We start from the raw sequence: 115,343 nt of genomic DNA on the forward strand, positions 1-115,343 counted from the left end.
TAAAACTATTAGAAGTAGATATTTTGTATTCTTCTTAAATTTTTGATTTTTTGCAAAAACTAAATACAATAACGTATAGATTAAGAATGATGAACCAATAAAAACCAGAGAAAAAAATAAAAGATGGGACCAAGAGTTTACTGCCCAATAGTTGTTAGCATAATAAAAAAGCATAGGGGTTAATCCACTTATTAGTGCAGCCAGATATGGAGCGTGGTTTTCGCTATTAATAAAATTATCTATTTGCTTCTTTAATCTATTTACCATTATTATCACTACTATTCAATCTTATTAAATACTGCCAATCCAGACTCATCAATATACTCATAAATACCTGTCGGAGCACCTTTTCTAATGATGATATAACTTTTATTGTCTTGTAGGTTATCCAAATATGATTCATCTTCGCTTAAATGCGAAAATAAGACCCTAAATAAGTTTACCGAGGTTTTAATCTCAGAATCAAAATTTGGTCTTGTATTATTTGGCCATTTTATAGCTAATATTGAAGAAAACATTGAGTTAATTAATATTGGATCTGTGACTTTAGTCTTACTCTCTATTGTGTAATTAAAACCTACAAAACCACCATGATCTGCTGCGATAATAATTAAACCGTTAGGATCCTTTTCAGTAATAAAATTTACCAACTCCATTAACCATTCATTAGCTTGCCCAACTTGCTCTAAGTACTTAACCCTTTCTTTTTCTGCGGAGCTAGAAGCTTTATACTCTGTAGTAATATGACTGGGTAACATAGACTCAATAAAAAAGAAGTTAGAAGTATATTTATTTTCAATTATTGCCGCCTTCGTATCTTCTATTAATTCTTTTTGCTTTGAAAAACCTCTAGAAATATACGACACTTCATCTAATGAAAAATTACAATAATCAAAGTCAATATTAGGTCTATTAGAAAGTAAATAAGGCACTTGAAGCATTAAAAACGTTTTATAGTTATTGTGCTTCAAAATTCTTAAAACAGGATTGCTTTCAACAATTTCATTTCTTCTATTATGCCTTGGGTTAATACCAAGAGTTGTATTTCCGTAATAGTGATGTTTCATTGAAAACATAGAACTATTGGTGCTTAAGGTAGAGTAATAATTGCTACGATAATCATCATAAGTTTTAAAACCTTTCGTTTTTAGAAAAACTTCAAACTCACTATTATCATAATTGTAAATTGAATCTTTAAATGTTGAAAAACTAGCATAACCATCTGGCTGTATCACATATATATTTGGACGTTTTTTAAAGACTACTTTTTCAATAGTATCTGGTTGTTCCATCCATTGCTTTGAATACACAACTTCTCTATAAATATCTGGAATCAACTTTGGTAGTACCAAAAAAGCCAGAATAAACTGAATCACAACGATTTTTTTTATGTACTTAGCAAATAATATACCCAAACAAACACCTAAAACCAAAGACAAGACTAATTTAACTTTTTGAAATCCATATACACTTACTACTATAAATGCAAAGAAGCATACCAAGTTGATAACTGGTAATAAAAATCTTCTTATGTTTTCTTTTGGATAAAAATGTTTAAATAAAAAATCTAAAATGAAATACGTTAATAATGGCAGTATGATGTATAAAGAAACTAGGAATAAAAATTGCGTCTTTGAGTTTATTAATGCATAGTTCTTATCATAATAGTACATAAGCGCATATAAACTTGAAGCCACTATTGTAATTATGGGATATGCTTTGCTATCATTCAAAAAAAGTCTTAGTTTCCTTTTTAAATATCCAAACATTGACTTAGTATTAAAAATGCTTTATGATTTTTTCCTTAGCAGAAATATAACTCTTTTAGAACCTTCGATTTCCTTTTGTTCTAAAATTTCGAACTCATTAGAATATGCAGAAATGAAATTATCTAAATTGTAAAAACCGAAATGGTCTTTAAAATCTGCTTTATTATTCAAAAGACGTTGTACCCAAGAATCTTCGCGTTTTGGAAATTCAATAATTAAATGTTTAGAAAAAGAACTAAAAAATTTAGCAGATTCGCTAAAAGGCACATTACCAGATAATGACATATGATGTATTACGGCTAGAGCGAGTGTTGCTTCTGGTGCAAAAGCTTCTATTCTATCTAAAAAAGAATCGCGCTCTTTATTATTTAATCCAATAGCTGCTGAAGGATTTAATACATCTAAAACAAAAGGAAGCATGTTTTGTTCCTTATTCAATTTCATTGTTTTATGATTAAAATCAACAGCATTGTTATCAATATCGCAAACTAAAGCTGTTTTAACAGCACTATTTAGTTTTCTTACAAATGTACCGTCATTACCACCAATGTCAATTAAACGCTCCGGTTGAATTGTATTAATCCATGTGTTTATAATCTCTGATTTTTTTATAAAAGCATCATCCGTATAGTTAGTCTTATCATAATAATTCCCCCATTCTGAATGTTCTTTTAGTTCTAATTTTTTAATATAATCGTATAAACTCTGAATGATATTAAGCTGACCTTTTTTTGATAATGAAGCCTCTTTAGCTTCACCTTTATAATCCTCGTTATGCTTATCTTCTAGCTTAGCTAAAAGGTGAATATTTGAATATAATATCGGGCTCAACTTTGTCTTAAATGGCAGCATAGACCTAATCATCTTCACAGGAATACCATCAATAAAATTACTCAATAATTTTAAGGATTGTGCACCATGATAATGCGCCAATAATAAAGGTCCAAAAAAGTGAGTAATAAATTGTTTGTAAGCTCTCCACGGAGAATTTTCCAGATAAAAATCAAACGATAGTGTATCTATAAAAATAGCTTTCCCTTTATGAAATGTAACATTGAAGGCTGTTGCATCTTTTAAAGAAAATCCTTTTTCTAAACTATATTTTTGAAGCTTTAGCGTTAGTAAAGCTGCTTCTTTATACATATTAAAACTCCATTCGTAGGGATAGGTAACAAACGGAATTTTTTCGGCCTTTAAGATAATTTCCTGTTCAGAATTTGATACTTCTTCATGAGGAATCAACAAATCATTTTTAAACAAATTATTATAAAAACCACTTTTCGTAAGTGCATTATATTGGTTAAAGTAGATAGGATTAATAGTCCTTTTTATCTCACCATTGTCTACAAAAATGTAACCTGAAGGATCTCTAAAAGAGGAAGAATGAGCGTTTTTGGCCTGCACTTATTTATTATTTTCAATCTGTTATGCTTTCAAAAATAACGTTATTATCTTTATCAATAGCTTTATAAACACCTAATGGTGCTCCTTTTTTAATCGCCAAATAGCTGGCATCTTCTTGTAAGTGTTCTAAATATGAAGCTTCATCAGATAAATAGGAAAACAAATTCCTGAAAAAATTTACTGAACTTTTAAACTCTAGGCCTTTTGGTTCTTGTCCATTTGGCCATTTCACAGCCAGAGCAGTAGTAAAAACAGATTTTATGAGCTCATCATCATCTTGCTTTATCTTTGCTTCATAAATACTATCCATCCCAACAAAACCTCCATGATCTCCCATAATGATAATTAAACCATTGCCATCTTGTTTTTCAATAGTTTCAATCATCATTTTTAACCATTCATTTGCTAATTTAAGATTTTCTATATACTCTAATCGCTCACCCTCTTTGCCTAAATTATCATAACGCGATTGTGCAATATGCGCTGGAGATAATTTTTCAATGAAATAGAAATTCTTAGAATTAGAATTTAATTGCATTGCTGCTTTAATATCTACTATCAAATCTCTCTCTATTTGAAATCCATCTGATAAATAAGGCATATCTGAGTATAAAATGTTATTGTAATCGTAATTCATCTCAGGACGACTAACGATTAGATATTCATTTTCAAGAAGTAATGATGTGCTATAATTATTCTTTTTAAATATGTCTATTACAGGATTATTACCAGCTATAATACTTCTAGATTTATAAGATTCTACGCGCTTTTGATCCATATAGTTGTAATAGTGATGTTGCATTGAAAACAAAGAACTATTGGAACTTATTGTAGAAAAATAATTACTCCTGTAATCATTGTATAAATTAAATCCTTTAGCCGATAGGTAGTTTTCAAATTCAGAATTATCAATCTTATAGTGCCCTTTTTTTAGTTCTGAAAAATTGGCATAACCATCGGGTTGAATCAAATATATATTTGGTGTCATTTTAAATACAACGTTTTCTATATCATCAGGTTGTTGCATCCATTCTACCGATTGAAAAATCGAAGAATAAAGCTTAGGTGTCATAAGAAAGAAGGCAATAAATGCTAAAAACAACTGAAAAACCATAAGTTTTTTAATATGCTTACCAAGCAAAACACCAAGTAGGAGTGCTATCACCAAAACGATGGTAAAACTCAATATATTTAAACCTGAAGTACAGATAATAATCAGGAAACCAAACCAAAATATATTCAAAATCGGAATAATGTATTTTTTAAAAGTTTTTAATGTATTGACTTTGCTGAAAATAAAGCGAAACAAGAAAATTGATAAAAACGGAATGCAAATGAAGGCAACAAGAAAAAATACAATATGCTTTAAAGAATTAGCGTGACCAAAATTTGAAGCATAATAATAGAAGATTGGATATAAACCGGCTGAAAGTGCAGTTATAAAAGGAAAATCTTTATTTGATTTAATGAATTTTAAAATAAACATGCGTAAGTTATTAACCATGTTTTATTTCTAATTAATACTTGGAGAATAGTATGAGAAAACAATTATTATGATTCCTTTGAGTTATTACTTTCAATATCAGAATCCTCAATATCAATATCATCAAAAACATCGTCTTCAATTGGTTTAGCCATACCTAAAAAAACTTTAATTTTGTACATTAAGTTTTTAGAGAAAAGCACAACTCCCGCTACTGCTGCTATAATAGCTTGAATAATCATAGCTCCTAAACCTGGATCAAAATATAGAAATGTCATCTCGTTTATTTTTTGTAAAGATATAAAATTAAAAAAAGGAAACACATTATGCGTTTCCTTTTAAAAACCTAAGAATAGGTTATAATATTATAGGCTCTTATTACGCTTACGATCTACTTCTTTCAAGTAAATCTTACGTAATCTTATATGATTTGGTGTTACCTCTACATATTCATCTTTCTGAATATATTCCAAAGCTTCTTCTAAAGAAAATTTAATTGCAGGTACAATCTTAGCTTTGTCATCTGCACCAGAAGAACGTACATTACTTAACTTTTTAGTTTTAGTTACGTTAACCGTCATGTCATCTCCACGAGAGTTTTCACCAATCACTTGTCCTTCATAAATATCTTCACCTGGATCTACAAAAAACTTTCCTCTATCTTGTAATTTATCAATAGAATAAGGAATTGCTTGTCCGTTTTCCATAGACACTAAAGATCCGTTTTGACGTTCAGGTATTCCGCCTTTTAATGGCATATATTCTTTAAAACGGTGAGCCATAATAGCCTCACCAGCAGTAGCTGTTAATAATTGGTTTCTTAATCCAATAATACCTCGAGATGGAACTAAAAATTCACATACCATTCGTTCACCCTTGGCTTCCATACTTAGCATTTCGCCTTTACGCATCGTTACCATTTCAATGGCTTTACCAGAAACATGCTCAGGTAAATCAATAGTCATTTCTTCAAAAGGCTCACATTTTACACCATCAATTTCTTTAATAATTACTTGTGGCTGACCAATTTGAAGTTCGTAACCTTCACGACGCATCGTTTCTATTAAAACCGATAAGTGTAATACGCCACGTCCAAATACCATAAATTTATCGGCACTATCCGTCTCTTCAACTCTCAGTGCTAAGTTCTTCTCTAATTCTTTAGTTAAACGATCTTTAATGTGACGAGAGGTTACATATTTTCCATCTTTTCCAAAGAAAGGAGAATCGTTAATTGTAAATAGCATACTCATCGTTGGCTCATCGATAGCTATCGTTTTTAAACCCTGTGGATTTTCAAAATCGGCAACAGTATCACCAATTTCAAACCCTTCTAATCCAACAATAGCACAGATATCACCTGTTTGTACTTCTTCCACTTTTAAACGCCCTAAACCTTCGAATGTATGTAATTCCTTAATTTTATTTTTAACAATAGAACCATCTCTTTTTACCAAAGAAATTTGTTGTCCTACTTTTAAGCTACCACGAGTTAAACGACCAATAGCAATACGACCAGTAAATGAAGAAAAATCTAAAGATGTAATTAACATCTGCGTTGTACCTTCTTCAATTTTAGGCTCAGGAATATGCTCAATAACCATGTCTAATAATGGTTCTACATTTTCAGTTTCATTTTTCCAATCGTCACTCATCCAGTTGTTCTTTGCAGAACCATAAACCGTTGGAAAGTCTAATTGCCATTCTTCTGCACCTAACTCAAACATTAAGTCAAAGACTTTTTCATGAACTTCATCTGGTGTACAGTTTTCTTTATCAACTTTATTGATAACTACACATGGTTTTAAACCTAAATCAATTGCTTTCTGCAGCACAAAACGTGTTTGAGGCATTGGTCCTTCAAAGGCATCTACTAATAACAAAACACCATCTGCCATATTCAATACACGCTCAACCTCACCACCGAAATCGGCGTGACCAGGTGTATCAATAACATTAATCTTAGTATCTTTATATACAACAGAAACATTTTTGGATGTAATAGTAATTCCTCTTTCGCGTTCCAAGTCGTTATTATCTAGAATTAAATCTCCTGTGTTCTCATTTTCACGAAATAACTGACAGTGGTACATAATCTTATCTACCAATGTTGTCTTACCGTGATCGACGTGTGCAATGATTGCAATATTTTTAATATTAGCCATAACTGATGCTGATTTTAAGCGCGCAAAGGTACATCTAATTATTCTCAATTCGTTAATTATATGTTATAATTTTATTTTTAAACAATTTGAGTTTGTATCTTTCGTTAAATATCTGATTAATAGTAAGTAAGCCTATCTTTCAAATCAATCGCTACTTCGGCTATTTACACCTTTAAAAAGGTAAATCTGAACCCTTAAATTAAAAACAGATGCTAACAATTAGCAAGTACACAAAGTTTGTCCCATACCTCTATTTTTTATCTGTAATAACCTACTGGTTTTCTCATATAATGAAGAGCGAAGGTAGTTCTGCTTATCTTATCTTGTTGTTTGGCATTCCTTTTTTATGGCAATTGATAAAGCCAAGTAGAAAACTAAATTTCTCTTTGGGAATCATATTTGTTTGCCTTTCTTCGTATTTAATATTGGCTTATTTATCTGATTTATTTAACATTATTGACTGGTCAGAGTCTTCCAAACGCTTTCTTTTTTATGGAGGATTGCTTGTTGTTTGCAACTTTGTAATGTCGCTTTGGATTGTTAGAAATAGTATTAAAAAAGTGTTTTAAAAAGTTATCTTTGCGCGATACTATTTAAGTAATAAAACATTGAAAAAAATCGGTGATTTAAATTTAAAAAAGCTAAAAGTTTTTTTTTGCTTTTCATTATTTGCAACATTTTTTAGTTGCCCCTCAGATGATTGTACTAAAACAATAAGTATCCCTCAAGTATATTTCGTAGGAAATCAAAGTTATACATCTTATATAACCCAAGAAGTTCCATGTAATTTTCCAGAACCTTCAGATCCAGATGTTATTGGAATTCCATTTTTAGAGAACTTCACTTATCAGATATTAAGTTTCAATTATATTGCTCAAACATCAAATAATACTACAATTTTACAATTTGAAATTCAGCTTAATAATAACAATGATTTCGATGTGTTTGGAGTTCCATATATTACAACAACAACTGGCGACATACAAGTTTCTACTGCTAACTATGCTAATGACGCGTCAAATTCTTGTTCTGAAATCTCAGCAAATTCGAGCTGTATATTTTCATTTGATCAAGAGTATGTAATAGAATCTTCACCTCCTTCAGAAACATTTGAAATAATAAATGTAGAATATATAGAAATTGACTGAACCGATTAATACAACTAGCTCTAATCTACTTGCATAATAATAGTATCTTTGAGCTGTAATCATCTTTACAGATTTATGAAATTAAATAGTATTCCTAAACTAAAACATACAGAATCCGATAATTTCTTTCTGCTTTGTGGTCCTTGCGCCATTGAAGGGGAAGATATGGCACTTCGTATTGCGGAAAAAGTTATTTCTATAACGGATAAGTTACAAATTCCATATGTTTTTAAGGGTAGTTTTAAAAAAGCCAATAGAAGTAGAATTGATAGTTTTACAGGCATCGGAAATGAAAAAGCCTTGAAAATTTTGAAAAAAGTATCTGAAACTTTTGACGTACCTACAGTTACTGATATTCACGAAGTTTCAGATGCAGCAATGGCTGCAGAATATGTCGATGTTTTACAAATTCCTGCATTTTTAGTTCGCCAGACAGATTTGGTAGTTGCTGCAGCAAAAACAGGAAAAGTGGTCAACTTAAAAAAAGGCCAATTTATGAGTCCTGAAGCGATGAAACATGCCGTTAAAAAAGTCAAAGATGCAGGAAACGATAAAGCATGGATTACAGATAGAGGTACTATGTTTGGCTACCAAGATATGATTGTAGATTTTAGAGGTATTCCAACCATGCGGCAATATGCTCCAACAGTTTTAGACGTAACGCACTCTTTGCAACAACCTAACCAAAGTGCAGGTGTTACAGGTGGTCGACCAGATATGATCGAAACTATTGCTAGAGCTGGAGTCGTAAATAATGTGGATGGCTTGTTCATTGAAACCCATTTTGATCCTGCTAATGCTAAAAGTGATGGCGCTAATATGCTTCACTTAGATAATTTGGAGGCATTGTTGAGCAATTTGGTGGCTATAAGAAAGTTGGTTACTTCTTTTTAGACTTAGGTTTCAAAATTAATTTAAACGGATTAGTATTAATTTCCAACTGCTTTTCAAGGACATACACCACAACCTCATCATTAATATCTTCGACAGATTTATAGCGTAATGATCGAATTGATTTTCGGTTGGCATCCACAAAATGTTCTGTGAATTCATCCATTTTATCAAAATGCCAAAAGGCTAAGTCCACGTAATCTTTAGATTGGTTCAAAAAGCATAGTGGAATACCATTACAATAATAAAAAGGAATACGCCATTTATATAAAAGCTCTGTATTTGGTGCAACAGCTTCTACTATAGCTTGTAATTGCAACAAGATAGACTTATAAGGCTCTGATTGTTTTAATATGTATGCTTCTGCAGGATTCAAAATTACTTTAGAAAAGTCTAATTAACCCAATTACAATTAATGCGATACCAATAATAGCTTTAAAAGGCATTAGTTTGGCAGAAAGCTTTCTCAAACTTGTTTCCATAGCTGGCACTTTCCCAAAAACATGAGTCAATAACAAAAGGCCACCTAAAATACTAGCAATACTAAATAGAACATTACCCCAAAAAGTAAGTATTGCTAAAACGACCAATGCACCTCCAATAACCGTTTGAAATGGTGCTAAAAATCCTGCAATTTTATTAAAGAAGTTACTTTCACCGTCCCATTTATCTAGTGTGGCAAGACCAAGTAATAATCCACCCGCTATGTTAGCAATTATTAAAAGTAATGAAATCATAATTCTATAGTGCTTTAATGTTAGTTTATAAATTTAGTTAAATCTCTAAAATATATTTGTTGAAATGAAATATTTTATTTTACTTTGTATTTCAAAGTACTTTTTATTATGAGCAACGAAGATTATTTAAAAGACATCAGCGAGATTAAAAATTTAATGAATAAATCGTCTCGTTTTATTTCATTGAGTGGTTTATCAGGAGTTTTAGCAGGCATTTATGCTTTGATTGGTGCAGCAATTGCGTATTGGTTAGTGAACTCTTATAGTGGTGGAACATTGTTCATTTTTCATGGTTGGGTATTTTGGACTTCAATGTTTGTGCTTCTTATGGTAGCTCTGCTAAGCGCAGTAACTGGCATAATATTAACAACTCGTAAAGCAAAACAAAACGACGAAAAGATATGGGACAGTTCCTCTAAGCGCCTACTCTTAAATTTTTTAATTCCTTTAATAGTTGGCGGTATTTATTGTCTTATAATTCTAGATCAAGGAAGATACGGTCAAACAGGAGGTTTAATGCTAATATTTTATGGTTTGGCATTGGTTAGTGCTTCAAAATACAGCATAGGTGATATTAAGTATTTAGGATATATTGAAATTGTATTGGGCCTTATAGCGAGTTATTATCCAGGCTATGGATTTTGGCTTTGGATAATTGGTTTTGGAATTATGCATATTATTTATGGTACTTGGATGCATTTTAAATATGACGTAAAACAACAGTAAAATGAATAAAAATTATACTATTTTTTTTATTATAGTTATAATGATTACTTTTTCATGTCACCATAGCGAAGGAAATTTTAATATTTCGAATGAAAGTGATTTTGATATTGATTCTTTATTCATCATACCAGACTCAAAAACAGATTATGTAAGCTTAAAAAAGAGTGAAAAAATTCATTATAAGACACAAATGAATGAGGCAAAATCAGATGGTAACTATTGAATTTATTTCAAAAAATCTAAATCTTTTGAATCTGTATTTCAAAAATTTGGATATTTCACTAATGGATATCAAATAGAGGATGTTATAAATATTAGAATTTTAAATGATACTATTATAGTTGATAGTAAATTTGATAATTCTTATTAAAACAAGGAGATTCCTGCTTTCGCAGGAAATAATATGAGCATAATAACTAACATAAATAAACTCTTTGACCATAGGATTAGACTAGGTATTATGTCTATACTAATGGTAAACGAGTATGCAGATTTTAATATGCTAAAAGAGTTGTTAGGAGCCACAGATGGTAATTTAGCGAGTCACACAAAAGCATTAGAAAAAGCTGAATATATTTTGGTTGAAAAGCAATTTATAGGCCGAAAACCAAATACAAGATATAGTGTTACAAAGCTTGGAAAAGCTGAATTTAAAAAACATATAGAAGCACTAGAAAAATTAATTAAGAAAGCATGACAAACTTCGTAGACAAAAATTCTATAGTCAGAGAAATTTGGGGTACAAGCGATACAATTCTGCTAGTATTTGCAGGTGCTTCAGCTGAATTTGCGCTCAACAAGTCTGTGGATTGGCTATACTTTACTGGCAAACTTCCTAAAGATCCTTTAGGAAGACTATTCTCAACAGTAAATTATGCTAAAGCTATAGTCTTTTCAGAAAAAGAAGCCGCTATAAAAGCTATTGATAATATAACAGCAATTCATGCTTCGGTTGAACGTAAACGAGGTCAATCCATACCAGATTGGGCTTACAAAGATGTTTTGTTTATGTTAATTGATTATTCTATTCGGTCGTATGAAATTCTAGAACGACCTTTATTAACTAAAGAAAAACAAGACGTTCTAAATGTATTTAATAAGGTAGGAAATAGAATGGGTTTAAAAAACTTGCCTCTCTCCTATTCAGAATTTGAAACCATCAGAGAAAAGCATTTAAAGGAAAACCTAAATAATGGCGAACTCACAAAAGATCTCTACAAACAATACAGAAAGCATTTAGGTTTTTTTAGATATAAGTTGTTATTAGAATCTCAAATATTACTTGTGCCTAATACAGTAAAGCAACAGATGAAGTTTAGAAAAACGTCACTACTAAAACCCAATATTTGGTTATATAAAATATTTAGAAATTTAAATTTAGATTGGCTTGTTAAGGAAATGATACTGCCAACAGCATACAAACAAGATATTAAACGATTGAACATAACATCTAATTAACAGAAACATTTTTTTTAATCATTTACTTTGAAAAACAAAGTACTTTTAATAATTATTATATGAAACAACTATTATTATTTATCGGAGCCTTTTTATTTAGCACTCTATTCTACGACAAAAGTATCGGGCTTAATCTATTTTTATTCAGTTTAGTTACACTAGTTGTTCTTTTTGTAAATAACCAAGACGACTTTAAGAATAAAAAAACGATCCTCTACTCTAGCTTATACCTCATAACTGGTATAGCTGTTTTTTTTCATGATTCTTTAGTTGCTGTTATTGCTAATTTTGTATCCTTTTTTACTTTAATTGGATTACTATCTGAACATAAATCTTCAATTTACATCAATTGGCTGAATGGATTATACACCACTATTGCTGGCGTATTCCATCGTAATTTTTCAGTGAATGAAATCACTCAAGAAGTAGAATCTAAAAAGCAAGTAGATTATATACATTTAACTAAGATTATATTAATTCCTACAATAATCGTAATAATATTTATTGGTCTTTATCAAAATGGGAACCCTTTATTTAGCAACTTAATCGAAAAGATAGATTTTAGTTTTATAAACTTTCAGTGGCTGCTTTTTGCTGGTTTGGGCTATTATTTGTTTACAAACATTCACAAACCCATAGAAGTTGAACCTGCAACAGAAATTGATTTAACAACTGGAAATGATCTATCTCAAACTAACCAATTTTCAATTCCGAAGTTAAAACAAGAAAACCAATTAGGCATTATTCTCATTTCTCTTCTTAATGTGTTAATTGTAATTTTCTTGATAACAGATATAACCTTTATTGCCTCGAATATAGACATTAGAGCATCATTGTTTTCAGATCAAGTACATAGTGGCATCAATGCTTTAATAGCTTCTATAGTAATTGCTATCATCATTTTATTATATGTATTTAGAGGTGATATCAATTTTTATAAAGAAAACAAAACGCTCAAAAAACTTGCTTTTACTTGGATTGTTCTCAACACAACTCTGGTGCTTAGTATAGCCGTAAAAGATTTTCAGTATATCTATTATTTTGGTCTTACTTATAAACGTATTGGTGTTTTAGTGTATTTAATACTTACAGTTACTGGTCTTATTACTACACTATTTAAAATCGATAAAGTAAAAAATATCTGGTATTTATTAAGGCTCAATACCAAAGCAGCTTTTATAGTTCTCATTTTGGCAAGTGCCATTAATTGGGATTACCACATTACCAACTACAATTTCAACTATGCGAAGTCAATGGATTTTAACTACCTCATTGAACTGTCTAACAACAATACGTTCCTACTGAAAGAACAAGCTGAAACCAAAACTATGAGTCAAGATTCAGTGCAACGCATCGAAGAAAAATACAACAAATATGTCTATGAACTCAGAACCAATTCTTGGCAAGAATTACAGTACGATAATTTAAAACTAGAAACAAAATAGGATGATTGCCTTAATATTATTTGCCTTCATTTTTATAGTACTAATGACCTTTATTATCATTAGACTGAGCATATCTTGCTTGTTTTGGGCCTCAACAAACCCAAAAGACAAACTACATGTATTTAAGGTTTACTTCCCTTATTACATTATCGCTCTGTTTGTAATATGCCTCACATTTATTATAAAGTTTGACAAAAATCTATTAGCTATTTACTATTTCTCTTCGGTTTATATCATAGCATTACTCATTTGGAGAAGTGAGTTAAAATCGAGTCTAAAAAAGATTAAAAATTTTGCCGTTGAACCAAATCATTCCAATATATCATGAACAACCTATTATTTCATAAAATAAAATCCTTGAGAAAGCAACTTATCATTTGGCTATTTGAACATTCGCAACGCATATATACTTCCATGTTTAAAAAGCATGAATCTTGGAATATAACCAAAGTCGATTTGCTAAATCTATCTCAACCTACTTTCGGAAGACACCTTGGTGAATTCTTAGACAAAAATAACTTTGAGTTAATTCCAAAGGTTGAACGACACGATTGCTATCATGTGCTTTGCGGTTACAGCACCAGAGTTGAAGACGAAATTGCCCTACAATGTCTCTGTTATGGTAATGGAAAACGCAGTCCCTATTTGTATGGAGCTATTATTCTTGGTGTTGCTATTCTTCCAGATTATTACAAATACTATTATAGGTCATACAAAACAGGAAAACGAGCTCATCCGTTTCATCATTTCAACTACAAGAAACTTTTAAACGTATCTATAAAAGACTTTAGAGAAGCCATTTTTCCAAAATCAGAATTATTAGAACTTAATCTATCCTATCTATGAAAAAACTTAAAATCATTCTATTACTAACAATATTGACGGCATTTGGTGTTTTTATCACCTACCATTGGATGAGTTTTAAAACTAAAAACCTTGTTTATGATACTGTTAATGCTATTCCAAAGAATAAAGTAGGATTAGTATTAGGAACAGGTAAATATGCTTCTAACGGTAACGTTAATTTGTTTTACAAATACAGAATTGATGCTGCTGTAGAATTATACAAAGCAGGAAAAATAGAGTTTATCCTAGTAAGCGGAGATAATGGCAGAAAAGACTATGACGAGCCTACTGACTTTAAAAATGATTTAATAAAAAAAGGTATTCCTGAAGATAAGATTTACCTCGATTATGCAGGCTTTAGAACTTTAGATTCTATGGTTAGAGCAAAAGAAATTTTTAATCAGACTTCCATAACCGTCATTTCACAAAAATTTCATAACCAGCGTGCCATTTATATTGCTAGTCATTTTAATATTGATGCTGTTGGGTTTAATGCAAAAAATCCCAAAAGAGGAAGAATGCCACAAGCACGCGAATATTTAGCGCGCTCTAAAGCAAGTTTAGATTTAGTTTTTAATGTTCAACCCAAATTTTTAGGTAAACAAATTAACATACAATAAACCAATGAAACTACAATTCAACAAAAACTATTTAGTGCTTGCGCATTCATTATTCTTAATAGAATTAGCAATCGCATTTATCATAAAAACAGGATTTATTCGCTACACTTTTGGCGATTATCTTGTTGTCATTTTACTATACGCAATTATAAGAGGATGCTCTAGCCTGAGTGTGAGGGCCTCAGCTTTAGTCGTCCTCTTTATTGCTTATGGTATAGAACTACTCCAACTCACACCATTCTTAAACTACCTCAATTTACAAGATAGTTTTACTGCTTCGCTAATTTTTGGGAACACTTTTCATTTCACTGATTTAGTAGCCTATACTTTAGGAATTGGCACTGTATTATTAGTTGAAACTATAATAATTAAATCTGAAGACAAACAAAAAATGAGATTATGGAATCAATAAAAGCACTAATTCAAAATAAGTTTAAAACCTTATCACTCGTTACAATAGCATTAGCATTTAGTGTCATTGTGCTAATAGTACGAATGAAACTAAACAAATCCTTTTTCTTTCTGTTTCTAATCTGGAATGTGTTCTTAGCAATAATTCCATACACTGTAACTATGTATCTCGATACAAAATCAAATCTTAGTAAAATTAAACTTGTGTTTTGGTTTCTAGTTTGGTTAGCATTTCTACCAAATGCTCCTTACATCGTTACAGACCTAATTCATATTAGAATCGGCAACGATTCTCTTTTATGGTTAGATGTATTAGTCGTTTTATCTTTTGCCCTAAGTGGGTTGTTTTTGTTTTACTTATCAATTCTAGATATGCAAAAATTAATCTCAGAAAACTTTAAGCGCATTCCTGTAGAATCAGTAACAATACTCGTTTTATTTTTATGTGGCTTTGGTGTATACTTGGGTCGTTTTTTACGTTACAATTCTTGGGAAATTATAAGTCAGCCACATATTTTAATTTCAGATATCATTGATATTGTTATTGCCCCATTTCAAAATTTTGAAGCTTGGTTTTTTACTTTAGGCTTTGGTATGTTTCTAGTTGTTGGCTATTGGATGTTTAAAAATTTGAATAAATCGTAACCAGTAACTTAATAAATCGTCTTACTTTTAAGTATAAATAAGAATTTTGCGATATCTAGTTCTAATAATCATATGGATTCACTTTATTGGATGCTCTTCATCTAGTAATATTGAAAATGAAACCAGTTCGCACCTAAAATATTTTGGATTCGCTATAACAGATTGTGGAATCAACTATACTAATCAGGTTGACAATTTTGTCAATTTAATTGATATGTGTCCTGAAGATTTGAGCAATCTTGAATCTAGAGTTTCAGCAAATACACTGAACAACAATAAGGTTTTAATTCATTTACAAGGCTTATTTATAAATGCAATTGAAGACTCTAATTCGCCATCAGGATTTAGATATGAATTACTAAATAATTACGAAGAATTATTTTCAACATGGACTCACAATAATCAGTTCTTAACTACAGAATCTGTTGCTGCTTTTGATTTTGCCGATGAGCCTGCTTGGAATCAAATGAGCATGAATGATTTGGCAATAGTTGCTGCCCGAATAAAGCTAAGTTTCCCAGATATTCCTTTAATGGTTATTGAAGCACCAGATGTTATCAACCAACTCATTATTACTAATGATATTGATTGGGTAGGATTTGATCGTTACGGAACTATAGACCCAAAAAATGACTCTGATTACCTTAGTCGATTAGAATTGATAAAGTCAAAACGTACTAATAGCAATCAAAAGTTAGTTTTAATAATGGAGTCGCAATGGTTAGATTTTTATTCTGATGCTGGTTTTGAAGAATCTATTCTAATCGACATGGCAAATAGTTACCATGAATTAGCACAATCTGAAGACGATGTTATTGCTTTGATTTCATATTTACTTCCCAGTGCATTTGATGCTCCAGACCAAAAAGGGTATTTTGATTTATTGCCAGAAGTGAAAACAGCAATTAGAACTATTGGAAATGAAATAGTCAACTAATCCCTATTCTTATCTTGAATTTTCCTCACAATTTTTGTCGTTCTATTTCTGGTCAACATTCTAGGGAGTATCGATAAAAACTTATTAAAAAGTCCAGGAATTGCAACTACTCTGCTATTGTGCATTGCTTTATAACCATATGCAGCTACTTGCTTAGGACAGGCCATGTTGAAGCCTATTTTATTATCTCCAACACCTTCGGAAACAACATCTTGAAATGACGTTTTTGTTGGTCCAGGACACAATACTGTAACAGTCACACCTGTTCCTTTTAACTCATTTGATATGGCTTGAGAAAAGGACAAAAGATAAGACTTAGATGCATAATATAATGCCATTAATGGACCAGGTTGAAACGCTGCTAAAGAAGATAGATTCAAAATTTTACCAGAACCCCTTTTCACCATACCAGGAAGAATTAACTTAATTAAATGGGTAGTGGTTATAATATGTAAGTGTAACATCTCAGATTCACGCTTCCAATCTGTATCATGAAATGTCCCAAATAAACCAAATCCAGCATTATTTACAATGACATCTATATCAGTCGCATTTAGGTCATTATAAATTTCTTCTGCAATATTAATTAGACTTAAATCCTTAATTAACAACGTAATTTTGGTATGGTAGTTTTTTAATATTCTGATTTTCGCTTCTTGTAACTTCTCAGAATCAATATCGATTAAAATTAGGTTATAGCCATCCTTAGCTAACAATAAAGCGAGCTCAAATCCAAGTCCTGAAGCTGCTCCGGTTACTAAAGCAGTTTTTGATGTTTTATTTGTTTCCATCAACAAAATCCTGAAGGTAACTAAATCTTTTTGTTAGTTTACCATTCTCAGTAATCTTAGCGCGTTTTAAAACTCCGCTTTCATCATTATTAAAGAATGCAGGAAGAACATGCTCTAAGAATGTAGTCCCAAAACCTTCACTGGCATCTTTTGGTAATTCGCAAGGCAGATTATCTACTGCCATAACTGTGATTGCACCTTTTTTATCAAAAGCAACTTCTTTTTCAGTTTTAGAATCATAACCATAAAAGGGCTCTGCAATTGTTGAAGGACGAATAGTACTCGCCACAGGGCCATCTATATCACAAGAGATATCAGCCACTAAATTGATTCTAAAATCTGAATGTTTGGCATCTTCTCTGGTAAATAAATAAGGTGCATTATTACCATAAAAGTGACCAGCAATAAAGTAATCCGTTTCTTTGGCGTAAGGCATAAAATTACTTTCATAACCTATTGGATCTTTATAAAATTCCCACTTATCGCCTACTTTACCATCTTTACGTTTGGCATATTCCATAACATCTGCCATAACATAAACAGGTTCAGTAAACTTTGATGTTAAATACAACGCGTCACTTATTTCCTTAATTCCTAAATGATCTAAAATTTCCTTAGCACCATGTGCTACCTTACCTGTACCTGTAAGCAAAACTTTAATATTTGGTATGGTAATTTTATCAAGTTCTGCCTTTACCGCATTTAAATCAGCAAGCGTTTCCACTTTTGGTAAGTTGAATATTCCGTCTCGTAATCCCAGAGCTCTAAACCCATTGTAAGCACCAACCAAACCAGCATAACGACCAAAACCAATTAAACGCATGTTGTCTTTACGAACTATAGTTTCGTGGTCATACATTTCTATATTCTTTTCTAGCATAGCTATTAAAAGCTTTCTATTATAAGGTTGTTCTTTAATAGTATGTGAAAAGTAGAAATACTTTTTATTCGGAATTAAATCTTCGATCGGCACTTCCTTAACTCCAATCATAACATCTGCATCAGACACATCATCAGTGACTTCAAATCCTAACTCAGCATATGCTTCATCAGAAAAAACCCTAATATCTGAAGATTCAACCACAAATTCAGCATCTGGAAATTGGGCTCTAGCTTCGGCTAAGGTTTCTGGCGAAAACACAACTCTTCTGTCTGGTGGGTTTTTACGTTCTTTTATGATGGCAAATTTCATACAAATACTATTTAGCAACTGACAAAAGTGTCAATTTACAATATGGAATAATTTTTGCACGAAAATAACTGGATTTAAGAGGTTGCACAACTTTTTTTGTAACTTCGCTCTCCTTTTAATTTAAATTTTGGGGTCGACTGGTTTTGACAGCGAGATTAGTTAAATGGTAAGCACGTCGTGTAATGGCATTGAAACACGTAAAAGGCTAGACCAAATTTTAAACGGCGAGAATAACTACGCTTTAGCTGCATAATCTGAATTATAGTAAGATTGGCCTAGGTACACATGGTGTACAAGCTAAATGTCTCCAGAAAGCCTTGGTTAATGGCGTTCTTTTTTGAGGCATCGTAAAAATTGACTAAGATAGTGTAGCGCTTTGATGCACTTTCGAGATTAAGAAGCTAAGTTTTAAGTAGGTTGTCTTTAACCAGCTTATAATCGAAAACCTAAGAATAGACTAAACGTGTAGAAAGCTCTTTGGTTACTTGTTTGGACGAGAGTTCGATTCTCTCCGACTCCACACTAAAAAAACCTGATTTTAAATGAATCAGGTTTTTGTATTTATATAAGTTACTCAATTTAGAACAATCAATTTTTATACTTCTTAATAGTAATATTTAGTGTTAACCCAACCACTATGAGTAATATCCCAATTAAACTCCAAATCGTATAGATTTCCTTAAACCATAATAATCCAATTATTATAGTAAAAATAACTTCTAAGTATTTCAATGGGGCAACTTGATTGGTTTCTCCAACTTGCATTGCTTTGGTCATGTACAGCTGAGCAAAATATCCAAAGACACCCAAACTCATAAGCACTAGCCATTCTTTACCTATAGGGTTTACCCAACCATTAATAGCCAAAAGCCCACCAATAATTGTAGAAATAACCATAAAATAATTAACCACTACTACGGGATGATCTTCGTTCCCAATTTTTCTTATTGTTATATAGACTAAACCAGCAAATAAAGCAGATATTACAGCAAAAAGAATACCTTCTATCTGTACTTCCGTATCAAATCCTTTTAAAACTAAAACTCCTAAAAAAGCGATACTAAAGAACAACCATTGTATAGGTTTTACTTTTTCTTTTAAGAGGAATAATGCAAAAAAAGCTGCAAAAATCGGAGCAATATATCGAATAGAAACGGCTGTACCCATTGCTATATATTTTAATGACAGAAAGAATAAGGTCATAGAAATAAGCCCAAAAACACTACGCATTATTAATAAACTTCTTTTGTTTCCTAATAAGGAAATCTTATTTTTTAATAAATATGGTATTGTAAAAAACAAAGATCCCACAGCTCTAAAAAACACTATTTGATAAACACTGAAGTTACTTAATGACTTTACAAATACATTCAAAAATGTAAATGCAAGAGCACTAATTATCATGTATTGTATCGCCTTTTTCAGAATAAGAATTGCTTTTTAGAATCAAGTGAATTTAGAAAAGGCAATGTAAGGATAAAATCATACAAAATTATTAGAAAATAATACGATTACGACATAATTTAAATGCTATATTTAAAAACGGAACTGTTTTTGATTATTTTTATAAGATCAAAATTTTGAACTTAATTTAAACATGAAACCATTACATTTATTTTCACTGATTACCACTGTCCTATTCATAAATTTTGCTGAAGCTCAAAACATTACAGTTTCTAATATTGATGAATATAATGCTGCTCTATCCGAAGTTAATTCTGGAGGTACAATTATTTTAAAAAATGGCGAATGGAAGGACACCAAACTTTTAGCCCATGGAAATGGAACTAAAGAAAAACCAATTATTATTAAAGCAGAAACTGCTGGTGAAGTTATCTTATCTGGTGATTCTAGTTTAAGTATTTATGGTAGTCATGTTATAGTAAGTGGCCTTTGGTTTAAAGATGGAAAAACAACATCCAAACACGTTGTTCAGTTTAGGAAAAACTCGAAAGAATTTGCTAACAACTGTAGATTTACAAACTCTACCATTTCTTACTTTAATGTTGCTGATGAAAGCATAAAAAATCACTGGGTAGATATTTGGGGCAAAAATAATAGAGTAGATCATAATAATTTTACAGGAAAAGAATCTTCTGGCACTACACTGGTGGTTTGGTTAAAAGGTGAAGAGCATATAGAAAACAATCACCAAATAGATCATAACTATTTTGGACCAAGACCAGATTTGGGCGAAAATGGTGGAGAAACGATTAGAATTGGCACAAGTGCTAACTCTATGAAATCTTCTAAAACTATAGTAGAATATAATACCTTTAAAAAGTGTGATGGTGAAATAGAAATTATCTCTAACAAATCTGGAGATAATATCTTTAGAAACAACTTATTCGTTGAAAGCCAAGGAACATTAACTCTAAGACATGGTAATAATGCACTAGTCGAAAACAATGTATTCTTAGGTAATAATGTGTCGCGTACTGGAGGCATAAGAATCATAAACGAAGGGCATATCGTTCGTAATAATTTATTAGTTGGATTAACTGGAAATGGTTATAGAGGACCAATAGTCATTATGAATGGAGTTCCGAATTCACCTTTGAATAGATATCACCAAGTTAAAAATGTTGATATTCAAAACAACACCATTATTAATTGTGGACCTATGACTTTTGGTGCTGGTAAAGACGACGAAAAAAGTTTAGCTCCTATCAATACTGTTTTTGCAAACAATATTATTACCAACACCAATTCTGGAAGAATCCTAGATGTTGTAGATAACATTGATGGTATTTCTTTTAGTGGCAACGTTGTTGACAGTAATGCCAATGTTGACCCTAAATATTTTACTCAGACATCTATTGATTGGAGTATTCTAAAATCACTTCCAATGCCAACTGAAAATAATCCTGTGCTTAAAAGCGTAACCAAAACTGCAAAAAGTCCAACTATTGATATCACAGAATCTCAAAGAGATACTTATGTTGCCGGTGCGTTTAACCTCAACAATACCAAAATACCAAAAGCAATTTTAGCCAGAACTGGTCCTGGCTGGAAACCTAATATAATAGCTCCAATAACAAAACCGGAAGATTTGGTAATAGAACCAGGTACAGGTACTCTATCTAAAGCATTCAGTAAAGCAAAAGATGGAGATATTATTACATTAAAAGAAGGAACTTACATTTTAAATAAAAGCCTAAAGGTAAATAGTAAGATAACTGTTGTTGGTGCAGAAAATGGGAGTACAATAATTAAAATGCAAGAGGATATTGAAAAATCTTTTAGTTATTTTTTAAGAATTAACCAAGGAACATCACTAACCATTAAAAATGTAACTTTTGACGCCGCGCATAGCAGACCACCGAAGTACGCCATTGTATCTCCAGATAAATTAGAATCTGATCTTTACGAACTTAAGGTAGAAAACTGCACTTTTAAAAATTTCTCAACTAAAGATGGAGGTAGTATTTTTAAAGCATATAATGGTACAATGGCTAGTCTTTTAAGTTTTAAAAGTTGTGAATTTTTAGATAGTTATAGAGGTTTAAACCTGTCTTATGATAAAGATAATCTAGGAAAATATAATGCAGAAGAGATTCTAATCAATAACTGTATCTTTAATAATATCGAAGAGTTTGCCGTAAACTATACGAGAACTATCCCAAATATTAATATTGAAGGTGGAAAAATCACTATTACCAATAGCATATTCGACAAAGTCGCTAATGAAGAGAAAGGTCGCATTATTAGAACCAATGGAATTCACGAGGTAACCATAAAAAATTCAGTTTTTATAAATAGCTATAAGGCACAAAACCCGATAAATTTGCAAGGTGTTAATGCTATTATTAAAAATTGTCTATTCGATGACAGTGGTTTTCCTAAATTAAGTAAAGGAGCTAAAGAGATGAATATGATTTATAAAAATCCTAAATGGGAAGATAAAGAGAAATATATTCCTAGTGAAAAATCACCTTTATTGAAAGAAAATAATGGAAATGAACAGATTGGATTGACACAAAGTTAAACCTTAAGTCAATATCAATTCAATTAAAAAGGGCAACTTATTAAGATAAGTTGCCCTTTTATGTAAATTTTGAATTCTAATTATTCAATAACAATTCGCTTAGTTACAGAATTATTTCCAGAGTTTACTTTAAGTAAATAAACACCTGATGCTATTTCTGAAACATTTATTGAGTCGTTAATCAGACTGGAAGCAGCAAATACTCTTTTTCCAAGAATATTATATAATTCAACAGAATCAATTTGTGATAGATCTGATGATTTAATAGTAATATTTGATGTTGTAGGATTTGGATATACTTTAAAACTTGATGCAGAAAATTCTTCAGTTGAAAGAACACCTAAGTTAACTAAAGACAGATTATCCATTCTAACTTCCGTATCTCCATTCATCCAACCTTTATCTTTACCAGGATCCCCATGCGCCGCTGCGTCGTAAGGTCCAACGGCTCTTACAAATATAGCTAGGCTTGTTTCGGCACCTGTGTTAAATGTTATAGTAGGTGACATAGGATTTAAATCTGAAGTGCTTCCCGCAGGAACTATAGTAGCATAAGCAAGCTGATTGGTAGCTGATTCTACCTCAGCGATATCATCGTAGCCAAATCCATCTTGAGCAGCTATATCTGGTGTTTCATATAAAGGTGTGTATCCATCTACGTATCCACTACCTTTTAAAACTATCACTTCAATAAATTGAGTTGTTGTTGTAGTTGAACTATATCTAAAATCAATATCTAATGTATAGTCACTGTTTGCTTCAACAGCTACCTCTTGATAGATACCGTCAGATTCAACGTTATCAAATTTTACTACATCGTTACTGCTTATAGAAGAAGACTCAGCTTGGTCTGCAATGTCTTTATTAATCCAACCAGAACAAGAACAATCAGAACCTGAAGATTTAGGTATATTGTCAAAAACAGCATTGTGGACAACTGGTTGAACTTGGGCATATCCCAAAGCTGTTAAAAATAATAATGCAAATAGTAGTTTTGTTTTCATAATTTTTTGTTTTTATATATTAATGATCAGTTAAATTTATTTTAATTTCTAGTTATAAATATTCTAAACAAGTATGTCAATTGTACAAACCTCAATAAATTGTGATAAAAATTTGGTTTACCAATCTGGTTTACCAAATATAGTGATTATTTCTTAATCCACAACAGCGGAAACTTTATTGGCATATTTCTTATAATTTCTTGTTTTTCAGGAATTTCCGGAAGAGATCTCCAAAGTTCTAAATAACTTTCATCATTATAAGCCAAGGCACCAAATAAAACAGAGGTTTGTTTTGTTGGCCAATCTTCCCAATACATCACATCTTTTTGATATGGCCAATCATCCTTACTTTTTATATATTTAGTCATTAAATTTAGTCCTAAAACCAGACTCTTTCCATCTTCAGTTTCAAACTTAAATAAGTCATCGTTATTGGTCGACAAAATTTGTGCAAGTCCACAAAAAGCATCTAAGTTAAAAATAGAGTATCCATATGGTTTTGTTCTCGCCAATTCTTTGGGAAAACTTCCATCCTCACCCATTTGCTCTGGCAGTAAGGTGTTTTTAAAAAAGTTTTTGCACCATGTCAGTTGTTCTTCGTTTTCTGTAAGTTCTGCAAAAGCAGCAACCTGCATTGCCCAACATGTACTGTGATTGTTACCATTATCACGCTCCTTTTTTCCGTAACTATGAGAAGTTAACCAACTCAAGTAGTCTTGAAACCATTCTTTAACCATTTTTAAATCAGAGTCTTGCATTAATCCTGAAGTCTCAACTACACGTATTGCTTTAGAAACTTCGATTAAATGAATTGTATCAATGATGCCAATACCTCTTCCTGTAACACGACCTTTTATAGCTTGTGCATACATTAAATTAGGGTTCATTTTAGTTTCATTGTTAACGAACCAAGCTCTTAAATGTGGAATTAAATCCTCAATATATTTATTGTTTTCTGTGACTAAATAAGCTGAAGCAAGAGATCCTGAAATTCTACTTAATCTTATCATAGCTATGCGATGCTCTGTAAAATTATCGGGATTAGTTAAACCGTCTTTTCTAATGTAAGCACTATCTGGATGCTTGGGATTTGGCCACCAATAATCACCTTCAGAATAAAAATCATGAATTCCACCAGCACTTCTTTCAGAATAATAAGACGTTACTGTTAAAGGTTTAAGATTAGAATAGTTTTTTGCTTCCTTAAGAATATATTTTCTTTCTAAGTCTAAAACAACTTGGAAATCCGTAGGCTGCTCTGTGCAGTTAAACACTGTACCTAAAAGAAAAATAATAAGCTTATAATGCCTCATGAAAAAATAAAAAAATCTTCAAACTTCAGAAGTATACTTTCGTTTGAAGATTTTAAATCAAATTACTAATAAACTACTCAATTGTTAAATATGTACCTTTAAAATTCTGATTTAATACCATCATTTTTATAGGTTGATCTGTTGCTATTCGCTTTACCTCAATAGAAGCTTTTCCATTTGCCATTTCAATAGACTCGCTACCAGTTGGAGTTCCTAAGCTTTTATATGTTTCACCGCCAGATAAACATTGAAAATAAACTCGTTTCTCATAATCTAAACAGCGTAATCCATTACTGTCGTGAGCTATTGCAGTTATAAGGTAATTCCCATTGTCCATTATCTTATATTCTAACTTTAACCCTTTTGCCTTTTCATTTTTTGTGAATCGATAATTTACATCTAACTCATCCTTTACTTCATTTCCATCGTTTGTTTTACCAACAGACACTAATGAGTTTTTACCTTCTTTAAAGTTGAGTGACCAATTTAATCCTGCGGCAGGAAATGCCTTAGTATCTCGCCTTTTAGTTCCAAGACTTTTCCCATTTAAAAATAATTCTACTTCACCACAATTACTGTAAACGCTTATATCTCTAGCCAAATCTTTTGGACCTTGACGTTCTGTCCAGGTATGTGATTCTATATAAGTAAAAGGATCTGTTGTGTTCCAATAACTTTTAAATACATAAAACGCATCTTTTGGATTGTTATCTCTATCTACCAAGCCTTTTTGATTCATATAAGGGATTGCATTTTCTGGTCGTAATGGTGTACCAAAATCTTTAAAAGCCCATTGTGCATTACCTATAAAAGTTGAATCATTTTCTGAAATGCGCAAGTGCCAATCAAATAAGTCAACAATATAATTCTCACTCCAATCGCCTATTTGTGCAATATTTGCTACATCTGTTTGTACAATCGCTTCTTCCCAACCATCAGCCTGTATTTTACCTTCACCTGTAATAGGATTCTCGGTATGTCGTCCTAAATGACTCGACCCACCATATTCAGTATGTATAAAATGTTTATACTCTGCTTTATACTGATTAATTGCTTTTTGATAACTTTTATAGCTTCCAGAATACCAACCAGACCAAATTGATGGTGAAAAAACATCAACTATATCAGCTCCTTCATAATACTTTCTAATCGCTGTTTTACGTGAATGATCTAACTCATGCGCATAGTCATTCAATTCTTTTAAATAGACATTAATATTCTCTCTATTATCACCTCCTTCAAAATCTGGTAGCCAATAAATTTCATTTCCTAAAGACCAAAAAATAATACTTGGATGATTATAATTTTGCTCAATAATTTCCTTGAGCATACCTTTAGTATTTTTCTTCCATGCGTCATTTCCTAATCCACCTCGGCACCAAGGTAACTCATCCCAAACTAATAAGCCAAGTTCGTCACAAGCTTTATAAACTTCAGGATCTTGAGGATAATGTGCTAATCGCACAAAATTAGTTCCCATATCTTTAATGAGTTCCATATCCGCTCTATGCTGTTCATTACTCATTGCTGCACCAACACCTGCATGCTCCTCGTGCCTGTGAGTTCCTCTTAATAATAATCGCTTACCGTTTAAGTAGAAGGCACCGTAATCTTTAAACTCGAACCATCTAAAACCTACTTTATCCGAAATCTCATCTATTACAGCTTCTTTATCTAAAAGCTGAACATTTAACGTATAGAGGTTTGGATTATCAGTATCCCAAAGTTTAATATTCTCAATCCCATTGAAACTAATTTCTAACTCTGAATCTGAAGCGTCGAAAGCTTGAGATCGTATCTCATTACCTTCACCATCAATCAATGTTGCCTTAATTCTTGAATCATCATTTAAATTATTGACGTCAAAAACTGCCAATAAATCTGAACTTTCGTTTGAAACATTTGGTGTCGTAATTTTTAAATTAGATAAATGCTGTGATGGTAAAGTTTCTAACCAAACATCTCTGGTGATACCTCCAAAAATAAAAAAGTCACTTTTTTGAGACGGAATAACTTCTGGATCATAGCCATTATCAGCACGCACTAAAATTTCATTCGATCCACTTGAAATTGCATTAGTAATATCAATCGTAAAACCGATGTAGCCACCAATATGACCACCAACTTTGTTGCCATTGACATAAACTTCACATGTAATATTGACACCTTCAAAATAAAGCTGATAGATTTGACCTGAAACTTTAAAAGGTATATCTAAAGTCTTTTTATACCAACTTCCTGATCGTCTGTAACCTGGCTCTAAATCTGTTGCATCTAATGCATTCCATGTATGAGGCAAGTTTATATTTTGCCAATTGTCTTGATCTAATGCATCACTTATGTTTTCTGTATTGTTTTCTAAATACAACCAGTCATTATTTATATTTGTTTTACTGCGTTCTTGACTTTTGTTTTCAGTCGTATTATTACAAGAGAACAGCAAGAAACTGAAGCTACATATAGCTACGAACTTAAAAAGTATAGATTTTGATATCATATATTATAAAGCGTTTAATCTCAGTAAAGTTTCTAAAAAATAATAGTCACCATAAACTATTGGTTCATCCATTTCATCTTTTTTAGGCCAATTACCTGTACTATGATCTAAAATAAATGGAGCTTCTACAGCAGCGTCTAATATATAAGCTTCAGACTGTAGACTATTGATGACCTTTTTACTATAATCTAAATATCTTTTGTCTCTTGTATACCCATAGAGTTCAACGAGTGCTGACGCCACAACTGTACCAGCAGATACATCTCTGACTGCGTTAGGTATTCCTGGATCTTCAAAGTCCCAATATGGAATGCCATCATCAGGTAAATTTTTGTGATTTAGAAAAAAGTTAGTACTCGCAATAGCTCTGTCTAAATACTTTGTATTCTTAGTATAACGATATGCCATTGTATAACCATAAATTCCCCAACCTTGTCCCCTTGCCCAAGAAGACTCATCATTATATCCTTGGTGTGTTACTTTCAATCTCGGTTGACCAGTAATGGTATCATAATCTACAACATGATAACAGCTATTGTCTGGTCGAAAATGGTTTTTTAATGTTGTATTAGCATGCGTAATTGCCAATTTATGAAAAGTACTATCTCCAGATATTTTAGTAGCTTCAAAAAGCAATTCTAAATTCATCATATTATCTATAATGACAGGAAATTGCCAAATATCTCTATTGAAATCCCAAGAGCGAATACTACCAATATCTTCTTTAAAACGCGTACTTAATGTTTCAGCACTTTCTACTATTATTTTTTTATAGGCATCATTGTCTTCATGCTTCAATCCATTTCCAAAGCTACAAAATACTTTGAAGCCCATATCATGTGTACGATTATTGAACTTTTCTTGCTCAATAAAAGCTGTCCATTCTTTAGCTTTATCCTTAAACGCTTCATCTCCTGTCAACTCATATATTTGCCACAGATTACCAGCAAAAAAACCACTCGTCCAGTCCTTTGATGGTACTTTTTTAATCTCATTTTTTTTGTGAGAATAACTTCTTGGAAATGATAAAGAATCTGCTTGATAAGACATTAATTTTGCATAGCGCTTTTGTAACTGTTTCTCTATTGATTCAGGTTCTTCATTAATAGACTTTGACTCATTTTTACAACTTATCAATAGTGTAAAAGCAAACATTAGTATAAGGATATTTTTACTCATAATTACATGTAACATCTTAAAGATTAGAATAAAAACAATTCAATAAAATAACTTAGGTTTTAATATTACAATACTCAACTGTTTTTAGAATACTAAAACTAGCAAAAAGCATTAAAGTATAAGTACAAATTAGGGTATATAAATATCCTAATTATTATTTCGATAGAAGGAATGATAACATATTTCAAAGAAACAGAGATTCTTCCTTTATCAAAAAAAAAATCGACTCTATGACTAGAGTCGATTTTGATATTTATTATACTAGGTATTTAAAGCATAATTAAGAATTAATATCCTGGATTATTAGGCATTAAATTTGGATTTCTTGCTAACTCATCTGCAGGTAATGGGTATAAATAATCTTGATCCTCAGAGAATCCAGGCTTAGCACCTTCTAAACCAGAAGCACCAAATACTTGTGGCCCGATTCTTCTTCTAGCGATGTCATACCATCTCTTAAACTCAAAAGCAAGTTCCCATTTACGCTCTTCTAAAACCATATCTCTGAAATCACTCTGAGATAAACCAGAAATATCTGCAGGAAACAAACCGGAAGTTACTCCATTACTATTTCTTGCTCTAGCTCTAACTCTATTTAAATAACCTTCTGCTTCCGTTGAGCCTGGGCTAACTTCATTCAATGCCTCTGCAGCTATTAGTAATACTTCTGCATAACGTATCATAGAATAATTTTGTTGTGACCCTCTTCCATTTCCAGTAGCAGTTATACCTGTATTACGAGTGTATTTTGCAATATGTGGACGATTTACACCTCTACCACTTGCTCCACTTTCTTTAAACACTGTATAAGGCTGTGTAACTCCATTAAAGACTCCAGTAGTATCTAAACTAACAGCTTTTCTATAATCTCTGCCGTCCCATGTGTTGTAAACCTCTAGAGAAGGAACTGCAACAGACCAACCTCCACCAAGGTCATATTGTTCGTCATTTCTAAGACCAGTTAATGCTGCTTGATAATCTCTACCTGTATCACCATCACTAAATCCATTAAAATCTAAAGCAAATATTGGCTCCAATGATCCGTCTATAGTGGTAGCATCGAATAAGTCTTGAAAATCAGCTTCTAAACCTAAGTTATAAGTACCTTCATTATCAATAACTCCTTTTGCCTCATTATAAGCACTTTGGTAATCACCAGTAGTTAAATACACTAGCGCTAAATATGAATGCGCTGCTGACTTGGCAGGTATAGATCTAGCTGCTTGCGTGTTAGGCAACCAAGTTTTAGCAAACTCTAAATCTGATATAATGTTTGTATATACATCAGCAGCAGAAGTTTTGCTGATTGAGCCTGCTGCATCAGCATCTGTTACTGGTTCATCTAAATAAGGAATAGCTCCAAATTGTCTTACTAAATGAAAGTATGCAAAAGCCCTAACAAAATAAGCTTGAGCTACAACTGGATTTTTCTGTTCATCAGGTGCACCTACCAAAGCAGATCCTGCAATAGCTTGATTAGCAGCGGCTATAACTTGATAAACTCTTTGCCAATAACCCGAAATCATTCCATTATCGGTTGGGACATTAAATTCTTCGTGCTCAATTCTCCTTGTTGACGTTGTTGGATCACCTATAGATACCATATCACTTCGTAACATCAATGGCAATGACATTTTTCTTCCCCAGAAATCCTCTGTGGTCATATGTCCATAAGCTCCATTAACAGCGGTTTGAATATCTGCTACGCTGTTAAAAAATCCTTCAGGCGCTAGTAAACCTGATGGCTCCTCTTCTAAGTCTGAGCATCCCATTATTGATACACCTATCAATAATAATAAAATTTTGTACGTTTTCATGTTTTTTGTTTTTTCTTTAAATTTATTAAAATCTTAGGTTAACTCCAAAATTAAAGGATCTGACAGTTGGATAATTACCAAAATCGAAGCCTTGAGTTGTATTACTTTCTGAATTGCCTTGACCACCTGTTCCAAAATAACTTACTTCAGGATCTAAACCAGAATAATCTGTTATTGTGAATAAGTTTTGTGCACTTACCGATATTCTAACACTCTCTAAACCTATCTTCCCTATAACGTCTTGAGGCAAGTTATAACCAATGGCTATATTCTTTAATCTAATGTAACTTCCATCTTCTACGAAACGAGAAGAAATTTCTTTACCTCTAAGCTTAGCACGTGGAATATCTGTATTTGTATTAGATGGTGTCCACGAGTTTAATACATCAGTTGTAGCATTAGAATCTCCATTAAACAACTGTACATTTGTAAGATTCATAATATCTCCACCTTGTACTCCTTGAAAAAAGATATTTAAATCAAAGTTTTTATAGGTAAAGTTATTTGTAAAACCAAATGTCCAACCTGGATTAGGATCCCCTATTATTTTTTTATCATCGCCTGGAGAAATTACACCATCACCATCTAAATCCGTAAATAATTGATCACCTGCCTCTGCACCTGGTAAAATTCCTGTGCCTTCTGGTAACGAACCACCTTGGTAAACGCCTTGATATTCATAACCCCAAAAAACACCAACAGCTTCACCTTCTCTTAAAATATGGGTTTCATCTATATTAAAATAACCTGGAGACGCATCAAGTATTATATCCTCACCATCTAACAATGTCACAAATTCATTTTTATTTGTAGACCAGTTTAAATCTGTAGTCCAAGTAAAATTCTCATTGCTTATGTTTCTTGTATTTAAATTTATTTCAAAACCTTTGTTATTCATCTCACCTACATTTTTTAAGCTAGGTAAAATACCAAAGTATTCTGGTTGAGACGTTTCTCTTATAATAAGATCTCTAGTATCTATATTATAATAATCTAATGACAATGAAACTTTATTATTAAGTAAACCAACATCTAAACCAATATTTGTTTGATAAGATGTTTCCCATTTTAAATTAGGATTAGCTGCAACTTCTGGAAAAACAGCATTTACTGTTTGTCCGTTTAAGACAGCGTAAATATTATTGAATTGGGCTAAGGACTCATATGCGCCAATAGCTTGATTACCTGTTAAACCATAACTAGCTCTAAATTTTAGATTAGAGATTTCTTCAATATTTTGCATGAAGTCTTCATTAGATACTTTCCAACCAATTGCACCAGATGGAAATATAGCATACTTTTCATTTGCAGCAAAGTTAGAAGCACCATCTCGTCTTACAGTAGCAGTTAATAAGTATTTATCATCCCAATCAAAATTTAATCTACCGAATTGTGATTGAATCTCTGATTCTACAAAGGAAGAAGACGGAAGTAACGGCACTGCACCACCACCTAAATTATTAAATGAAAATGAATCTGATGTAAATCCTTGAGCACCTGCCGCAAAGCGTTGCGTATTTGTCTTCTGATAAGAATAACCTGCTAATAAGGTTAAGTTACCTTTTCCAATTTCTCTGTTATAGGTTAAGTAATTCTCACTTAAAAGACTTGTTCTCTTAAAATTTTCAATTGCAGCGCTACCACCAATAGGTCCAGCAGTCTCAGTTAATGTTGAAGGTCTAAATAGACCAAAAGTCTCATTTCTGGTACTGTAACCAAAAGTCGTTTTAAAATTAAGACCTTCTAAAATATCATAACTCGCATATAAGTTTGCTCTATAATCATCCCTTTTTGTTTGATTTACAGATTCAGTCGCAATGGCATAAGGATTGTCAACGTTATCTCCTACAGAGTTAATTGTATTAATGCCGTTTTCATCTTGTATAGGTAAATCTGGTGCAAATCTAAACATCAATGAAATAACATCATCTCCACCTCCATTTGCAGTTTCACCTGTAGATTGTGTTGGTACACCATCCTGAGATCCTCTATTGGCAAATAGATTCATACCTAGTTTTAACTTGTCTGTAACTTGCGCATCAACATTTCCTAAGAAAGATATTCTTTCAAATTCAGAATTTATAACAACTCCTTCTTGTTTAAAATAGTTGGTTGATGCATAAAAGTTAACATTTTCACTACCACCAGAAAAAGAAAACTGATGATTTGAAACGCTACCGCCTCTATACAATAAATCTTGCCAATCCGTTTCGGCATTGCCTGGTGCATATCCAGGATTTAATGCAGTTTGATAAGTTGCAAATTGATCTGCGTTTAGTAAATCAAGTTCGTTTGCAGTATTTTGAGTAGAATAATTTGAATTAACCTCAACAGTTAATTTACCGCTTCTACCCTTTTTTGTAGTTACTAAAACAACACCATTTGAACCTCTAGATCCATAAATGGCCGTAGCAGAAGCATCTTTTAAAATCTCCATAGATGCGATGTCATTAGGTTGTGGCATCGTTGCACCTACAAAACCATCTACAACTATAAGGGGATTACTACTCGCGTTAATTGAAGTATTTCCTCTAATTTTAATATTGATTGGTGCACCAGGCTCACCACCATTATTAGATTGAACTACTACACCAGCAGCTCGCCCTTGAAGTGCTTGTTCTGCATTCAATAAAGGAAATGCATTTAGTTCTTTGGCTTTTACTGAAGAAACGGCTCCAGTTACATCACTTTTCTTTACTGATCCATAACCAACAACTACGATTTCATTAAGTTGATTAGTATCTTCTAGTAACGTTACGTTAATAACAGATTGGCTTCCCACAGTTATTTCTTGTGGGACAAAACCAATATAACTGAAGACCAACACAGCCGTTCCATCTTCAACCTCGATACTATAATTACCGTCAAAATCTGTAGTTGCACCTTGGGTTGTACCTTTAACCAGAATATTTGCACCTGGTAATGGCAATCCATTCGGACTACTCGAAACTTTACCAGTTACGGTTTGCTGAGCATTTAATGCTAAGCCGAATAAAAAGAATATCGAAAGTGATATCCATTTCACCTTTGCTTTTCTTAGTTGTTTTTGCATAAGATTGTTTTTTAATTAGTTTTTGATTTAGTGATTAATATTTAAAGTATTGATTTTTAGACGTTTAATAATTGGTTAACCAAACTGGTTTACCAAATATACTAAAAATTATGTTAATTTTAGTATTTACTTCTTTACATAGTGTTAAATTTTAAATGAAGTAAATAATAATCAAACCAAGTGTAACTATTACCGAAGCTAATATTACTTCTAAATAAAACTTATTTGATTTGTTATTTTTCACATCCTAAATTTAACTTAAAACATCGTTGTAAAAATCCTAAAAAGGGGGTAAAAACATCCGAAAAAGCCTAATTGTAGTCCATTATATTTAAACTACTAATAATCTGAAGAGAATCTATTAGTATATTGGGTTGGAGTCTCACCAAATTTCTTTTGAAAACATTTACTGAAGTATTTGGGATTTCTAAAACCAACCTTATAACTGACTTCAGAAATATTGATTTTTCCTTGTTCAAGAATCTGAGCTGCACGCTTCATTCTAAAATGCATAATAAATTCATTAGGAGTAAAATTTGTCCAAGCTTTTACTTTCGTAAATAGCATAGTTCGGCTAACTCCCAAGTCCGTGCAGAAATACTGAACATCAAATTCCTCATTACCGATATTATCCTCAACAATTTGAAGTGCTTTTTTATAAAGCTTCTCATCTAAAGAGGAGATCATAATTTCATTGGGTTGCAATGGATCTTCTGACGTATATTTTTGTTTTAGACGAGAAGTAGATTCTAATAAGTTTTTAATTCTTAATTTAAACTCATTGACATCAAAAGGTTTGCTGATATAATCATCTGCGCCACTTTCTAGACCTTCTAGCTTATATATTAAAGATGTCCTCGATGTTAATAAAATAATGGGTATATGACTTGTCTTAATATCTCCTTTAATTGCCGAGCACAATTCTGTGCCAACCATTACTGGCATAATAACATCACTCACAATTAAATTTGGAGATTCTTTTTGTGCAATTTTTAAAGCCAGTTTACCATTCTGTGCTTCTAAAATGTTATAATTCTCCTCCAATATGCTTCGCATAAACTTTCGGAGTGGATTATGGTCTTCAACTAATAATATGGTTTGTTTGTCTCCAGAAAGTGGTTGCACAGCAATATCGTCTTCTATGATCTGATTGGGTGTATCTAACTGTTTTACATATTGTGAGATATCATCACTAAACTTAAAATCCCTAATTATTTCATCTTTTTTCAAATGAGCACAACCTAAGGGAAGTACTACTGAAAAAATAGATCCTTCTCCACTTTCGTTATTTCTAACGTCAATTTTTCCTTTATGCAAATCGACAATATTCTTTGCTATGGACAGTCCTATTCCTGTACCTTTGCTATAATTATCATCAGGTTGATTATTTGTAGCAACTTCAAAAAATCTATCAAAAATCTTTTCGTGATACTCTTTAGCAATTCCAACTCCAGAGTCTTCAACTTGTATTATGATTTCTTCATTTTCTTTTTTCACCTTAATTGTAATTTTACCACCATGAGGAGTGTATCTAAACGCATTTGAGATTAAATTATAAAAAACACGCTCTAGTTTATAGCGATCGTAATACACAAGTATTTCATCATCGGAAGTATGAAAACTATAATCGTAACCTCTATCCTTAGCATACTCACTAAAGGACAAATAAATTTCCTTTAAAAACTTCACAAAATTACCTTCAGCAGATTCGAGCTTTAATAAATTATTTTCAAGCTTTCTAAAATCCATTAAACGGTTAATAAGTTGTAGTAGTTGATTAGCACTACTTTCTATAATCATTAATTTTTTATACATCTTACTGCTACCCTTATAGTCCTCTAGGATCTGATGTAATGGCCCAGTGATTAAGGTTAGAGGTGTTCTAAACTCATGAGAAATATTAGTAAAAAATTCTAATTTTGCTTTGTTAGCCTCCTTGGTTCGTTCTACTTCTAGGTGCTCTAACTCTAATTGTGTTTGTAGTTTTGTTCTAGATTTTAGAATATGCATTAAAAAATATAAAGCGCCTAAAATAAGGACTCCATAAATTAAAAATGCCCACCAACTCCTCCAAGGTGCTGGTGCTACTTTTATGATTAATTGAGTAGGATTTTCATTCCATATACCATCACTGTTAGCTCCTTTTACCTCAAATACATAATCACCTGCATTTTGTATAGTATACGATGCATTATTTTCAGTAGTCTCAACCCAATCATCCTCGAGTCCCTTTAATCTGTACTTATACCTATTGTTATTAGAGTTAATAAAATTTGGGACCGCAAATGCAACGCTAAAGTTACCTTGATTATAAGCAAGTTCTAGATCTTCTGTGAAAGTGATTGTTTCTTTTAAAACTGAATTTTTATTATTTAAATCAACTGATTTTTGTTTTATTTTAAAATCTGTAATGATGACTTGTGGTGCGTAATCATTAATATAGAGTTGTTGAGGATTGAAAAAAGTCACACCAGATGGACCACCAAAATAAAACTTAGAATTTTCGACTTTAAGGCTAGAATTATCATTAAACTCATTACTTACCAAACCTTCTTTTTGATCGTAGATGATACTCTTATTCGTTTCTGGGTTAAATTTAACTAAGCCTTGATTTGTTGATATCCAAAGATTATTGCTTTTGTCTTCAAGGATACTGTGCACTGAAGATACTATAGTTTCATTAGCAATTAAATCTACTGATTGAAATTTAGAATCTATTAACTTATATAAGCCTTTAGCCTTTGTACCAACCCAAATGGTTTGGTCATTAGCTTCATAAATTGATAAAACATCGTCTCCTGCTTCAATGTTTTTCTCATAAAAATAGGTTGTGATATTACCTTCTGGATTTACTTTATTCAACCCATGCTCTGTGCCAACCCAAATATTTTCTTTTGAATCTATCTCAATGGTTCTAACCAAATTACTCGATAATGAATTCGAGACTTGCTCATTAAAACTGTAAGCATCAAATGTTTTATTAATAAGACTATATTGTACCAATCCCTTTCCAAAAGTACCTAACCAAATATTAGAATTTGCATCTTCTTTTATAGCATAAATGCCTACATCACTTAAATAGTCCATCAGTTCTGGTGAAAGTATAGATGTATTAAACTTATTTATTTTGGGATTGTATAATACAAGTCCAGAGTCGAAAGTACCAATCCAAAGATTATCATTTTTAGATATATGCAGCGATTTTATATTATCGTTTAAAAGTTGTGGTGAATTATTTTCATTAATATAACTGTAAGAGTTATTGTTTTTGTTAAGTCTGGTTATTCCACCTCCTTCGGTTCCAAAGTAGATATAGTCTTTATAATTTTCTATTGAACTTACTACATTATAGCTTAATCCTGAACCATCAGGGTTTTGAATAATATTTACAAAATTTTTATTTGATACGTCCCAAACATTAATACCACCATAATACGTCCCTATCCAAATTGAGCCTTTTTTATCTTTAAATATAGATTTTATTGAATTTTTACTTAGACTCTTTGAATCTTTAATATTTGTTGTTAAAACGGTTTCATTTTTCTTCTTGTCAACAATTACAAGGCCACTGTAAGTACCTATCCAAAGTTTTTGGTCGTCATCATATTGTAATTGTCTGGCGTTAATTTTACTTTGTACATCTTTATCATTAGATAAATAACTTTCTATTTCTTTCGTCTTTGTATGATACACCAAAACACTATGACCTCTTGTTGCAAGTAGTAAGTTTCCGCCTAAGCTCTCAACTATATCCTGAATGTATAATTCTTTAGTATTTGAGACAACTTCAAAATTTAGCTGATTAAAGTCTAAAACTTTAATCAATCCATTCGATGTACCTATATAAACTGAATTATTTTTAGTCTCGAGGATGGATAAAACTTGGTTTCCTGAAAAATCATTTTCGTTTAGCTTATTTAAAAAGCTTTTGAAAGAATCAGAGCTTTTATCATATACTGAAATGCCATTAGATGTTCCTACCCAAATAGCTCCATTAGACAATTCTTCTATGGTCCAAATTGTATTGTTGACTAACGATGATTGGTCATTACTATGAAAATATCGTGTAAATGCGTTTGTCTTAGGATTATATTTATTTAATCCATTGTAGGTACCAATCCAAATGTAACCTTCACTATCTTGCTTTATGGATAAAATATCATTGTTACTAATGGAATTTGGCTTATCCACTGAATTTCTATAAACAGTGAATTTTGTACCATCGTACTTATTTAGCCCATCTCTGGTACCAATCCAAATCTGACCTAAATTGTCTTGTTCTATGACAATTGCTGAACTTTGAGATAATCCATCTGTTGTAGATATATGTGTAAATGGATAGTTTTGAGTTTGTGAAAAACCAATAGTACTAAAGGTAAAAAGAAGCAATAAAATTTTAAGTTTATTCATTAAATCACCTTGAATGGTTTATGACTAAATATAATAAAAGATTGATTACTTATTTCTTTAAGCGCTGTTTTAATTGATACCTGTATAAAGATGGGATCTCTTCTATGGATTGATTTATAAATTCAATATGAGTCTTAGGTTCGTAAGAGACTTCAAATTTATGATTTCCTGAAACACCGACAACTCTGGCAAAAGGTCCATCTTTCATTCCGTTCAATATTATAGGCTTTTCAGAATTTAACCTATCTAATAAATTGACTTCAATATTCCAAAACGTACTAAATGCACCATGAGAAGGTTTCCAATAACCTGCTCCTCCTCCTGCAAATAATGGATAACTATAATCATCATTTGGTGATAAATGTACCTTTATATTATCAAACAAATTTTGATGGTTAGCACCAGAATGTTGATCTAAAATAGGATCTACAAAAACCTCACAATCTAAATACACACTCTTAGTGGCTAACGTGTTGAAACTTAAAGGATGTTCAGCTTTATTATAAACCTTAATCCCTTGGGCTAAAACATTGTAAGTACCTTGCATCATTACCGTATAATGTGCAAAATTTTCACCTTTGGTAACGACATCCTTCACAGTAACATTGGCAATCTCTTCAGTAATAACACCACTATCTGCGTTTTCGATAACTACATTATTTACCCAACTGTTAAAAACTCGTGTCAGGTAAATTGCATTGAATCCCTGTTCTACATGGTGTGCAACTCTTGGAGCTTTTGGAAATGTAATTTTAAAATGTTCTATCCCTACTTCTTTTAGATGCTTCCACTCTACTAATTGTGCTTTATAATTAGGTTTTATGTCTATTGTTAATGGAGCGTTTATAGTAATTTTATTTCCTTTAATTTTTATTATCTCAACCTGTTGCTTAACTAATGGCAAATCGGGAAAATTCCAATGGTGAGAACCTATTTTTACAGCTTCATTTTTATAAAGTTCTGAGATGATACTACCCTTCTCACCATCTTTATTAAATAACTGTAATTCCACTACATCACCAACATTTAAATCCTTAATATTTAGAGCTTCAACAGTGAATTCTCCACGTTTTCCCGAGACAACATTGGCTAAAACATTATAAGGTTGCTCATATTTTTGAAGATAAGGCTTTACTCTAGTGTTAGGCGCTTTGGTCCAAATAAAACCTCCAGACCATGCGTATTGAGAAAATGGTAAATCGATGTTATTGTCTTTTTCGCGTTGTCTTTTATCAAATTCAATTAAGTACTCTCTAAGTTCTTGCAATACTTCTGGATCATCAGCGTACATTAATGGTCTAGGACAATAAATTTCTGTACCTTTTTCACCTGTTCCTGTACCTCGCAACACAAAATTATCGCGTTCTAAATACAAAATATCACTAAGAATAATTCGTCCTTGCGGCAATTGCAAGGTTATCTTACCCTCTAATTTAGACACTTCTTGTATTGCTTTTTTTAAAGCTTTCGAATCATCTAAACCATCATTAGCAACTACTCCATAATCTGTAGCATTAATTATTCTACCTACAGACATCGGAATTTCAACTTCACTATTATGGTAACCTGCAAAACTAAAATCAGGTAAATAACTAGAATCTTCTATTGAATTTGCAGTTAATATTTTTGGTGTTTTTTGTGCATAAAGACAGTGATGCATATTAGCAAACAAAAGCAAAACGACAAACGTTTTTTTACTTAGAGTCATAAAGTTATAATTATGAGATATTAAGTAAATATATAAAGTATAAGAGTAAACATAGTACAAAAGAAGGGGCATAATAGTCCTATTCAAAAAAGTTTAGGCGTAATATTGATTAATATAAATTCTTTATTATTATGTTTATTCTTATCTTATATACTCATTCTTAAAGGTATTTTTTGGCAAGAAAATATATCAAAGAAAAACATAACAGAACAGGATACTAAATATCTATTTATTGCTAATCTTAGCACTATAACAGAATTTTAAAAAAGACTAACAACTAAACTATAAATGAATAAAACTATTGTATTAACTGGAGCAGGAGGTGTATTATGCAGCACGCTTGCAGAAGCTTTAGCCAAAGAAGGGCATAATATTGCCGTATTAGATTTAAGAAAAGAAGCTGCAGATAAAGTTGCTAAAACTATTAACAATAATGGTGGTAGTGCCATTGGTGTTGAAGCAAATGTATTAGAAAAAGCATCCTTGATTAAATCAAAAAAAGTCGTCAATGATGCCTTTGGAAAAGTTGATATCTTAGTCAATGGTGCCGGTGGAAATCATCCTTTAGGCACAACATCAAATCCATTTTTTCAACTTGAAGATTTGGAAAATAAAACAGAAGGGTTTAAAACGTTTTTCGATTTAGATCCAAAAGGTATTGAGTTTACATTTAACTTAAATTTTCTAGGGACTTTGATCCCAACACAAGTATATGGTGAAGATATGGTTGGTCGTGAAGGTTGCAGTGTGTTAAACATTTCTTCAATGAATGCCTTTACACCTTTAACTAAAATACCTGCTTATAGTGGAGCAAAAGCAGCAGTATCTAACTTCACCCAATGGTTAGCAGTACATTTTTCAAAGGTTGGTATTAGAGTAAATGCATTAGCACCTGGTTTTTTCTTAACAGATCAAAATCGTACATTATTGACCAATGCGGATGGAAGTTTAACACAACGTGGACAGCAAATTATAGACCAAACACCAATGGGTCGCTATGGTGAACCAGAGGATTTAGTCGGTACAACACTTTGGTTATGTAGTGATGCTTCAAAATTTGTAACCGGAGTTGTAGTTCCTATCGATGGTGGATTTGCCGCTTATAGTGGAGTTTAAAAACGAATAAATGAATTTACAATTAGAACAAACTTGGAGATGGTATGGTCCTAACGACCCAGTCTCACTATTAGATATAAAACAATCTGGTGCTACTGGCATTGTCTCTGCATTACATCATATTCCCAATGGAGAGGTCTGGACGATAGATGATATTAAAAAGCGTAAATCTGAAATAGAAAGCGTTGGTCTAACCTGGTCTGTGGTAGAAAGTGTGCCTATACACGAAAATATAAAGACAAGAACTGGTCAGTTTGAAACCTATATTAAGAATTATAAACAAACACTACTTAATTTAGGTGCATGCGGAATTGATATCGTATGTTACAACTTTATGCCAGTTTTGGATTGGACGCGTACAAATCTCGATTATGAAGTAGATGATAAATCAACAGCACTTCGTTTTGAAGCTGCTGCTTTTGCTGCTTTCGAATTATTTTTATTGAAACGTCCAGGAGCAGAACATGATTATACTGATGCACAAAAAGAAAACGCAAAACGTTATTTAGAAAATGCATCCGATGACGATCAAAAAACCTTGGTCAGAAATATCATCGCTGGTTTACCTGGTGCTGAAGAGGGTTATACGCTTGAAGAATTTAATACCATTCTAGCAACTTACAATAGCATTGGACCAAAAGAACTGAAAGCAAATCTGTTTTCTTTTCTGTCTGAAATTATTCCTGCAGCCGAAAAAGCTGGAGTTTTAATGTGCATTCATCCAGACGATCCGCCTTTTCCAATTTTAGGATTGCCAAGAGTAGTTAGCACTGAACAAGATATTGTCGATTTATACGATGCTGTTAAAAGTCCTAATAACGGACTCACATTCTGTACAGGCTCATTTGGAGTGCGAGCAGATAACGATTTAGCAGGCATGGTAGCACGCTTAGGAGACCGTATTCATTTTATACATTTAAGAGCTACCAAACGTGATGCAGCAGGTAACTTTCATGAAGCCGATCATCTCGAAGGAGATGTAGATATGTATGCCGTGATGAAAGCCTTAATTTTAGAACAGCAAAAACGCGCTACATCTGGTCGTAAAGATTTACGCATGCCATTTAGACCAGATCATGGTCATAAAATGCTCGATGATTTAAAAAAGAAAACAAATCCTGGCTATTCAGGAATAGGACGTTTACGAGGACTTGCCGAATTACGAGGTTTAGAACTAGGTATTAGACGTTCATTATAAAAAAAAATAGGAATTACACCCCTAAAGTCCCCTCAAGGGGACAATCCTAAAAATAAACTTGGGGAAATTGTCCCCTTGAGGGGACTTTAGGGGTGTTTATTGTAAAACAATTAAAGATAAAATAACAAAATATGTCAACAACATTCGAAACAAGATATGCCTCAAGTCCAAAGGCAGTAAAACAATACGACACAAAACAATTAAGAGATGAATTCTTAATTAATGACCTGATGCAAAATGGAAAGATAAAATGGGTTTACACTCATTACGATCGTTACATGGCTGGTGGTGCTGTACCCACATCAGATTTAAAACTAGAAACCATAGATCCTCTTAAAGCAGATTACTTTTTAGAGCGTAGAGAACTTGGAATTATCAATGTTGGTGGTGATGGAAGTATTTCAGTAGATGGTGAAACGTTTAAAATCAATCATAAAGATGCTTTATATATTGGTAAAGGTGCTAAAAATGTAACTTTTAAAAGTGATGATGCTAGCAATCCTGCTAAATTCTATATGAATTCTGCACCAGCACATAAAACCTTTCCAACTAAAAAAACCAGTTTAGCAGAAGCTAATAAAATTGAATTAGGTAGTTTAGAAACGGCCAATCATAGAACGGTTAGTCAAATGATTATTGGTGGCATTGTTACTACGTGTCAATTGCAAATGGGAATGACGGAATTAAAAACTGGTAGTGTTTGGAACACAATGCCAGCTCACGTGCACGATCGTAGAATGGAAATCTATTTCTATTTAGATGTACCAGAAGAGCAAGCCGTTTGTCATTTTATGGGACAACCACAAGAAACACGTCATATCTGGATGCATAATCACCAAGCTGTAATCTCACCACCTTGGTCTATTCACTCTGGTTCTGGGACTTCAAACTATACCTTTATTTGGGGAATGGCAGGTGAGAATTTAGATTACAACGATATGGATGTTGCAAAAATCACAGATTTAAGATAAGATGTCACAAGAACTATTTAATATAAAAGGAAAAGTAGCACTAGTTACTGGCAGCACTCACGGATTGGGTATGGCGATGGCGATGGGCTTAGGTAAAGCTGGTGCAACTATAGTTGTTAATGGTAATTCCTCGCAAGAAAAAATCGATAAGGCTGTTGCTGAATATAAAAAAGAAGGTATCAATGCTGTTGGTTATAAATTTAATGTTGCAAAAGAAAGTGACGTTATTGAAGCTATAAAAAAGATTGAAACTGAAGTCGGAAACATCGATATTCTGGTTAATAACGCAGGAATTATTAAGCGTACTCCTTTAGCTGAAATGGAAGTTGAAGATTTTAAACAAGTCTTAGATATCGATTTGGTAAGCCCATTTATTGTTTCAAAACATGTTGTAAAAGGCATGTTGGAACGTAAAGCCGGTAAAATTATTAACATCTGTTCTATGATGAGTCAGTTAGGTCGTAATACTGTTGGAGCTTATGCTGCGGCAAAAGGCGGTTTGGTAATGTTGACTAAAAATATGGCAACAGAATGGGCAAGATTCAACATTCAGGTGAATGGTATTGGTCCTGGTTATTTTGCCACATCCCAAACGGCTCCTATTAGAGTTGATGGTCATCCATTTAATGATTTTATTGTCAATAGAACTCCTGCTGCAAAATGGGGAGACCCTAATGATTTAGCTGGTGCAGCAATATTTTTAAGTTCAAAAGCTAGTGACTTTGTTAACGGTCATATTTTATATGTGGATGGTGGTATTTTAGCTACTATAGGTAAACCTTCAAACGAATTGTAACATGAAAAAAAGTATCTTTCTTGTTTTAGTTTTATGTTGTTTTGCTTGTACTAAGACATCTTCAGAAGTGTTATCCTTAACAGTTAAAAACACATTAGATATAGACAGAGCTTTTGAAACTGTTGAAGTTGATATTACTGATATTGAACTTAAAGGGCAATCCTTAGAAGTTATAAATTCTGAAACCGATGAAGTCCTTGTTTCTCAAATTGTAGATAACGCGATACTCTTTCAACCAAAAATTTCGGCAAACTCAGAAGCTACTTTCAAAATAAACCTAATTCAATCTGAAGAACAACCTGATAGCACATTAATAAGGTGCTACTCGCGTTTTGTACCAGAGCGAACAGATGATTACGCTTGGGAAAATAATAGAGTCGCATTCAGAACTTTCGGTCCTGTCGCTCAACAAATGAAAGAAGACGGTGTCAAAGGAGGTACCTTAACAAGTGGAATGGATGCTTGGTTAAAACGCGTAGAGTACCCAATTATTAACAAATGGTATGCAAAAGATGCCATCGAAAAAGGGGCTTACCACAAAGATACAGGTGAAGGATTAGACAACTTCCATGTTGGAGTTAGTCGTGGTGTTGGAGGTATAGCTGTAAAAACAGATTCTACATATGCGGTTTCTAAAAATTTTATTAATTACAAGACCATTACCAATGGCCCAATTAGAACGAGTTTCATATTAGAATATGCAAACTGGACAGCCAATGAAAAGGAAATTAGAGAAAAAAAACATATCATGCTCGATTATGGTCAAAACCTGAGTCGACATATTGTTGATATAAAAGGAACTGATAAAGTTTCTGTCGGTTTAACACTTCACAAAAATGATGGTGAAGTAACAACAAATACAGCTGAAGGTTGGATGAGCTATTGGGAACCATTCGATGATTCAGAATTAGGTCAAGGAGTCGTGCATGCTAATCCGCAAAGTATCATTGGTTTTGATAACTATGTTACCGATAAAAAGGACGAGAGTAATTTGTATGTACAATCTAACGTATCGGGAGTCATCGATTATTATGCTGGTTTCGGTTGGAAAAAAAGTGGACAATTTGAAACCAAAGACGATTGGAATAATTATTTAAGCCGATTTTCAAAATGCCTAAATCATCCATTAGAAGTAAAAGTTATAACACCGTCCAAATAGTATGAAACACAGCTCTATAAAATCAATTTTGCTTCTTTTTAGTCTTCTCATGTGTATGGCTTCATGTAAAGATGACACTGGTCCCAAGGTAATGTACCTTGGTCATACTTTACCTCAAACACATCCTGTACATAAAGGGATTGTAGAATTTCAAAAGGCATTAGAAAAAAAATCTAATGGGACGTTAAAAGTGAAGATATTTCCTGATGCGCAGTTAGGATCAGAACGCGAGGTTTTAGAACTATTGCAAATTGGTTCTGTAGCTGCCACCAAAGTAAGTGCTGCAACCTTGTCTAATTTTGTGCCAGAATACCACCTTTTAGGCATTCCGTATTTATTTAGAGATAAACAACATCAGTTTGATGTTTTAGAAGGAGATATTGGTAAATCGATTTTAGAAAAAGGTTCTAAATTTTGGCTACGTGGCTTGTGTTATTACGATGCCGGAAGTAGAAGTTTTTATACTAGTAATAAAGCTATTAGAACACCCCAAGATTTAGAAGGTCTTAAAATTAGAGTGATGAACAATCAAATGGCTATAAATATGGTGAATTCCATGGGAGGATCCGCAACACCTCTTGCCTATGGAGAATTATATACAGCGATTCAACAAGGTGTTGTTGATGGCGCTGAAAATAATCCACCATCATTTGTGTCTTCAAATCATTATGAAATTAGTAAATATTACACCTTAGACCAACATTCTTCGGTGCCAGATGTTCTTTTAATTGGAACAAAGTTTTGGGATAAATTATCAGAGGAAGAAAAAATATGGGTGCAAGAAGCTGCAGACGAATCTGCTCAGGCTCAAAAGAAGTTTTGGAGTGATTCTGTAGACGAATCTATGAAAATCGCTAAAGCTGCTGGCGTGGAAATAATCATTCCAGAAAAATCCTTGTTTGCCGAAAAGTCGAAATCTGTTGTTGAGGAATTTGTTAAGGAATTTCCGGAAATGGAACCCATTGTAAATCAAATTAAAAATAAAGAATAATGAATAAATCTGATCTTATTTTTAATAAAGTATGCCGAATTCTCGAATGGTTTATGATCGTGATTTTTGCGCTTTTAGTTCTGGATGTTTTGTTCCAGGTGTTTTCAAGATATCTTTTAGGTACATCCTTTACATGGACCGAAGAATTTGCGCGATTCGCATTAATTTGGATGACCATTTTAGGAGCTGCCTATCTCAGTGGCAAAAAAGAACATTTATCAATGGATTTTTTATATCAAAAATTCTCTGAGTCTAATAAAAGAAAAGCTTCTATTCTTATTGAGGTATTGATATTTCTATTTGCACTTATCGTCATGGTTATTGGCGGATTAAATTTAGTATACACAACCTTACATTTAGAACAACTTTCTGGTACGTTAAGAATTCCTTTAGGCTATGTATATGCTGTTATGCCATTCAGTGGTTTTCTAATCATGTGCTTTTCGATATATCACATTTCAAAAATTTATAACAACAAAAACAATAATTAATTATGAGCATAGAAGTTATAAGTATTATCGTTTTGTTTGTGAGTTTCTTTACGCTCTTGTTACTCAAAGTACCTGTAGCTTATAGTATCGGTATAGCAACAACATTAAGTCTATTACTAAATATTGATAAATTACCTGGTTTAACAACTATTGCCCAGCGAATGACCACAGGTATTGATAGTTTTGCATTGTTGGCTATTCCCTTCTTTATTCTGGCAGGTGATATTATGAAACGCGGAGGTATTGCCACACGACTCATCAATTTCGCTAAATCTTTAGTATCAAGTCTTCCAGGTGGATTAGCTTATGTAAATATTTTAGCATCGATGTTATTTGGTGCCATTTCTGGTTCTGCGCTTGCGGCCGCGTCTGCAATTGGCAGTATAATGACGGATAGAATGGAAGAAGAAGGTTACCCAAGAACCTTAAGTGCGTCCGTAAATATTACAGCTTCAACTACTGGTTTATTAATTCCACCGAGTAACATTTTAATTGTTTATGCCTTAGCAAGTGGAGGAACAGCCTCTGTAGCCGCTTTGTTTATTGCAGGTTATCTTCCTGGAATACTATTAGGTTTTGCTATTATGGGTTATGTGGCTTTTATAGCTATTAGTAAAGGTTATGCAAAAGGTAAACGTGCGACATTGCGTGAAGTTTGGACATTTTTCAGAAAGGCTTTTTTTAGTTTATTATTATTAGTTATTGTCGTTGGTGGTATTGTCGCAGGAATTTTTACAGCTACGGAAGCTTCAGTAATCGCTGTTTTATATGCAGCAGTATTATCATTGGCTTATGGTGATATGAAAGTAAAAGATTTTTCAGGAGTATTATTATCTAGTGCTAAAACCACAGCTGTTGTTATGTTTTTGATTTGTACATCTATGGCAATGTCATGGTTGTTTTCGTTTGAAGGCATTCCTGAAATGATAAGCACCTTTCTATTAGAATCGTTAAATAATAAATTCGCGATCTTTTTAGCAATTAATCTTATCCTATTGGTTATTGGAACATTTATGGACATGACTCCTGCTGTTTTAATTTTTACACCAATTTTTCTACCTGTAGTAACCGCTTTAGGAATGGATCCTGTACACTTTGGGATTGTGATTGTACTGAATTTATGTATTGGGATTTGTACACCTCCCGTAGGAACACTACTCTTTGTAGGTAGTGGTGTTGCAAAAGTTTCGGTCACGCAGGTTATAAAACCATTGTTGCCGTTTTTGTTAATTATGGTAGTTGTATTAATGCTAATCAGTTTTATTCCAGAAATTTCAATGTTTTTACCAAGATTGTTTGGATTGTAACATCGAATAGTTTGGATTGTAACATCGAATAGTTTTATTAGTCAACACCCGTATTCTTGAACTGACAATTTGCAAGGCAAAACTGTTTGATTTGGTATAGTTTTGGTAATACTATTTTCAGATTTAAAAAATATACTATATATTGGTAAACCAATCTGGTTAACCAATATTAATTTTGCCTCTATGAAAACTTTACACATTTTATTAATATTATGTTTTACTGTACAATTATCATTTGCACAAGTAATACTTAACGCAAATGAACCAGGAAATACTTATGAAGATATTAATGCTGTATTAGCACCTGGACATGATGTTGTAGAAGTACCAGATTGTTCACACAGTAGTTTTGGGCGTCATATCGATGAAGTTTTTGATAAAGAATTAAACACTTATGTTTTCCGGTTTATTGCACATAAAACCCCAGATAATGATCGCTGTAAAAAATTTGACAGACAGCGTATTGAAATAAAAACCTACGGAAAATCGCCTGAAAACACTAAAGGATTAGAAGGCGAGACTGTTGAATACAAATGGAAGTTTAAACTACCACGTAATTTTAAAGTTTCAAAAAACTTTACACACCTCCATCAAATAAAATCCGTTGGCAGTGTATATTCATCAAGACCTATTATTTCGTTAACTGCTAGAAAAGGGACACCAGACCGATTAGAACTACGTTACGCACCTGAGCATGATCAGAGTACAATAGGAACTATAGAATTAGATTTACTAAAAGGGCATTGGGTAGAAGTTACCGAAGTTATTCATTATTCAAATCAAGGAAGTTATTCTATCGAAATTAAAAAGGTTTCGAATGGGTCTAATGTATTTGAATACTCAAATGATAGCATAGATATGTGGCAAGATGGCTCAGATTTTATGCGTCCAAAATGGGGAATTTATAGAAGTTTAAAACGTCCAGAAGATATAAAAGATGAAATGGTGTTATTTAACAGTTTTAGCATTGATGAAATTCCGATACTCACCCTTGAATACTTAGAAAGCAAAGCGGATAAAAAACAACTCGTTCCTGATTCTAAAAAGCGCACTGTAAATTTCAAAAGCTCAAGAGCAGATGATTACGATTCTATAGAACTCTATGATGGTACTGGTAAAAAAGTCTCAACAAAAAAAATACTTAAAAAGTATAAATTAGATTTGTCAGCATTAAGCGCTGGCAACTATTATCTTGTATTTACTAAAAATAAAAGAACAGTAAAAATTTTAAAATGCTCAACTTAGTAGTTTACTTGATAAAGGCATCTATAATTTGCATTCCTTTTATACCTTCTTCAATAGGACATGGATTTTCACCTTTTTCTAAAAAATAATTTACAGTAGATTGAATTATAGGTTGCTGAATATGCTTAGGATGTTCATACTTTAAGATCTCTTTTTTACCATCAGATTCTAAAACAATTTCATTTCCGAAAAAAGGAAATCTTATCGACCCTTTTGTTCCTGAAATAGAACATTCGTCTTTCTGCTCTGTCTCATCAGCAATAAAATTCCAATTGCCTATACAAGATATTCCATTTTCAAAATTTAAAACCCCACTAATCTTAGTCGCGACATTTGGTTGTGAACCTTCTGCTGAAGAGTTCCCTGAAAAATCTTTAACCTCACCAAACCAATATAACAATAAGTCTAATTGATGTGGTGCCAAATCATTGAAATAACCACCACCAGAAATAACAGGATTTATGCGCCAATTCGATTCAGAATCTGCTATAAAAGCTGCTTTTCGAGATTGAAACATTTTCACTTCAACCGAATTAATATCACCAAGAGCATTCTCATCGATGATACGTTTCACCTCTAAAAACATTGGTAACCTTCGTCTGTAATGCGCTACTGTTAACTTAGATGTACTTTTTTTTAGAGCTTCACTAAGTAAAATTGCTTCATCAGAATTAAGCGTCATAGGTTTTTCTATGTAAACATTTTTATTTACAGCTAAGACTTGAAGTGCATAGTGTAAATGCGTGGATGGTGGTGTTGCAATGTAAACAGCATTAATCTCAGGGTGGTTAATTATAGAATCTGCAGTATCATGATATTCTGGAACATTATGGCGCTCTGCATAATCTTTAGCTTTCGTTTTATCCCTTCGCATTACGGCTAATAATGACGAATTTTCAGCTAAATTAAATGCTGGACCACTTTTTACCTCAGTAACATTTCCACAGCCTATAATTCCCCAAACTACGTCTTTCATTTTTTAGTACTTATTTAAATTTAAAGTAATTCTTAGCGTTAAAATAACAGATATCACTTACTATTTTCCCTAGATGTTTTTCGTCATTTGGCAACTCACCATTTGCTACATCATTACCTATGAGATTACAAAGAATTCTTCTAAAATACTCGTGTCTTGGAAACGATAAAAAACTGCGAGAATCTGTTAGCATACCAACAAAACAACTTAGCAAACCTTGGTTAGAAAGTGTATTTATTTGCTTTTCCATACCATCTTTTTGATCTAAAAACCACCAAGCAGAACCAAATTGCACTTTTCCTCTAATTGTACCATCATTAAAGTTTCCAACCATTGTAGCAAAGACTTCATTATCTGAAGGATTCAAATTATATACAATAGTTTTTGCTAATTGATTGGTACTATCTAAAGTGTTTAAAAAACCACTTAAACCTCTTGCCTGAGAAAAATCTCCAATAGAATCAAATCCTGTATCTGGTCCTAAATCACTTAAAAGTCGTTTGTTATTATTTCTAATGGCACCTAAGTGTAATTGCTGTGTCCAACCTTTAGCATGATACATTTTCCCCAAATGAATCATAGTTTCGGCTTTAAAAAACTGAACTTCTTCCACTGAAAGTGATTCGTTATGTTTTACTTTTTTGAAAAGCATTTCAATATCGAAAGTGTCATTTTCATAATGATATAATTGCTCTAAACCGTGATCTGCTAATCGTCCACCAACATTATGAAAGAAGTCGACTCTAGTTTGTAAAGCATCAATTAAGTCTTTGTAATTATTTATTTGTTTGCCTGATGCGCTTTCTAGTTTATCCAGATAACCATTATATTCATTTACATCTTCAACTGCAAAAGCTTTATCTGGTCTGAAAGTTGGCAATGTTTTTACTCTAGAATTATCTTTCTCAATTACAATATGATATTCTAAGTTATCTATCGGGTCATCTGTAGTGCACAGAGACTCAACATTCATTAGTTGTAATAACCCATTTGCAAAATACGATTTTTGCTTCAAAAGTAATGATGTCTTATCCCAAATAGCTTCTGCTGTTTCGGGAGATAACAATTCTGTAATTCCGAAATAATTCTTTAATTCTAAATGTGTCCAATGGTACAATGGATTTCGAATGGTTAATGGTACAACTTCCGCCCATTTTAAAAATTTATCTTTATCTGAGGCGTCGCCAGTTATAAAATTTTCGTTAATACCATAAGCTCTCATAGCTCTCCATTTGTAATGATCGCCAGCTAGCCAGACTTGTGTTATATTTTCGAACTGTCTATTTTCGGCAATTTCCTTTGGTGACAAGTGATTATGATAATCTATAATTGGAAGCTGCTTAGCATAGTTATGATAAAGCGATTTTGCAATATCTGTTTGAAGTAAAAAATCTTCTGTGATAAAAGTATTCATAGGCACTAATTTACATAGTAAATATAGATACTCCTACATTAAAATTTGCTTTTTGAAAGTATAAATAGGTCTAAAAAAATGCTTTTGTGGTCTATTACATAGACTATTCTTGTAATAGTTTATTTAAACTATTGAGAGAAAGCATTTCTATTTCTTCTAAAGAGTGACCCCTTTCAATATTTACAACTTCTATAGGAATTTGATGATTAGAATAATTATAGGTCTGTTTCTTCTTTTTTGAAATCACTATTATTCCATCTGTAGACCCATCACTTAAACTTTTTATATAATTTAATTCCTTCTTATTGGAATTGAATGATTGATAAAACAAAATTCGATATCCAACACTTTCAGCAGTTTTTTGCAGATGACATAATGCATGGCTATAACACATCTGAGTAACTTCTGGCAATATGATTGCAATAGACTTTGTTTTCTGTGCTCTAAGTGAAACAGCATAATTATTTGGCACATAATTATGCTGTTTGGCTATAGTTTTAATTGCTTCTCTAGTAGCCTTGCTAATTTCTAGCTTATTGTTTAAAGCCTTTGATACCGTAGATATAGAATATCCAGATAAAAATGAAATTTCTTTTATGGTTACTGTAGAGGATTTCAAAGGTTATGCTCTTAAATCTTTAATTATTGCCAATGCATTTTTTGTGTCAGACTCAATTTTTGCTAAGTCATAGTTACCATCTGCGCCTTTAGCGATTAGTTTAGAACCCATACCAACACAAGTTACACCAGCTTTAAACCAACCTTCTAAGTTCTCTTTAGTAGGAGATACACCACCTGTTGGCATAATGCTCGTCCATGGTTGAGGACCTCTAATTGCCTTAACAAAATCAGGACCGTAAATACCACCTGGGAATAATTTAACAACCTCACATCCTAGCTCTTCAGCTCTGCAAATTTCTGTTAAAGAACCACAACCTGGTGACCAAGCTACTTTACGCCTATTACAAACTATGGCAATATCTTCTCTTAGAACCGGTGTTACGATAAAATTAGCACCTAATGCCATAAAACGAGAAGCTGAAGCTGCATCTGTAACTGAACCAACTCCCATAATCATTCCTGGTAATTCTTTAAGTACCCATTTATTGAGCTCACCAAAAACTTCATGAGCAAAATCACCCCTAGCAGTAAATTCTAGTAAACGTGCACCACCATCATAAGTAGCTTTTATTACTTTTTTACTTATTTCTATATCTGAATTATAAAACAATGGAACCATTCCGGTTTGTTTCATAACATTTGCGACTTCTATTCTTGAAAAATTTGCCATAATCTATCTTGCTACACGTCCTGAGGCATCACCACCCATTAATTTTTCTACTTCTGAAACAGTCACTAAGTTGGCATCACCTTTAATAGTGTGTTTTAAACATGATGCTGCTACAGCAAAATCAAGTGCATTCTGATCATCTTCTGGATATTTTAATAATCCATAGATTAATCCACCCATAAAAGAATCTCCACCGCCAACTCTATCTACAATGTCGGTAATTTGATACTGACGTGTTTCATACATCTTGTTACCATCGTATAGTACACCGGCCCATGTGTTGTGAGATGCTGAGATAGAACCTCTTAAAGTTGTAATCACTTTTTTAGCTCTTGGAAACTTTTCCATCATTTGCTTGCAAACCGATAAGAAAGCTTCAGCTTTAACATCATGTCCATGCTTGTGCACGTCTAATCCTTCTGGATGAATACCAAAATGCTTCTCTGCATCTTCTTCGTTTCCTAAAACAATATCACAATAAGACGTTAATTCAGTCATTATTTTTTCTCTATGCTTTTCATCACAGAATGTCCAGAGTTTAGCTCTGTAATTTAAATCAGTAGAAATAGTAACTCCCATTTCGCTAGCAACTTTTACTGCTTCCAAACATGCATCTGCCGCACCTTGAGAAATTGCGGGTGTAATACCTGTCCAATGAAACCAAGCTACGTCTTTAAAAACAGCTTTCCAATCCACCATACCTGGCTTTATATCTGAAATTGCAGAATGCGCTCTATCATATACGACTTTACTTCCTCTACTTACAGCACCAGTTTCTAAAAAATAAATTCCTAAACGCTCACCTCCATAAATAATCTTATCTACGCCAACACCTCTTTTTCTCATTTCCATCATTGCACATTGTCCGATATCATTATTTGGTAAACGTGTAACAAAGTCCACGGGCACACCATAATTGGCTAATGATACAGCTACGTTAGACTCTCCACCACCATATACAACATCAAAGCTCGTTGTTTGGGAGAATCTTAAAAATCCAGGAGGTGCTAATCTTAGCATAATCTCTCCAAAAGTGACTACTTTTTTCATTCTGAATATTGGTTTTATTAGTTATTAAAATGTTGTTTGCTTAATCGATTAAGCAATTAGTATAAAAATAAATCAAAACGATGTTGGCTTTGATTCTTATAGTTAAAACATTACATTTGCTTAAACGATTAAGCAAATATATAAAAACTTAAGTGAATAAAAAAAGAATAACCATAAAAGACATTGCAAATGTGCTGAATATTTCACCTGCTGCTGTTTCAAAAGCAATGCATGATGATTCTCGCATTAGTACAAAAACAAAAGAAGCCGTTAGACGTGTCGCAAAAGAGCTAAACTATCAACCTAACCATTTAGCAAGTGCTTTAAGAAAAGGAAAAAGTAATTTAGTTGGCGTTATTGTACCTAGAACAAATAGTAATTTCTTTTCTTCTGTCATTGAGAACATGGAAGCTGTTTTAAACAAAGCTGGTTATAATATTATTATCACCCAATCTAATGAGTCTTTTGACAAAGAATGTAAAAATATAGACACTTTATTATATACTCAAGTAGATGGTATAATAGCATCAATGGCAAATGAAACTGTTGACTTGTCTCATTATGAAAAAATAAAGTCTAAAGGTATTCCTCTAATACTTTTCGATAGAGGTGAAAATGATCTCAATGTGGATTATGTAGGCATTAATGATTATGACAGTAGTCATATCATTGTTGAACATTTGGTTGAAAAGGGTTGTAAACGTATTGCACACATTGGCGGTTATAGACGAACTCGAATTTTTAATAATAGAATTAGAGGCTATGTTGATGCTTTGAAGAAAAACAAATTACCAATTGATGATAGCCTTATTATTGAAAGTTCGCTAACCCTTGAAGATGGCAGACGCGAAATGGAAAGACTACTTAGCTTAGATAATAAACCAGACGCTGTATATGTTGCCAGTGATTATGCTGCGCTTGGAGCCTTACAAGTTTTAAACGAAAGTAAAATAAATGTTCCTAAAGAAATAAAGTTAGTAGGTTTTGGTAATGAACCTTTTACCTCATTGGTGAGTCCTTCCATTACTAGCATTGCTCAACATAGTAAAGATATTGGTCGTCTCGCAGCAGAGACATTTTTGAAACGCATTGCACAACCTGAACTAAAACAAAGCCTAAATAAAATTATTCTTGAAGCGCAATTGATAGTTAGAGATTCTTCAAGTTAATTCTAATCAATAAAAAAAGTGGTCAAATTTTCATTTAACCACTATTCTCGCTAAAAATCAAAAATTTAGCTTAAAGCTAATTCTTAATATTATAAATGTTTATATTCCTAACGCTTGTCCACCACCTATTTGGATCGTTTCTGCCGTTATGAATGCCGCATCTTTGCTCGCTAAAAACGAAATAACACCAGCTACATCTTCAGGTTGACCTAATCTTCCTAACATAATATTATTTGCCCATGACTTAAATACTTCTGGTTTTGTTGCCTTAATTTGAGCATGAAATGGTGTATCAATTGTACCAGGTGATACAGCATTAACTCTAATACCATATTCTGCCAAATCTTTTGCTAAGGCCCTAGTTATGGCGTGTACACCAGCTTTAGATGTTCCGTAGATACCAGCACCAGGTCCACCAGCAGTCCATCCTGCATTAGATGTATAATTAATTATTGATGGGTGTTCTCCTTTTTTCAAATAAGGTATAGCAGCTCTTGATGCAAAGAATACTGAATCTAGATTAAGCGCCATTACGAATCTGTAAAATTCTGTTGTCATTTCTTCGAACCTAGATCTTCCACCTAATCCACCAGCATTATTTACTAGTACATCAATACGTCCGTATTTGTCACCTATCTTCTTAATGTTAGAAGTTACTTGTTCTTCATTTGTAACATCAAAACCGTAATATTCAGCTGATATACCATGTTCAGAAAGCTCTTTTACTCTATCAGCTCCTTTATCATCTTCTATACCGTTTAAGACTACTGTGTATCCATCTTGACCTAATCGTTTTGCAACTTCAAACCCTATACCACCTGTAGCACCTGTAACTATAGCTACTTTTCTTTTGTTTTCACTCATTTGATTTAATTCTTAAAATTATTCTTGTTTTATCTTATTTGTAATCGAATTTAATTACCCTTTAGGTTTTAGCGGTTCAATTTTTGGACATAAAAACCAAACGGCTAAAAGTGCAATTATTGCTAAAACTCCGCCTATTATAAAAGCTGGTGTATAATTTCCGCCAGTTGTTATTAATGTAACTAACGCAGTAAGTCCTGCAGCACCTAGTTTTGCGGCCATTCCAGCAAAGCCTGACAATGTACCAACTATTTTTCCGCTGAAGAGATCACTTGGTAAGGTTTGTATATTGCCGATTGCAACTTGAAATCCAAAAAGTAAAACTGCCATAATAATTACAGCATTAATAGCAGTCCCTGGTGCCTTTAAAAGGAAAAAGCATGGAATCATCAACGCAACACCTAAAGTAATCGTCATTTTTCGTGTTTTATCAACAGACCAACCCGCTTTTATTCTATTTTTAGCAAGTAAACCACCAAATATAGCACCAATCATTGCACCAACATAAGGTACCCACGCCGAGAATGCAATTTGCTTAACGTCCATACCAAAAACTTCTGATAAGTAGAGAGGAATCCAAACTATAAATAGCCACCAAATAGGATCTATTGCGGCAGAGGCTATAACAACTCCCCAACTCTCTTTGTGTTTAAATAATTCTCCTGTTGTTGGTGTATACCCTTCATCATAAGTTCCATCTTCATTAATATCTTGATTTCTCTGTCCGGAGAGTATATACTTTCTTTCATCAACTGTTAACCAAGGGTGCGTTTTTGGTGGACTCTTTACTACATAGAACCAAGGTATTAACCATAAAAAACCAAGAACAGCGACTACAATAAAGATCGCCTTCCAATCAAAATAATACGATAACAACCCAATTACGGGATATGCCACTATACCTCCAATAGCTGCTCCTGAATTAAATATTCCTTGTGCTAATGCTCTCTCTGTAGTTGGAAACCATTCTGCATTAGCTTTAGCAGCACCAGGCCAGTTACCAGCTTCAGCAATCCCTAATATTGACCTGAAGATTGAAAAACTTAACAGTCCTTGCGCAAATGCATGTAACATTGTTGCAATAGACCATACTCCAATAGATAATGCAAAACCGAGTCTGGTTCCTATCCAATCGAAAATTTTACCAAAAAGTGCTTGACCGCCAGCGTAAGACAATATAAATACTGTAGATATGGTACCATAAATGGCTTTATGTCCATCTTTATCCATATCGGGAAATAAATCATTAGCAATATCGGGCCACAAAGCTCCAAAAGCTTGTCTGTCTATGTAATTGATAATTGCAGCTAAAGCCACAAGACCTACTACCCACCAGCGCAAACCATTAACTTTTTTACTTATTTCCTTCATTTAAACTTATTTAAGATGATTTTTTAATATTATAACAATACTGATATAACACACTAAAGTGTTCTTTCATTTTTTGTTTAGCCAATTTTGGATTTTGGCTTTCTATGGCATTGTATATTTCATTGTGCTCTTCAATACCTTTATGTGCAAGGTCATTATCGCAAACATGATATTTTTCGAAATTAGTAATGATCTCTGGAGTAATTATAAGCATAAAAGTATTCATTGTACTATTTCCACTAGCTTTTGCTATAGCCAAATGAAATAATAAATCTTCTTGGACTGCATCCTCACCAGCCAATACCTTTTTTGTATACGCGTCAAGGGCTTCTTTTATTATTTTTAAATCTTCATCGGTTCTTCTAAGCGATGCTAATCGAACTGTTTTAAGTTCTAACAAGATTCTAGTCTCAACCAAAGATTTAAAGTCAGGATCTTCTAGACTAAGAATATCGTCAATCATTCCATTCATAGCAATAACTCCAATATTAGCTACAAAAGTTCCGCTTTGGGGAATAGAATCTAATAATCCATAAAATTCTAATTTTTGAATTGCCTGTCTGACATTGCTTCTGGTTACACCAAATTTTTCGGATAACATTCTTTCTGAAGGCAATTTATCACCTGGTTCAAGGTTTTTATAGTTTATTAAATCTCTTATTTTTGAAATTATAGTATGCTGCGAATCTATGTCATCTATTTTTGCTAAAATCTCTAACTTCATATCTTATCTTTTACAAATTATTTACCAAATTTAACACTATTAACTTATATAAATAATGTCAAATATTAATAAAAGGAGAACTATCTATTAGTGCTTAAAGAATTCTACGTATACAACTAATCAACAGTAGAATTCAATAAGCGACTAACTCAAATAAACTATTTTAATTTTCTACAGCTGTAATAATTACATAAGCAGATCGTATTTCTTCATTACCACTATTATAACCATAATTCCCTGAAGAATCCCCACCTATACCTCGCATAAATAATACTACACTATCATTGGCCCCAGAATTGAAACTAAATACTACGTTATTATAGTCATCATTACCTGGATTATCCAAAACCTGAATTTTAAGATTATTATCTGCGTTCTCAACTTGCGCAATAGATCTATATCCCCAATAACCAGTTGAAGAGTTTCCTTGTGGCATAACAGCTGTATCTGTATAATATACAGGAGTATACCCAGCTTCGTAACCACTACCTGCTAATACTCTTATTTCAAGAGAACTTGGCATAGTACCATCAGTAGTGCTATGTCTTATTGAAGTTTCAACAAGATAATCAGCATTTGGTACAACTTCAAATTCTTGGTAAATATGATCTGGTTCATTATTATCAAACTTTACAACATCAAGACCGCTAGCTGTACTTGACTCACCTTGTTCACCTAGATCTCTATTGATCCAACCTGAACATGCACAATCAGAACCTGACGATTTAGGTAACTTTACGAACTCACCATTTACAATTACTGGGTCTGGAACTGCCGGAGCTTCTGGTTCTACGACCACAACCTCTTGAGTTGAAGTACTAGATACGCCCAAATTATCAGTAGCTGTTAGTGAAACTGTATATGTACCTTCACCTGGAAACATATTGGTCGGCTCAAAGTCTGTAGAAGTATTACCATCCCCAAAATTCCAACTGTACATTGTAGCACTAGTTGATCCATTGGTGAATTGATATAATGTCCACTCTTCAAATTCGAAGCCTTCACCTTGTATTGCTGAAAAACTCGCAACAGGCGGTGTTTCATCAGGTATTGAATTTGCTTCTGGCAATTGGTATTTTTCTAAATCATCACAGGATACTGTGAAAATTAATAATACTGCAATCATTTTATAAATTATGTTTTTCATAATTTCTATTTATTAAATTAATTTTTCTTTGAATTTTTAGTATCCTGGATTTTGATTTAAAAGTCCATTACTTAAACCTATTTCGCTTTGAGGAAATGGTAATAATAAATCATTAGAACTAAAATTTGTTCCATTAGCCAAGGCAAATGCTCCTAATACTTCAATAGCTTTACCAAATCTTACTAAATCATACAATCTTTGATTTTCAAAAGCAAGCTCTATTCTTCTTTCTAATAATAATTCATCTTTGGTAATATTGGTAACTGCATCTGTTAAGCCAGCTCTATCTCTAACTGCTTGGAAAGAACTTAATGCCGAAGCAGCATTTGTCTCTTGTCCACCAGCCATTATAGCTTCCACATGCATTAATAATACGTCTGAGTATCTAAGCACTATCCAGTCGTTACCAGCCAGTCTAGCATCAAATGTAAATGTTTTACCATCTGCTCCACCTGGATCACCGTCTGGCAAATATTTAGTTACCTGTGTTTGAGTTGGTTGTATTAAGTCTTCACGCATAGACACTCCAGTTCTTATATCTCCAGCACTTTCACTTTCTAGCATTACAGCTTTTGCATCATCTGTAACGTAATTTACACCCACTGTTCTGCCTACTCCGTTAAGCCATTCTGCAGAAAAATTTTGACTATCAGCAGCTTGTCCAGATTGATAACCTATTGCAAATATTACTTCGCTGTTATCTTCATTAAAAAATACATCTTCGTAATTAGGTTCTAACATATAACCGCTATTCATAACATCTTCTAAAAGGTTTTGTGCATCCAAATAGTTTTGCCCTCGTGTCAAATAAACTTTAGCTAATAAGGCTTGCGCTGCTGCTTTTGAAGCTCTGTTTCTACCATTGCTATTATCTAAGTTTTCAACACCAGCTAAAAGATCGCTAACAATTAGGTCATAAATATCAGCAGTTGGTCTTCTTGTATAAGATATGTCAGTATCATCTATACCAATAACTCTATCCACAAGAGGTAAATCTCCATATAACCTTACAAGGTTGAAGTAAACATAAGCACGAATAAATTTAGCCTCCGCTTCAAATTTAGGTCTGTTTTCATCAGACGCGACACCTAGATTAGCCAATACTGTATTTGCTCTAAAAATAACATTAAAGAAACTTCTGTAATGATCTGCTACCAAACCGTTTGTTGGCTGTACATTAAAATCATCAAACTGTGCTGCTTCACCTTCTCCACTTTTAGATCTTGTATTATCACTACGCATCTCAGTAACGTAGAATTCTATCTGTGTTGCATGGTTTGAGTTAGAACTAGTATCATTAGCCCCTTGTAAACCATCATACATATTAGCGATTGCAGCAAGAAGTTGATCCTCATTGGTAAAGAAATCTGCACTACTTACTACCGATGTTGGTGCTGGTTCTAAAAAATCTTCACATGTAAAAAAGATTGTGAATAAGAAAAGAAATTTTATATACTTTATATTTTTCATAATTCCTGTTTTTTCTTGTTAAAAATTAACGTTAAGTCCTAACGATATAGTTTGATTAATCGGTGATCCTACACGCTGATATCCATAATTTATAGGACTTGTATCATTAATAGATTCTGGATTTAAACCTGTATAGTCATCTGCCCAAATGTAGATTAAATTCTGTCCTGTAACATAAACTCTCGCGTTTGTTATAAATAAATCTGAAAGCAGACTTTCTGGGAAATTAAATCCTAAACTTACTGTACGCAATGATATATAAGAAGCATCTTTTATGATGTCGTCTGTAAATATTTTTTCTTTAATGAACCCAGTATTTCCAATTAATCCATCAGCTACTGCAGCATCTCCATCTGCAACAGAAGAAGAACCGAAGTGACGGAATATATATTGATCGCCAATATTTCTAATTTCTGCTCCATGACTTCCTTGAAATAAGAAGCTCATATCAAAATTACCAATTTTAAACTCATTAGTGATACTCCAAACTAAATCTGGATATGGATTACCAAGGATAGTTTTATCGTCATCATCAATGACACCATCTCCATTGAGATCTTTTACGAAAACCTCTCTGTTGGTTTGTCCAATACGTTCCCAAGGTCTGGCAATGTATTCTGCAGGTATATCTCTATCTACGACCCATCCATAAAAAGACGAAATCGGATTACCAACCAAATTGATCCATTCTGCAGCACGTTTTGTATCTACATTTGTTATTAAACCATTTGACTCAGCAAAATCTAGTAACTCATTTTCATTTCTCGCAGCTATAAATGTAGTGTTCCACTGAAAGTTAGGTTTTGCTATATTTTTTGTTCTTAGTTCAAATTCCCATCCCCTGTTTTCTACTTTACCTCTATTTGCCAAAGCATTTGGAAAACCAGTTGTAACTGAAACAGGAACATCTAATAGTAAATCTTCACTTGTACGTCTATAATAATCTACAGATCCTGAAATTCTGTTATTAAATAACCCAAAATCAATAGCTGGATTAAACTCTACTGATTTCTCCCAACCTAATTCACTATTAGCAATATTCAAAGGATTAAAACCATTGACAATAGAATTGTTAAAAACTGCTGAAGATGCACCAATTAAAGATAAATAAGGGTAACTGTTAATTTGGTTTCTAAAATCACCTGAACCGATATCGAAATCATTATTACCAGTAACACCATAACTAAACCTCAACTTAAGAAAGTTTAAGACTTTGCTATCATCCAGAAACTCTTCATTTGTCATTATCCAACCTGCAGATGCTGCCGGGAAAAACCCCCATTTAGAATCTTTACCAAAGGCTGAATACCCATCTCGTCTTGCGCTTAGAGATAATAAATATTTATCATCATAAGCATAGTTAACACGTCCAAAATAAGATAATAATCTTTCTTTATACTCTTCTGAAGTTGCCTCAGAAATCGTATTCGCAGCACTTAAAGTTTGAACCAAATCAGAGGTATAACCTATACCAGTCGCTGCTTCTACTTCGTAATCCCACTTTTCTGCTGAAAAACCTGCAACAACATTTAAATCATGATTTCCGAATACTTTGTTATATGTAAACACATTATCAGAAACTATGTGTACTCTTTTGAAGTTTGAAATATCTAATTGGGTAGCTGCGACGCCATTACGACTTGCTTCCACACCTTGCCATCTATCTCTTCTTGTATGCGAATAGTCTCCACCTAGTGTGGTTTTAAATTTTAAGCCATCAGTAATTTTGTATTCGCCATAAAAACTTCCAAATAATTTAAACTTATAATCATTTCTATCGCGCTCTAATACTTTAGCCCCTGGGTTGGTATTACTTGTAGTACTAATATCTGTTTCACCACCATCGCCAAAAAGATCATAATTATCAAAATGTCTTTGAACAGCATAATCGCCGATTTCTACATCTGGATATACATTTCTATCTACAAATCTAATTGTATTAGCATCATGGTATAAAGGTAACCATGGTGGTTGTCTTAATATATCGTGAGTAGATCCATCAAATCTTCGTCTACCAGAATAAGATGGAGATATATTGGCCCCAACTCTAATATCATCACCAACCTTTGAGTCTACTTTTAACCTCATACTGTAACGTTTAAAATCATCAGTAAGTAAAACACCTTCATCGTGCAAATAATTTAAAGATGCACTAAATTTAGTCCTCTGACTTCCGCCTCTTGCTGCAAAAGAATGGCTTTCTATTGTACCACCATCAATAATGATATCTTGCCAGCTTTCATCTACACCAATCAATAACTTATACTGAGTTTTATCTGATAATGCACCTGTAGCTGCCAATTCTCGATCTGCCCAATCTCTAACTGAAAAATACATATCTTCATTTTGCAGGCCTTCTTTAAAACCAGTAAACGTATTATAGGTAAATTTTGTCTTTCCTTCTTTACCATTTTTGGTTGTAATAAGGATAACACCATTACCACCACGTGCACCATAAATAGCACCAGAAGATGCATCTTTTAGTACGTCAAAAGATTCAACATCATTCATATCTAAATTCCCTAAGAAATCTGAATCAACAGCAATACCATCAACAACAATTAAAGGTCCTGCCTCACTAGTAATAGAACCTGTACCTCTAATTCTGATAGTAGGTGCTGAACCAGCTTCACCTTCAGTTGCCTGAATGTTAACACCAGAGATCTGACCAACAAGTGCGTCGTCTATTCTGGCAACAGCTATTTTATCTAGATTCTCATTTTTAACCTTAGAAATTGCACCTGTAAGATTCTTTCTTTTTTGTGTACCGTAACCAACAACAACAATCTCATCTAAAGCATTAGCATCTTCAACGAGTGTAACGTTAATTGTAGTATTGTCTCCTACAGTAATCACCTGTGTACCAAATCCTAAATAAGAGAATTGTAAAATATCACCTTGTTTAGCTTGAATTTGATAATTTCCATCAAAATCTGTACTGGTTCCTGTAGTAGTACCTACTAGAAGAATGTTCACACCTGGAACAGGCAAACCGTCAGCTTTAGAAACTACTTGCCCTTTAATAGTCTTAGCTTCTTGAGCGCTTAGTGAAAAGCATATTAAAAGAAATAAGACTAAGGTCGATTTAATTTTTAACTTCATAATAATTAATTAGATTGAATTTAGTTTTTAGGTTAATAACCTATAAAGCAATTTCTAGTAAATAAAATAGCAATCCTAATATTATTGTTATTTACGGACTATTTTATACCTAGAATTGAATAAAAAAAATTGGTTGACCAGATTGGTCAACCAAATATAATTAAAATTTTGTTAATTTCAAGCGTTTTAGAGTTTAATATGTTAAAAAAATAAATGTTTAAGTTAAATAGCAAATATTCATTTTACATATTAGTGTCGTACTATTCTATAAAATCTTTAGGTATAGGCTAGCTAAACTTTCTCATGACTGTTTATCTCCAAAATAAGATACCTCACCACCGCTCAAGAAATCTTCTCTAACAGGACTAAACGTATCAATTAACTCGCCTTCTTCTAAGCAAACTGCACTATGCAATAAATTAGGTTCGATATATACTCCATCACCTGCTTCTACAATTTTCTTTTCTCCATCAATTTCGAATTCAAATTTACCTGAAACACAATAGGTAGCTTGTGTATGAAAATGTTGATGTGGAGCACCTAATGCTCCTTTCTCAAATTTCACTCTTACCATCATAATTTGGTTATCGTAACCTAAAAATTTTCTTGATACTCCTCCACCAAGTACTTCCCAATCCATATCTTTTGTGATGATATACTTTTCACTAAATCGTTTCATAATTTTTAATTTATTTGTTTTTATTTAAAATAATAAGAACCTGACCATTCATAATTCTTATCATTAATTTTTAAATTGTGTGAAGCTTCTTTTGAAGCATTTTTGTTTACTGTTATAAATAGTTTTGTATTGCCATTTACATTAGTTATTGATATTGCAGTATAGTCATCAGTATCTAAAACCACTTTTAATGTTGTAATACTACTTTTTGAATTTTGTGCTGATTCTGAAACCGGACTATAACTTCCATGTGATTCAATGGTTGAAACAAAAATTGTATTCTTCGCATTTTTTCGTCTTAATAGTAATGCTGGATCTCTTCTTAAATTAAATTCAGGGTCGTTAGCTCCTATTCTAGTGAACATTAATTCGTCATTACTTTTAGTTGCGGTTGTTAAGGTATAAAACTTATAGTTGTTCATCCAAGAGAACTTCGTGTTGTCTTCTTTGGCTTTTCCAGAACCTTCAACAAACAGATGTTGATACCCATTTTTGCTTCCTAAGGGTTTTAAGATTTGTGATATTTTGTAATCAAAATTAGTTTGCAATACTTGACCAAAATAATAGTAAGGAAAGTCATATTGATTAGTTTTCTCTGAAGTTATCTTCATAATATCTAACAAATATGGCTTTTCAAAATCTTCGTCTTTGATAATTACCATAGTACGCAGCATTTCTGTTCCTGGATATGCATTGCTCTCTTTTGCACTTACTATTTTTATGCCTTCGTCTTCTGCTGCAAAGTAATGTAAGTCTGAATGATGTTGACTCCCAACTTCATACTTTCCATTAAAATGAGAGATTTCATTTTGAGTAACTGTATTATGAGCAATGGTTTGTTTTGCCCAGGTTTTGTTTTCTTTAAGGTAATTTCCGCCACCTTTTTGTTCAATATTTACAAATCTTGCTAATCCATAATCCTGAATGATTTCTTCTCCATTTTCATATAACGAATAGGATAGCTTGTCATAATGCCCATGACTAGATCCTTGAGCAGCATATTTAAACACAAGCTCTAAATCTTCATTTCGCAAAATACCAACTCCACCTTGCTTACCGTCTGGTCCATCAGACAAGTTTATAGATTTTCTGGTAAATGGCTGAGTTTTTCCATTTTTTATTCCAAGCGCTACAGCCAAACCAGAATCGTCTAATAAGACTTCGTTTTGCTTTTCTGCAATGCTTAATAAACCAGGAGCTTGATCTCCATAATGATAAGAAATATCAACAGCAGTTACCAAGGCACTATTGTAATACGACATCCCTTTTTGACCATCATTAAGTGGAAAGAAATCACCATCAGCATCAGATAAATTTAAAAGTGCATTTATAGATTTTAAAAGCACACCATTTTTATATTCAAAAATCTTTAAATCTGGTTTTACATTATGTAACCCTTCAGCAAAAATCAAGAAAGGATATCCTGCATAACGTTGGTAATAAGGTCCTTCGTTATAATATCCGTCTGGTGAAAAAGGTTCTTCTATATTCGCCAAAAAACCAGCTTTTCCATCCTTATTTAATAATCCGCCATCATCATCTTTAGCCTTGGTATCTAACTGTAAATCTTTAATACCATATAATGCACGATTAACTAATTCTTCGTCATCCATTACCAAACCAATCATACCTACGGCAGCATTTCCCCAAGTACTATGATTGTGAACGCGTTGGTAAAACTGAGGACTATCTACCGAAATATGATCTGCAAATGGCCTAAAGAGATTAGTTTCTAATTTGTTGCGTTCTTCTGCTGTTAAATAATTATAGACACAATCATAAGCCTGACTTACATATACCAACCAATTGGAATCGTTTAAACATTGCCAAAATAACTTACCTCTTGCATACGATCTTGTTTTTGGGTGTAGCGGTAAGGTTTTGTAAAGTGCTTCATATTGCATCAGCATGTCTTTTACGTACTTAGCATATTTCTCGTCATCCAATATTTGATATAAAACACCTGCTTTTTGTAACGCGAACCAATTTTGTTTGTGTCTTGAATGTGTATAACCGCCTGAATAATCTTTTGGAATTGGAACTTCAATTCCTGACGCAATTTCAGCATCAATTTCTTCCTTTACTTTTTGTAACGTATTATCAAAAATTGGAATACTACCTAATTGTGCTCTAATATCCTTTACTCCTTGAGCTGTTAAAATTAATTTCGGATGCTCTTCTGTTGTTGTTTGTGACGTATTATTAGAATTAGTATCGCTTTCATTTTTACATGAAAAGACAATAAATAAAACAGTTAATAGTGTTATGATTGAAATTTTATTCTTCAAACTCTTTTGAATTAATTATATTAAAAATATGATTTTAAGCAATATCTAAATCTAATCAGATTTAGCAATAAATGTATCTTTAAAATTGGTTTACCAATCTGGTTTACCAATATACGATAATTTTTCATCTTAGCAATGGAAGTATTTATCAAAATAATAAATCTAAAATCATTAAAATCACATGTTATAGACACCACCATTAATATCTAAAGTAGCTCCATTAATAAAACCATCGTATTCGGATGCTAAATACAATACTGCACGAGCAACATCATCTGCATTACCTGCACGTTGAATCGGAATGCCAGCTATCGTCTCAGAGGCAGATTCTTTCGTGGTATGTGTGTTATGAAACGAAGTACCGAGAATAAGTCCAGGCGCCACAGCATTAACTCTTGTCCCTTGAGCTCCAAATTCAGTTGCAAGTGCTCGAGTGTAGGTTAATATAGCCCCTTTACTCGTAGCATAAGCCAATGAACCTGGATGACCACCTTTCCGTCCAGCGAGTGATGCCAAATTAACAATACTACTGGTGTCATTTTTTGCTAAATATGGTGCTGCTGCTCTAGTCACCAACATCATAGATGTAAGGTTGATGTCCATCACTTTATTCCAAAAATCAGTTTCCATTTCACTTAGTAGCTTGCGCGCCACAAGTGAGCCAGCATTATTAATTAGAATATCTAAGCCACCCAAAGCTTTTACCGTTTTTTCAACTAAGTCATTTGCATCCTCTTCTTTTGTTAAGTCACCACTTATAGCTATAGCTTTTAATCCTTTATCTTTTGCGTAATTGGTTAAACGGTGCGCATTATCTGCGCTAGAAAAAAAATGGATTGCCACATTGGATCCGCTTTCAATAAAATGTTTGGTTATCGACTCACCAATACCTTGAGCACCAGCTGTGATGAGTATGTTTTTTCCAGTTAATTTATTATTGTTTTTCATGATTGTTATGAATTAATCATTTTTTGCAAAATAGCCTTCATTAGACACAGCAGAATCACTCACCTGTATACTTGCTTTTTTAAACCATACCTCTGCATAGTTTCCGTCTGCATATTGTTTTTGAATATCCCCTCCATGAGTTTCAGCACCAGAACACCAGTTTTTATTAACTTTTGGTGACTTACCATTGGTTTGATTGTAAGAACCAAGTTTAAAAAAACAGCCCTCACCTGCATAAGCATTTGTACGTTCTACTCCATCTTGACCAATTGGCACAAACAAATCTTGAGTTTGCTTAGGAAAATCTGAACTTGTTGAGTACTGAGACTCAATTAAATTTTTTGTAAATGTTTTTGTTTCGTGTTCTCCGCTTGTAAATTTTAGATGCATAATACCATTCTTAACCTGTATTTCATAGCTAAATTCTTCACCTAAAGCAATACCATCTTTAGACTCTTTTGGATATGAATTTTTATCACGACCCACCACTGAAAAATCATGTCCCCAAACTGCTGTCGAATAATCCCATCTTCTAGAATTATCATCACCTTCAGTATTGATTTCGTAATGCCAAAACACCGAACCCTTGTTATGACCAGGGAACTTTTTGTAAAATATTTTTAGCGGTTCATTCTCGTGTCCATCAGCGCTATGTATTTGCCCTACAACCACAGAATATGATGCTGCTACACGAGCATCACCCGTTAATGATACGTTCATTACTTTTAATGTGGCAGATAACTTATCATCAGCACTAGCTGGATACCATTTTTTGATTTGCGCTAATTCAGTTCTTGTATTATTGGAAGTGCCATGTGTATCACCGCCATTTGGTGCTTTAAAAACCACCCAATTACCTGAATCGTCATTTGCAGTATATAAGAAATCTTTGTGCAGAAAATTCTTAGCAATACCAGCATTTGATCCATCACCCAATATTAATTTCCAATGATTAAAAAATGGAATAACGTCACTTGCGTAAACTGTGTTTCCCTCTTCCTTTTCATCTATTGTTTTTTCTTCATCCTTACAACTACCGAGTATTAGAAAAATACTAAGAATTAGTAGCCTTGATCCTATTTTTATTAGTTTTTGCTCATTCCCCATGGTTAAATTTCGTTAAAAATATTCGGTTAATGCTATAATTCCATTATAAGAAATAATACAAGCAAATAGTAATGAAGCAAACAAACCAACATTAATAAATAGACTTGTTTTATAGCCTTTCATAATCTTTTTGTTGTTTACTAGTAGTATGATTCCTAGAATAACAATCGGTAATACAAACACATTAAATACTTGAGATAGAATTTGAATTTCAATAGGGTTAGCACCAAAAGCAGGGCCAATTAAAGCAACTAAGCAGGCTATAAAAGTTATAATTCTAAATTGTCTGGAATTGGTATCTAATTCTCCAGATTGATAATCTGCAATTAGTAATGGTGCAATTAATAAACATGGAAAAATAGAAGATAGGCCTGCACTTAAAGCACCAAAAAAAAATATAGTGACAGCCCATTTTCCTGCAACTGGCTCCAATGTATTTGCCATATCTAATACTTTGGCCACTTCTTTACCCTCCGAAAACAGTGCTCCAGCAGCAACAGCCATTATAATGCCACTAATAACAAATATTAAAATAGCTGCTGTAATTGCATCTCTTTTTTGTTGACTTAAATTTTTAATCGTCCATCCCTTTCCTTTTACAAATAGTGGACGTGATAAAAAAGTTGCAGCTGCCATAGTAGTGCCAACAAATGCCGCAACTAACATTTTTCCACCAGGCACATCAGGAATTGTTGGAATTAATCCTTTAACAACATCTACTGGAAGTGGTTGTACAAAAAATAATGAGAGCAAAAATGAAGAACCCATCAAGGTTACAAAAATGATAAGTATTTTTTCAAAAAAAGTATACTTACCAACCAGCATCAATAAATAAAAGGTAATTATAATTATGATGGCTATAACTAAAACTGTTTCGTATTTAAATTCACCTAAACTTTCAAAATTCAATGCTAATATTTCAAAAATAATATTAGATGAAATTCCTAAAATTCCCATTAAGGAATTCCATTGTCCAAAAGTGATACCTACTATAACTAATATCGCTAAGACTTTACCGAATTTCAAATGTTTCTTAAATCCATAAAGGGCAGTTTCACTAGTTATTAATCCATAATTACCATAAGCAAACATTAAAATTCCAGAAAAAAAACAACTTAATAATAATACCCATAATAATTGCATATTGAATTTACTACCAGCAACAATCATAGAAGTTACGCTACCCGTACCGATCGTATAACCAATAGCAAAAATACCTGGTCCGAAACCTAATATTATGGCAACAATCTTTTTTAGTAATGATTTGTTTTGTGTTGTAGATTCCATAGCATTAGTGGTTGGATTTTTAGTTTTGGTTACTAGCTTTTAATTCCAGTGGGTGTGATAGTTTTTCCCAGAATCATCATCTAACCTTTGATAAGTATGCGCCCCAAAATAATCGCGTTGTGCTTGAATGATATTTGCAGAAGTATATGCTGTCGTAATTCCGTTTAGAAATTGAATCGCTTCTGCAAAAGCAGGTATTGCTAAGTCATTTAACACACATTGCGACACCACTTTTTTTGCCGAAGTTTTATATAAATTTATAAGAGTTATAATCTCTGGATTGGTTAAAATGTTAGTTGTGTTTTTAAAGACTTCAACCAATTTTTCCATTAAAGAAGATCTAATAATACAGCCATTGGTCCATATTCTTGCTATTTCACTTAAGTTTAGGCTCCAATTGAATCTGTTAGATGCTTCATTTATCAATTTAAAACCTTGATAATGATTAATAATTCTCGCGAATTGATAGGCTTCTAACAGGTCATTTGAAGTTATACCTAATTCCGTAGTAATTACTTTTTTAAAATTCTTACTTAGCTGAATACGTTCTTCCTTATAAAACGAAATATAACGAGAAAACAAAGCGGAAGCAATTAAAGTATTTGGTACACCAAGCTCTGCTGAAGCAATGGTTGTCCAGTTTCCTGTGCCTTTATTTCCTGCTTTGTCTAATACTTTATTTACCAAAAATTCGCCACCTTCTTTCTTTCCAAAAATAGTAGTAGTTATTTCTAACAAGTAACTGTTCGACCTGTCTTTCCAAGACTCTAAGGTATTAGCAATGTCATCAGGATTCTGACCTAAAGCTTTTAGAATTGTAGCTACTTCAGCCAATAATTGCATTTCTACATACTCAATTCCATTGTGCACCATTTTTATAAAATGACCACTTCCTTCTGGTCCAACATAAGTACAGCATGGCAATCCATTTTGGTCTTTAGCAGAAATAGTTTCTAGAAATGGTTGCACTTGTTTATAAGCATCTAAATCACCACTTGGCATAATGGATGGCCCTTTTAAAGCACCTTCTTCGCCTCCTGAAACTCCTGCTCCAATAAGGTGTATACCTTTCGTTTTTAAGTAATCGTTACGCTTCTTTGTTTTTTTATAGTTAGAGTTTCCGCCATCAATTAAAATGTCGTTTTTAGATAAATGAGGTAATAAATCTTCAATTACATAATCAATAGTTTTTCCAGCATTGACCATAAGCATGATGCGTCGTGGTTGGTGCAAAGAATTCACGAAAGCTGAAATATCATCAAAAGTAGACGCATTAGATAGTTCTGGAAATTCAGCTCTAAAGTTTTTAGCAATATCGACTTCAACATCTTCAACATGTCTATTAAACATTGAAATTTTAAACCCATTATTTGCTAAGTTTCTGCATAGGCTCTTACCCATAACACCTAAACCAAATAATCCAAATTCTGATTTATCCTCTAAATGATTTTTTACTTCGACTATAATTTCTTTTAGCTCAAGGGTTATATCTATTGTAATTGCGCTTTTTGGCTGTTCTAGCGTCTCAAACTGGGATTTTAGTAATTCTGAAGGCATAAAATGACCTTTTCTAATTCGTAATCTTTCTAAAATTTGTTCAAAAGAACCAGATAAATGCACCCATTTTGTTTGACTTTCAATAGTTGAACTTAAAGTATCACGATACTTTTGTTTTAGTGCTGAACACGCAATAACACAACTGTTTTTTGTAAGTTGTTGTTTAGCTAGATTATTTAAAGTCTCTAACCAAACTTTTCTATCATCATCATTTAACGGGTTTCCACTAGACATTTTCACAACGTTACCTTCGGGATGAAAGTCATCACCATCAAAAAAAGGAATCTTAAAGTCTTGTGCTAGCAATTTTCCAATGGTACTTTTTCCACTTCCAGAAACACCCATTATGAAAATTACTCTATTATTCATGATTTAAAAACAACCGATATATTAACCTACCTATTAATCATTTTAAAATATTTGATATCCAAAAATTAAAGCAACTTGATTAAAATCAGCATTGACATTGGGATAATCATTTAACATTTCTCTTGGACTATCGTATCTAAATTCTACACTGAATTGCTTAAACATATATCCAGCACCTATCGAAAAAGCAGCTCCGTTCTCAATATTATAATCTAATACAGTCCCATAGTGAACCCGAGAATCTATAGGAAATATTAAAGAATAAAAACCATTTAAGAATATTTTGGAGTTATCATTAAGAAAAAAATAATGTCTTAGACCTATTGGTAATTCGATAGTTTTATAATAAACTTCCGCGTTATCATCAGTAAAATTAATAGGATTTAGTACCGTTGTCTTAGCTTGATAATTCTGATAGCTTGGTTCTAAAATAAATGCCCACTTGTCGTTATTAAAAGGTAGTAATAATTCTACCTCAGCACCCAATCTAAAAATAAGTTTGTTTTCAAAATCTGCATCTCTACTATCTCTATTAGCACCTCTAATTGAAACTGAACTTGAAGCGATTCCGGCTTTTACTCTTAAATTAAATAAATCTTTTTTATTATTTTTTTGATAATTAACAGTCTGAATAGATTTATCGCATTCGTTAAATCTCTCAAATAAAGATGATAAATCTTGGGTATTATAGTCCAAGTTGCCTAGTTGGTTTTCATTAATTTCATCACACTTTATACTATTTAACAATTGCTGTCTGTAATAATTGTTTTGACCTATTACACTTCCCTTTATTTTATATCTCTTATATACGAGTTGCTTAATAGGATTATTATTAATTTTATAAAAAAAGCGGTTAAGCAAACCATCTTCATACTTATATAAATTACCTTTACCCTCTACAACAAGTCTCAAAAACAATTCTTCAATCTTAAAGATTGGGTTTCTATTTACTGATAAATCGTCTATATTATCACTAGATCTATCTATTTCTACTTTAGCCCTGATATATTTTGAACTACCATAAATCTCGAAAACCTTTATTTCTTTAATTGTATGAGTTTTAACATAACCAGATTCAGATAATTTATATTTGAAATCGATTGGATTATCTTTCCAATCGATGTTTTTAATTAAGCATTCTATTTTTTCATTAGAATTAGTTATAAACGATCCTTTTTCAAAATTAGTTTGAGCAAAAAAAGAACTACTCACAATTAAAAAAATAACTAAAAAATTATATCTCATTCAAAAATTATTTATTAGGTGTTATTCCTTCTCCCAAAGTCGCCTCTCTAAACCAAACCTCTGCATAGCTTCCATTTTCATATTGTTTGGCTATATCACCTCCATAGGTTTCAGATTTGGTGCTACCTGGATTAGCTTGATTATAACAACCTTGTTTGAAGTAATTTTTTTCGCCAGCATAGGCCATTTCGCGTTCAACTCCACCACCTTTTTCTCTGTTAGCATACACCTTTTTAACCTGTTCTGGCACGTCTTCTCTAGTCGCAAATTCTGATTTAATTAGACTTTTGATATGTTTTACCGTTTTATGACCTTCACTTTTAAAAGTCAAATACATAACACCTTTATACACGTTAACTTCGTAACTAAATTCTTCCCCTAAAGCAATACCATTTTCTGGTTCTTTTGGATAATCTGTTGGACTTGAACCCACAACAGAAAAATCATGTCCCCAAACAGCAGTAGAATAATCAAATCTTCCAATATTATCACCTTTTGTATTGATTTCATAATTCCAAAATACAGAGCCTTTTGTATGACCAGGGAATTTTTTATAATAGATTTTTAAAGGTTCGTTTTCATGACCTTCATCACTATGAATTTGACCGATGACGACTGAATAGGAAGACGCTTTTGTGGCATGACCAGTAGTGGAGACATGTTGCACTTTTAAGGTACCTGTTAGTTTTCCGCCAGTTTCTGGAATCCAGTGTGCTTTTTCACCTAATTCTGTACGTGTATTTTTTGATGTTCTTGAGGTGATACCAGCATTAGGCGTTTTATAAACTACCCAATTTGTACCATTTTCTTTTTCAACATAGAAAAAATCATCTTTTTGGTAATTTACTAAATCATCAACATGAGTTCCATCACCTAAAAGGATTTTCCACTTGTCCATAAACGGAATGACATCACTCGGGTAAATCTTTGCTTTTGAAACTTCCTCATTGGATTTCTTAGTGTCATCACCACAACTATTCATTAATATTGTAATACTAATCAATAAAAGAAGCTTAAATACTGTTTTATTATTCTGAGAATCCATAATTAGTTCATTTATTGAATTATCGTGAAATGAAATACTTGCTTCAACTATTTATCAATAGTATTTCTTCTTAAACTACCTCTTTATTGCTCCAGCAGTATCACTTTGCAATAAGGTTTCTACGTTCTCAAGAGACACCGTATTTACATCACCCGGAACAGTATGTTTCAATGCACAAGCTGCCGAAGCAAATTCTATAGCCTGTTTATTATCATAATGTAGTAACCCATAGATTAAACCAGCGGCAAATGCATCACCAGTACCAACTCGATCTATAATGTGAGTTATGTTTAGCATATCGGATTTAATGTAATCTTGCCCATTCCACATTTTTCCTTGAATTTGATGGTGTGATGCACTAATGATCCTTCTTGTTTTTTTGACTACTTTCTTTATGTTAGGAAAAAGGTCTATTAGTTCTATAGCTAAATCCTGGAATTTATCGTCTAATTTACCTAAGGAAAACATTTCGCGAATACCACTACTACTGGTTATTACAACATCAGTATTACGCACTAAATCAGGAATGACTTCCTGCATTGTTTTTCCGTATTTCCACATATTATTCCGCGAATTAATATCTCCTGAAACTGTTATTCCTAATTTGTTCGCTGTTTTAATAGCATCTAAACAAGAATTTGCAGCTCCTTTTGAAATAGCAGGTGTTATACCTGTCCAATGGAACCAATCGGCATCCTTGAGGACATCTTCCCAATCTATCATTGATGGTTCTATCAAGGAAAATGCAGAACCTTCTCTTTCATAAATGACTTCACTAGATCTATGTACGGCACCTTTTTCGAGAAAATACTTGCCCATCATCTCATCACCATAAATAACATGCTCTGTGCTTAACCAATGTTTTCGTAAAAATTGAGTAGCAGCTTTTCCAAGGGCATTATCAGGAAAACGTGTGACGTGAGCTGCTTTCATCCCCAAGTAAGCACATGAAATACCTACATTTGCTTCGCCTCCACCGTAAACAAGCTCGAATGAAGAAGCCTGTGAAAATTTTTCATAACCAGGTGGCGACAATCGCATCATAACCTCACCGAATGTTATTACTTTTTTGGCCATAACTTCTAATACATCAACTTCATTACTAAATTTTCTTCTGTTTTTATTTTTCCAGAATTAGTTAAGCTGTTTTCAGACTCTACATTATTCTTTGCTCCCCATAAAATAGACACAAATTGAACTGGGTTATTTTTAAATGTGTTTTTAGTAATATTTACATTTACAATACCATTATGATTTAATAACCTTTTGTTTTTCTCTTTTACTCCACAATTGGTAAATGTGCTATTGGTTACTAAAAGGTTTCCACCAATGGTAGACTCATCATATCCGCCTCTGTAATAATCTATAACATTAGCTTTAACATTATTGAAATTACAGTTATTAATAGTTAAATATTCTGTGTTATAATCTCCTTTGTCGTTTGTTTCTTCAGATAATTCGATTCCGTTTTCACAATTTGAAATTGATGTGTTTTCAAAAGTAACACGTTCTGCAAACGATTCTTTATAGGCTTTTAAGACGTAATTAAAATCCTTTATTGTTGAATTTAAAACTGTTAATCCAAAGTGATTAGACATGTTTTCTTTTAAACTTGCAAACGCGTAGTTGGTATTGTTTCCTTTTAAGTTTAGAAAATTAACTGTTAGTTTTCCTTTAGGTTGCAATGAAAACAATGGTGTATTTGATGCTCCTGAAAACACAACTTCAGCTTTTCCTTCAGATTGAATAGTCAATGTTTTATTAATTACTAAAGAATTATTCACATTATAAATACCTTCTGCCAAAGCGATAATATCTCCATTTTCTGCCTCATTAATTTTAACTTGTAATTCTTCTGTTTTAGTTACAGAATGCGTTACAGGTTCTTTAGCTTCAATTTCATTTGAAAACCAAGTGGTTCCATATTTAGATTTATCTAAAATATTTGGGTCCGATACGTCTTTGCCTATTACTGCACCAATACTCTTACTGTCTTTTCTAGAAACACCAAATAAATCGGTTTCGATAGTATTAAAATCGAAGCCATTATATGCTTCAAAATCATTTGGTATTCCTGTTGGAATATAAATGTTGTCAGTTAGTATTTTTGGGTCTAAAGGAGCTTCAACAATTCCACCATTAAAATCTTTGAATTTTACACCTTTATTATCTACAATATTGTTTTTGAACATAACGCCATCTGCTTTATCGTTTTCAACAACAATGTTTTCTAATCCTTTTTCATTATAAATAATATTATTAGCAACCGTAGTTCTAATAGCTCTTGCCGAGCGAATTTCGGATGGTGGCAATACATCAGCTTGTGCAATATTTGTCCCCACACCAAATTGCCAAGGTGAACTACAATTCACATAGGTATTATAAGCCACGACAACATCTGTAACTTGATTATAACGGTTTAACGGCGATTTTGGAATACCATTCATTACTGCTAATGGGCTTCTAAAACTTTTACCTTTTAGTCCATAAAAATAGTTATTAACTACCCAATGTCCTGTATTAATAATTCTGATTCCTCCATAGTTTTCGTTTACACCATCTCCTATAAAATAGTTTCCGTCAATCGTTACATAATTTCCATGACGTGTTACTAAAGAGCCTTCACTCTTATAGAATACATTATTTTTAAATACATTAAAATTTGTCTTACTAGAAATAACCTCAACCTCACCATTACATTCTTCAAATAAGTTATTAGCAACATATGTATGACTCGGTGACATCGACGTATAACTATCTCCCAGTTGAATTGTTTCACCACTTGGACCTCCTTTTACTGGTCTTGGCCCAAAATGGTTGTTTACAATTTGATGGTAATTATTAATACTTTCTACACCAGCAATACTGACTCTTACAGTTGGACCTCTATTTGTTTTTCCTGCGATATAACAATTACTTAACTCATTATGTCTTCCCCAAAATTGAACCCATAAATCGCTTTTATCGCGTTTTGGTTTATTAAAATCTTCAATAACGCTATTGGTAAATTTGCAATTGTTCGCTATCTCGTCTAATGTATCTTTATGACTTATTTTAAAGTCTACTACAGCATTTGATGGAGAAAAACCATTTTTAAAATGTAAACCATCAACTACTAAATACTCTCCACCAAATTTTAAATAGGATTGACCTTCAATACTAACTTTACCAGGTGTTTCTGCTTTTAGAGTTATAGGTTTATCTTTAGTTCCTTTGCCTCTGAATTTAATTTTAACATCTTTCCAAACACCATTTTTTAGAATTATATTATCACCTGGTTCAGCACTTGATATCGCTTTATTTAGTTCATCTGCACTAGAAATTACTTGATTGGAATTTGATTCAGATATCTCATCACAAGATAAAAACAAGGCCAGTAAGCCGACAGCTAATAAATATTTCTTCATTTATATATTTTTTAGTACTTAATGAGATACTTCTAATTCAAAAAATTTTACTTTAGAAAATGCTCCTTCAGCAGTAGAACCTAGATAATTTCCTGCTTTATAATAATTTTGAAAAGGCCATTTTTCTAAACTTACATCTTCATAAACTAAAGGTTCATTTTCATTGAGTTGTAATTCTAATCTGGCATCTGAAGCTGTAATTCTAAAATCAAAAGCCTCAAAACCAACATAGCCCATATTATCTTTTATATCATACCAAGTAGAACTTGATGTATCTAAAAGGTCATCACCAGAAGTAGTCTCATCCACAAGTGATTTTTTATGAGACCATATGTAGCCATCTTTCCAGTAAATTTTTATTAATGGTGGGCCATTATTAGATGAAAATCCATGGATTGCCATATCATTTTCAGAAATAATTCCATGAATTTGCATTACTATAGTTCTATGATATTGACTACTACTTTGAGAATCTTCAGATATGTCTACCAGCTTTAATCGACCTGTCATATTACCTCCTTGAGCTAATGACCAATTACTTCGAGCATTAGATGGATTAATTAATTCACGTAGCTCAGTTCTAGAATATGAACTATTTGTTGTTGTTGACGCTGGAAATGTATAAAATTCTATAGAAGAATCTTCAGTATCATCATACATATAAGGTTGTATCGCTGTATTAGTTCTATAACCACCATTGACTAATTCATTTGGTTGATACTCATCTGGACTACCATTGTTGTTTTCATCAACTGGCAATGTTACTTTCCAATTTGAAAAATTAATATCTGCGTAAGTAACATCATTAACATCATCTGGGTTATCAATAGTGGTAGGCCCTAAACTGTCGTCATCGTTACCATAATTATTAGAACAACTTGATAATAGTATAACAAGAATAGTGAAGAAAAAAGATGCTCTTAAAGTCATATATTCTTTAATTATAATTGGTTTACCAGATTGGTTAACCAAATGTAAGATATTTTTTCTATTTATCAGAAAATATAAAGATAATTATGTAAACAATATACTAATTACCTAAACAAATATAATTAATTGAAAACTAAAGGATACAATAAACGTCCTTCTGATAATCCTATAAAATAATCTCAAAAACATATAATTTCCATCTCAAAGTCGTATCAATTATATCAATATTAAAAACTTTGTAAAAATAAATTACCACAGTTTATTTGAACAAATCATTAGCGCATTTTGTTTTTAAAGTGTGTAAGAAAGTTGTAATTTATACGACTATATTAATATCTTTATAAAAAGCATATTATTAACTAGAAAAGAAAGGAACCCATATTATGCTAACTTGGAAAGATGTTATCAATTTCTCCGTAAACGGAAACCCAACACCAGATAAACGTGTTGAAAAAACAGAAGCTGAGTGGAGAGCTCAATTAACTCCAGAACAATTCAGAATTACGAGACAAAAAGGTACAGAACGCGCTCATAGCGGCGCACTTTGTAGCATCTACGATGAAGGTAAATACAACTGTATATGTTGTGATACTCCTCTGTTTGATTCTACAATTAAATTTAGTTCTGGTACAGGTTGGCCAAGTTTTACGCAACCTATTAAAGAAAACGCCATTAAATATGATAAGGATTCATCTTTTGGTATGGTGCGCGTTGAAGTAATGTGTAACACTTGTGATGCCCATTTAGGACATATTTTCCCTGATGGACCAGAACCAAGCGGATTACGATACTGTATTAATTCAGAGTCCATGACTTTAGATAAGGAGACTGCTTAATGACTACTAATTTAAAAATCGCCACATTTGGCGGAGGTTGCTTTTGGTGTACAGAAGCCGTATTTCAAGAAGTAAAAGGTGTAGAAAAAGTGGTTTCTGGGTATACTGGAGGCAATGCACCAGGAAGACCAACCTACAGAGAAGTTTGCTCTGGCTTAACTGGTCATGCCGAAGTCATCCAAGTTACTTTTAATGCAAACGTGATTACTTACGAAGATATTCTTATCATTTTTATGACGACTCACGATCCTACTACATTAAATAGACAAGGTGCAGATCGTGGCACACAATATCGATCGGTAATTTATTATCATGATAAGTCTCAAAAAGAAATCGCAGAAGTTGTCATTAAAGAACTGGCTCAGTACTATGAAGACCCAATAGTTACTGAAGTATCAGAAGCTGTTAAGTTCTACGAAGCTGAGAAGGAGCATCAAGATTATTACAGAAATAATCAGACTCAGGGCTATTGTAGTTTTGTGATTACACCAAAACTGATGAAGTTACGTAAACTACATGCTGATAAGCTAAAGAGCGCTTAATTAAACTGCACTTATTAAAAACTCTAAGGCAATTCAGAAAATGAATTGTCTAGAGTTTATTATTAAATAATTTTAAAAAGAGAGGGACATAATTATGTCAAATCAAACAGAAAAACCAATTTTGAAAGCACCAGAATTTGATGTTAATTCTTGGATAGATGCTAAGGGTAACAAAACTGAACCTATTAAATTATCAGATTTTAAAGGAAAATTTAAAATCGTTTATTGTTTTCAAAGTTGGTGTCCGGGTTGTCACAGCAAAGGCCTACCAGATCTACAAAAAATGGTCGAAGCTTTAAAGCATAATGATAATATAGAATTTATGGCTATTCAAACCGTTTTTGAAGGTCATGATTCAAACACTTATGAGAAAATGGTAGAAACTCAAAAACGATATATGCTTAAGATTCCTTTTGGACATGATGCCGGTAACGATGGTAAATCACGCTCTAATATTATGACCAATTACAATACTGGAGGTACGCCCTGGTTTATTTTTATTGATAAGCACGATAATGTGGTGTATAGTGATTTTCATTTAAACCCAGAGGCAGCAATAGAGTTTTTAAAATCTTTATAGCATGGCATTAGAAATTAAACTTTATGGCACCGAAAGGTGCCATAAAACTCAATACTATAAATCCTTTTTAGGTCAAAAAGGACTCGCTTTTTCGTTTCTAGATGTCGAAATGGATGATGTCTTTGCTGAGGAATTAAGAGGTTTGTACGAAAACAAAAAACTTAATTTCCCTACAATAACCATTGATAAAAAGAAATTGCGAAATCCATCCGATAATGAATTAAACAAATGGCTAGACAAACTAAAATAGCACTAGGAGGTGGCTGTCATTGGTGTACTGAGGCTGTATTTCAATCTTTGAAAGGTGTTGAACAAGTAGAGCAAGGTTACGTATCTTCAACAAATGAAAACAGTTCATTTTCTGAAGCTGTAATTGTTCACTTTAATCCTGAAATTATATCGCTTCAAACTTTGATTGAAATTCACTTATATACACACAAAAGTAACTCAGCACACTCGATGAGAGATAAATATCGTTCAGCGATTTATATCTTTTCAGAAGAACAAGCACAGGAAGTAAAAAATACATTAAACGAATTTCAAGCTGAATTTGATAATCAACTTATTACTAATGTATATCCATTTTCAGAATTTAAAGCCTCACGAGAAGCGATTCAAAATTATTATCTAAAAAATCCTAAAAAGCCTTTTTGTGAACGCTTTATAAACCCTAAATTGAAGCTAATACTAGATAAATTCTCAGACCAAATCAATAAAAACTTTATATCAAACAATTTAAAATTAAAACAATGACATTATTTGAATCTATAAAAAGCTACTTCAACAAAAAGAAAAATAATGAATCAACAGGTAATTCTCCTGAAGGTATTTGTCCAAATTGTTGGGGAAAACAAGAATGGGAAGGTGAATTCTATGAGTTTATGAAAGGAAGTAAAAACGAAAAAAGAGATGAAACTTATAATAACTTCATCAATAAAATTGTTGAGAGTAATATTGAAGGTATTGCTATTCAAAAAGACACCTATACCTGTAAAACTTGTACTATTAATTACGCTCACAACCACTAGATGAATCAAACAAAAATTGGATTAGGTATGGCCGCTTTGGGCAGACCAGATTATATCAATATTAGATCAAACACAAATATTGATAAGTCTGTTGAGGTATTTAAAGCAATTGCTTTTAAGGTTTTAGATGAAAGTTATACGCTTGGTATTAAAGATTTTGATGTAGCACCATCATATGGTTTAGGTGAACAATTTTTATTAGAATGGAATAACTCAAGAAATCACAAAGATGTTAATCTCTCAACAAAATTCGGTTATACTTATGTTGCCAATTGGGAAATTGGATTTTCTGGCAAACACGAAATTAAAGAACATTCCATCTCAAAATTGAATAAGCAATGGGAAGTATCAAAAGCCATGCTTCCTAATCTAAAAATCTATCAAGTACACTCTGCAACACTAGACAGTGGTGTTTTAACCAATGAAGCTGTCTTGTCTAAGCTATACGAATTAAAGCAAGAGCATAATTTAAAAATTGGAATTACGTCTAGCGGAACTGAACAAGTTAAAATTATTGAAGTAGCACAAAAAATTAATTTTGATGGCGATGATTTATTTGATAGCTATCAAGTAACTTTTAATATTTTTGAACAGTCATGTTTTCATATCTTGAGAGAATTATTAGCAAAAGGTAAAACTATCATTATCAAAGAAGCTTTAGCTAATGGTCGCGTATTTAAAAATGATAAATTTTTTCAATACGAATCCGCTTATGACTATTTAGGGCACCTTTCAAGTAAATACTCTGTTGGAACAGATGCTATTGCTTTGCGTTTTATAATTGACCACTTAGAACCTAGCGTTATTTTAAGTGGCGCCTCAAACAGCAATCAACTTAAAGAGAATCTAAAAGCTTTAAATTTTGAATTAGATAAAAACGAAGTCTCTAAACTAAAATTATTTGCAGTAACTCCTCACAATTATTGGAAAGAGCGTAGTCATCTGAAATGGAATTAATCAACTGTAGTACCTCTATAATAATCTAAAATTTTTACGCGCAACAAATATTCATACTTGGCATTTGCTAAATTAACCCTTGCGTTATCCAAATTGTTTTTACTAGAGATATAATTCAAGAAATTTGAAACCCCATTTTTAAACCTTATGTCATTAATACGATAAGATTCTTCATATGCCTCTACTTGTTTTAATAGGCTTTGGTGTCGCTTATAAGCCGCTTCCATATCAAAATGAACTTGAGCAATAACATTTTTAATGTCTAAATGTGTTCGCTCTAAGTCTAAAATAGATTCCTTAACTCTAATTTTTTCTAAGGCTACATTATTTTTAGCCCTAAATCCATTAAAAAGTGGAACATTAACCGCTACTCCAATAACAGTATTTAAATTATTATCCAATTGATCTTCGTAACCAATTCCATTTGAAGCGAATGACGTCTGCTCTGTCATCACGGGTAAATCTTGGCCATTAACTGTCACAAAATCGCTAGTTTCAACAATACTCGTACCTGTTGACGTAAATATTTCTGCTGCACTGGAATAATTGCTATTTACTCCACCAAACACAGATATTTCTGGAGTAAACTGAGATTTAGCAACACTGACTCCCTTCTTCGCAGCTTCTACACGCAATTCTCTGGCTTTAAATGTTGCTAAATTTTGTAATGCTTGCAAGTAAACCTCATCAGCAGATAAATTGTAGACTTCAAAATCTAGAATAAGATTCTTAGTGTCTATACCACCACCTTCTTCTAAATTTAATAGTCTCATTAAACTTAATTTTGCATTGTTCAAACTGCTTTCTGAAACCAAAATACTTGTTTCATCATTTGCAACTTGTCCTAATATATCAGCATAATCAGCTGGGTTTCCGGATTCATTTTCATAAAATCCTTTTTGTATATTAAGCTGTTTTCTAGTAGCTTCTAGTCGTGCTTTAGTTAATTCTAAAACATCTCTTGCATTTAGAACTTGAAGATATGCTAATGTTACATTCAGTACTAAGTCTTGTTTAGCAGCTTCAATTTCGAGATCTGAAGCCTTTTTGTTTAAACGATTCTGCTTAGCTGTATTCAATAATCGAAATCCATTAAAAATAGTAGCGTCTATACTTAGGCCTAAATTAGAAAATGTTAACTCTTGATTTATAAAATCGTTAGTAAAAGGATCAATACTTCTACCATCATTAACGCCCAAATTAAAATTACCATTAATACTGGGTAACAAGTTTGCTTTAGATTGCTGGTAATTGACTTTAGCAGAATTAGCTAGTAAATTTGTTGATTTTAAATCGAGATTATTTTGTAATGCTATGGAAATACATTCTTCTAAGGAATAACGTTTCTCAGATTGATCTTGAGCATATCCAGTTAGACTCATCATAAAAATTATGATGTATATAAGTTGTTTCTGTATCATGATTATTTTGTTATTCTGAGACTATTTTACCATCTAGTAAATTAATAATTCGTGACCCATAAGCTGCATTACTTTCTGAGTGCGTAGCCTGGATTATGGTAACGCCACCTTTGTTTAATTCAGCAAACAACTCCATTATCTCTTCACCTTGTTTAGAATTTAAATTCCCTGTTGGTTCGTCAGCCAAGATCAATTTTGGTTTTCCTATTAAGGCTCTAGCAATACCAACCAACTGTTGTTGACCACCACTTAATTGAACAGGAAACAAATTCTTTTTACCAACAATATTAAATCGATCTAGCATATCTGCTACCAATGCTTTCCGTTCAGAGGATTTTACACTTTTGTAAAGCAATGGAGTTTCAATATTTTCCCAAACCGTTAATTCATCAATAAGATGATAGGCCTGAAATACAAAGCCGATATACTCTTTATAGAGTTTAGATCTACTCCTCTCCTTCATACTATGGACGGGTTCACCTAAAAAAGTATAACCACCTCCTGTAAAACTATCTAGCATTCCTATACAATTTAGTAAAGTTGATTTCCCTGAACCAGATGGTCCCATTAATGAAATAAACTCTCCTTCCTTAACTTGTAGATTAATATTATCTAACAAAGTAACTTTATTACTTCCAGAATTTACTGTTCTTGTTGCTTCATTTAAACTTAATAATGTATTTCCCATTTTTGGTTGTTTTTAGTCTATATGGTTAATTTGTGAATCCCCAAAACTCAATCCTCTGTTTACTTCTGCTTTACCCTTATAATATAGTTTAGCCTCACCATAAGCAGTGAATTTTATACTTTCTGAAGCCTGTATTCTAAATTCTGCTTCGCCATAAGCTTTAAGTTTAGACATTTTATTATCAACCTCAACTAAGTTAATTTCACCTTCACCATAAGCAGTTATATACTGATTTACAGTAGATCCTCCATTTATAGTTAACTGACTTTCACCATAAACATCAACATCAAATTCTACTATGTTAACCTCACTGAATGTAACTTGAGATTCACCATAAATTTTAAGTTTAAAATTTTCTACTTCAATTAAACTCTCACAAACTGTTATTTGCTCACCTCTTAAAGAAAGGTTATCTATGTTTTTATAAGTCACTCGAATAGTTAACACTTTGCCTTTGTAAATAGGCACTTTCATCTTGACTCCATTTTTTAAAACCTTTTTGTGTTTAGTTGTTTCTTTGGCATCATCCAAATACACTCTAAGGGTATTTCCGTTAACTTGAATATTAATTTTGTCTTCTGGTTCTGTACTATCTAAAATAGTAACGGAATTTTCATCTCCTTTTACAAAAGTGGTTTCAATATGCGGACTAATAATTACTTTATTAAAATCGCCTACTGTCTGCTTTGTTTGAGCAAGCGTTATTTGTACTAATAATACAAATTTAATTACGACTATAAGTTTGAAATTTTTCATGGTTTATATTAATTTTTGATTAATGATGATTCTTTTTTGATTTATTACTCGGTTCTTAAACTCTTTATTGGATTTGCAATAGCGGCTTTGATAGCCTGGTATCCTACGGTTACAAATGTTATTAATAATGCTAATACACCAGCTATCACAAATACTGTCCAGCTAATGTTTATTCGATATGCAAAATCTTGTAACCAGTTATTCATAAAGTATAATGCTAAAGGAAAACTTATCACTAATGAAATCAGCACAAGTTTCATAAAATCTACTGATAATAATTGAACAATTTTAGAAACACTTGCTCCAAATACTTTTCGTATTCCTATTTCTTTATTTCGTTGCTCAGCCATAAATGCTGCTAAACCAAATAAACCAAGACAAGCCACTATAATTGCTAATATTGAAAACAATAAACCTACATTGGCTGTACGCTTTTCTTTTTCGTAAAGCAACTCTAGTTTTTTATCTAAAAAGGTATACTCAAAAGCAGAATTAGGAGCAACATTTTTGAATGCGTTTTCAAAATTTAAAATAGTCTCTGTTAATACTTCATTTGAAAAACGAACCAACAGATATGATTTTGGTTCACGAGGTGCATTATGAAAAGCATATCCACCAATTGGACTATGTAATGAAGCAAAATTGAAATTATCAACAACACCATGTATATAAGCATTATCGCCAAGCTGCATATTCACTTTTTTACCAATGGCTTCCTCTGGTGTTAGCCCTAAGAAATCTACCGTTTTTTTATTTACAACAACTTCCACCAAAGTGTCACCTTGTTGCTTGTTCTTTGGTAGTAATTGACCAGCCAAAAGGTTTAGCTGTAATACATCGGAGACTTTATATTCTGAACGGTTGGTTTGAATACCCATACTCTCCTCGCTATTTGGTTTTTGTATACTTCTGCCACTAACTCCCATACCTGGATAACCTTGTGAACGGGCTACAAAAGAGACATTTGGCAATTTTTCAAAAGCATCTACTAAAGCTTTATTGGCTTGTCCACCACGTATTCCTGCAGTTGAAATAGCGATAACATTCTCTGGATTATAACCTAGATTCTTATTTTGAATATATTCTAACTGCTGATGAATAACAATAACGCTAATGATTAAAACTACTGATGCAGAAAACTGAACGACTACTAATCCTTTTCTTATAAAACTGGTCATTCCTCCTCTTCGCGAGGATGGTTTTAGAGCTTCTTTAGGAGAAAAACGGGAAAGATATAATGCAGGGTAAGAACCAGAAATAAAAGTTGTTACTAGCCAAATCAGTAATAAGAAGCCTAAAATTTTAACCGAAAATAATGCTGAAATATCTAATTGTTTTCCAGCAACTTCGTTAAAAACTGGCAAGGCTACGATGGTGAAAAGACCACCTAAAATCATTGCAATTGCAGTTATTAGTCCAGTTTCAATATAAAATCTAAATACTACATTTTTTACAGATGCACCAAGCGTTTTATTTATACCTACGTCAGTAGCGCGTTTTTGAGAGCGTGCGGTAATTAAATTCATGTAATTAATGCAAGCAATAATCAAGATTAAAATAGCGAGAGCAGTAAGATTTTGAATTTGATTAATATCACCATAATTATCAATATAACTATCAGAATATGCAGAAGAGTATAAGTGAATGTCTCTTAAAGATTGTAATGAAAAGTTATACCATTGCTCGTCTTTTTTAACATTGACATCTAAAATTCCTTGGATTTTACGCTCTGAAGTTGAAACACTTGGTGTGTCTGAATTAAAAACTACAAAAGTTTCAAAACTTGCATTATTCCAAGTTGGATTTTTAGCTGCATTTTGCATCATAAAAGGTGCAACCACATTAAAATTTATAGAACTATTATCAGCAAAATCTTTATAAACACCCTTAACTTCGAACGTATTTACATTGTCAACTGTCAGTGTTTTTCCTAAAGGATTTTTGTTCCCAAAATAACGTTTGGCTGTACTTTCTGAAAGTAGAATATTGTTAGGGCTTTTTAGGTTTTCTGCACCAGAACCATTTATAATTTCAACATCAAACATTTCTAAAATTGAAGGGTCAACCCAAAACAATTTATCTTCTGCAAACACATCGTTCTCGGATTTTATAAATGCGGTTCCTCCAAAATCATGTCTCAAAAACCGGCCGGATTCTGAGATTTCCGGAATCTTATCTTTAAGCTCAGGACCTAATGCCGATGGTACATTAGACCAAGTTTCTAAATCATCTTCAGTTGTATTAAGTAAAACTCTGTAAATTCTGTCCTTTTGTGTATACATAGTATCAAAACTACGCTCATGTAAAACAAATAAGAACAATACTAAAGTCGTAGCAAGACCTATTGACAATCCAACAATATTAACAATTGAGAATAAACGATTGGTCTTAAGACTTCTCCATGCAATTTTTATATAACTACGTATCATAACAAATGGATTTATTCGGTTTTTAAACTATCTACTGGATTTGCAACGGCCGCCTTTACAGCTTGGAAACTTACCGTAGCTAAAGCGATTAAGATGGCAAGTAAACCTGCTATTGCAAAAATCCACCAATTGATTTCTATACGATAAGCATAATCCTGAAGCCAGTTATACGTAGCATACCAAGCTATAGGAACCGAAATTAAAATTGAAACACCTACAAGCTTTAAGAAGTCTTTTGACAATAATTTCACTATTCCAGAAACGCTAGCTCCCAAAACTTTACGAACACCTATTTCTTTGCTTCGCTGCTCTGCAGTATAAGCTGCCAAGCCAAATAATCCTAAACATGAAATTAGTATTGCAAGAATGGCAAATATTTGAGAAAGTTCACCAACTAGCTGTTCGTTTTTAAACTTTGCATTAAAAGCATCATCTACAAATGTATATTCAAAAGGAAAGGCTGGATTATGTTTTTTTAGTACCGTTTCAATATCAGAAAGTGCTTTATCAACAGGCACTCCATCTTTTGTTTTTATAAACATGTATCTCGCATAATAAGGAAAATGCATAAACAATACTGGGTCACTAGCATCAAACATATCACCATAAACGTAATCTTTTACGACACCTATAATCTCCATATTATCTTCATCGCGACTGATTAAATTACCTACTGGATTCTCATCACCCATCATTTTAGCCAAGGATTCTGAAACCAAAGCATAAGAACTATCGGCTTCAAAATTATTGCTAAATCCTCGACCTTCAATAATTTCCATTCCTGTAGTATCAAAAAAGCTTTGAGTTACGTTTCTGAAAGAAATCAAAACATCTTCTGTATCCGTTCCTCCCTTCCAGCTAAAACCAGAACCATTGTTGCCACCAGATAAAATTTCAGAATTACATAATGTTGCATTGTGCACTGAACCAGTTCTTATTAGTTCTTGTTGAATTAAATCAAACTTTGGTATAAAATCATGATCAATTCGCATAGAGAGCAACTGGTCTTTATCATAACCTAATTCTCTATTTTTTGCATGTTGGATTTGTTGATATACTAATATTGTAAAAATTATGAATACGATGGAAATGGTGAACTGACCTATGACCAATCCTTTTCTAATAAATGAAGCCGAACCTTGCGTAACTTTCAATCCTTTTAAGACTTCAACAGGCTTAAAAGATGACAGATAAAACGCTGGGTATAAACCAGCAAAAATGCCTGAGATAATAGATATACTTACTAATACAAGAATATGTATTGGATTTGCTAATCCTAAAACTAAATCTTTTTCTATGATAAGATTGAATTGAGGCAATAAAACAGCAAGCAATAAAACGCTCAGAGCTGTAGCAATAAATGACAATACTAGCGCCTCAGAAATGAACTGCGTAATTAATCTTGAGCGACTAGAACCCATTGCCTTGCGAACACCAACTTCGTTTGCTCGCTTTTCACTTCGAGCAGTAGATAAATTCATGAAGTTAATACATGCAATCAACAAAATTATAAAGGCTATTATGGTAAATAAACGAACATAAGTAATTCTCCCCCCAACTACTTTACCATTTTCAAATTTTGAACGCAAGTGCCAATCTTTAATAGAATGTAAAAAGGCATAATCGTCTGTAAATTCAGCTTTCTTTCCTATAAGTTCTCTAACTTGCGCATCAACGGTTTCAAAATTTGCTTCTGGCGACAACTCTACAAAAGTGTCTGAAAAATTACTTCCGTATTCTGTCATCCATTCGGCTCCATCTCTATATCGCTCAAAAGGTGCTACCCAATCAAAAGGAAATGATACATTTTTAGGTAAATTTTCAATAACACCTGTTACTAAATAATTGTCTTTATTGCTTACTCTAACAACATTCCCAAGTGCTTTTTCTCCCTTACCGAAAAGTTGCTCTGCGATTTCTTGAGTTAATACAATAGCCTCAGGATTTTCAAATGCTTCTTCACGATTACCTTCAATAAATTTTAGAGTGAAAATATCTAAAAAGTCCGCATCGGCATAACGGCCTCTCCTATTTATTGAGTTGTCTCCAACAGTAAATAAACGTTCTTCGAGACTAGACCTTGTGGCTTTTAAAATCCCTGGAATTTCGTTTAACATATCTTGAGCTAACGGTCCTGGTGTTGAGTAGAATGTTCTCCATTCACCCTCATACTGTTGGTTCGTTGGCACATAATAAACCTGATCTTGTTTAGGAAAAGATTCATTAAAGCTGACCTCATCTTCAACCCAAAGAAAGATTAAACTTGCACAAGTAATACCTATAGCTAATCCAAAAATATTTAAAAAACTATAGCCTTTATTTTTCAGTAAACTTCTGAATGCTATTTTGATATAGTTAAGAATCATAAGTGTTCGTTTTTTGATTGATACTAATTATATAGTGAAGATGATGCCAGAAATACAATAACCTGATTTTCATTATCTTATAATTAATTTCAAAAACAAATGTGTTCGATTTTGATACACTTCTTGTTCAAAACCGAACACTTAAAATTTTGTTCTATTCAGACCGCAAAGAATTTACTGGGTTTGCAAATGCCATTTTTATAGATTGAAAACTACAGGTTGTTAATGCAATTAAAAGCGTTATTAATCCACCAAACAGAAACATCCATATTGATAACTCAATTTTATAAGTAAAGTCTTGAAGCCATAAATCCACAGCATAGTAAGCCAATGGTGCTGCTATGAAAAAAGCTATTATTATTAATATTACAAACTCTTTTGATAAAAGTGTTGCTATCTGTGTTACAGTAGAACCTAAAACTTTACGTATGGCAATCTCTTTAGATTTAGTCATAAGAATAAATGCCATTAATCCTAAAAGACCTAAACACCCAAGACTTATTGCTAAAATTGAGAGTATAGAAAACCCATTGAAAATAAGACGTTCTACAGCATATTCTTTGGCAATGGCATCATCTAAAAATCCATAATCATAGACAGAGGATTTAAAACTATCTTTCCAAGCAGTTTCTATAGAAGATAGTGTTGAGACATTAGTTTGTTTTATTTTGATAAAAGCGCTGTTCTGTAATATATTCCAGTTGATTATTATTGAAGGCGTAATCTCATATTGTAATGCATTATTATGATAATCTTTTACAACACCAACTATTGTGGCTTCTCCTTCATTTATAGTAAGCTTTTTTCCTATAGCCTCTTCAGGTGTCCAATTGTATGATTCCAGTAGTGCTTCATTCACTATAAATTGGTCAAATTTATCCTTTGTTGAAGTAAAGTTCTTCCCAGCTAATAATTTTAAATCGTAAAACTTAAGATAATTAGCATCACCTATTTTCATTTCGGAATAAACACCGTCATCATTGATGGCGTTTGGCAAGCGAAAAGATGTACCTAGAGACAAACCATTTATTCCCATAGGTGGACCTGATCCAAATGATACTTCTTCAACATTACTATTACTCAAGAGTGAACTCCTAAATACGTCTATTTTATCAAATTCTGGTGCTGGAGTAATGACAACTGTGTCTGTAGAAAATCCAACATCTTTCATTTTAAAGAACCGCATTTGCAACGTTATGACAACAACAGCAACAACGAAAATTTGCACAATAACAAACTGAAAAACAATTAATGACTTTCTCAATGTTAATCCTTTAGAACTCTTTACAATAGCTCTATTTTTAAGCGCTTTTATAGGATTAAATGATGATAGTACAATTGCTGGATATAGCGTAGCTAATAGAATTGTTACTACGCTAATTCCCAAAATTAAATATATATGACTTGAGTTTAGCTTTAAGTCTAAATTAATTATTGACAATGTATCGTTCAATTGCTCTAACGACATATAGACAATAATAATTGAAAGACCAAGTGCTATAATAATTAACAAGCTATTTTCAATAACAAATCTAAAAATTAAGCCTAGTCTGTTACTACCTAATACTTTTAACACACCGACTTCCTTTGATCTTAGAGCAGACTGTGCTGTTACAAGATTTATAAAGTTTACAATGGCAATAAGCAAAATAAAGAAGGCAACAATAAAAGCAATAGTAATAATCTTTACTGGCATAACATAACCGCCAGGACCACTTCCGTATAATGTATTTGTATGTATTTCACTTAATGGTTGTAATCTATAATTTGTCAGTTTATCATCTTTAGGCTTTAAATATTTTTTCTTCCAAAGTGCAATTTTTGATTCAATCTCTGCTTTTTGGTTTTTATTATTTAAAACTACAAACGTAGTGCCTTGATGATTACCAGACCAATCATTAGCATAGTACTCATTATTCTTTTTATATATAGCATAAGGAATTAATATTCCGAATTGGTAATTACTATTTCCTAATGGATTTTCTACCACTCCTTTAACTAAAAGAGGTTCTTTGTTATTTAGTGATATAACTCTATTAATAATAGATTGATAATTTTGTGCTTCAATATTAAAATATTTCTTTGCAATATCTTTTGTAAGAATTATAGAATTACTCTGATTAAAAGCAGTAGCCTTATGACCTGCCAACCAAGTGATATTATCAAAAACTTTAGGGTAAAAAGAATCCACAAAAAGAACATTAGTCTCTTCAAAAAGAGATTGAGAACCTTGATTATTTTTAATACCAAAGGTTTGTGTTGTTAATCCAACAATTTGTGTTACGGTATTTAATTCTGGTAAATCATTTCTTAAAGCTTCGGCTAATGGATATGGTGTTGTATTAAAATAGAACGTTTCTTCAGGAAATTCTTTGTGCTGAACTATTCTGTACGTCAACTCAGCTTTTGAGTGACCATCGTCAAAACTTGATTCATACTTAACAAATAATAATAGGACTAAACAGGAACTTATTCCAAGAGCTAAACCAAAAATATTTATAGCAGCACTTAATTTGTACTTAAAAATATTTCTCCATGCTATTTTAAAATAATTCCTAATCATGATTTCTTTTATTTTGTTATAATGAATTTACTCTGACCGCAAAGAATTTACAGGGTTAGCATTAGCCGCTTGTAAAGTTTTTACACTAATCACTAATAAAGCAAAGAAGATCATAGCACAGCCACTTAATAAGAAAACCCAAAAGCTAATGCTTGTTTTGTACACAAAATCTTGTAACCAATCATTAATACCATACCAAGCAATTGGTGCAGCAACAATAAATGCGATAGCTACAAGAATTAAAAACTCTTTACATAAAAGCGTATTAATCTGCAGTAATGAAGCACCAAGTACTTTACGAACACCAATTTCTTTAACACGACGATTTGTTGTGTAAATAACTAAACCCAAAAGACCTAAGCAGCTTATTAAAATAGATAAGCCCGTTGCCCAATTTAGAAGCTTAGATATTTTTTGTTCACGATTATAAAATTTTTGAATGGTTTCATCCATAAATTTAACCTCATAGTCATCTATTTCTGAATACACAGATTTATAAGCATTTTTAATTTCTGAAAGCGTTCCTTTTAAACCCTCAGAGGATTTATTTTGGAAAGCGATATGCACTTCTTGGAACTGACTAAACCATGATCGATTCCAATCTCCTCTTAATGCCATAGGTTTAATTTCACTTTTTAAAGACCTTTGATGAAAATCAGCCATAACACCAACAATTGCAATATTTTCTTCATTTAATTCAACGGTATTTCCTATTGCAGCTTCAGGATTTTTAAAACCAAGCCTTTTTCTGCAGGTTTCATTTATCACCAATTCTTTTATGGTGTCATTTCTAATTGATCTTCCTGCTAAGATTTCTAATTCAAATAATTTTGAATAATTAGCATCACCAAAAATAAATTGTAGCTCTGACTTAACTTCCTTCTCTCCATCCATGTAAGTTATATCTGTGCTATTAGAGGAAAATGATGCTGGTGGTGCACCACCAAGACTGACCTGTTTAATTTGCGATATAGTTCTTAATTTTTCTGCATACAATTCTTTTTTAGAAAGCTCACTTTCGCTTCTTGGACTGCGTATAGAAACAATAGCATCGGTGTTAAAGCCCATATCCTTATTTAACAAATAATTTATCTGTTTACCAACCAATAAAGTCGCTATTATAAAAACCTGAGCAATAGCAAATTGAAACACAGTTAAGAACTTTCTAAGCTTTACTTTTTTGTCCCCAACTGCTAAATGATTTTTTAATATGGAAACAGTATTAAACTTTGATAATACCAATGCTGGATAAAAACCAGATAAAAATGTTACTACAAGCAATAAAACAACTATTCCAATCAATACTAATGGTGTTTTAAAGAGCTCAAAACTCAAACCTTCTGGAACAAAATCTGAAAACACATTAATTAGCCATTTTGATAATGCTAATGATAATAAAGCCGATACCAAAACCAGTAAAAATGTCTCGCCCATAAACTGACCTATAATCTGTTTTCTAGAACTACCTAAAGTTTTTCTAATCCCAATTTCCTTAGCACGTTGAGATGCTTGAGCTGTATTTAGATTAATAAAATTAATACAGCCTAAAACCAAAAGAAATAAAGCAACCAAAGCTAAATTTGTGAGTAAGGTCTTGCTTGCTTGACCTTTAGACCAATCATAAATACCATAGTCTTGATTAAAATGAATATCTGCCAAAGGTTGTAATGTAAATAATTGCTCATATCCATATTTTTTAGCCTCTTCATCTTGATGTTCTTTAGCTAAATCCCCTAAATGATTTTCAACAGCGGCCATACTAGAAGATGCTTTTAGCTTTATAAAAAGTTGAGAATTTGAATTGGTATTATTCCACTGTTTATTGAGGAAATTCTCCCTTAACCGTGTTTGAAAAAGTGTAGGATGCGAGATAAATTCTTCAAAAACAATATCTGTTCGTTCTTTAAAATTCTCTACAATTCCTGTTACAGTAATATTTAGTGAATCATTATAAACTAAAGTTTTTCCTATGATATCATTAGGAGCTGTATTTGGAAAATAGTCCGCAGCTCTTTTTTCTGTTAAAATGACATTATTTGGACTAGATAACACATTAATATCATCTCCAGCTAAAAACTTATAATCGAAGATTTTAAAATAATTAGCATCTGCATAAATGACGAAATTTGGCCATTTAAATTCCGACCCTAATTCCTTATTTTCAACTTTAGAAGGACGTTCAATATAAAACCCACTTACAACTTCCAAATTTGAATTATCCTTAATAGCATCCTCTAATGCCAATGTAATACCAGGGTTGTAATTTTTTTCTTCTGGACTACTAAAATCCGTTACTACCCTATAGATTAGATCACCATCTTTATGAAAATCATCAAAAGTAGAATCATAAAAAATCATAAGACCAATTACAAAAGAAGCACTTAAACCTATTGTAAGGCCAATAACATTGATTAGAGAAAACACTTTGTGCTTCATTATGTTTCTCCATGCTATTTTGAAATAATTTTTAATCATGATTAATTGATTTATTCAGTTTTTAAACTCTCAACTGGATTGGCTATTGCAGCTCTAATTGCCTGAAAACTCAGTGTTATTAAGGCAATTAATAAAGCTATAATTCCTGTTACCATAAAAATCCACCAATTGAGTTCAATTCTAAATGCAAAATCTTCGAGCCATTTGCTCATAAACCACCACGCAATAGGAGCTGCAATGATGAAGGCAAGCATAACTAATTTTACAAAATCTGTAGATAGCATTCTAACTATATTAGTTACTGAAGCTCCTAATACTTTACGGATGCCTATTTCTTTAGTGCGTTGTTCAGCAATGTAGGTTGCCAACCCAAATAACCCGAGACAAGCAATAATTATAGCCAATAATGCAAAAGCAAGGGCAACTTTACCAACACGCCTTTCTTGACGATACATATTATCAAACGCTTCATCTAAAAATTCATATTTAAATGGCATTCCTGGAGCGGCAGCTTTGTATTTATTTTCAATTGTAGATATTAAACCACTAACATCAGTAGTATTGAAACGGTATGCTGTTTCCCAACTGTTATTTCCTAATTGGAAACACAAGGCTCCAACATTTTCGCGTAGAGATGCAAAATTGAAATTTTTTACCACACCAATGATAGTATATCCTTCAAGGCTATTGTCACCATTTGTTGTATATAGTTTTTTTCCTATTGGGTTTGTAAATCCTGCCAATTTAACAGCTGTTTCATTCAATATTATACCTGTTGAATCTGAACCAAAATCACGAGAAAAATTTCGACCAGATTTCATTTCCATACCTATGGTTTCCAAATAATCATAATCTACATTCCAATATTGCATATTAAATCCATTGGATTCTGTCATGACAGTTTCCGTGGAAAATGTGTTATCTGAGCGTGAAGAGCTACCTACAGGTAAATAACCAGCAAATGAAGCTGATTTTACTTCAGTTAATTGCTCAATATCATTTTTTAAAAACTCTCTAGTTTCACGTGGCAATCCAGAATTACTAACTACTAATACTTGATCTTTATTAAATCCTAAATTAGAGTTTTGAATATGGTTGAGTTGCTTGTAAATAACCACTGTACCTACAATTAGAATAATAGATGTTGCAAACTGAAATACTACTAAAAAATTACGTAACGTATTTTTCTTATTACCTGTTGATAATTTCCCTTTTAATACTTTAATAGGTTTAAATGAAGACAAGAAGAATGCTGGATATGTTCCTGCTAATCCACCTACTATAAATGGTAATACAAAAATAAAAATTAGAAATTTTGGGCTCAACAAGGAACTCATAAGCATTTCTTTTCCTGAAATATCATTAAACCAGCCTAACGAAATCCATACAAATAATAAACCTACAAAAAGTGCTAGAACAGCAATTAAAGTTGATTCTGTTAGAAATTGCCTAATAAGTGCTTTCTTTTCAGAACCTAAAACTTTACGAATTCCAACTTCTTTTGCTCTACCAGAAGATCTTGCAGTAGTAAGATTCATAAAATTAATACAGGCAATCAATAATATAAATAGTGCGGCAGCAGAAAAAATATAAACATATTGAATGTTGCCGTTGGCACTTATTTCAGCATATCTAGAAGAATGTAAGTGCACATCTGTAAGTGGCATTAAAGAATATTCTAATTTATTGCCACCTGCCTCAAAATCATCTATGCTTTCAATTTGCATAAATTGAGCTGCCTGCGGAACTATATACTTGTCAATAATTTCTGTAAAATTCTTATTAAAATCCTTATAATCAATACCCGCTTTTAACAGTACATAAGTATGAAAATTATGACTTAAATAATTTCCGAAATCATAATTTACATTATCCATTGAGAAAAAGAAGCCGAAATTGAAATGCGAGTTTCTTGGCATATCCTCAATAACTGAAGTTACTTTGTATAACGTACTTTCGTTATCATCGGTTTCTAATAGTTGTCCTATTGCTAATTGAGGACTTCCAAAATAACGCTTAGCAACGGTTTCTGTTATAACTACTGTATTTGGATCGTTAAGTGCCGTATGTGTATCACCTAGTATAGCAGGAAGTGTGAAAACCTTAAATAATGTAGAATCGGCATGTGCTACTGCTGATTCGCTAATATATTCGTTTCCTTTTTTAATTAACTTAGAACCTTGGGAGGCATAAAGTCTCACATACTCTTCAACCTCCGGATAGTCGCTTTTTAAAGCTTCACCCATAGGATCTGAACTTAATGCCATACTCAATTCAGTTCCTCCAAAAATAATATCAGAATTTACTCTGTATATGCGATTCGCATTTTCATGATAGCGATCGTAACTCAGTTCATCTATGACGAACATAGAAATCACAATAAAACAACCGATACCCAATGATAAACCTACAATGTTAATCGCTGTAAAGCCTTTGTTCTTTAAAAGGTTTCTCCATGCTATTTTGAAATAATTTTTAATCATGATTGCTTGTTTTTTGATTGATGATATAATTACTCGGTCCGCAATGATTTTACAGGGTTAGCAGTTGCTGCTTTTATGGTTTTCGCTGCTATTGTAGCTATAGCAATTAACAAAGCAATTCCACCAGCCATAAGAAATATCAAAATATTAAGATCAATGCGATAAGCATAATTTTGTAACCATTGACTCATTGCCCACCATGATATAGGAGTTGCTAAGACAAAAGCGACAGCCACTAATTTTAAAAAATCCTTTGTCAAAAGCACTGTAATTGCTGAAACACTAGCACCCACTATTTTGCGAACCCCTATTTCCTTACGGCGTTGAGCAACAATAAGTAATGACATCGCAAACAAACCTATACAACTTAGAGTAATAGCCAAAATAGAGCCACTACCAATCATCGTTATCATATTACGTTCGCTACGTAAAGTCCTGTCTATATTTTCATTTAAAAATGAGCCTTGGAATTCTGCATTTGGCTCTACATTTGCCCAAGCTTCTTTTACACTTATATAAGATGCTTCTAAATTTTGCGGTGCAACTTTTACGTAGACGTTACGCAAATTCCAGTTGGGTAAGGCAAAAAGGGACATAGGTGCGATATTCCGATCAAGTTCTTGAAAATTAAAATCTTCAATAATGCCAACAATAGAAAATAACTTATCGTCAATGTTAATTTTAGAATTCAGTAATTCTTGTTCATTTAGTTGTTTTGCCATTGACTCATTAATGATAACAGATAAACTATCGCTAGCTAAGTTTTTTCTAAAAGATCTACCTTCAACTAAATTTAAATCTAGAGTTTCAATATAGTCTGAATCTACAACCAGCATGTGAGTTTCTACTCCCCTACCTTTGTAATCAAAACCCAATATACTTGTAGATCGAGATCCATCTTTGCCAAGACCCAAAATATTGTTTGATGCTGTGACACTCAAAATATTCGGTTTATCTTGAAGCGCATCTCTTACTAATTGCAAGGCTTGTTGGTCATTGCGTTTTCCGTTAAGCGGAAAAGCAATCACCTGCTCTTTATTGAAACCTAAATCTTTGGTTTTCATAAACTCTACTTGATCCTGAAGTACTAGCGTTCCACTTATAAGTAATATGGCTATTCCAAACTGCAATACCATTAGGCTATTACGCAAGTAGTTTTTTCCATTACTATCTAGTTTACCTTTAAGACTTTGTAATGTCCCAAGACGACTCATTAATATTGCAGGATAGCCGCCAGCTATTAACGTAATACCTATGACACTAAATATGAGTAATGTTATTAAAGAAGGATTAAAAAAGGTTTCGAACGAGGCCCTTGTACTAAACAATATCTGAAAATGAGGTAATAAAAGCATTGCTAGCAAAACTCCTAAGCCTGCAGAGAGCATAAATACTAATATACTTTCACCCCAAAACTGGAAGAATAATTGTTTCTTATTTGCTCCTAAAGTTTTGCGCATTCCGACCTCTCGAAGTCTTCTATCACTTTTGGCAATACTCATGTTTATGAAGTTAACACAAGCGATAAACAAAATTAAGATAGCAATGCCTAATACTAAATATGGCATTGTACGATTTACAGTTACTGGACCTTGATTAAAATTAGCAAATCGAATATCTGCCAAAGGCAATAACTTTATTTGCCTGTAATTACCATCAGCATTAGGTTGAGCACCATCTCGCTTAGCGTTTTCGATTTCATCTTTGTAGTGAAGCTGAGTAAAATCCTTTGTGCTACTTTCAAACTGAATAGGTGTTATTTCCTTAGAAAGTTGCATGTAAACCTCGTGATTTTCCACATCCCAACGTCCTACTCCTCGCTCATAAGCATGATACCCTTGACTTTTAAAATTCAATATGACATCAAAACCCACAGAACTAGTTTCTGGAAAATCTTCTACAATTGCTGTAATAGTAAATGGCACCTCCTGCTCATCTCTTAAAATTGTAACTGTTTGTCCAATCGCATTTTCATCGCCAAATATTCGCTTTGCTGCAAATTCAGAAATAACGACAGAAGATTCTGAATTTATAGGGTTTTGTCTATCTCCCTTAATTATCGGAAAGCTAAACATGTCAAAAAAATCAGGGTCAACATAAGCACCGCTCATACCTAATTGCTTGTCTTGATAACTCAACAACACACTCCCACCGTTGTAGCGTGTAATCTTTTCAACTCCTGATACTTCATCGCGTAGTGCAGCTGAAAAGGGTTCTGATTTAGAGATATTGGCTTCGATACCGTTTGGTGCACTATCTTCGGAGTACACCATATATAAACTGTCACCATGTTCATGAAAACGATCATAAGAAAGTTCGTATGTGGCATACATAGCTAACAATAGAGCTACACCAAATGCAGCCGTAAGACCTACAACATTTAATGCTGTAAACGTTCTATTTTTCCATAAACTTCTAATTGCTATTTTAAAATAATTCCTAATCATGAATATTTGTTTTTTGATTGATGATAATTACTCAGTACGCAATGATTTTACAGGGTTAGCTGTTGCTGCTTTTAATGATACCAACCCTACAATAAAAATCGTCACTACCAATACAGAAGCTGAAATGGCCAGTATAGTAAAGTGATTAATACTTATCCTATATGCAAAATTTGAGAGCCAGTTTTTAATAACCATAAAAGCTATTGGCCAAGCTATAATAGTTGCTAAAGCAATAAATAAAACATACTCTTTAACTGAAATCTTAAGGATTGATGTCACAGAAGCACCTAACACTTTACGTATTCCTATTTCTTTGGTTCTACCCACAATTAATAATAGTGTGATACCGATAACGCCTAATAATGAGAGGAAAACCGCAATAAAGTTTAAAAGAAAAACTAACTTCCCTATCTGCTTATCTTGAGCATGAAGTTGTTGATAATTAGCATCTAAAAATTGTAATTCTAATGGGTATGGTTCATTAAGTTCATCATAAGCGCTATAAATTTTTTCTAAACCTGATTCAGTACTTTCAGAATTTATAGCTATAATGCTCATACCATTCATGCGCACACGATTTGAAAGCGTAACAAAATATGGCTGAATTTTCTCTCTCAAGGAAAACAAATTAATGTCCTCAAATATGCCATCTATTGTAAATGGAAAGCCAACATTACCATCTTCATCTGTGTATCCTGGTTCTGTAATGATTGTTAAACCAATAAGCTCTTCTTGAGTTATATTCTTTATTTCTGCAATCTTTTTTGCTGCAGTACGATTTATAATTGTTCGTCTTTGCTGGTTTTCGATATTATTAATTATGGATCCTGACAAAGTTGTTTTTATTCCATAAGCATCAAGCGCAGCATAGTCCATATAAAGTTGATTAGCATCATCGTAAACTGTTTCTATCCCGTCAATTTTATAATTCAATTGATTGAATGTTCCAATAGCCAGTGAAGACCCGTTTGCAACAGTTTCAACTTCTGGAATTTGCTTTAACTTTTGTTGAAACACGTCAAGGTTTTCAGGCGATGTACTAGCGTAAACAATATTGTTTTTATTAAATCCCAAATCTTTATTAACAATATAATCTACTTGACCTTGAATGAAATATGAAATAGCCGTAATACCAATGATGATAACAAACTGACTAATAACTAAATATTTTCTAACTGAAAAATCCTGATAAGCTTTTTCCTTTAACTTATCTTGAAATAGACTTTTAGCACTCTTTCCTGACAAACTCAATGCTGGTAAAACACTAGATATCAAACCTATAAGTATAGCTAAAATTAAAACTGAGATATAAACTTGATAACCTTGTATTAAACCAGTTTGTAGCTCAACACCCATTAAAATATTAAAACTTGGCACTACAATCGGTAATAATAATGCAGCCAAAAGAAATGAAATAACTGATAACAAAATACCTTCAAAAATAAATTGCCTAACTACTGAACTCCTCGAAGCACCTATTACTTTTTTAATACCAATTGTCTTGGACTGTTTAGTTTTTATAGCTAGTGTAAAATTGGAATAGTTAAAAACACAAATCCCCAAAATAAATAGTGCAAAAAAGCCAATTAAATACACATAATTAATATTTCCAGGTGACTTTAATTCATAAAGAATATTAGATTTTAAATGAATATCCTTTATCGGTTGTAAAAAATGTGATATGTATGTTGAATTGTCTACAAGACTAGGATTTATTGAAGCCACATTATCGCTAATTCGTGCTTCTATATCGCTTTTAGCTGCGCCTTTTTCAGCTTTCAAATACACATGACTTCCCCAATAATTCAGACGTTCTTTATACAATGCCACAGAAAAATCGAAATGGGAATTTTTAGGAATATCTTTTATAATTCCTGCCACCGAGTAATCTTCACCAGCAATGGTTACCGTTTTATTTATCAGCTCATTGTTGTTGACATTTGACATAAGTCTATTTGCAACTGATTCTGTTAACAAAACTGTATTCTTATTTTCGTAAAAGTTTTCAAAGGTCCCAGAATTTAAATTCCAAGTAAATATCTCGCAAAACGATTTTGGTGTATTCGTAGACAATACATCCTTTATAGTGATTTCTTTATCCTCAAAACGTATATAATCTAAACTTGGTGTTGTTATAAAATGTGTTGCAGATTTGGTGCCAGGCAAATCAGATAATCTCGTTATTTGATCTACTTGACTTTTTCCATCTGAATCATTCCAATTACTAAAACCGATCACGCTGTAATCCTGTGATCTCAAAGTTATGCCTAAACGATATATAGAATCTGAATCTTTATGGAAGTTATCATAGCTCGTTTCAAATTTTAAATAGGCAAAAGCTACATAAATAACCATTATACTAACTACTAAACTTACTAGATTAAAAGTTGTAAAAAGTGCATGGGATTTAAAACCTCTAAATGCTATTTTCAGACTATTTCTTAACATATTTTCTTTTTAAAATCTTTTTTTACTCAGTACGCAATGATTTTACAGGGTTAGCTGTTGCTGCTTTGATAGCTTGAAAACTGACAGTAATTAATGTAATTATCAAAGCTCCAAAACATGCAATTGCAAAAACATCCCAACCAACTGTGGTACGATAACTAAACTTCTGCAACCACTGTCCCATAACATAATATGCCAAAGGAGACGCTACTAAAAGTGAGACTACTACAAGAGTTATGAAGTCTTTTGATAGTAATAACCATAACTGGCTAATTGATGCTCCCAATACTTTTCTAACACCTATTTCTTTGGTACGCTGTTCCGCAACAAAAGATGCTAATCCAAATAAACCTAAACAGCTAATAAAAATAGCTAGTGCTGTAAATACCCTTGCCAAGCTAGCAATTCGCTCTTCTGATCTGAATTTCTTTCCATACTCCTCATCCACAAATTGATAATCAAAAGGTGTGTTTGGAAAGTTCTTTTTAAACACTCCTTCAATAAGTGCCAAGTTTTCACTAGTACTCTTTTCAGGATTTAATCTCAAATTATAAAATGCTATGTTCCCATACTTTTCAAAAACATACATAGCTTGTTTTACAGGACTATAAGGTGATTGTACGACCATATCCTCAACTACACCAACAATTTTCAGAGGTGGTTCTGGGTCAGGATCATCTATATCTGAATCTCTAATGAATTTACCTATTGGGTTTGTCAAATTCATATACTTAACTGCTGTTTCATTAAGAATTACAGCGTTGGAATCTGTAGCAAATTCTCTAGAAAATCCACGTCCTTCTTTTATTTTTAAACCTAAGGTTTTAACGAAATCGTAATTAACAGACGTATGTGCTAAATCTTCTTGAAAACCAACGGGCTTGCCTTCCCATGCATAACCACTTCGGTTTGACCATACATTTGTAGTTGGACTGCTCATCGTAGTCATGCTCATCGCGCCACCTGAAGCAACAAACTGAGTTCGCATAGTTTCGTGTTTTCCAACAAATTCAGAACTCATTACAGGAATTTGTATTAAGCCTTCTCTATCGTAACCTACAGGTCGATCTTTACTGAACTGAATTTGGTTCATTACGACGAGTGTGCCAATAATCAGTGCAACTGAAACTGTAAACTGTGCTACAACCAATACTTTTCTTGGTAATGAAGAATAACGACCAGCTTTAAAAGTTCCTTTTAAAACTGATACAGGATTAAAAGATGATAGGTATAAAGCTGGATAACTACCAGCCAAGAATGCTGTGATAACTATAAAAAGTAACGATAACAACCAGAACATAGGATTTGTCCATGGAAAAACTATGGCTTTACTTGCCAAGTTATTAAAACCATTTAAAAACAGTAATACTATACCTACTGCTAAAACAAATGATAATACTACAATTAAAAAAGACTCTGTTAAAAATTGAAAAATAAGTTGACCACGCTGTGAACCAATAGACTTACGAATACCAACTTCTGTTGCTCGTTTTTCCGAACGTGCTGTGCTTAAGTTTACAAAATTGATACAAGCCAATAACAATACAAATAAACCGATGATACCAAATAACCAAACATTCTCAATTCTGCCACCAGTTTGCACTCCATTCTCAAAATCAGCCCTTAAATACCAATCCTTCATAGGAAATAAGAAGATTTGAGGATTAAACTCAGCCTCACCTGCCGATGCATTCTTTTTTATATCAAGGATTTTTGCTGTAACAGCTTCCATAGTTGTATTCTCATTAATTTGGGCAAACATCTGAAACGAATTATTTCCCCAATGATCTTTTGCATTCTCTAACCATGGTTGTGTAGTAATGTAGTACTTCCAAGGAATTAAATATTCCATATCGCTAAACGAATTACTTTCTGGAATATCCTGATAAACCGCAGTAACCACTAAATCATCTTCATTATTTATTTTTATGGTTTTACCAATAGCTGTCGACTCCCCAAATAGCGACTGTGCTGTTGACTTAGAAATCATAATAGCGTTTACTTCTTTTAAACCATCTCTAACACCTTCCAAAATTTCTAAATTCAGCATTTCTGTTGCGCCTTCTTGCATAGCATTTCCTGTCCTATAAATATTGGTCTCACCAAACTTAAGGTAACGCGGTTGCTCCCAAGATGACATAATAATATGCTCAAAATTATCCGCTTGTTGTTCTCTCATAGCAAACTCTAAAGGCCTTGGTATCGCTGGGCCAGTATCAACAATATCATTTGCTGATTCATGTTGAAAAACCTGAGCAATAGTTGCTTTGTCTTTAAAGTAACTATTGAAGTTCAGCTCATCATAAATCCAAAGTCCAATTAACATTGTTGCGGCCATTCCAATAGCTAGCCCTGAAATATTAATCAATGAATACACTTTGTTTTTAAGTAAATTTCTAAACGCTATTTTGAAATAATTTCGGATCATGATTGTTCGTTTTAACTGTTCGTTTTTTATACTGAAACAAATTCAGCACGAGTTGATGATTTATTCTGATCTTAGAACCTTTGCTGGGTTTACTAAAGCCGATTTAATGGCATGATAGCTAATAGTTAATAGCGCGATTACTAAAACCATAATTCCAGCAAATAGAAATACAGTCCAAGACATCTCGATTCTATATTCGTAATCTTGTAACCAAGTATACATTAAATAATAGGCTATAGGAATAGCAACAACTAGAGCTAACAAGATTAAGGTTAAAAAATTTCCTGTTAATAATTTAAAAATAGTTTGCATTGAAGCCCCTAAAACTTTTCTAACGCTCATTTCTTTATTCCGTTGCTCAACCATATAAGCGGAGAGTGCTAATAAGCCCAAACAAGCAACTAATATTGCTAAAATGGCAAAAGCCGTAAATATGACTTTTATTCTACTAACGCTATCGTACATTTTCGCAAAAGAAGCATCCATAAACTCGTAACGAAAAGCCATATTAGGAACAAATTCCGTCCATTTGTTTTCCATTGATGCCAGTACTGATGAAACATCACTAGTATTCATTTTAACTGATGTAATTGAAGAACTAATACCACTAAAAAAACAAAGTGGTCTCACTGTTGTTTTCATCGTATCGAAATTGAAATCTTCCACGACTCCAATGATTTCGTAGAGCTGACCACCTCGGGAAACTCGTTTACCTACGGGTTCCTTTAGTCGTAATTCTTTGACCATAGCTTGGTTCATTATAACGGCTTGTTCATCTGAGGCTCTGCCTTTAATAAAATTACGTCCGCTTACCAAATTCATACCCATAGTTTCAATATAGTCTTCATCTATAACCCATGCTTGTCCTGGAGTTGTTTCATCAATACCATCTTTTCCTTCGTTTACAAAACTATTTCCGTTTCGTTTTGTTCCTTCAATAGGTAAATAATCACTTATAGTAACACTGCTAATTCCAGATAATTTTTTAAGCTCCTCTTTAAATGTTTCAACCTGTTCGTTTAAGGCATTAGTGCTATAGATTTGAACGACCTGATCTTTCTCAAAACCAACTTTTGAGTTTAAGATATAATTCATTTGCTGGTTTACTATGAGTGTACCAACTATTAAAATAATTGAAACCGCAAATTGAAATACCACCAAGCTACTCCTTAATCCACCAGATTTGCTTTTTGAACTAAGCTTACCCTTAAGAACATTTATAGGATTAAAGCTTGAGAGGTAAAAAGAAGGATATAAACCAGCAAGAATACCAACAATTATTGATGCTGCTAAAACCGTAGGTATAAAACCAATACTTGTCCATGGTATAATTAGATCTATGCCAGACATCGTTCTGAAAAGAGGCATTAATAGTGCTGATAATAATATTCCAATAATAAAGGCTGATAATGCTATCAATATAGACTCTACCAAAAACTGACCAATAAGCTGCGAACGCGAAGAACCAACGACTTTTCTCAATCCAACTTCTTTAGCGCGACTAGTGGATTTTGCTGTTGAAAGATTTACAAAATTAATACTGGCAATAATGAGAATGAATAATGCTACGATACCAAAAATCCAAATTATCCTTACATCATTTCGAGAGCTTGATTCATAATTTACATGAGTGGAATAGAGATTAATATCTGTTAAAGGTTGTAAATACATTTTCTCTCTTTCATGTGCTTTTTCCCATCCAGCAAATCCTGCCAACTTATAAGAGGGCTTTATATATTTTTCCATTAACGTACTATCCATCTTAGTCTCAAAAGCTGAAACATCTATCTCAGATTTTAGACTCAAATATGTAAAATAATTGTTTTGAAACCATCGTGTTTGTTCCCCTCCTCCAAACTCGACATCTTTTAGCGTTATGAAAAAATTGTAATCTAAATGAGAATTACTTTTAAAATCCTCCATGACACCCGTAATTTTAAATGGCCTTTCATTGTTACCATTTAAATACATGCTACGCCCAATAGGGTTTTGATTTTTAAAATACTTTTTTGCGATGGTTTCAGAAATAACAATGGTATTTGGTTTTGAAAGTACCGTTTTACCTTCTCCATAAACCATTTTAACATCCATAATATCAATTATCGACTGGTCTGCATACGTAAACCCTTCTTCATAATGTTGAGCATCTTCGCCGTCAAAACGTATTTCATTACTTCCGGCTCCCCAAAACAAACCATTAGACATTAGTCTTCCTGAATTTTTTACTTCTTCAAAATCGGTTAAGAGTGTTGGTGCTGTATTTGCTGAAAAATGTATACCTGCGTCTACACGTTCGCCATCTATATAATCGCGATTTAATCTGTATACATTTTCAGAATTAGCAACGTGCTTATCGTAGCTACTTTCATGAAAAATATAAATTGAAATTAAAATACAGGCAGCTACACCTATGCTTAATCCAAAAATATTGATAAATGAGAAACCCTTGTTCTTTAAAAGGTTTCTGAGCGCTATCTTGAAATAATTTTTAAGCATAACTTCTGAGAATTACTGTTAGTTTTTTGATTGATTTGGCTTCTACACTTCAGTATATTTTTATGGTTGATTAGTCTTATACTGAAGTGTTTTCACCAGGTTGATTGATTTTGATTGATGATTTTTTAAGCCAAAATGTTTTCGGTTACTTTTTGTCCATCTAACATTCTGATAATTCTATGACTATACTTTGCATCGTGCTCACTGTGAGTCACCATTACTATAGTAGTTCCTGCTTCATTAAGATCAATTAATAAATCCATAACTTCATTACCATTAGTACTATCTAAGTTTCCTGTTGGCTCATCTGCTAAAATTAACTTTGGATTATTAACTACGGCTCTTGCAACTGCAACTCTTTGTTGTTGACCACCAGACAATTGTTGTGGAAAATGATTTCTACGATGCATTATTTGCATTTTCTCCAAAACTTCTTCTACTCTTTTCTTTCTCTCAGCTGGTTTTACACCTGTATAGATTAAAGGCAACTCTACGTTTTCAAAAACAGTGAGTTCATCAATTAGATTAAAACTCTGAAAAACAAAACCGACATTATGCTTACGTAATTCTGAACGCTTACGCTCGTTGTAACCAGCAACTTCCTCACCATTAAATTTGAAACTTCCACCATCTGGATCATCCAGTAATCCTATTATATTTAATAACGTGGACTTTCCACATCCTGATGGTCCCATTATAGCAACAAACTCACCTTGTTTTACTTCAAAGGATAATTTATTTAATGCGATAGTTTGTACCTCTTCGGTTCTATAAAACTTCTCTAAATCAGTAATCTGTATCATTGTATTTTATGTTTTATTGATTGACTCTTATTTTAATATTAATTCTTCTGTATCTCCGTAGGAATCATAACTCGATGTAATGACTTTATCACCTACATTTAATCCTTCTACGACTTCGTAGTATTCTGTGTTTTGACTTCCTAATCTTATATTTACTTTGTAAGCAGTACTTCCATCTTCACTGACTTTAAAAATCCAGTTACCGCCAGTTTTCTGAAAGAAACCTCCTTTTGGCACTAGCAGTGCTTGCTTCTCTGCACTCAGAGCAACTCTAATTTGTAAGTTTTGTCCACGACGAATACCTTCTGGCACATCTCCTTCAAACTTCATATCAACTTGAAAACGACCATTAGTTACCTGAGTAAATACTTTCTTAATGACTAAAGTGTAAGTCTTTCCGTTGAGTGAAAAGGTTCCGGTTTGCCCATTATAAATTCTAGAGATGTAATGTTCATCGATATCAACTCTTACTTTATAACCACTAGTCACATCAACTTGTCCTAATCGTGTACCTTTAGTTATTGACTGACCGATTTCAGCATCAAGCGACGTTAATTGTCCGTCAATTGGTGCTCTTACCACTAAATCTCCTACTTTTTTGCGCATTAATTCTAAAGCACTTTGTGTTCTGGCATAAGAGCTTTTAGCTTGGTTAATTTCGAGTTTTGAAGAGATAGAATCTTCAGATAATACTTGCTCAGACAACTTCATACGTTGTTTTTGATATTCGAAATTATTTTTAGAAGACTCATAATCCATTCTTCCAATAGCGCCCTTATCGTACAAACGTTTGTTTAAAGCATAAACACGTTCAGCTTCAATAAGGCTATTCTCTACATCTGTAAATTGATTTTGTCTATTGATTGTATTCTGACGCGCTGCATTTTGAGAAATCTGCATTTGTGTCAATAAATTATAAACCGAAGTTTCTTGATTTACTAGACTTAACTCTAAATCTGTATTAGACAATCTTAAAATTGGTTCACCTTTTTTCATCATTGCACCATCTTCAACAAATTTTTCTTCTACGCGCCCTCCTTCTAAAGCATCTAAGTAAATCGTAGTTATTGGTAATACAATTCCGTTTACTGGAATATTTTCTTGGAATACATCATTAGTAATTGTATTTATTGAAATACGTTCTTTTTCAACATTCAATTTAGAGCCACCAGAAGTGTTCATAATTACAAAGGCAATTAAAGCTAAGATTGCTATACCTCCGCCGATTACCAGTAATCGTGATTGTGAAAATTTTTTCTTTTTAATTGGAACGTCCATTTTTGGTTTTTTAATTATGTTATTTATATAGTTAAGATTATGCCAAACACTTAAATAATTAAAAATCAAATACTTAAAGTTTGTGATAAAAATAGAAGTGTTCGATTTTGATACACTTTTTGTTCATAATCGAACACCTATTTTTTTAATTTATTTTCAAATTCTAGTATAGATTTCCACACCGCTTTTATGTAAGGCACTACTATTTCCTCTTTATAGTCAATATCTGTGTTAATCATTAACAACTTTCCGATTTTAGTTTCGGGATTAAAATATAGCATTGCTAACGAGCCTAAATCTGAACCATTATGACCAATCAATAAATCTGAAGAACCAATGAAATTATTATTGTACTCAACAAAAATTCCTACATTTATTCTACCGCTTTCATTTATATTGTTTTCGAAACGTTTTTCAAAAAACATCTCGTAACTATTTTTTGTTAACAATGTCCCTTTTCCATCATAACCCTTCATCAATTCCGCTAAATATTTACTCAAATCTTCACTAGAAGTAAGTAAGCCTCCATTTGGATAGGAAATACATTCGTAATCTGCAATTTTTTGACCTTTAAAAAGGTAAAATTTTGACCGTCTTAATGAATCAACTTCTTTAAGTGACCATGCCGAATCCCTCATATTTAATGGGTCGAAAATATGTTTTTTAGTAAATTCCTTAAATGACATACCTGATGCTTGAGCGATTATCAACGCACACAAATCTGCCCCATAATTTGTATATTCAAATGTTGATCCTGGTTTGTTATCTGAAAATGCTTCTTCAGTATACCATTTCCCTTCTTTTGATAATGAAGCTTCTAGAAAATCTATAAAAGAAATTCTTTTATCAGGTTTTTGAAAATGTGTAAAAGGTACCTCATCGTCTTCAACTTTCTCATTTTCTAGAATAAATCCTTTTAAATAATTCTCTTCATAATCTACTATTGAAGAAGAATGTGTTGCTAATTGTAAAATGGTAATTGGAATCTCAGGATGATTGGGATTCACAACTTCAAAAGGTAAATAATTATTGATTGGGTCATTCAAATTTAGTTTACCCAATTCTTGCGCTTTTAATAAAGCAATTCCAATGAATGTTTTAGAAACAGATCCTACGTTTTGAATGGTATTGGTTTTATAAAGTTTTTTGTTTTTTGAATCTGCATATCCAAAGCCTTCATTGTAAAGTACCTTGTCCTGATCTATTACAGCTACTGAAAAACCGACGAGCTCATCATCACTATTTGCAGCTACAAGACTATGTGTTAAGGAATCTTTGAGTTTTATCTGGTTATGATCTTGTTTATCATTTTGTCCATTTCCTTGTTTAGATGAAAACAGTGAAGCGATTAAAAGTAAAATTAGTACTGGATTGTTCATTGTATTATTTTTTTATGTTTTAGAAAGACTAAACCTTTTAGTTCATATCCTACTCATTCAATAGTCAATACAATGCCATAAAAACAAATAACTGATAATCAGATATTTAATATTAAAAACTAAAAATAAAGTGTTCGCTTTTAAGACACTCTATGTCCGAAAATGCACACTTTTATATACTGTAAAAATTTTGGTTTTCTAATTTTTATTAGCTGAATATAATATCGTAATATTGTATTGATGGTATTAAAAAACGCAACGATATTAGTTATTGATGATGATGTTGATGTGCTTACTGCACTTCGACTTCTATTAAAGCCACTTGTTAAAGATGTTGTTACGGAAAAGAATCCTAGTAATATTACTTCTCAAATTGAAAGCAAAGCGTTCGACATTATCATACTAGACATGAATTTCAGTGGTCTAGTAAATACTGGTAATGAAGGTATATTTTGGCTTAATAAAATCCGAAAACAAAAACCAGAGACTTCTGTGATTTTGATGACTGCCTACGCAGATATTGACTTAGCCATTAGAGGACTTAAAGAAGGAGCTTCGGACTTTTTAGTAAAGCCTTGGAAGAATGAAAAAATAATCAATACAATAACTTCAATATTAGAATCTAAGAAATCCAATTCTAGTAAGAAAGCCAGTCTAAACTCTAGTAGTATAGAGATTATTGGAGAAAGTGACGTCATGAAAGATGTCTTTGTAAAGCTTAAAAAAGTAGCACCAACAGATGCCAATGTTTTAGTACTTGGTGAAAATGGTACAGGTAAAGATTTAATTGCGAGAGCGCTACATGATAATTCAAATAGACGAGATAAACCATTTGTAAAAGTAGATGTTGGAGCTTTAACAGCTTCGCTTTTTGAAAGTGAATTGTTTGGTTATAAAAAAGGAGCTTTTACAGATGCTCGCGAAGATCGCGAAGGCCGATTTGAAGCTGCTAACGGCGGAACTTTATTTCTGGATGAAATAGGGAATATTACACTTGGTCAGCAAGTACGTCTTTTAACAGCTTTACAAAACAGACAGGTAACCCCTTTAGGCTCTAACCAAGCCATTGATATTGATATTCGGTTAGTTTGTGCTACTAATGTTGACCCAAAAACGTTAGCAGATGAAAGTAAATTCAGAAAAGATTTAATTTATAGAATTAATACCGTAGATATTATTGTTCCACCTTTAAGAGATCGCGGAACTGATATCACAGAACTGTCTAAGCATTTTGTTTCAGTCTATGCTGAAAAATATAATAAGAATGGATTTTCTTTTGATCCTGGATTTATTTCAAAATTAAAAAAGCACGATTTTCCTGGTAATGTAAGAGAACTTCAATATGTTTTAGAGCGTGCAGTAATAATGACAGATGGTAACACTTTAAAACCTGAAGATTTAGTCTTCTCTTCTATTGAGCGTTCAACAAATTCTAGTTCTCAAAGTACTACGATGAATTTAGACGATATTGAAAAAAATGCTATACTCACTGTCCTAGAAAAAAATAAAGGAAATGTTTCTAAATCTGCAAAAGAACTAGGAATCACCAGAGCTGCCTTATATAGACGATTAGACAAATATGAACTTTAAAGGCTACATTTTTAGACTCTTTTTAAGAATATTACTTTTAGTAGCTCTTATACTAACTTTAGGCTATACTATTTATATAAAGCAAAGTGTTTATGTGGCGCTTACAAGCTTAGCACTACTCTATCTCATCATTAATACTTACAGTTTTGTAAAGCGTCGTTTTGTAGCGATGGATGATTTTTTTGAAGCTGTAAAATATCGTGATTTTTCTAGGTGGTTTCCAGAAGATAGAGGCCCAAAAGACATTCGATTTTTATATACTGGTTTTAATGAAATTAATAGAACCATAAAGGAAATCAATTCGCAGAACGAGGCACAATACGTCTATCTTCAGAAGATTTTAGAAATGGTAGATATAGGAATTATTGCCTATAATCTAGAAAGTGGTGATGTACTTTGGAGCAATGATTATTTTGGAGAAACATTGGGTATGCCCTCTTTTAAAAATATTCGATTTGTTGAAAACAGAAAACCAGAGTTATTCAATACCATTTTTGAAACCTACCATAGAGAACCAGATTCTATTTCAGTAGCACTTCAAAATGAAAAAATAAAAGTATTGATTTCTGATACTGTTTTTCAAGTTGATGATGATGCTTTTAAATTAATTGTCATTCAGAATATAGATGATACTTTAAATAAAAATGAATCTGAAGCCTGGAAGAAATTATTAAGTGTTATGACACACGAAATAATGAATTCTATTGCACCTATTTCGTCATTAGCAGATACACTTCAAAGAAATGTACAGCTAAATTTAGATGATCCAAGTGAGCATCAACTTGAGCTTGAAGACTTAAATTCTGGTATAAAAACTATTAAAAACAGAAGTGAAGGTTTATTGAAATTTGCAAAAACATATCGCAGTTTAAATAAGGTTACGCATTTAAATTTGCAAAGAATAAAAGTTTTAGAGCTTTTTAAGAACATTCAATTATTAATGGAGCCATCCATTAAAGCTAAAAATATTGCAGTTGATTTCAAAATTTCATCTCCTAAACTAGAACTAGATATAGATACACACCTCATAGAGCAAGTTTTAATAAACCTCATATTAAACGCGGTAGATGCTTGCAAAAATAAAGCGGACGCACAAATAAAAATACAAGCATCACAGTCACCAACACGAGATATTATGATTAAGGTTTATGATAATGGCTCTGGTATTCCACAAGATATTTTAGAAAACATTTTTGTGCCATTTTTTACTAGTAAAGCCACAGGTAGTGGTATAGGATTAAGCCTTTGTAAACAAATTATGCTACTTCACAAAGGGCGAATTGTAGTCAATAGTATTGAAAATGAAGGCACAGTTTTTAGCTTGGTTTTTTAATTTGCAGGACAGATAATTCATAACTATGGAAAAAACAGTTTCAGAAGCTATTGCTTATAGACGTTCAACACGAGTTTATAAAAATGAACCTATTGATTCAGAAAAAGTAAAACAATGTTTGGTCAATGCTTCGCTAGCACCAACGAGTAGTAATTTACAGCTTTGGGAATTTTATCATGTAACCTCAAAAGATAAACTTGAAGCACTTTCTAAAGCCTGTTTTGATCAAAATGCAGCGAAAACAGCTCAACAATTGGTTGTCGTTGTAACTCGCAAAGATTTGTGGCGAAAACGTGCCAAAGCCAATATTCAATTTCTAAATAAAGTCTATAACAAAGAAGGTCTAAGCGAACGCGATTTGAAACGCAAAAAAATGGCTACCAATTATTATGGTAAGTTAATACCAACTATCTATACAGATTTTCTTGGAATTTTAGGTTATGTAAAGTTTTTTATATTCCAAATTGTAGGATTATTTAAGCCCATATATAGACAAACACGTCAAAGTGATATGCGCATTGTTGCTCATAAAAGTGCTGGTTTAGCGGCGCAAAACTTTATGATCAGTATGGCAGCCATTGGTTATGATACATGCCCAATGGAAGGTAGCGATACACTCAGAGTAAAACAAATACTTAACTTACCAGGAGGTGCAGAAATTAATATGGTTATTGGTTGTGGAATACGAGAGGACGTTGGTATTTACGGTCCTCGTTTTAGGATTCCTTTTGAAGATGTTTATTTTGAGGTCTAATTACTTCTTAAAATTATCCAATCCAGTTTTAAGCCATTCCAAATATACATCAGCATTAGGCTCGTAGGCATTAGTAACGTTTAATAGCTCCATATTATGATTTACTAATACATAGTAGGGTTGAGAGTTGTTTTGGAAATTTATGGTTTGTAATGTTCCCCATTTATCACCAACAGTCTCAATATCCTTTACTGTACCATTAGCTCTTAAATACTGAAATTGTTCATCCTCAGATAATTCCTTCTTATCGTCCACGTAAAGGGAAATAATAATATAATTGTCTTGAAGCATATCATATACCTCAGAAGTGCTCCACACTTGCTCTTCCATCTTTCTGCAATTGACGCAAGCCCAACCTGTGAAATCCAATAAAATAGGTTTGTTCTCAAACTTAGCCGCAGCAATACCTTGTTCTAAATCTTTATTACAGTTTAAATCGAGAGGACATTCAGATGCTTTATCGTATAAACTATAAAACATAGGTGGTGGAAAACCACTCAACAGTTTCAAATTGGTATGTTTTGTATTTGTCAATCCAGGTATTAAATAAATGACAAATGCAATCACTAAAATACCAGTGGTAATTCTTCCTTTACTCAATTTTTGAAGTGGACCATCGTGTGGAAACTTAATTTTTCCGAAAAGATATAACACCAATCCTATTCCGATTATAATCCAAAGACCAATAAATACTTCACGCTTTAAAAGTCCCCAATGTTCTACTAAATCTGCATTAGATAGGAATTTAAGTGCTAAACCTAATTCAATAAAACCTAAAACAACCTTTACTGTATTTAACCATCCACCAGACTTTGGTAACGAATTTAACCATTTTGGGAACATGGCAAACAAAGTAAATGGTAAAGCCAATGCTAAACCAAAGCCACTCATACCCATAGTTAATTGTGTTGCTCCTCCATCTGCTGTTAACGAACTACCTAAGAGTGTTCCT

90 protein-coding genes and 1 other RNA gene (2 of these 91 cut by a window edge) are annotated in these 115,343 nt (G+C 32.6%); 34 read left to right on the forward strand and 57 right to left on the reverse strand.

The window, feature by feature from the left end; genetic code table 11:
* From Q0822_RS00265 to typA, 6 genes are all read right to left on the reverse strand, one after another.
* Positions 1 to 267 carry the 5' portion of a sulfatase-like hydrolase/transferase gene (locus Q0822_RS00265; RefSeq protein ID WP_299118700.1) on the reverse strand. The gene continues 1,212 nt to the left of window position 1, outside the view, so 267 of the gene's 1,479 nt are visible here — the first part of the coding sequence; it begins with the start codon at positions 265 to 267; the stop codon falls past the left edge of the window.
* An 11-nt stretch (positions 268 to 278) separates the two neighbouring features.
* A complete protein-coding gene (locus Q0822_RS00270; RefSeq protein WP_299118704.1) occupies positions 279 to 1,733 on the reverse strand; it encodes a hypothetical protein in 1,455 nt (484 codons plus the stop codon).
* Positions 1,734 to 1,790: 57 nt separating this feature from the next.
* The gene (locus Q0822_RS00275) at positions 1,791 to 3,173 is read right to left on the reverse strand and encodes a class I SAM-dependent methyltransferase (protein ID WP_299118706.1); all 1,383 of its coding nucleotides are present in this window, start codon (positions 3,171 to 3,173) and stop codon (positions 1,791 to 1,793) included.
* 13 nt (positions 3,174 to 3,186) lie between these two features.
* A complete protein-coding gene (locus tag Q0822_RS00280; protein WP_299118709.1) occupies positions 3,187 to 4,338 on the reverse strand; it encodes a sulfatase-like hydrolase/transferase in 1,152 nt (383 codons plus the stop codon).
* A gap of 386 nt (positions 4,339 to 4,724) precedes the next feature.
* Positions 4,725 to 4,934: a hypothetical protein gene (locus tag Q0822_RS00285; RefSeq protein ID WP_299118713.1), complete on the reverse strand. Its 210-nt coding sequence runs from the start codon at positions 4,932 to 4,934 to the stop codon at positions 4,725 to 4,727.
* Between the two features lie 87 nt (positions 4,935 to 5,021).
* Positions 5,022 to 6,821, reverse strand: coding sequence for a translational GTPase TypA (typA, locus tag Q0822_RS00290; RefSeq protein WP_299118718.1), 1,800 nt, complete (start codon positions 6,819 to 6,821; stop codon positions 5,022 to 5,024).
* A gap of 608 nt (positions 6,822 to 7,429) precedes the next feature.
* Here typA and Q0822_RS00295 point away from each other — a divergent pair.
* Positions 7,430 to 7,969, forward strand: a complete 540-nt coding sequence (locus Q0822_RS00295; RefSeq protein ID WP_299118721.1) for a hypothetical protein — start codon at positions 7,430 to 7,432, stop codon at positions 7,967 to 7,969.
* 75 nt (positions 7,970 to 8,044) lie between these two features.
* A complete protein-coding gene (gene kdsA / locus Q0822_RS00300) occupies positions 8,045 to 8,863 on the forward strand; it encodes a 3-deoxy-8-phosphooctulonate synthase (protein ID WP_299118724.1) in 819 nt (272 codons plus the stop codon).
* Here kdsA and Q0822_RS00305 read toward each other — a convergent pair.
* Entirely contained in the window at positions 8,850 to 9,236 is a 387-nt protein-coding gene (locus Q0822_RS00305; protein WP_299118727.1) for a DUF1801 domain-containing protein, read from the reverse strand. The two genes, kdsA and Q0822_RS00305, sit on opposite strands and share 14 nt — an antisense overlap.
* A 7-nt stretch (positions 9,237 to 9,243) precedes the next feature.
* Complete coding sequence (locus Q0822_RS00310; RefSeq protein ID WP_299118729.1) at positions 9,244 to 9,597, reverse strand: hypothetical protein; 354 nt, start codon at positions 9,595 to 9,597, stop codon at positions 9,244 to 9,246.
* Positions 9,598 to 9,705: 108 nt separating this feature from the next.
* Here Q0822_RS00310 and Q0822_RS00315 point away from each other — a divergent pair, with 108 nt between their 5' ends.
* The 10 genes from Q0822_RS00315 (at position 9,706) to Q0822_RS00360 (ending at position 16,685) form a co-directional block, all read left to right on the forward strand.
* A complete protein-coding gene (locus tag Q0822_RS00315) occupies positions 9,706 to 10,323 on the forward strand; it encodes a hypothetical protein (protein WP_299118732.1) in 618 nt (205 codons plus the stop codon).
* Position 10,324: 1 nt separating this feature from the next.
* Positions 10,325 to 10,546, forward strand: coding sequence for a hypothetical protein (locus Q0822_RS00320; RefSeq protein ID WP_299118735.1), 222 nt, complete (start codon positions 10,325 to 10,327; stop codon positions 10,544 to 10,546).
* 180 nt (positions 10,547 to 10,726) lie between these two features.
* Complete coding sequence (locus Q0822_RS00325; protein WP_299118738.1) at positions 10,727 to 11,020, forward strand: transcriptional regulator; 294 nt, start codon at positions 10,727 to 10,729, stop codon at positions 11,018 to 11,020.
* Positions 11,017 to 11,781, forward strand: coding sequence for an oxygenase MpaB family protein (locus tag Q0822_RS00330; protein ID WP_299118741.1), 765 nt, complete (start codon positions 11,017 to 11,019; stop codon positions 11,779 to 11,781). Before Q0822_RS00325 ends, Q0822_RS00330 begins: the two co-directional genes overlap by 4 nt.
* A 59-nt stretch (positions 11,782 to 11,840) precedes the next feature.
* Positions 11,841 to 13,226 (forward strand): DUF4153 domain-containing protein, encoded by a 1,386-nt coding sequence (locus Q0822_RS00335; protein WP_299118744.1) that lies wholly within the window; start codon positions 11,841 to 11,843, stop codon positions 13,224 to 13,226.
* A gap of 324 nt (positions 13,227 to 13,550) precedes the next feature.
* Positions 13,551 to 14,072, forward strand: a complete 522-nt coding sequence (locus Q0822_RS00340; protein ID WP_299118747.1) for a Coq4 family protein — start codon at positions 13,551 to 13,553, stop codon at positions 14,070 to 14,072.
* Positions 14,069 to 14,692: an ElyC/SanA/YdcF family protein gene (locus tag Q0822_RS00345; protein ID WP_299118749.1), complete on the forward strand. Its 624-nt coding sequence runs from the start codon at positions 14,069 to 14,071 to the stop codon at positions 14,690 to 14,692. The genes Q0822_RS00340 and Q0822_RS00345 overlap by 4 nt, the downstream gene beginning before the upstream one ends.
* A 4-nt stretch (positions 14,693 to 14,696) precedes the next feature.
* Positions 14,697 to 15,104 carry a DUF2809 domain-containing protein gene (locus Q0822_RS00350; protein WP_299118752.1) on the forward strand — a complete coding sequence of 136 codons (408 nt, stop codon included), beginning with the start codon at positions 14,697 to 14,699 and terminating at the stop codon, positions 15,102 to 15,104.
* On the forward strand, positions 15,092 to 15,748 hold the full coding sequence (locus tag Q0822_RS00355) for a DUF1361 domain-containing protein (protein WP_299118755.1): 657 nt from the start codon (positions 15,092 to 15,094) through the stop codon (positions 15,746 to 15,748). The genes Q0822_RS00350 and Q0822_RS00355 overlap by 13 nt, the downstream gene beginning before the upstream one ends.
* A 46-nt stretch (positions 15,749 to 15,794) precedes the next feature.
* Positions 15,795 to 16,685, forward strand: a complete 891-nt coding sequence (locus tag Q0822_RS00360) for a hypothetical protein (protein ID WP_299118756.1) — start codon at positions 15,795 to 15,797, stop codon at positions 16,683 to 16,685.
* On the opposite strand, the gene Q0822_RS00365 is transcribed toward Q0822_RS00360, so the two are convergent.
* Together Q0822_RS00365 and Q0822_RS00370 are read right to left on the reverse strand one after the other, a co-directional pair.
* Positions 16,682 to 17,476: an SDR family oxidoreductase gene (locus tag Q0822_RS00365; RefSeq protein WP_299118759.1), complete on the reverse strand. Its 795-nt coding sequence runs from the start codon at positions 17,474 to 17,476 to the stop codon at positions 16,682 to 16,684. The genes Q0822_RS00360 and Q0822_RS00365 overlap by 4 nt on opposite strands.
* The gene (locus Q0822_RS00370; protein ID WP_299118761.1) at positions 17,463 to 18,668 is read right to left on the reverse strand and encodes an NAD(P)-dependent oxidoreductase; all 1,206 of its coding nucleotides are present in this window, start codon (positions 18,666 to 18,668) and stop codon (positions 17,463 to 17,465) included. The genes Q0822_RS00365 and Q0822_RS00370 overlap by 14 nt, the downstream gene beginning before the upstream one ends.
* Before the next feature lie 129 nt (positions 18,669 to 18,797).
* Here Q0822_RS00370 and ssrA point away from each other — a divergent pair.
* Positions 18,798 to 19,191: a transfer-messenger RNA gene (ssrA, locus tag Q0822_RS00375) on the forward strand.
* 65 nt (positions 19,192 to 19,256) lie between these two features.
* On the opposite strand, the gene Q0822_RS00380 is transcribed toward ssrA, so the two are convergent.
* On the reverse strand, positions 19,257 to 20,096 hold the full coding sequence (locus Q0822_RS00380) for a DMT family transporter (RefSeq protein ID WP_366125101.1): 840 nt from the start codon (positions 20,094 to 20,096) through the stop codon (positions 19,257 to 19,259).
* Between the two features lie 169 nt (positions 20,097 to 20,265).
* Here Q0822_RS00380 and Q0822_RS00385 point away from each other — a divergent pair, with 169 nt between their 5' ends.
* Positions 20,266 to 22,656 (forward strand): polysaccharide lyase 6 family protein, encoded by a 2,391-nt coding sequence (locus Q0822_RS00385; RefSeq protein WP_299118766.1) that lies wholly within the window; start codon positions 20,266 to 20,268, stop codon positions 22,654 to 22,656.
* 80 nt (positions 22,657 to 22,736) lie between these two features.
* Here the strand turns inward: Q0822_RS00385 and Q0822_RS00390 are convergent, their stop codons facing one another.
* The 8 genes from Q0822_RS00390 to Q0822_RS00425 all read right to left on the reverse strand — a co-directional run bounded on the left by Q0822_RS00390 (position 22,737) and on the right by Q0822_RS00425 (position 39,636).
* A complete protein-coding gene (locus Q0822_RS00390) occupies positions 22,737 to 23,660 on the reverse strand; it encodes a T9SS type A sorting domain-containing protein (protein ID WP_299118769.1) in 924 nt (307 codons plus the stop codon).
* A gap of 146 nt (positions 23,661 to 23,806) precedes the next feature.
* Entirely contained in the window at positions 23,807 to 24,973 is a 1,167-nt protein-coding gene (locus Q0822_RS00395) for an alginate lyase family protein (RefSeq protein WP_299118772.1), read from the reverse strand.
* Positions 24,974 to 25,046: 73 nt separating this feature from the next.
* On the reverse strand, positions 25,047 to 27,470 hold the full coding sequence (locus Q0822_RS00400; RefSeq protein WP_299118775.1) for a glycoside hydrolase family 2 TIM barrel-domain containing protein: 2,424 nt from the start codon (positions 27,468 to 27,470) through the stop codon (positions 25,047 to 25,049).
* Positions 27,471 to 27,473: 3 nt separating this feature from the next.
* A complete protein-coding gene (locus tag Q0822_RS00405; protein ID WP_299118782.1) occupies positions 27,474 to 28,649 on the reverse strand; it encodes a glycoside hydrolase family 88 protein in 1,176 nt (391 codons plus the stop codon).
* A 287-nt stretch (positions 28,650 to 28,936) separates the two neighbouring features.
* Positions 28,937 to 30,466 carry a RagB/SusD family nutrient uptake outer membrane protein gene (locus tag Q0822_RS00410; protein ID WP_299118784.1) on the reverse strand — a complete coding sequence of 510 codons (1,530 nt, stop codon included), beginning with the start codon at positions 30,464 to 30,466 and terminating at the stop codon, positions 28,937 to 28,939.
* Between the two features lie 25 nt (positions 30,467 to 30,491).
* Positions 30,492 to 33,518, reverse strand: coding sequence for a TonB-dependent receptor (locus Q0822_RS00415; RefSeq protein ID WP_299118786.1), 3,027 nt, complete (start codon positions 33,516 to 33,518; stop codon positions 30,492 to 30,494).
* A gap of 339 nt (positions 33,519 to 33,857) precedes the next feature.
* Positions 33,858 to 37,928, reverse strand: a complete 4,071-nt coding sequence (locus Q0822_RS00420; RefSeq protein WP_299118788.1) for a hybrid sensor histidine kinase/response regulator transcription factor — start codon at positions 37,926 to 37,928, stop codon at positions 33,858 to 33,860.
* 49 nt (positions 37,929 to 37,977) lie between these two features.
* Positions 37,978 to 39,636 (reverse strand): hypothetical protein, encoded by a 1,659-nt coding sequence (locus tag Q0822_RS00425; RefSeq protein ID WP_299118790.1) that lies wholly within the window; start codon positions 39,634 to 39,636, stop codon positions 37,978 to 37,980.
* A 288-nt stretch (positions 39,637 to 39,924) separates the two neighbouring features.
* Between Q0822_RS00425 and Q0822_RS00430 the strand changes: the two genes are divergently transcribed.
* The 9 genes from Q0822_RS00430 (at position 39,925) to Q0822_RS00470 (ending at position 48,910) form a co-directional block, all read left to right on the forward strand.
* Positions 39,925 to 40,752, forward strand: coding sequence for an SDR family oxidoreductase (locus Q0822_RS00430; RefSeq protein WP_299118793.1), 828 nt, complete (start codon positions 39,925 to 39,927; stop codon positions 40,750 to 40,752).
* A gap of 10 nt (positions 40,753 to 40,762) precedes the next feature.
* Entirely contained in the window at positions 40,763 to 41,950 is a 1,188-nt protein-coding gene (gene uxuA / locus Q0822_RS00435; protein WP_299118796.1) for a mannonate dehydratase, read from the forward strand.
* Between the two features lie 131 nt (positions 41,951 to 42,081).
* Entirely contained in the window at positions 42,082 to 42,921 is an 840-nt protein-coding gene (kduI, locus tag Q0822_RS00440; RefSeq protein ID WP_299118799.1) for a 5-dehydro-4-deoxy-D-glucuronate isomerase, read from the forward strand.
* A gap of 1 nt (position 42,922) precedes the next feature.
* Complete coding sequence (locus Q0822_RS00445) at positions 42,923 to 43,717, forward strand: gluconate 5-dehydrogenase (RefSeq protein WP_299118802.1); 795 nt, start codon at positions 42,923 to 42,925, stop codon at positions 43,715 to 43,717.
* A gap of 1 nt (position 43,718) precedes the next feature.
* The gene (locus Q0822_RS00450; RefSeq protein WP_299118804.1) at positions 43,719 to 44,876 is read left to right on the forward strand and encodes a DUF4861 family protein; all 1,158 of its coding nucleotides are present in this window, start codon (positions 43,719 to 43,721) and stop codon (positions 44,874 to 44,876) included.
* Positions 44,877 to 44,931: 55 nt separating this feature from the next.
* Positions 44,932 to 45,867, forward strand: coding sequence for a TRAP transporter substrate-binding protein (locus Q0822_RS00455; RefSeq protein WP_299118807.1), 936 nt, complete (start codon positions 44,932 to 44,934; stop codon positions 45,865 to 45,867).
* Entirely contained in the window at positions 45,867 to 46,358 is a 492-nt protein-coding gene (locus tag Q0822_RS00460; protein WP_299118809.1) for a TRAP transporter small permease, read from the forward strand. The genes Q0822_RS00455 and Q0822_RS00460 overlap by 1 nt, the downstream gene beginning before the upstream one ends.
* A gap of 2 nt (positions 46,359 to 46,360) precedes the next feature.
* Positions 46,361 to 47,665, forward strand: a complete 1,305-nt coding sequence (locus Q0822_RS00465; protein WP_299118812.1) for a TRAP transporter large permease — start codon at positions 46,361 to 46,363, stop codon at positions 47,663 to 47,665.
* A 183-nt stretch (positions 47,666 to 47,848) separates the two neighbouring features.
* The gene (locus Q0822_RS00470) at positions 47,849 to 48,910 is read left to right on the forward strand and encodes a heparin lyase I family protein (protein ID WP_299118813.1); all 1,062 of its coding nucleotides are present in this window, start codon (positions 47,849 to 47,851) and stop codon (positions 48,908 to 48,910) included.
* 4 nt (positions 48,911 to 48,914) lie between these two features.
* Here the strand turns inward: Q0822_RS00470 and Q0822_RS00475 are convergent, their stop codons facing one another.
* The 5 genes from Q0822_RS00475 to Q0822_RS00495 form a co-directional block, all read right to left on the reverse strand.
* The gene (locus Q0822_RS00475; RefSeq protein ID WP_299118815.1) at positions 48,915 to 49,886 is read right to left on the reverse strand and encodes a Gfo/Idh/MocA family oxidoreductase; all 972 of its coding nucleotides are present in this window, start codon (positions 49,884 to 49,886) and stop codon (positions 48,915 to 48,917) included.
* 10 nt (positions 49,887 to 49,896) lie between these two features.
* Entirely contained in the window at positions 49,897 to 51,300 is a 1,404-nt protein-coding gene (gene uxaC / locus Q0822_RS00480; protein ID WP_299118817.1) for a glucuronate isomerase, read from the reverse strand.
* 103 nt (positions 51,301 to 51,403) lie between these two features.
* On the reverse strand, positions 51,404 to 51,919 hold the full coding sequence (locus Q0822_RS00485; protein WP_299118819.1) for a LacI family DNA-binding transcriptional regulator: 516 nt from the start codon (positions 51,917 to 51,919) through the stop codon (positions 51,404 to 51,406).
* Positions 51,920 to 51,922: 3 nt separating this feature from the next.
* Positions 51,923 to 52,591 carry a bifunctional 4-hydroxy-2-oxoglutarate aldolase/2-dehydro-3-deoxy-phosphogluconate aldolase gene (locus tag Q0822_RS00490; protein ID WP_299118820.1) on the reverse strand — a complete coding sequence of 223 codons (669 nt, stop codon included), beginning with the start codon at positions 52,589 to 52,591 and terminating at the stop codon, positions 51,923 to 51,925.
* A gap of 3 nt (positions 52,592 to 52,594) precedes the next feature.
* Positions 52,595 to 53,641, reverse strand: coding sequence for a sugar kinase (locus Q0822_RS00495; RefSeq protein ID WP_299118822.1), 1,047 nt, complete (start codon positions 53,639 to 53,641; stop codon positions 52,595 to 52,597).
* A 152-nt stretch (positions 53,642 to 53,793) separates the two neighbouring features.
* Between Q0822_RS00495 and Q0822_RS00500 the strand changes: the two genes are divergently transcribed.
* The gene (locus Q0822_RS00500) at positions 53,794 to 54,810 is read left to right on the forward strand and encodes a LacI family DNA-binding transcriptional regulator (protein WP_299118828.1); all 1,017 of its coding nucleotides are present in this window, start codon (positions 53,794 to 53,796) and stop codon (positions 54,808 to 54,810) included.
* A gap of 99 nt (positions 54,811 to 54,909) precedes the next feature.
* Here the strand turns inward: Q0822_RS00500 and Q0822_RS00505 are convergent, their stop codons facing one another.
* The 17 genes from Q0822_RS00505 to Q0822_RS00585 form a co-directional block, all read right to left on the reverse strand.
* Positions 54,910 to 55,674: an SDR family NAD(P)-dependent oxidoreductase gene (locus tag Q0822_RS00505; protein WP_299118840.1), complete on the reverse strand. Its 765-nt coding sequence runs from the start codon at positions 55,672 to 55,674 to the stop codon at positions 54,910 to 54,912.
* A gap of 54 nt (positions 55,675 to 55,728) precedes the next feature.
* Entirely contained in the window at positions 55,729 to 57,045 is a 1,317-nt protein-coding gene (locus Q0822_RS00510; protein ID WP_299118843.1) for an MFS transporter, read from the reverse strand.
* A 10-nt stretch (positions 57,046 to 57,055) separates the two neighbouring features.
* Positions 57,056 to 57,769 carry a FadR/GntR family transcriptional regulator gene (locus Q0822_RS00515; protein ID WP_299118846.1) on the reverse strand — a complete coding sequence of 238 codons (714 nt, stop codon included), beginning with the start codon at positions 57,767 to 57,769 and terminating at the stop codon, positions 57,056 to 57,058.
* Positions 57,770 to 57,932: 163 nt separating this feature from the next.
* On the reverse strand, positions 57,933 to 58,916 hold the full coding sequence (locus Q0822_RS00520; RefSeq protein WP_299118848.1) for a PKD domain-containing protein: 984 nt from the start codon (positions 58,914 to 58,916) through the stop codon (positions 57,933 to 57,935).
* Positions 58,917 to 58,952: 36 nt separating this feature from the next.
* Positions 58,953 to 60,386, reverse strand: a complete 1,434-nt coding sequence (locus Q0822_RS00525; protein WP_299118849.1) for a RagB/SusD family nutrient uptake outer membrane protein — start codon at positions 60,384 to 60,386, stop codon at positions 58,953 to 58,955.
* Positions 60,387 to 60,404: 18 nt separating this feature from the next.
* Positions 60,405 to 63,488 carry a TonB-dependent receptor gene (locus tag Q0822_RS00530; protein ID WP_299118851.1) on the reverse strand — a complete coding sequence of 1,028 codons (3,084 nt, stop codon included), beginning with the start codon at positions 63,486 to 63,488 and terminating at the stop codon, positions 60,405 to 60,407.
* A gap of 301 nt (positions 63,489 to 63,789) precedes the next feature.
* Positions 63,790 to 64,167: a cupin domain-containing protein gene (locus Q0822_RS00535; RefSeq protein WP_299118856.1), complete on the reverse strand. Its 378-nt coding sequence runs from the start codon at positions 64,165 to 64,167 to the stop codon at positions 63,790 to 63,792.
* 20 nt (positions 64,168 to 64,187) lie between these two features.
* The gene (locus Q0822_RS00540; protein ID WP_299118859.1) at positions 64,188 to 66,455 is read right to left on the reverse strand and encodes an alginate lyase family protein; all 2,268 of its coding nucleotides are present in this window, start codon (positions 66,453 to 66,455) and stop codon (positions 64,188 to 64,190) included.
* Positions 66,456 to 66,632: 177 nt separating this feature from the next.
* Positions 66,633 to 67,403, reverse strand: coding sequence for a 3-oxoacyl-ACP reductase FabG (gene fabG, locus Q0822_RS00545; protein WP_299118862.1), 771 nt, complete (start codon positions 67,401 to 67,403; stop codon positions 66,633 to 66,635).
* A 12-nt stretch (positions 67,404 to 67,415) separates the two neighbouring features.
* Entirely contained in the window at positions 67,416 to 68,510 is a 1,095-nt protein-coding gene (locus Q0822_RS00550) for a polysaccharide lyase family 7 protein (RefSeq protein WP_299118864.1), read from the reverse strand.
* Positions 68,511 to 68,522: 12 nt separating this feature from the next.
* A complete protein-coding gene (locus Q0822_RS00555; protein ID WP_299118866.1) occupies positions 68,523 to 69,797 on the reverse strand; it encodes a divalent metal cation transporter in 1,275 nt (424 codons plus the stop codon).
* A 39-nt stretch (positions 69,798 to 69,836) separates the two neighbouring features.
* The gene (gene gndA, locus Q0822_RS00560; protein ID WP_299118868.1) at positions 69,837 to 71,723 is read right to left on the reverse strand and encodes an NADP-dependent phosphogluconate dehydrogenase; all 1,887 of its coding nucleotides are present in this window, start codon (positions 71,721 to 71,723) and stop codon (positions 69,837 to 69,839) included.
* Between the two features lie 42 nt (positions 71,724 to 71,765).
* Positions 71,766 to 72,968 carry a tRNA modification GTPase gene (locus Q0822_RS00565; RefSeq protein ID WP_299118871.1) on the reverse strand — a complete coding sequence of 401 codons (1,203 nt, stop codon included), beginning with the start codon at positions 72,966 to 72,968 and terminating at the stop codon, positions 71,766 to 71,768.
* A 7-nt stretch (positions 72,969 to 72,975) separates the two neighbouring features.
* Positions 72,976 to 74,013, reverse strand: coding sequence for a polysaccharide lyase family 7 protein (locus Q0822_RS00570; protein WP_299118874.1), 1,038 nt, complete (start codon positions 74,011 to 74,013; stop codon positions 72,976 to 72,978).
* 75 nt (positions 74,014 to 74,088) lie between these two features.
* Positions 74,089 to 75,090 (reverse strand): sugar kinase, encoded by a 1,002-nt coding sequence (locus Q0822_RS00575; protein ID WP_299118878.1) that lies wholly within the window; start codon positions 75,088 to 75,090, stop codon positions 74,089 to 74,091.
* 5 nt (positions 75,091 to 75,095) lie between these two features.
* Positions 75,096 to 77,420, reverse strand: coding sequence for a chondroitinase-B domain-containing protein (locus Q0822_RS00580; RefSeq protein ID WP_299118881.1), 2,325 nt, complete (start codon positions 77,418 to 77,420; stop codon positions 75,096 to 75,098).
* An 18-nt stretch (positions 77,421 to 77,438) separates the two neighbouring features.
* Positions 77,439 to 78,350, reverse strand: a complete 912-nt coding sequence (locus Q0822_RS00585; protein WP_299118883.1) for a polysaccharide lyase family 7 protein — start codon at positions 78,348 to 78,350, stop codon at positions 77,439 to 77,441.
* 383 nt (positions 78,351 to 78,733) lie between these two features.
* On the opposite strand from Q0822_RS00585, the gene msrB reads away from it, so the two are divergent.
* The 7 genes from msrB to Q0822_RS00620 all read left to right on the forward strand — a co-directional run bounded on the left by msrB (position 78,734) and on the right by Q0822_RS00620 (position 82,293).
* Complete coding sequence (gene msrB / locus Q0822_RS00590) at positions 78,734 to 79,186, forward strand: peptide-methionine (R)-S-oxide reductase MsrB (RefSeq protein WP_299118886.1); 453 nt, start codon at positions 78,734 to 78,736, stop codon at positions 79,184 to 79,186.
* Positions 79,186 to 79,728: a peptide-methionine (S)-S-oxide reductase MsrA gene (gene msrA / locus Q0822_RS00595; RefSeq protein ID WP_299118889.1), complete on the forward strand. Its 543-nt coding sequence runs from the start codon at positions 79,186 to 79,188 to the stop codon at positions 79,726 to 79,728. Before msrB ends, msrA begins: the two co-directional genes overlap by 1 nt.
* Before the next feature lie 94 nt (positions 79,729 to 79,822).
* Entirely contained in the window at positions 79,823 to 80,308 is a 486-nt protein-coding gene (locus tag Q0822_RS00600; protein ID WP_299118892.1) for a TlpA disulfide reductase family protein, read from the forward strand.
* 1 nt (position 80,309) lies between these two features.
* Complete coding sequence (locus tag Q0822_RS00605) at positions 80,310 to 80,558, forward strand: glutaredoxin domain-containing protein (protein WP_299118895.1); 249 nt, start codon at positions 80,310 to 80,312, stop codon at positions 80,556 to 80,558.
* Positions 80,537 to 81,061: a peptide-methionine (S)-S-oxide reductase gene (locus Q0822_RS00610; RefSeq protein ID WP_299118898.1), complete on the forward strand. Its 525-nt coding sequence runs from the start codon at positions 80,537 to 80,539 to the stop codon at positions 81,059 to 81,061. Before Q0822_RS00605 ends, Q0822_RS00610 begins: the two co-directional genes overlap by 22 nt.
* On the forward strand, positions 81,058 to 81,336 hold the full coding sequence (locus Q0822_RS00615; RefSeq protein WP_299118901.1) for a hypothetical protein: 279 nt from the start codon (positions 81,058 to 81,060) through the stop codon (positions 81,334 to 81,336). The genes Q0822_RS00610 and Q0822_RS00615 overlap by 4 nt, the downstream gene beginning before the upstream one ends.
* On the forward strand, positions 81,337 to 82,293 hold the full coding sequence (locus Q0822_RS00620) for an aldo/keto reductase (RefSeq protein WP_299118903.1): 957 nt from the start codon (positions 81,337 to 81,339) through the stop codon (positions 82,291 to 82,293).
* Here the strand turns inward: Q0822_RS00620 and Q0822_RS00625 are convergent.
* From Q0822_RS00625 to Q0822_RS00695, 15 genes are all read right to left on the reverse strand, one after another.
* Positions 82,290 to 83,714 (reverse strand): TolC family protein, encoded by a 1,425-nt coding sequence (locus Q0822_RS00625; RefSeq protein WP_299118905.1) that lies wholly within the window; start codon positions 83,712 to 83,714, stop codon positions 82,290 to 82,292. The genes Q0822_RS00620 and Q0822_RS00625 overlap by 4 nt on opposite strands.
* Before the next feature lie 10 nt (positions 83,715 to 83,724).
* Positions 83,725 to 84,402, reverse strand: a complete 678-nt coding sequence (locus Q0822_RS00630; protein ID WP_299118908.1) for an ABC transporter ATP-binding protein — start codon at positions 84,400 to 84,402, stop codon at positions 83,725 to 83,727.
* Between the two features lie 12 nt (positions 84,403 to 84,414).
* Entirely contained in the window at positions 84,415 to 85,158 is a 744-nt protein-coding gene (locus Q0822_RS00635) for a DUF2807 domain-containing protein (protein WP_299118910.1), read from the reverse strand.
* A gap of 44 nt (positions 85,159 to 85,202) precedes the next feature.
* Positions 85,203 to 87,587, reverse strand: coding sequence for an ABC transporter permease (locus Q0822_RS00640; protein WP_299118911.1), 2,385 nt, complete (start codon positions 87,585 to 87,587; stop codon positions 85,203 to 85,205).
* Between the two features lie 11 nt (positions 87,588 to 87,598).
* A complete protein-coding gene (locus Q0822_RS00645) occupies positions 87,599 to 89,953 on the reverse strand; it encodes an ABC transporter permease (protein ID WP_299118912.1) in 2,355 nt (784 codons plus the stop codon).
* A 154-nt stretch (positions 89,954 to 90,107) separates the two neighbouring features.
* A complete protein-coding gene (locus Q0822_RS00650; RefSeq protein WP_299118913.1) occupies positions 90,108 to 92,516 on the reverse strand; it encodes an ABC transporter permease in 2,409 nt (802 codons plus the stop codon).
* A gap of 27 nt (positions 92,517 to 92,543) precedes the next feature.
* On the reverse strand, positions 92,544 to 94,991 hold the full coding sequence (locus Q0822_RS00655; RefSeq protein WP_299118914.1) for an FtsX-like permease family protein: 2,448 nt from the start codon (positions 94,989 to 94,991) through the stop codon (positions 92,544 to 92,546).
* A gap of 11 nt (positions 94,992 to 95,002) precedes the next feature.
* Positions 95,003 to 97,435 carry an ABC transporter permease gene (locus Q0822_RS00660; protein WP_299118915.1) on the reverse strand — a complete coding sequence of 811 codons (2,433 nt, stop codon included), beginning with the start codon at positions 97,433 to 97,435 and terminating at the stop codon, positions 95,003 to 95,005.
* Between the two features lie 29 nt (positions 97,436 to 97,464).
* Positions 97,465 to 99,882 (reverse strand): ABC transporter permease, encoded by a 2,418-nt coding sequence (locus Q0822_RS00665; protein WP_299118916.1) that lies wholly within the window; start codon positions 99,880 to 99,882, stop codon positions 97,465 to 97,467.
* A gap of 27 nt (positions 99,883 to 99,909) precedes the next feature.
* Positions 99,910 to 102,330: an ABC transporter permease gene (locus tag Q0822_RS00670; RefSeq protein WP_299118917.1), complete on the reverse strand. Its 2,421-nt coding sequence runs from the start codon at positions 102,328 to 102,330 to the stop codon at positions 99,910 to 99,912.
* A 22-nt stretch (positions 102,331 to 102,352) separates the two neighbouring features.
* Positions 102,353 to 104,758, reverse strand: coding sequence for an ABC transporter permease (locus tag Q0822_RS00675; protein ID WP_299118918.1), 2,406 nt, complete (start codon positions 104,756 to 104,758; stop codon positions 102,353 to 102,355).
* A 60-nt stretch (positions 104,759 to 104,818) separates the two neighbouring features.
* The gene (locus tag Q0822_RS00680) at positions 104,819 to 107,254 is read right to left on the reverse strand and encodes an ABC transporter permease (RefSeq protein ID WP_299118919.1); all 2,436 of its coding nucleotides are present in this window, start codon (positions 107,252 to 107,254) and stop codon (positions 104,819 to 104,821) included.
* A 125-nt stretch (positions 107,255 to 107,379) separates the two neighbouring features.
* Positions 107,380 to 108,057, reverse strand: a complete 678-nt coding sequence (locus Q0822_RS00685; RefSeq protein WP_299118920.1) for an ABC transporter ATP-binding protein — start codon at positions 108,055 to 108,057, stop codon at positions 107,380 to 107,382.
* A 27-nt stretch (positions 108,058 to 108,084) separates the two neighbouring features.
* Positions 108,085 to 109,335 (reverse strand): efflux RND transporter periplasmic adaptor subunit, encoded by a 1,251-nt coding sequence (locus Q0822_RS00690; protein ID WP_299118921.1) that lies wholly within the window; start codon positions 109,333 to 109,335, stop codon positions 108,085 to 108,087.
* Between the two features lie 137 nt (positions 109,336 to 109,472).
* Entirely contained in the window at positions 109,473 to 110,714 is a 1,242-nt protein-coding gene (locus Q0822_RS00695) for a serine hydrolase domain-containing protein (RefSeq protein WP_299118922.1), read from the reverse strand.
* Positions 110,715 to 110,954: 240 nt separating this feature from the next.
* Here Q0822_RS00695 and Q0822_RS00700 point away from each other — a divergent pair, with 240 nt between their 5' ends.
* Genes Q0822_RS00700 through Q0822_RS00710 form a run of 3 tightly spaced genes read left to right on the forward strand, consistent with a single transcriptional unit; the run spans position 110,955 to position 114,391 of the window.
* Positions 110,955 to 112,304, forward strand: coding sequence for a sigma-54 dependent transcriptional regulator (locus Q0822_RS00700; RefSeq protein ID WP_299118923.1), 1,350 nt, complete (start codon positions 110,955 to 110,957; stop codon positions 112,302 to 112,304).
* Positions 112,294 to 113,637: a HAMP domain-containing sensor histidine kinase gene (locus Q0822_RS00705; RefSeq protein WP_299118925.1), complete on the forward strand. Its 1,344-nt coding sequence runs from the start codon at positions 112,294 to 112,296 to the stop codon at positions 113,635 to 113,637. Before Q0822_RS00700 ends, Q0822_RS00705 begins: the two co-directional genes overlap by 11 nt.
* 25 nt (positions 113,638 to 113,662) lie before the next feature.
* Positions 113,663 to 114,391: a nitroreductase family protein gene (locus tag Q0822_RS00710; protein ID WP_299118927.1), complete on the forward strand. Its 729-nt coding sequence runs from the start codon at positions 113,663 to 113,665 to the stop codon at positions 114,389 to 114,391.
* Here the strand turns inward: Q0822_RS00710 and Q0822_RS00715 are convergent, their stop codons facing one another.
* Positions 114,392 to 115,343 carry the final stretch of a thioredoxin family protein gene (locus tag Q0822_RS00715; protein WP_299118929.1) on the reverse strand. The gene runs 1,019 nt beyond the window's last position, so the window shows 952 of its 1,971 coding nt (coding positions 1,020-1,971); the start codon falls outside the window, past its right edge; the stop codon is at positions 114,392 to 114,394.

The sequence above is a fragment of the uncultured Winogradskyella sp. genome, from assembly GCF_947496485.1.
Classification (GTDB): Bacteria; Bacteroidota; Bacteroidia; order Flavobacteriales; family Flavobacteriaceae; genus Winogradskyella.

What these genes read in the sequence shown, in the direction of transcription:
- Q0822_RS00285 (WP_299118713.1), bottom strand. Translation starts at nt 4,934, where the DNA reads ATGACATTTCTATATTTTGATCCAGGTTTAGGAGCTATGATTATTCAA.
- typA (WP_299118718.1), bottom strand. Translation starts at nt 6,821, where the DNA reads ATGGCTAATATTAAAAATATTGCAATCATTGCACACGTCGATCACGGT.
- kdsA (WP_299118724.1), top strand. Translation starts at nt 8,045, where the DNA reads ATGAAATTAAATAGTATTCCTAAACTAAAACATACAGAATCCGATAAT.
- Q0822_RS00310 (WP_299118729.1), bottom strand. Translation starts at nt 9,597, where the DNA reads ATGATTTCATTACTTTTAATAATTGCTAACATAGCGGGTGGATTATTA.
- Q0822_RS00315 (WP_299118732.1), top strand. Translation starts at nt 9,706, where the DNA reads ATGAGCAACGAAGATTATTTAAAAGACATCAGCGAGATTAAAAATTTA.
- Q0822_RS00320 (WP_299118735.1), top strand. Translation starts at nt 10,325, where the DNA reads ATGAATAAAAATTATACTATTTTTTTTATTATAGTTATAATGATTACT.
- Q0822_RS00325 (WP_299118738.1), top strand. Translation starts at nt 10,727, where the DNA reads ATGAGCATAATAACTAACATAAATAAACTCTTTGACCATAGGATTAGA.
- Q0822_RS00330 (WP_299118741.1), top strand. Translation starts at nt 11,017, where the DNA reads ATGACAAACTTCGTAGACAAAAATTCTATAGTCAGAGAAATTTGGGGT.
- Q0822_RS00335 (WP_299118744.1), top strand. Translation starts at nt 11,841, where the DNA reads ATGAAACAACTATTATTATTTATCGGAGCCTTTTTATTTAGCACTCTA.
- Q0822_RS00340 (WP_299118747.1), top strand. Translation starts at nt 13,551, where the DNA reads ATGAACAACCTATTATTTCATAAAATAAAATCCTTGAGAAAGCAACTT.
- Q0822_RS00345 (WP_299118749.1), top strand. Translation starts at nt 14,069, where the DNA reads ATGAAAAAACTTAAAATCATTCTATTACTAACAATATTGACGGCATTT.
- Q0822_RS00350 (WP_299118752.1), top strand. Translation starts at nt 14,697, where the DNA reads ATGAAACTACAATTCAACAAAAACTATTTAGTGCTTGCGCATTCATTA.
- Q0822_RS00355 (WP_299118755.1), top strand. Translation starts at nt 15,092, where the DNA reads ATGGAATCAATAAAAGCACTAATTCAAAATAAGTTTAAAACCTTATCA.
- Q0822_RS00365 (WP_299118759.1), bottom strand. Translation starts at nt 17,476, where the DNA reads ATGGAAACAAATAAAACATCAAAAACTGCTTTAGTAACCGGAGCAGCT.
- Q0822_RS00370 (WP_299118761.1), bottom strand. Translation starts at nt 18,668, where the DNA reads ATGAAATTTGCCATCATAAAAGAACGTAAAAACCCACCAGACAGAAGA.
- Q0822_RS00385 (WP_299118766.1), top strand. Translation starts at nt 20,266, where the DNA reads ATGAAACCATTACATTTATTTTCACTGATTACCACTGTCCTATTCATA.
- Q0822_RS00390 (WP_299118769.1), bottom strand. Translation starts at nt 23,660, where the DNA reads ATGAAAACAAAACTACTATTTGCATTATTATTTTTAACAGCTTTGGGA.
- Q0822_RS00395 (WP_299118772.1), bottom strand. Translation starts at nt 24,973, where the DNA reads ATGAGGCATTATAAGCTTATTATTTTTCTTTTAGGTACAGTGTTTAAC.
- Q0822_RS00400 (WP_299118775.1), bottom strand. Translation starts at nt 27,470, where the DNA reads ATGATATCAAAATCTATACTTTTTAAGTTCGTAGCTATATGTAGCTTC.
- Q0822_RS00405 (WP_299118782.1), bottom strand. Translation starts at nt 28,649, where the DNA reads ATGAGTAAAAATATCCTTATACTAATGTTTGCTTTTACACTATTGATA.
- Q0822_RS00410 (WP_299118784.1), bottom strand. Translation starts at nt 30,466, where the DNA reads ATGAAAACGTACAAAATTTTATTATTATTGATAGGTGTATCAATAATG.
- Q0822_RS00415 (WP_299118786.1), bottom strand. Translation starts at nt 33,518, where the DNA reads ATGCAAAAACAACTAAGAAAAGCAAAGGTGAAATGGATATCACTTTCG.
- Q0822_RS00420 (WP_299118788.1), bottom strand. Translation starts at nt 37,928, where the DNA reads ATGAATAAACTTAAAATTTTATTGCTTCTTTTTACCTTTAGTACTATT.
- Q0822_RS00425 (WP_299118790.1), bottom strand. Translation starts at nt 39,636, where the DNA reads ATGACTCTAAGTAAAAAAACGTTTGTCGTTTTGCTTTTGTTTGCTAAT.
- Q0822_RS00430 (WP_299118793.1), top strand. Translation starts at nt 39,925, where the DNA reads ATGAATAAAACTATTGTATTAACTGGAGCAGGAGGTGTATTATGCAGC.
- uxuA (WP_299118796.1), top strand. Translation starts at nt 40,763, where the DNA reads ATGAATTTACAATTAGAACAAACTTGGAGATGGTATGGTCCTAACGAC.
- kduI (WP_299118799.1), top strand. Translation starts at nt 42,082, where the DNA reads ATGTCAACAACATTCGAAACAAGATATGCCTCAAGTCCAAAGGCAGTA.
- Q0822_RS00445 (WP_299118802.1), top strand. Translation starts at nt 42,923, where the DNA reads ATGTCACAAGAACTATTTAATATAAAAGGAAAAGTAGCACTAGTTACT.
- Q0822_RS00450 (WP_299118804.1), top strand. Translation starts at nt 43,719, where the DNA reads ATGAAAAAAAGTATCTTTCTTGTTTTAGTTTTATGTTGTTTTGCTTGT.
- Q0822_RS00455 (WP_299118807.1), top strand. Translation starts at nt 44,932, where the DNA reads ATGGCTTCATGTAAAGATGACACTGGTCCCAAGGTAATGTACCTTGGT.
- Q0822_RS00460 (WP_299118809.1), top strand. Translation starts at nt 45,867, where the DNA reads ATGAATAAATCTGATCTTATTTTTAATAAAGTATGCCGAATTCTCGAA.
- Q0822_RS00465 (WP_299118812.1), top strand. Translation starts at nt 46,361, where the DNA reads ATGAGCATAGAAGTTATAAGTATTATCGTTTTGTTTGTGAGTTTCTTT.
- Q0822_RS00470 (WP_299118813.1), top strand. Translation starts at nt 47,849, where the DNA reads ATGAAAACTTTACACATTTTATTAATATTATGTTTTACTGTACAATTA.
- Q0822_RS00475 (WP_299118815.1), bottom strand. Translation starts at nt 49,886, where the DNA reads ATGAAAGACGTAGTTTGGGGAATTATAGGCTGTGGAAATGTTACTGAG.
- uxaC (WP_299118817.1), bottom strand. Translation starts at nt 51,300, where the DNA reads ATGAATACTTTTATCACAGAAGATTTTTTACTTCAAACAGATATTGCA.
- Q0822_RS00490 (WP_299118820.1), bottom strand. Translation starts at nt 52,591, where the DNA reads ATGGCAAATTTTTCAAGAATAGAAGTCGCAAATGTTATGAAACAAACC.
- Q0822_RS00495 (WP_299118822.1), bottom strand. Translation starts at nt 53,641, where the DNA reads ATGAAAAAAGTAGTCACTTTTGGAGAGATTATGCTAAGATTAGCACCT.
- Q0822_RS00505 (WP_299118840.1), bottom strand. Translation starts at nt 55,674, where the DNA reads ATGAGTGAAAACAAAAGAAAAGTAGCTATAGTTACAGGTGCTACAGGT.
- Q0822_RS00510 (WP_299118843.1), bottom strand. Translation starts at nt 57,045, where the DNA reads ATGAAGGAAATAAGTAAAAAAGTTAATGGTTTGCGCTGGTGGGTAGTA.
- Q0822_RS00515 (WP_299118846.1), bottom strand. Translation starts at nt 57,769, where the DNA reads ATGAAGTTAGAGATTTTAGCAAAAATAGATGACATAGATTCGCAGCAT.
- Q0822_RS00520 (WP_299118848.1), bottom strand. Translation starts at nt 58,916, where the DNA reads ATGAAAAACATAATTTATAAAATGATTGCAGTATTATTAATTTTCACA.
- Q0822_RS00525 (WP_299118849.1), bottom strand. Translation starts at nt 60,386, where the DNA reads ATGAAAAATATAAAGTATATAAAATTTCTTTTCTTATTCACAATCTTT.
- Q0822_RS00530 (WP_299118851.1), bottom strand. Translation starts at nt 63,488, where the DNA reads ATGAAGTTAAAAATTAAATCGACCTTAGTCTTATTTCTTTTAATATGC.
- Q0822_RS00535 (WP_299118856.1), bottom strand. Translation starts at nt 64,167, where the DNA reads ATGAAACGATTTAGTGAAAAGTATATCATCACAAAAGATATGGATTGG.
- fabG (WP_299118862.1), bottom strand. Translation starts at nt 67,403, where the DNA reads ATGAAAAACAATAATAAATTAACTGGAAAAAACATACTCATCACAGCT.
- Q0822_RS00550 (WP_299118864.1), bottom strand. Translation starts at nt 68,510, where the DNA reads ATGGGGAATGAGCAAAAACTAATAAAAATAGGATCAAGGCTACTAATT.
- Q0822_RS00555 (WP_299118866.1), bottom strand. Translation starts at nt 69,797, where the DNA reads ATGGAATCTACAACACAAAACAAATCATTACTAAAAAAGATTGTTGCC.
- gndA (WP_299118868.1), bottom strand. Translation starts at nt 71,723, where the DNA reads ATGAATAATAGAGTAATTTTCATAATGGGTGTTTCTGGAAGTGGAAAA.
- Q0822_RS00565 (WP_299118871.1), bottom strand. Translation starts at nt 72,968, where the DNA reads ATGAGATATAATTTTTTAGTTATTTTTTTAATTGTGAGTAGTTCTTTT.
- Q0822_RS00570 (WP_299118874.1), bottom strand. Translation starts at nt 74,013, where the DNA reads ATGGATTCTCAGAATAATAAAACAGTATTTAAGCTTCTTTTATTGATT.
- Q0822_RS00575 (WP_299118878.1), bottom strand. Translation starts at nt 75,090, where the DNA reads ATGGCCAAAAAAGTAATAACATTCGGTGAGGTTATGATGCGATTGTCG.
- Q0822_RS00580 (WP_299118881.1), bottom strand. Translation starts at nt 77,420, where the DNA reads ATGAAGAAATATTTATTAGCTGTCGGCTTACTGGCCTTGTTTTTATCT.
- Q0822_RS00585 (WP_299118883.1), bottom strand. Translation starts at nt 78,350, where the DNA reads ATGACTTTAAGAGCATCTTTTTTCTTCACTATTCTTGTTATACTATTA.
- msrB (WP_299118886.1), top strand. Translation starts at nt 78,734, where the DNA reads ATGCTAACTTGGAAAGATGTTATCAATTTCTCCGTAAACGGAAACCCA.
- msrA (WP_299118889.1), top strand. Translation starts at nt 79,186, where the DNA reads ATGACTACTAATTTAAAAATCGCCACATTTGGCGGAGGTTGCTTTTGG.
- Q0822_RS00600 (WP_299118892.1), top strand. Translation starts at nt 79,823, where the DNA reads ATGTCAAATCAAACAGAAAAACCAATTTTGAAAGCACCAGAATTTGAT.
- Q0822_RS00605 (WP_299118895.1), top strand. Translation starts at nt 80,310, where the DNA reads ATGGCATTAGAAATTAAACTTTATGGCACCGAAAGGTGCCATAAAACT.
- Q0822_RS00610 (WP_299118898.1), top strand. Translation starts at nt 80,537, where the DNA reads ATGGCTAGACAAACTAAAATAGCACTAGGAGGTGGCTGTCATTGGTGT.
- Q0822_RS00615 (WP_299118901.1), top strand. Translation starts at nt 81,058, where the DNA reads ATGACATTATTTGAATCTATAAAAAGCTACTTCAACAAAAAGAAAAAT.
- Q0822_RS00620 (WP_299118903.1), top strand. Translation starts at nt 81,337, where the DNA reads ATGAATCAAACAAAAATTGGATTAGGTATGGCCGCTTTGGGCAGACCA.
- Q0822_RS00625 (WP_299118905.1), bottom strand. Translation starts at nt 83,714, where the DNA reads ATGATACAGAAACAACTTATATACATCATAATTTTTATGATGAGTCTA.
- Q0822_RS00630 (WP_299118908.1), bottom strand. Translation starts at nt 84,402, where the DNA reads ATGGGAAATACATTATTAAGTTTAAATGAAGCAACAAGAACAGTAAAT.
- Q0822_RS00635 (WP_299118910.1), bottom strand. Translation starts at nt 85,158, where the DNA reads ATGAAAAATTTCAAACTTATAGTCGTAATTAAATTTGTATTATTAGTA.
- Q0822_RS00640 (WP_299118911.1), bottom strand. Translation starts at nt 87,587, where the DNA reads ATGATACGTAGTTATATAAAAATTGCATGGAGAAGTCTTAAGACCAAT.
- Q0822_RS00645 (WP_299118912.1), bottom strand. Translation starts at nt 89,953, where the DNA reads ATGATTCTTAACTATATCAAAATAGCATTCAGAAGTTTACTGAAAAAT.
- Q0822_RS00650 (WP_299118913.1), bottom strand. Translation starts at nt 92,516, where the DNA reads ATGATTAGGAATTATTTTAAAATAGCATGGAGAAATATTTTTAAGTAC.
- Q0822_RS00655 (WP_299118914.1), bottom strand. Translation starts at nt 94,991, where the DNA reads ATGATTAAAAATTATTTCAAAATAGCATGGAGAAACATAATGAAGCAC.
- Q0822_RS00660 (WP_299118915.1), bottom strand. Translation starts at nt 97,435, where the DNA reads ATGATTAAAAATTATTTCAAAATAGCATGGAGAAACCTTTTAAAGAAC.
- Q0822_RS00665 (WP_299118916.1), bottom strand. Translation starts at nt 99,882, where the DNA reads ATGATTAGGAATTATTTTAAAATAGCAATTAGAAGTTTATGGAAAAAT.
- Q0822_RS00670 (WP_299118917.1), bottom strand. Translation starts at nt 102,330, where the DNA reads ATGTTAAGAAATAGTCTGAAAATAGCATTTAGAGGTTTTAAATCCCAT.
- Q0822_RS00675 (WP_299118918.1), bottom strand. Translation starts at nt 104,758, where the DNA reads ATGATCCGAAATTATTTCAAAATAGCGTTTAGAAATTTACTTAAAAAC.
- Q0822_RS00680 (WP_299118919.1), bottom strand. Translation starts at nt 107,254, where the DNA reads ATGCTTAAAAATTATTTCAAGATAGCGCTCAGAAACCTTTTAAAGAAC.
- Q0822_RS00685 (WP_299118920.1), bottom strand. Translation starts at nt 108,057, where the DNA reads ATGATACAGATTACTGATTTAGAGAAGTTTTATAGAACCGAAGAGGTA.
- Q0822_RS00690 (WP_299118921.1), bottom strand. Translation starts at nt 109,335, where the DNA reads ATGGACGTTCCAATTAAAAAGAAAAAATTTTCACAATCACGATTACTG.
- Q0822_RS00695 (WP_299118922.1), bottom strand. Translation starts at nt 110,714, where the DNA reads ATGAACAATCCAGTACTAATTTTACTTTTAATCGCTTCACTGTTTTCA.
- Q0822_RS00700 (WP_299118923.1), top strand. Translation starts at nt 110,955, where the DNA reads ATGGTATTAAAAAACGCAACGATATTAGTTATTGATGATGATGTTGAT.
- Q0822_RS00705 (WP_299118925.1), top strand. Translation starts at nt 112,294, where the DNA reads ATGAACTTTAAAGGCTACATTTTTAGACTCTTTTTAAGAATATTACTT.
- Q0822_RS00710 (WP_299118927.1), top strand. Translation starts at nt 113,663, where the DNA reads ATGGAAAAAACAGTTTCAGAAGCTATTGCTTATAGACGTTCAACACGA.